Genomic DNA, 115343 nt, shown 5'->3' on the forward strand with positions numbered 1-115343 from the left:
CCCGCAATCCTTTGAGAATGCGCCTGCAAACGGAGGGGTCGGACCGGGGCTCTGCCCCGTACCCCGAGGTATTTGAGGCAAGATGAGGAGAGGGCGCGGCTTTAATGGCTTGTCCTGTCGAAGGGCGACTGTACGGGCGCGTTTCGCGGCAAGGGGCGGATCTTGCGGATCGTTGCCGTCCGGGGAGGCTGGCGATGGCGTCACGAAGTTGTGGCGTGGCGCGGAGGACATCCTTGAGTAGCGTGGGATTCGGACAGGGCGGGAACCGCCGGACGCGTTGCCCGTTTTTATCCAGAGACCTGCACTCCGAAGGAGACCATCCCATGCGGCCCATGCTTTTCGCCTCTCTCTTTGCAATTTCGATCGGTGGCTGCGCCATCGCAGACGATTTCGAAACAACACCCTCATCCAAATCCGTGACCGACACGATGGATGCCCTCGTTGCCGCGGTCGAAGGCGCGGGCGCGACCGTCTTTGCCCGCGTGGATCATACGGCGGGCGCGCAGTCGGTGGGCCTTGATATGACAGAGGCGCAGCTCTTGATCTTTGGCAATCCGGCGCTGGGCACCCCGGTCATGCAGGAGGATCCGCGCGCCGGACTTGTTCTGCCGCTTCGTGTTCTTGTCTACGCGGATCGCGGCGGCCAGACACAGGTCCTTTACGAAGAGGTCGACGAGATGGTCGATGAATTCGATGTGGATGACGATATGGAGGCGTTGCAGAAGATCGAGGGCGCCTTGGAGCGGCTGACCGCAGCAGCGGTTGCTCAGTGAGCCGCCGAAAGAGTTGAAATAGCCTCTTTCAGATCGATCGCGCCGTCATAGAGCGCCCGGCCGGTGATAGCCCCGGCCACCACGCCTGTGGCCTTGAGGGCCGTCAGATCCGTCATGGACGAGACGCCACCCGAGGCGATCACGGGAATGGAAACAGCGCGGGCAAGCGTCTCGGTGGCCTCGATATTGGGGCCGCCCATCGCGCCGTCGCGGTCGATATCGGTGTAGATCAGCGCGGCGATTCCGGCATCCTCGAATGCCTTGCCCAGATCCGTAACGGTCATTTCTGTTTCTTCCGCCCAGCCTCGGGTGGCGACCTGACCCTTTCGGGCATCGAGCCCGATGGCGATTTGGCCGGGGAAAGCACGCGCGGCCTCTCGAACGAGATCCGGATCTTCGACGGCAGCGGTGCCAAGGATGACCCGTTCTATCCCGCGGTCGAGCCAGCTTTCGATCGTGCCGAGATCGCGGATGCCGCCGCCAAGCTGGGCGGGGATCGAGATCGCCTCGAGGATTGCGCCGATGGCGGCGGCATTGACCGGATACCCTTCGAAGGCCCCGTTGAGATCGACAAGATGGATCCATTCGCAACCGGCCTTTTCGAATAGGCGGGCTTGGGCGGCGGGATCGGTGTTGAAGACGGTGGCGGCCTCCATCTCTCCGCGCAGGAGCCGGACGGCATCGCCGTCCTTGAGATCGATTGCGGGATAGAGGATCATGGTCGCCCTTTCTTCAGGTTCCGGGCGTCTTATCCGGCAAGGGCCGGAAGATGCAACGCGACCCTACGTCAATCTTGATCGCATCGCGGTCATGCTGAGAGGGTCAAGGGAGAGGAATGGGAGGCTTGAGTATGAAGAAGACAATTTTGGCGGCATTCGTGGCCATGGGACTGGCCGGGACGGCGGCGGCGGATCCGCTTGTCGGGATGTGGCGGACCGCACAGGATGACGATGGCAATAGCGGGCTGATCGAGGTTGCGCCTTGCGGTACAGCGCTTTGCGGCACGCTTGTGCAGGCCTATGATGCGAGCGGAGCCGTGATCTCGTCCGATCGGATCGGAACGCAGATCATCAGCGCGACGGTGCCTGAAGGCGGGGGAGCCTATCGGGGAAAGGTCTATTCGCCAGATCGGAACAAGACCTATAATTCGCGTTTGACGCTGAGTGGCAATCAGCTGGCCGTGTCAGGATGTGTGCTGGGGATCTGCCGGGACGGCGGGACTTGGGTTCGCGCGAATTGATGTAGCGGAGGCAGGCCCGAAGCCGGGCCTGCCATGACAAACTTTGTTTGGCGCCCGGTCGGTCTGTTTCGCCTTGGGGCAGTGTCCGTGCGGGGGCCGCCCCTTCGATTTTCGAGTATTTATGACAAGATGAAGCTGGAGCTTTGCCGTCAGGGCGCCCAGTTCAGAAAGTTTGCGATGAGGCGCAGACCGGCGGTCTGGCTTTTCTCTGGATGGAATTGAGTGCCGATCACGGTATCTGCGCCGACGATGGCGGTCACGGGGCCGCCATGATCGGTATGGGCGATGAGATGCGCAGGATCCGCGACCTGCATGTGGTAGGAATGGACGAAATAGGCGTGATCGCCTGTCTGGAGGCCTTCGGTCACCGGATGGCAATTATCGAGTGTCAGGACATTCCAGCCCATATGGGGCACCTTCAAGGAGGGGTCGGAGGGCGTAATACGGGTGATCTCTCCACCGATCCAGGCAAGGCCCGGGGTCGGTTCGTATTCCAGGCCGCGCGTTGCAAGAAGCTGCATGCCGACGCAGATGCCAAGGAAGGGGCGCCCCTTGATACGCACAGCTTCGGTGATGGCCTCGACCATACCGGTTTGCGCATCAAGCGCGCGGCGGCAGGCAGGAAAGGCCCCGTCGCCAGGCAGGACGATCCGGTCGGCCTTGGCCACGCGGTCGGGGTCGGTTGTCACCTCGATCGTGCCGCCTGCCCCCTCCAGCGCCATCCGCTGAAATGCCTTCTCTGCCGAATGCAAATTACCGCTATCGTAGTCGATGAGGACCGTCAGGCTCATAGGCTGCCTTTGGTCGATGGGATCTCGCCTTCGCGGCGGGGATCGGGTTCGACCGCGTCGCGCAGGGCGCGGGCTGTGGCCTTGAATGCGGCTTCGGCGATGTGGTGACTGTTGATCCCATGCAGCTGGTCAAGATGCAGCGTGATGCCGCCATGGGTCGAGAGGGCCTGGAAGAACTCGCGCACAAGCTCGGTATCGAATGTGCCGATCTTGGCGGTCGGCAAATCAAGCGTACAAACGAGGAAAGGCCGCCCCGACAGATCGAGTGCGCAGCGCACCAGCGCATCATCCATCGGCAGAAGGCAGGCCCCATACCGACGGATCCCGCGTTTGTCGCCCAGCGCCTGGGTCAGGGCCTGCCCGAGGGCGATGCCTGTATCCTCGACAGTGTGGTGATCGTCGATGTGAAGATCGCCCTCCGCCCGGATCTTCAGATCGATCAGCGCGTGGCGGGCGATTTGGTCGAGCATGTGATCGAAGAAGCCGATCCCCGTCTGGCAATCCGAGACGCCGGTTCCATCGAGATCGAGCGTCACGGAGATATCCGTCTCGGACGTTTGGCGTATAATGGTTGCCTGCCGCATGGCCGACCCTCCTATTGTCCCGCGCGGGGTATAGAAGGCGGCCTGCGTCTTTCCAAGACGTCTCGCGCGGCTACTGCGCAGATGTGGCCGGTTTGAGAGAGCGGTGCAGACTGGGGGTGCCGGATCTGGAGGCCTGCGCCTTTCGGGGTGCGGCGAGATCCGCGATGCGGATGATCCGCGGGAGCTGTCGGTCTGTCTTGGCGGACATCTTGTCCGGCGAGGCGGGTTTGTTCGATTTGGTCTTGGTCATGAAAATAGGTCTTTGTTCTAATTTTTCTATCGTGCGAACAGGACCGAAACAAAACGGGGCGCTTACATGTGGGGAGACTGGTGTTTGCGCCTCGGCCCTGTTCGCATATCTACGGTGGCCCAAGGCTCGTCGCTGCGTAAAGACACAGGAGGCGGCTTCACGGTCATCTGGCGCTTTATTCACGCGCGGCGTTGTTTGCCGTGCAGTCAGCGGCAATATCGTGAAAACTTCGTCAAGGAGTTGACCTGGTCCGGTTCAGGATTTGACCCTGGCGCCGCGGCAGTTTCAACCTGACCCTGTCACGTGGGCCCGGAGGGAGAGTATCATGGAGGAGACTGAAAAGCAGCGGAAGCGCCGGTTTCGAGGTGATCCCTACGCTCATTTCGCGCGATATCTCGACCGCGAAGCGGCACGTGATAAAGAGCCAGAGGAGCGTGACGAGGAGCGGTCTTATCAGCTTTCGCTGGTCTCCCTGATCGTAGGCGAGGTGTTCGAGAACCTCAGAGATGCGCGCGGTTGGTTGCTCGAGGAGCTGCTGAGCGACGATCCCGAAAGCCTGCGCGCCGAAGAGAGCGAGATTACTCTGCTGTCCAATCGTCTGGAATCGGGAGAATTTCGGCCTGATCAGGCGTTCCAGGACCAGAAAGAGGCCCAGGAAGTGCCCTTGGCGGAAGCATATTCTGTCTATGTGCCGTGGTTTTCCGAGGAAGAGCAGTTCGAGCCGATCGAAGCTCGCTATGACGGGCGCCTTCTTGTCGAAATCGTCGGGCCGCGCGTCGTGCTGGACCCGATGGAGGCTCTGACCGGATTTCCTCAGCCGTTGCAGGACCCTACGGACGCTCCGACTATTGCGATCATCGATGATGGGATCGGATTTCTGAACCAGCGCTTTTGCCGGGACGGGGATCCGATGACAACGCGCTTTGAAGGGGTCTGGCTGCAAGCCTTGAAGCCGATCTTCATTCCGAACTTCGGACCTGTCTATGTCATGGCTGGCGCGGCGCTCAGCCCAGTCGACATCAACGCTGTGCTGGCTCGGGGTCCAGAGTTGGAGGAGGATCATGTCTACCGGCAGATCAACCGCGCTCTGGTGTCTCCAGGCGAGCATCCAAGCACCGAGTTCCCCTTCACGCATGGAACATTCGTCGGAGATCTCGCTGGCGGGGCTGAGCCAGGAGCGGAAGATCCGGTTGAGGAATGGCCTCTTCTGGGCGTCTCGCTTCCGCCATTGGCGGTCAGCAATACGGCTGGCACCCAGCTTGAACCCAGCATCGTCATGGCGGTGCATTGGTGCCTTGGACGAGCCGAAGCGCTTGGCGGCAATGGGCCGCTTGTCATCAATGTGAGCTTCGGCACGATGGCGGGGCCGCGCGATGGCAGCAAGCTGCTTGAACGGATCATCGCCTGGGATCTGGCCGAATGGGAGGCGCGAACCAAGCGATGTGCGCGGATCGTGTTCTCCTTCGGCAACAACCGGGTGGATCGCCTCGTGGGCCGGATCGCTCCAAGCGAAGAAAAGGGTATCATGGCTGATTGGCGTGCCTTGCCGGACGATTTTGCGGCCAGCTATCTGGAGGTGCGGGCAGATGATCCGTCTGATGTGGCCCGACTTGCCGTATCGCTGGGCGCGCCCGATACAGGCGGACTGGATGCTGCAGGGTTGCCGCCAGGATTTTACATCGCGCTTTCCCGCAACGGCAAAGACTATGCGCGGATCTACCATGTCGGCGCGCGCACGGCCTTTGGTGGGGGTCAGCAGCCGCCTTACTATCTGCTCGCACTCGCGCCGACCATGACATGGAGCGTGATCGAACCGGCGCCGGCGGGAGCCTGGCCTGTGGAGGTCGGTATCACATCCGGAGGCCCGGTAGAGGCGCGGCTCGAGATCCAGCGCGGCGATACACCGACAGGATATCGGCTGAAAGGACGGCAGAGCTATCTTGATCATCCAGATGCCCATCTCTGGGATCCGAAAGTTCAGGACTGGAGCGGTCTGGGACCTGATGCGGTGATCACGCAAGAGGGCACTCATTCAAGCTTTTGCACGATAGAGCTGAATTCACATCAGGCGCTGACGGTCGGTGCAGCTGTACCCGATCCGGAGGTGGGCCCCGCCTACCGAACGCCCGGGCTCGAAGCTGCGCCGCGACGCTACAGTGCCGAAGGCGCTCCGTGGTCGGTTCCTGGGCCGACTCTGGCTGCCTTGGGCGACGATGGGCGCGGGCTGGTCGGCCTTGTGGCGTCAGGCACGATCAGCGGGTCGACGCAGACGATGAACGGAACCAGCGCGGCCGCTGGCCAAGTGAGCCGCGCTCTTGCCCATGTGCTGATCAAAGACGGCTGCAAGCCAATCCCGGTCCAGGTCGAGAATATGATCAACTGGTTTGGAGTGCCCAGTCAGCCCGGAATGGAGCGCCAGGCAGGTGCAGGCCTGCTCAGCGCTCAGTTGGGCAGCCGAAAGCGCTAGGTTCTGGCCGAAAGAAAAACGGCGCGGGAGTGTCCGCGCCGTTCTTCGTTGGACGTTCGATTAGGCTACCATTCGGTTTTTGCGATGGCCCATAGCGGCGAGAGAAGTCCCAGGTCCAGTCCTCCTGGGATGGCCTCCGTTCCCGCACCGAGCTGCATCGTATCCTTGAGCGTCGTCAGGTCGAAATCGCCGGTAAAGTCCGAGCCGTCGAACTTGCGCGTCGGCGTCTTCGCTTCTCCTTCAAGCATGTTCACAAGCATCTCGCCGATGGTGATGCCGAGGATCGCACCGCACATGCTGTCTGACGGATAGTGCACGCCTGCGACGGTCCGATTGGCCGCGATGCGCTGGGCAAGGCGCATGTAGAACGACGTGTTGGACACCTCGTTGAACCCATCGACCGATCCGCCGTTTTTGAGCGCGCTGAGGACAGTCGCAATTGCAAAGGCTTCGGTTGCATGTCCGCTGGGCCAGCTGGGATGACCCGGGGTCTGAATCATTGGCTGAACCTCTTGGGCCACCGTGATTGGACGCGGCAGATCGAAATGCAGCTTGAGCCGCATCTCGTTGACGTTGACCGATCGGAACAGCGCGCCGATCAGCTCGAGCGAGCGTTTCGTCGCTTCGGGGTCGAGATAGGAGATCGCCCCGAAGAACGAGAGAACGTCGCCGGTCTGAATGGTGATCTCCGCCGTCCGATCAAGCCGCAGATCCGCGTAGCTTCGCAGATATGGCATCTGATCCTTGAGAAAATCATTGTCGAAGTCAGGGCGGATCAGCTCGACCAGTGTCGTGTTGCCGAGAAGCGATGCCTTTACATCTGCGGTGGTCATCGCGGTGACGTCGAGCGAAAGGAGCCGCGCCATCTCCCCGTCCAGAACCGCAGAGCGCGGTCCCGCATCCATTTTGCGAAACGCATCCCAACCGCCAGGAAGAGGAGGATTGGTAACAACTCCGCCATTCTGACCCGTCCAAGCCCGCGCGATACCGTCGCGGGTGGTGGTAAGAGCATTGGCGAGGAGGGGGCTGTCTAAACTTACGGTAGTGCCATTGACACCGTTTACACCGTTCACTCCGTTTACGCCATTAACACCGTTGACCCCATTTACACCGTTGACGCCGTTGACTCCATTAACCCCGTTCACGCCCATACCGTCGTCTCCCGCTTGGCTGAAAATATATGTTTCTACCCGAACAGCGTTTGATCTATTGTGTCAAAGGCATAGCATCTTCCTTAGAGGTCTATTGACGCTCATTTAACGCTAAGGATGCGTAGGGCTATGATGCAGCGGACCTTGGCCGCCTTGGCCACCAAAAAAATGGGGAAATGATGTCGTCAGCGCCACCATCAAAGATGTTGGAGCTCACTCTCTTCGGGCGCTTCTCACTTCGGACAGTAGATGGAACTGACATAACTCCTAAAAGCAAGAAGGCTTGCGGCCTGCTTGCTCTTCTAGCCTATGCGCCGGAGATGAAGAGAAGCCGGGCTTGGCTCGTTGATCATCTTTGGAGCGATAGGCATCCAGATCAGGGCTTGGGAAGCCTCAGGCAGGAACTCTCCAATCTTCGTAAGTGCTTAGAAAACTACGACGGGTGCGTACAATCTGATCGTCGTTGGATCTGGCTGTCCTCAGACGCTTTCGATTGTCTAGGGCAAGATGCTTCCTCCTCTGACTGCGAGTTCTTGGAAGGTCTCGATATTCGCGACCAAAAATTCAATGATTGGCGCTCAAAGGTCAGCGAAAAAAGCGCAGCTTCCAGCGCCTTGGTGTCACATCGAGAGGTGCTCGACCAATTTTCACAGAGCTCGGCGCCCCCGATATCGATATGCTGCGTTTCTATCGGCCCCGAAGGCGCTTCGTCGACCGTTGTCGCCGATGTAATTGCGACCCGGATAGCCGAGGGAATCTCCGAACATATCTCGGTTTCCCACATCGCAAACGACAAGCCGCGAGGAGAGCTAGCTAGCTCTGCAGATATTCTTGTTGAGTGCAGCGTGGTGGAAGACAATGGATTTTGCGTCGCACTGATAAAGGTCGTGCATGTCGATAGCGGCAAGATCTTCTATTCGAAGACGTGTCAGATGACGGGGACGGCCGGCTCGCTTGTTCGGAGCGACATTTTAGCGAAGGCGGCATTTGATGCCTCCGAAGTTACTGTGGAACAGCTGCCTCACATTATCGGCGTGGGGCAGTCGTCCAGTCATGCGACCGCTTTAAGCCGCCTAGCTTTACATAAGTTGTTTACTTTTGAAGCCAACGCGATTGACGAAGCTGATCAGCTCCTGCTTGAAGCATACTCTATTGAAAAAAATGGAGTTTTTTTAGCCTGGGCCGGTCTTTTGAACATGATCCGCTCGGTAGAGGTCATGCATTCCGAGCAAGACGAGACCCGCGAGCGGATAGACGAGCTTATTCAGAAAGCTTTATCGATTTCAGGGCAAAACGGCCTTGTTAGAGCACTTGCCGCACAGACTACGGCCATTCTATTTCGAGATCCCGCGCGATCTCTTCCCATGGCCGAAGATGCGGTTGAGATGAATCCGAGCAGCTCCTTTGCGTTGCAGGCATTAGCGACCTCAAAGATGCTGACCGGTGAGACCGAGCAGGCCTATGCGATATCAGCAAAAAGCCGAAACATTGCGAGTCGATCCCAATTTCGCCAGTGGTGGGATCTGAACCATAGTATGATCTGTGTTGCTACGGGGCGTTTTGACGAGGCTTTGGCACTGGCTGAGGCTGTGACCCGGATCGTTCCGACCACTCGCCCAATGCATCGCTATCTCCTTAGCCTTTATGCAGAAAAAGGGAATTTCGAAGCGGCAAACCGAGTAAAACAGAAGCTGATCCAGCTAGAGCCTGGTTTTACCTTGGATCAAATGATCGATGATCCGGAATATCCGGTTCACACCCTTAGGAGGGCCGGGCTAATTGCACCACTCAAGGCTATGAAATAACCGCCAGTATCTAAGTCGGAAACTTCAACAACTGATTAGCTTGTATTTTTGGAGCGGGCGATGAGATTCGAACTCACGACCCTAACCTTGGCAAGGTTATGCTCTACCCCTGAGCTACGCCCGCATCCATTGGGTGAGCGTCAGATAGGGGGGTTCTTGGATCTCCGCAAGAGGAAAATCGCGTGATGCGGCGGGCAGGGAGAGATCCGGCTGGATGGGTGTCTAGTAGGACGGGGGGTGAACGTCAGTGCAGCCCGGTTAACGGGCGGCTCGAGCCTTGTTTGGGCCTTCGGTATCCGGTCGGTATCGCGTCGGTATTTGGTCGGTGGATTTTCGGCACGAGGCCGGGTTAACGCCCCGGACGCCGGATTGGGCGCGCAACAGTTATATTCCTCCCGATGTCAGGTCAGCCTCGATGCCATTTCTTAAGGAGTGGAGGCTGGGCTAACTTGGGTCTTGTGGTCAGGGAGATATCTACGGAACGCCTGGGCGGAGGGGCGCTCGATATATCGGTAGCAGGCGGCTGCGAAGACATGGGAGACGACGAAGGCCAAGGCAAGGCCGGTATAGGTCGGGATTTGATTGACGATGAGGTGCAAGACCAGAAGGTGGCACAGATAGAAGCTGTAGGACCATGAGCCGAGCATCCGCATGATGGGGTGACGCAGTAAGGCAGCGATGAGGCCTGTTCTTGTCGCCAAGGAAAGGATGAGGGCGACTGAGCAAAGCTCGACGATGGAGATCTCGAGGAGGTCGACGCCGCTTTTGTACGGCAGAAGCATCAGGCTGAAGATAATGGCGATGGCCAAGGCGGTGGAGATATTTGCCAGCAGAGGGGACGGGCGCCAGCGGATGGTCGCGAGCCATGCGCCGAGAAAGAGGCCTGACATGCGAAAGAGTGAGTTGAAGTAATCCTCGAAATAGGCATCGCGAAAGAGACCGCTCGCGATCCGGAGCGCGGTTGTCAGAAGGAATGCGGCCAGTGCGATCTTTTGCAGCCGTAATATGCGATCAGAGCGCGATCTGCCTGAGCCGCCCCGAACCAGTGCCAGCCATAGGAAGAGCGAGATGACGAGATAGAAGTGCATCTCGACGGCGAGGGACCAAGTTATGATGAGAGACCCCAGATTGGCCCCTTCCATAAGGGCGAAGTTGCTTGTGAATGTCAGCACGGTCGCTGCGATAAGGATGACGTCGAAATCGCCGTAAAGATGGCGCGGAAGGCAGGCGATGGTTACGACAAAGAGGGCCGGATAAATGCGGACGAGCCTGCGGGCGACGAAGGTGACCGGCGAGAAGGAGCCTTGTGCGGCAAGAGCGACCGAGACCGTCAAAAAGCCGCTGAGGACGAGGAAGACATCGACCCCTAATGAGCCACTAGGGAGGATCCTGTCGGTGGCGCCGTGGAAGAAAAAGATGGACAGAGCCGCAAGATAGCGAAGTCCATCGAGTTCGGGGATGTAACGAAACGAGGAGTCTCCCTGCCTCATTCCGCCGGGTCCAGATGGCAATAAAGAAGCTGTCATGCGCCGTCCGGTTCCAGGCAAGGGTTTCTTGGAAGTACAGGCATTCTAGACAGGCATTCTGGCCAATTCGTGTCGGCGCATTCTAGTCCAGTTCGACCAGAAGGTCCTTGGCGTCGATCTGGGCTCCGGGGGTGATGTGGACTGCTTTGACGACGGCGTCGCGCTCGGCGTGGAGGCCGGTTTCCATTTTCATCGCCTCGATCGTCAGGAGCAGGTCGCCCTCTTTCACCTTGGCGCCGGTCTGGGCGGCGATGGTGGAGACGACGCCGGGCATGGGCGCTCCGATATGGTTGGGATTGCCGTCTTCGGCCTTTGGACGGGCCTGCGTGGCGGCGGCGATCAGTCGGTTGGGGACGCGGATGTTGCGGGGCTGGCCGTTCAGCTCAAAGAAGACCTTGGCCTCTCCTTTCTCATTAGTCTCTCCCATCGCCTGCATGCGCACGACGAGTGTCTTTCCGGGATCGATTTCGACCTCGATCTCTTCGCCCGGCTGCATGCCGTAAAAGAACGTATGGGTCGGCAGCGAGCGGACGGGGCCGTATTCAGCGTGGCGAGCGGCGTAGTCGGTAAAGACCTTGGGATACATCAGGTAGGCGGCCAGATCCTCGTCGTCGATCTCGGTGCCGGTCTGGGCGGCGAGATCGGTGCGGGTTGCCTCCAGATCGACCGGGTCCAGGTGTTTGCCCGGGCGGTCGGTGAGGGGCTTTTCGCCCTTGAGGATCTTGGACTGGATCTTCTTGGGCCAGCCGCCGGGGGGCTGGCCGAGCGCGCCGCGCATCATGTCGATGACGCTGTCGGGGAAGACGACCTCGGTGTCCGGATCCTCGACCTCGGCGCGGGTGAGGTTCTGGGCCACCATCATCAGGGCCATGTCGCCGACCACCTTGGAGGAGGGCGTGACCTTGACGATATCGCCGAACATCTGGTTCACGGCGGCATAGGTCTGGGCGACCTCGTGCCAACGCTCCTCGAGCCCCAGGGAACGGGCCTGCGCTTTGAGATTGGTGAACTGGCCACCGGGCATTTCGTGCAGGTAGACCTCGGAGGCGGGGGCCTGCAGGCCGCTTTCGAAGGCGGCGTAGTGGGCGCGGACGGCTTCCCAGTAGTTCGAGATCTCGCGGATCGTGACCGGATCGAGCCCGGTATCGCGCGGCGTGGCCTTGAGCGCCTCGACCACAGAGCCGAGCGTTGGCTGGGATGTGTTGCCCGAGAGGGCGTCCATGGCGCAATCGACGATGTTCACACCCGCCTCGGAGGCGGCGAGGATCGTGGCGATTGCCGCTCCCGATGTGTCATGGGTATGGAAATGGATCGGCAAGCCGACCTCGTCCTTGAGGGCCGTGACGAGTTTGGTGGCCGCGGCGGGCTTGAGAAGGCCCGCCATATCCTTGAGGCCGAGGATCTGGGCGCCGGCCGATTGCAGCTGCTTGGCGGTGTCCACGTAGTATTTCAGGTCGTATTTGGCGCGATCGGGGTCGAGCAGATCGCCGGTATAGCAGACCGTTCCTTCGCAGATCTTGCCGGTCTCGAGCACGGCATCCATGGCGACGCGCATGTTCTCGACCCAGTTGAGACTGTCGAAAACGCGGAAGACGTCGACGCCGCTTTCCGCCGCGGTCTTGACGAAGAACTGGACCACGTTGTCGGGGTAGTTCGTGTAGCCGACCCCGTTCGAGCCGCGCAGCAGCATCTGGGTCAGGATGTTGGGCATCCGTGCCTTGATATCGCGCAGACGCTGCCAGGGGCATTCCTGAAGGAAGCGGTAAGCCACGTCGAAGGTCGCGCCGCCCCAACATTCGACGGAGAACAGCTGCGGCAGTTTGTGGGCATAGGTCGGGGCGGCGGCGATCATGTCGAAGCTGCGCATCCGGGTGGCCAGGAGCGACTGGTGGCCGTCGCGCATCGTGGTGTCGGTGATGTGTAGGCGCTTGGAGGCATTCAGGTGAGCGATGACGCCCTCCACGCCCTTGTCGGCGAGGATGGTCGCGGTTCCGGCGGGGGGCGCGTCGATCGGGGTGACGGGCGCGCGGGGTTTGCGCGCCTCGGGGGACGGCATAGGGCGGCCTTGCGTTTCCGGGTGCCCGTTGACGGTGATGTCGGCGATGTAGCGCAGGATCTTGGTTGCGCGGTCGCGTCGGGGCGCGAAGTCGAAGAGCTCGGGCGTCTCGTCGATGAACTTGGTGTGGTATTCGTAGTTTAGGAAGGTCGGGTGCTTGAGCAGGTTCTCGACGAAGGCGATATTGGTCGAGACGCCCCGGATGCGGAATTCGCGCAAGGCGCGGTCCATCCGGGCGATGGCGGCCTCGGGCGTGGGGGCCCAGGCGGTGACCTTTTCCAGAAGCGAGTCGTAGTAGCGGGTGATGACGGCGCCGGAATAGGCGGTGCCGCCGTCGAGCCGGATGCCCATGCCGGTGGCGCCGCGATAGGCGGTGATGCGGCCGTAATCGGGGATGAAATTGTTGGTCGGATCCTCGGTCGTCACGCGGCACTGGATCGCATGGCCGTCCAGTTTGACGTCGTATTGCGAGGCGGTGCCGGTTGCCTCGACCAGGCTTTTGCCTTCAGCGATGAGGATCTGGGCGCGGACGATATCGATGCCGGTGACTTCCTCGGTCACGGTGTGCTCGACCTGCACGCGCGGATTGACCTCGATGAAGTAGAACTCGCCGCTGTCTATATCCATCAAGAATTCGACGGTGCCCGCGCATTCGTAATTGACGTGCTGGCAGATCTTCTTGCCGAGCGAACAGATATGTTCGCGCTGGGTGGGCGACAGGTAAGGGGCGGGGGCGCGTTCGACGACCTTCTGGTTGCGGCGCTGGACCGAGCAGTCCCGTTCATAGAGGTGGTAGATCTCGCCATGGCTGTCACCGAGGATCTGCACCTCGACATGGCGAGCCTTGAGGATCATCTTTTCCAGATAGCCCTCGCCATTGCCGAAGGCGGCTTCGGCCTCGCGGCGGCCTTCGCGGACCTTCTCTTCCAGCTCGTCCGGGCCGGTGATCGGGCGCATGCCACGCCCGCCGCCACCCCAGCTGGCTTTGAGCATGAGGGGGTAGCCGATCTTTTCGGCGTCCTTGGCGATGGCCTTCATGTCGTCCCCGAGGACTTCGGTCGCCGGAATGACGGGCACGCCCGCCGCGATGGCGACCTTGCGGGCGGAGGCCTTGTCGCCGAGCTGGCGCATCGTCTTGGCCTTGGGGCCGATGAAGGTGAGGCCGGCGGCGGTGCAGGCATCGACGAAATCGGGGTTTTCGGAGAGGAGGCCATAGCCGGGATGGACGGCATCGGCGCCCGAAAGCTTGGCGACGCGGATGATTTCCTCGATTGACAGGTACGCGGCGACGGGGCCGAGGCCCTCGCCGATCTTGTAGGCTTCGTCGGCCTTGAATCGGTGTAGTCCGAGCTTGTCCTCTTCGGCATAGACGGCGACGGTTTTCTTGCCCATCTCATTGGCCGCCCGCATGACACGGATCGCGATCTCCCCCCGGTTGGCGATGAGGATCTTAGAGAACTCGGTCATGGTCACGCTCCTGTTTGCAGGTGCAGCATGTCTAGGGCCTTTGCGGCGGCGCGGCAATATGGCGCCGGACGCGGGCGACTGCGCGGGGCCTGCGGCCCTCGCGGCACCCGCCCGGCCCGGCCTTCGGGGGCGCTCCGCGGCTGCGGACGGGTCAGGTTTTCGAGCGGTGGCGCTGCCGCCAGCCCCACAGGCCGAGTAATAACAGACCGTAAATCAGTTCCGGTGAGAGCAAGGCGGACCAGGGATCGAGGGCGGGCGCGCTTTGGGCAGGATCTGCCGTGCTGCCTTCCGCGTCCAGAATGGTCTGATCGAGCGTGACCGCCGCATCCCAGAGCCCGTGCATGAAGATGGAGGGCCAAAGCGATCCTGTCCACAAAACGAGAGCGCCGTAGAAGACACCTCCTCCGGCTGCGCCGATGACTTGGGCCACCGTGATATCGAGAGGCTGGCCGCCGATCCAGTTCACGAGGTGGAAGAGACCGAAGATTACTGCCGCGAGCAGGACAGCCGCGACGGCGGGAACCTTCGATCTGAGGCCGTGGAGAAGTGCGCCGCGAAATAGAAGCTCCTCGAACAGTCCGACCACAAGAGCGGCAATGCTGGCGATAGCGATTGCCCGCCAGTCGGCAGGTGTTAGGGCAATCTCGTCGTCCTGCAGCAACGCGCTTCCGTAGACCGCGAAGACCATGAAGAGAACGAATGCGACATAGGGAAGGGCAAGGAGGGTCGCGCGCCAGTGCGGCGGGGTTGTAAGGCGCGTCTGCCGCGTCCAGCCAAGGAGGATGACAGCGAGGACGAGCGCCCCGGCGAGAGCGATTTCGGCCCACAGGATTTTTGCGAATTCGGAGGCGCCCTGCGTCTGTTTGCCGTGTCCGAAGAGATGAGAGGGATCGGTGAAGGCAACAGGCGCGATGAAGTAGAGCCCTGCGATGAGCAGGAGCAGGTTCGCCGCGGCGAGGGGGCGTTCGGCCGCCCATCTGCGTATGGTTTCTACGCTTGAGATACTCGGAGGTCCTTTCTTTGACCTTGCCGCCGGGATCTTTGGGCCGGTGAGAGGTGATGGCCTCTCTTTTAGCGGAGGATGGTCACGCTGTCTTCTAATCTAAGGGCGTGGAGCGCTGCTGCTGCCTATCTGCCTTGCGGAACGGGCGGTATCCGGTGGAGCGCCGTGAGCCAGCGGTTGATCTGGGTTTGGGACGTCAGGTGGATCACGGTCAGGTGCGGAGGCGGGGCGTCGGCGATGGCGGCGAGTTTGGCGCGGGCGGTTTTGCGTGTGCGCCAGATGAAGGCGATGAACTCCAGCGTCTGGCCGTTGATCTGTTCGAGGCAGCCCTCCGGCAGGTCGGGGCGGGTTTGGCCGCGGTAGCGGAGCGATCGGCGCAGGACGCGGGCGAGGCGCAGGGTTACGGGCAGGTCGAGCCAGATAAAGGTGTCGGCGCGAAAGACGCGTTCGGGATAGGTTCGCGAATGGCCGCCTTCGAAAATCCACCGGTCCTGAATGTGGACGGCATGGGTGAGCGCGCTTTTCTCGGCGCTGTCCCGCTCGATCCAGCCGGATTTCCAGTGGATGTGATCCATATGGTGGACCGGCAGGCCGGTGATCTGGCCGAGCGCGCGGGCGAGGGTGCTTTTGCCGGAGCCGGGCCCTCCGGTGATCATGACGCGCTGCATGGGCTTACCCTTTGACTGCGCCGTCGCTGAGGCCTGAGACGAGATAACGCTGGGCGATCAGGAAGACGACCGTGATCGGCAGGCCCGAGAGGATGGCGGCGGCGGCGAAGTCTCCCCAGAGATACTGAAATTCATTGAGATAGAGCCGGGAGCCGACGGCGAGGGTCATCTTGTCCTCGGAGCGGATCAGGACGGAGGCGATGGGATAGTCGTTGATGAAGCCGATGAAGGCCAGAACGAAGACGACCGACATGATCGGGACGGCCAGCGGCAGGAAGATGTGGCGGAAGGTCTGCCAGGGGGTCGCGCCGTCGATTTCGGCGGCCTTGTCCAAGGCGGTGTCGATGCTGTCGAAATAGCCCTTGATCGTCCAGATATGGAGTGTGACGCCCGCCAAATAGATGAGGATCAGGGCAAGGTGGGAGTTGAGGCCAAGGGTGGGCGTGACCTCTCCCAATGCGTCGAAGATGGCGTAGATGGCAACAAGCGCCAGCGTCGTGGGGAACATCTGGATCAGGAAGAGTCCGTCGAGGAGCGCGCCTTTGCCGCGCAGGCGGATGCGGCTGAACGCATAGACCGAGATGGTCGCGATGGCGAGAACGCCCGTGCTGGCGATCAGGCTGATCTTGATGGAATTCCACATCCAGAGGAGCACCGGATAGGGCGGCTCGACCACGGTGCCGTCGGGGCGGGTGAAGTCTCGCCCGAAGGCGAGCACCCAATGTTCGAGCGTCGGGTTTTCGGGGATGATGGAGCCGACGGCGAAGTTGCCCTCGCGAAACGAGATCGAGAGGACGACGACGAAGGGAAAGAGGATCAGGAGCAGGAACAAAATCAGGAAGCCGTGGGCGAGGATCTTCTTGATGAGGAGGTCGCGGGGGCGTTCGACGATCATGCGGGCCTCCCCGAGCGTTTCGCGGCAGCGCGGCGCATGGCGACGAAATTGGCGTAGGAGATCGCGGCGACGACGAGGAAGATCAGGAGCGTGATGGCGCCTGCGAGGCCGAATTGCTGGCCGGCATTGTCGAAGGCCAGCCGGTAGGTGAAGGAGGCGAGGATATCGGTCTCTCCGGCCGGGATGACGGTGCCGGGGATGTCGGGCAGACCGCGCGTCAGCAGGAAGATCAGGACCAGATTGTTGAAGTTGAAGGCGAAGGACGCGATCAGGAGCGGGAGGAAGGGCGGGATGATCTGCGGCAGCGTGATCGTGAAGAAGACACGCAGCGCGGAGGCGCCTTCGAGGGCGGCGGCTTTCTTGTGATCCTCGGGGACCGATTGCAGAAATCCCATGGCGAGCAGCATCATGTAGGGGTAGCCGAGCCAGGTGTTGACGACGAGGACCATGATCCGGGCGAGCGTTCCGTCGGTGAACCAGCTGGGGCGCAGGCCGAAGAGGCTGTCCAGGATCAGGTTAATCTCACCGAAATTCTGGTTGAAGAGGCCCCGGAAGACGAGGATCGAGATGAAGGCCGGGACGGCGTAGGGCAGGATCAGCAGGATCCGGTAGAGCGCCTTGAAGCGCAGATATGGCCATTGGAGGATCACCGCGAGCGTCAGGCCCAGCGCGAAGGTCGCGGCGACGGATGCCGCGGCAAAGATCACGGTCCAGAGGAAGATCGAGACCATTGGCTCGCGGATGCCTTCGGAGGTGAAGACCCGTTCGAAATTGGCCCAGCCGATGGGAACGCGCCATCCCGGCGGGACGCGCTCGCCTGCCTCGGTCGTGAAAAAGCCGGTGTCGTGATCGGCGGTCAGGATGGTGCCGTCCGCGCCGGTGAGCTCGTTTGGGCCGGTCTGGGTGTAGTCGGGGGTGACGGTCGCGAAGGTGCGCAGACCTGCATTTTGCAGGAGCGTGCCGTCCTCGGTCTGGAGCGTGAGGGTTTGCAGGCCGCGGCGGAGCTGGATGGCCTCGCGGCGTTCGAGCAGGTCCGGCGGTTCGGCGGCCGGTGCTAGATCGGCGGTTTCAGGGGCTGTCAGCGTGACCGGATCCGAGAGCAGGCCGCTTTGCGGCAGCCAGATGCGAAAGGCATCGCCGTCGGGGGCCACCGCGAAAGGCTCTTCGGTGGCCGGATCGATGGAGCCTCGGGAGGTCAGGACCTCGACCGTGCGCTCGTAGCTGAGCAGGTTGAAGGAGGAGTAGTTCGTGAAACCGATATAGATCGTGTAGATCACCGGGAAGGCGATGAAGATCAGAACGGCGGCGACCCCCGGGAAGATGAAGCGGGCGCCGTAAAAGCGGCTGGCGCCGAAAATGACGGCAAAGCCGGTGGCGAGCGCGAGGACGATGGCTCCGAAGAGGGGCTGGGCCAGAGTGTAGAGGTAGAAGGCCACCGCCAACAGACCGAGCGTGACCGCGCCCACGACGAGAAGGCGCGGGAGCGGAGAAGCTGTGGGCGCGTCGGCGGTGAGGCTCATGGCCGGGGTGCTACTCGCCGAGGATGCGGGCGGCGGCGTCGTTCAGCGCCTCCTCGGGAGTCGACGTACCGGTCGTAATGTTGGTCAGCGCGGGGGCCATCGCGGCCCAGAAGGCGCCCATCTCGGGGTTGGAGGGCATCGGCACGCCGTTTGCCGCCGCCTCGAGCATGCCGGTGACATTGGGATCGTCCTGTGCCTCGGCGGCGGAGGTGTCGGCGAGGGCGCCCAGCTCTCCGTTCGCGTTCCAGGCGGCGAGACCCTCGTCGGTGGCCAGGTAATTCTCGATCAGCTCGACCGCGAGATCGGCATTGGGCGTCGCCGCGTTGATGCCAAGGGTGAGGACACCGAGGAAGGGCGGCGCGACCTCTCCGTTCACGGTGGGAATGGGGGCGATGCCGAAGTCGATCTCGGCTTCCTCGAGCGCGCCCCAGGACCAAGGACCGTTGAGGATCATGGCGACATCGCCGCGGTTCATCGCGCCTTCCATCACGCCGTAATCGACGCCCTGGGGCATCACGCCGTCGTCGAAAAGGGATTTCAGAACCTCGGCGCCCGCGATGGCGCCGTCGGTGTTCACGCCGGTCTCGGAGCCGTCATAGCTGCCATCCACCTTCTGGAAGGCGTAGCCGCCGCCGGCCATCAACATGGGCATGGTGAAATAGGTGTTGTTGTAATCCCAGAGGATCTTGGGTCCTTCGATCTCCATCCCCGCGATGTCTTCGAAGGCAGCGGGAGGGGTATCGACGAGGGCGGTGTTGTAGATGAGCGTGACCGCCTCGACCGCGACGGGGTAGCCGTAGGTCTTGCCGTCGAACTGCACCGCCTCCATCGCGGCCGGCAGGATACCGGAAGACCAGGCCTCGCCGGGGGCGACGGGCTGGATCAGGCCGCCGCTGGCCCATTCGCCGAACCGGTCATGGGCCCAGAGGACGATATCGGGGCCGTCGCCGGTGGCGGCGGCTTGCTGGAATTTCTGGGGCAGGTCGGGATCGACGATCTCGACTACGACCTCGATGCCCAGATCCTCGGTGAAGGGGGCGGCCGCCTCGAGCAGGGCCTCGCGGTCGCGGTCGGAGCCGGTCCAGATGGTGAGCGTGCCGTCATCGAAGGCGAAGGCGGTCGTGGTCGCAAGCAGCAGCGCGAGCGCTGCGGGGGCGGCTTTGGTCATGGTGGATCCTCCCTGGTCGTGGTCTGTCGTCCCGATTTTGGCTTCGGGTGTTTGCCCCTCATGTTTACCATCCCCGGTGGAGGAGGGCGACACCTCAAACCCGCCGGGCGGTGAAAACCGCCATTCCCGTGCCGGATCTGAGCGGCTAGGATCGTCCTGAGGTTGAACGCTGGTCCGGAAGAGGAGACGTCATGGCGCTGGACGGACAGGCAGGTGTCGCGCTCGCGGCGGACGGGGTGAAGAAATCCTATGGGTCCGTAGAGGTGTTGCACGACATCGGGATCGAGATGGCCGAGGGCGAGTTTCTGGTGCTTGTCGGCCCGTCGGGTTGCGGAAAATCCACGCTGCTCAACTGCATCGCGGGGCTCGAGGAGATCACGGCGGGCCGTCTGCATATCGGCGGGCGGGACGTGACGCAGGAGCCGCCGAAGGATCGCGATATCGCGATGGTGTTCCAGTCCTACGCTTTATACCCGACGATGTCGGTGGGCGAGAATATCGGTTTCGGGATGAAGATCCGGAAGGTGCCGCGCCCGCAAATGGAGGAGAAGATCCGCGAGGTGGCGACGCTTTTGCAGATCGATCATCTGCTGAACCGGCGGCCCAGTCAGCTGTCGGGCGGGCAGCGCCAACGGGTCGCGATGGGGCGGGCCTTGGTGCGGGATCCGGCGCTGTTTCTCTTCGATGAGCCTCTGTCGAACCTCGACGCCAAGCTGCGGGTCGAGATGCGGGCGGAGATCAAACGGCTGCACAAGAGGGTCGGGGCCAGCATCGTCTATGTGACGCACGATCAGATCGAGGCGATGACGCTGGCGAGCCGGATCATGGTCTTGAAGGACGGGCATATTCAGCAGATCGGCACGCCTCAGGAGATCTATGACCGGCCTGCGAACACGTTCGTTGCCGATTTCATGGGATCGCCGCCAATGAACCTGATCCCGGCCCGCGTGGCGGGCGGCGAGGTGCAGGTCGGCGACGTGCGGCTGAAGGGAGGTGAGGGGCTGCCCGGCGAGGTCATCCTCGGGATCCGGCCGGAGCATCTGAGCCTGGCGGAGGGGCCCGCGGATCTGGAAGCGCGTCCGGTGATGATCGAGAATACCGGGTCGGAGAGCTATGTGAGCTTCGATCTGGGCGGGTCGCGGGTTGTGGCCCGGCTGGCCGGGCGGATTGCGGAGGACAGCACGGAGATGCTGCCTCTGGCGATCGCGCCGGGAGCGCTGCGGTTTTTCGATGCGCGGACGGGCGCGCGTCTGGAGCGTTCCTAGGGTCTGAGACGGGCGGAGAGATCGGCGAAGCTGCTCGCGCCGATCTGGTGCATATTGGCGATCAGGTCCTTTTGCAGGATATCGAGCAGATGGGCAGGGCCCTCCTTACCGAGCGCGGCGAGCGCATCATGCGGCGGCTGGCCCATCATCGTGAAATCGGCGCCGAGCGCCAGCGCCCGCAGGATATCGAGGCCGGAGCGCAGGCCTCCATCGAGGATTAGGGGAAGATCGGTGGCCGCGCGGATGGCGGGCAGCGCCTCGATCGGGGCGGGGGCGGCGTCGAACTGGCGGCCTGCATGGTTGGAGATCCAGAGCGCGTCGGCGCCGGCCTTCTGGAGGCGAGGAACGACCTCGGGATCGAGGACGCCCTTGATGATGAGGGGACCCGTCCAGGCCTCTCGCAGGTGGTCGAGATAGTCCCAGTCGGGCGAGGTTCTGAGCAGGTAGCCCGCATGTTCGTTCGAGGCCATGGCGGTGCGCGTTTCGATGTAAGGATCGAGCGTGCGCATACGCGGCAGGCCCGCCTTGGCGGAGGCGAGGGCCCAGGCGGGCCGCTGGATCGTTTGCCAGAGAATGCGCGGGGTCAGCTTGGGAGGGTTCGTCAGGCCCCCGCGCACCTGCCGCTCGCGCCGGGAGGGGGCGGGGACGTCGACGGTCAGAACGAGCGTGGTGAAGCCTGCCGTCTCGGCGCGTTCGAGGAGATCCGCGAGGATGTCCAAATCGCGCGGCGGGTAAAGCTGGAACCAAGCATGGGGGCCGAGATCGGTGGCCAGATCCTCGGGGGATTTCGTGGCGACGGTGGAGAGCGTGTAAGGCACACCCGCCTTGGCGGCGGTGCGGGCGAGAATATGTTCGGCCCCGGGCCAGATCAGGCCGGACATGCCTACGGGCGCGAAGCCGACGGGCAGCGGATGGGTTTGACCGAGAAGGGTCGCGCTCGTCTCGGGGCTGATATCGCCATGCAGGACGCTGGGGGTGAAGCGGATCCGGTCCAGTTCGCTGCGGTTGCGGCGCGCGGTGGCGCCGGTGCCCGTGGCGCTATCAAGATAGTCCCAGACAAAGCGTGGCAGTCGCCGCGCGGCGCGGGCTTGCAGATCGGAGAGGCCGGGATAGCGGCTTTGGCGGGTCATCTCGACTTGCTACGGGGTTTGGCGCGGGCTGGGAAGCCGGGGGATTTGAGTATTTTTGGCCAGATGAAGCGGAGTGGAACCTCGGCGGGGATGGTCTGTTGATCAGGGACCCTCAGCGAATGGAGCATGGCATGGCACGATTTGACGGAAAGCGGATCCTTATCACAGGCGGCACGAGCGGGATCGGTCTGGCAACTGCGTTAAGGATCGTCGAGGAGGGCGGCGAGGTGGCCGTGACCGGCACGACGCAGGAGCATCTCGATCATGCGGGGCGCAGCCTGCCTCCGGCGAGCCTGGTGCTGCGCAACGATGCCTCCGATCCGGAGGCCGCCGAGGAGCTGGCGGGCAAGATCAAGGATCAGATGGGCGAGATCGACGGCGCCTTTCTAAATGCCGGCTACGGGAAGTTCTGGCCGGTCGAGGAGACCGAGCCGGAGGCGTTCGACAAGATGATGAACGTCAATGTCCGCGGGCCCGCGCTGCATATGGCGGGGCTGAAGGCGCTCATAAAGGATGGCGGGGCGGTGCTGGTGACATCGTCCGTGGCGCCCTATCTGGGGCAGGGCGAGGGCGCGGTCTATGGCGCGAGCAAGGCGGCCTGCTATGCGATGGCGCGCGGTTGGGCGCGGGATCTGGCGCCGCGCGGGATCCGGGTGAACTCGGTCGCTCCGGGGCCGATCGAGACGAATTTCTTCGCCGGGATGGGTTTGAGCGAGGAGGAGAAGGAGGGCTTCAAGGAGCAGATCCTTCAGATGGTTCCGCTGGGTAAAATGGGTACGGATGAGAATGTCGCGGCAGTGGCCTGTTTCCTGCTGTCGGACGAGGCGGCCTATGTGACCGGATCGGAATATATGGTCGATGGCGGCATGACGATGCGCTAGCGCCCCTTAGTGGAGCGGAACATTGTCACAGGCGCGAACGGGGCGGGCAAAAGCTTTGTCGCGCGCTGGATGGGGGCGGTGCGACCGGAGGTTCCTGTCGTCTCCTTCGATGCAGTGAAGCTGACGACGGGGTGGGCTCAACGGCCCAGGGCGGAGATCGAGGCGGATCTGGCGGAGATCGTCGCGCGGCCGCGCTGGATCCTCGAAGGCGGGCCGAGCCTGTTGGCTCTGGCCTTGCCCCGTGCGCAAGCTGTGATCTGGCTCGATCCGCCGGACTGGCTGAGGGGTGTGCGGCTGGCCTGGCGCCCGTTGCGCCATCTGGGACGGACGCGGCCAGAGATTCCGGCGGGCAATCGGGACTGGCCGCACCGGCAATATCGGTTTGCAATGAGGAGCCTGCGCGCGGGCGCGCGGTTCCGCGCCGGTATCACGGCGGCTTTGGGCGAGGCGGGGGATCTGCCGGTCTGGCGGTGCCGGACAGCGCGCGAGGTGCAGGAGGCGGTCGACGCTTGGGCGGATTTAGGAGCGTGACGGTATGGTTTTTGCAGGCGATCCGGCGACAGTCGTGCCGGGCGCGACGTCTCGGGTGACAACGCTGCCCGCGCCGACGATCGCGCCTGCGCCGATGGTGACGCCGGGCAGCAGGATGGCCCCGCCGCCGATCCAGACGCGCGCGCCGATCCGGACGGGGCGGGCGATCTCGAAACCCTCTGCGCGTTCGGCCGGATCGCGGTGGTGATCGGCGCAGTAGATCTGGACGTGGGGGCCAAGCATGGAGCCTGCACCGATCTCGACCCGGGCGCTGTCGAGGATCGTGCAGCCCGCATTGAGATAGACACCCTCGGCCAGGGAGATGTTGCAGCCATAGGAGCAGTGGAAGGGCGCTTCGACGATAGCATCCGGCGCGGCATGGGCGAAGAGGGCGCGCAGAGCGGGGGCGATTGTGCGACGATCCGTCGGAGGGGCGGTATTATGAATGTAGACGGCCTCGCGGGCGGCGGCGCGCAGGACCTCAAGCTCGGGGTCGAGGCAGCTGTACCACTCGCCTCGGGTCATCTTTTCGCGTTCCGTTGTCATTGGGGTAGACTGGCAGGTGGCGGGCCGAGTGTCACTTCTGGCGGGATGCGACGAGATGCTCTAGCTCTGGTAGAACATCTGGCGAACATACTCTTCCCTGACCCTCCGAGATGGAGTAGAAAAGCGTATGAGCGACTCTTACGAAGATGACGCCTTCGAGGCGGCGGTTCCCCTGTCCCGGCGGGCGATGCAGGCGGCGAGCGCGCCCTATATGGACGGGTTGAACCCGGCGCAGCGCGAGGCGGTGGAGGCGCTGGAGGGTCCGGTTCTGATGCTGGCGGGCGCCGGGACCGGTAAGACCAAGGCGCTGACCACGCGGATCGTGCATCTGCTGGCGACCGGGACGGCGCGGCCGAACGAGATCCTCGCAGTGACCTTCACCAACAAGGCGGCGCGCGAGATGAAGAACCGCGTCGGGCGGCTGATGGGCGAGGCCGTCGAGGGGATGCCGTGGCTGGGTACGTTCCATGCAATCTGCGTCAAGCTGCTGCGGCGGCATGCGGAGCTGGCGGGGCTCAAGACGAATTTCACTATTCTGGATACGGACGATCAGCTGCGGCTTCTGAAGCAGCTGGTGGCGGCGCATAACATCGACGACAAGCGCTGGCCCGCGCGGATGCTGGCGGGGATCATCGATGGTTGGAAGAACAAGGCCTGGACGCCTGAGACGGTCCCGACGGCCGAGCATGGCGCCTACGATCACAAGGGTGTCGAGATCTATGCGGAGTATCAGGCGCGGCTGAAGACGCTCAATGCGGTTGATTTTGGCGATCTGCTTTTGCACGTGATTGGGATCTTCCAGACCCATGAGGACGTGCTGGAGCAGTATCGGCGTTGGTTCCGCTATATCCTCGTGGACGAGTATCAGGACACGAATGTCGCGCAGTATCTGTGGCTGCGGCTGCTCGCGGGCGGGCACAAGAATATCTGCTGTGTGGGCGATGACGACCAGTCGATCTATGGCTGGCGCGGTGCGGAGGTCGGTAACATCCTGCGGTTCGAGGAGGATTTCCCGGGCGCCGTGGTCGTACGGCTGGAGCAGAACTACCGCTCGACCGGGCATATCCTGGGGGCTGCCTCGGGGGTGATCGCGGCCAACAAGGGTCGGCTGGGCAAGACGCTTTTTACCGATGGCGAGGATGGCGAGAAGGTGCGCCTCATTGGCCATTGGGACGGAGAGGAAGAGGCGCGCTGGATCGGCGACGAGATCGAGGCGATGCAGGTCGGTACGCGGGGGCTGGATCCGATCTCGCTCGATCAGATGGCGATCCTCGTCCGGGCGTCGCACCAGATGCGGGCCTTCGAAGATCGGTTCCTGACGATCGGGCTGCCCTACCGTGTGATCGGGGGTCCGAGGTTCTATGAGCGGATGGAGATCCGCGATGCGATGGCCTATTTCCGGCTCGCCGTGTCGCCCGATGATGATCTGGCCTTCGAGCGCATCGTGAACACGCCCAAGCGGGGGCTGGGCGACAAGGCGGTGCAGAAGATCCAAATCGCGGCGCGCAGCAATGGCGTGTCGTTGCACGAGGGCGCGCGGCTTGTCGTGGCGATGAAGGGGATCGGCGGCAAGGGGCTCGCGGCGTTGCGCGAGCTGATCGAGGGGATCGACCGCTGGTCTGCGCAGGTGCGATCCGAGGCGGATACCCATGTCGAGCTGGCGGAGATGATCCTCGACGAAAGCGGCTATACCGGCCACTGGCAAAACGACAAGACGCCCGAGGCGCCGGGGCGGCTGGAGAACCTCAAGGAGCTTGTGAAGGCGCTGGAAGGGTTCGAGAACCTGCAAGGCTTCCTCGAGCATGTCTCGCTGATTATGGATAATGAGGCCGATGGCGCCGAAGAAAAGGTGTCGATCATGACGTTGCATGCCGCCAAGGGGCTGGAATTTCCCGCCGTGTTCCTGCCGGGTTGGGAGGACGGGCTGTTTCCGTCGCAGCGCTCGATGGATGAAAGCGGGCTGAAGGGCCTCGAGGAGGAGCGGCGGCTGGCTTATGTCGGCATCACGCGGGCGGAGCGTCTTTGCACGATCTCTTTTGCCGCGAACCGGCGGGTTTACGGGCAGTGGCAGTCGGCGCTGCCGTCCCGCTTCATCGATGAGCTGCCCGAGGATCATGTGGAGGTGCTGACGCCTCCGGGCCTTTACGGCGGCGGCTATGGCGCGGCGGGGATGGCCTCATCGATGGGGATGGCGGGAGCCGCCTCTCCGGTGCTGAACGCGATGGCTGGATCGGATCTGCATGCGAAGGCGGCTGAGGCGAATGTCTACAACTCGCCCGGCTGGCGGCGACTTCAGTCGCGCAGCGCGGAGCGGCCGATGAGCCAGCCGAAAGAGAGCCGGAACATGGTGATCGATCTCGATGCGGTCTCGTCCTTCGGGGAAGGGGACCGGGTCTTTCATCAGAAGTTCGGCTATGGCGAGGTTATGGGCGTCGAAGGCGACAAGCTGGATATCGAGTTCGACAAGGCGGGATCGAAAAAAGTTGTCGCCCGTTTTGTCATCGCTGCGGGCAGCGAAGGCGACGTGCCGTTCTGAGGCGGCACGCCGCTATGTGCTTTAGAAGACGTGGACCTGCGTGCCGATGGGCGTGATCGCGAAGAGCTCGGCGATCTTGTCGTTATAAAGTCCGAAACATCCCGAGGAGGACGGGCGCCCGATCTTGCGCGTGTCGTGGGTGCCGTGGATCAGGTAGGCAGGCCAGGTCAGATACATGGCATGGGTGCCCAGCGGATTGCCCGGGCCCGGCGGCATGAAGGCGGGCAGGCTGGGGTCACGCGCGCGCATTGAGGCGGTCGGCGTCCAACTGGGGCCGACCTTTTTTCGCACGATCTCGGTATAGCCGCGGCGGGTGAGATCCTCTGTCTTGGGAACCGAAGTCGGGTAGATGCGGTGATCGGTGCCGTCGGCGTTCCAGAAGAACACCGCGCGCGATTGCACGTCGCAGAGGATCGTGGCCACGCCCAACGTGTCAAAATGATCGCGCCAGTTCCGACCGACGAAGCTTGATGCGTTGCGTTGGGGCGCATCCAAAGCAGCATTGGCGCTGAGGATTGATGGGGTGGCCAGAAGGCTTGCGGCACCGGTCAGAATTGCGCGGCGGGTCGGACGTGTCATTGGGGCTCGTTCCTTTGATCGGTGTCTTTCCAGCTAGAAACGCGCGGGGGCCCGATCAAGCACCATGCGATCACAGCGATGTGACCTCACGCGACAATCGGCCAGAGGGATCCGACAAGGAGGATGGCCATGATCCAGTTGAAGATCCTCAGACGGGTCGGGGAGGACAGGAACGTTCGGAGCGCGACCCCGAGGCCTGCCCAGACGCCGACCGATGGCAGGTTGATCGCGCCGAAGATCACGCCGACCAGAAGGATGCCGGTCAGATCGGCGCGAGGCAGGTAGACCGTCGTGGCGCTGACGGCCATGGCCCAGGCCTTGGGATTGACCCACTGAAAGGCGGCGGCCTGCAGGAAGGTCATGGGTGTTCCGGTCGTCTCGGGCGCATCGGGAGAGGCAGGCGCGGCGGTCGCGATTTTCCAGGCGAGGTAGAGCAGATAAAGGATACAGGCGACATTGAGGATGGTCTGGCTGAGCGGCCAGATCTCGAAAACGCGCACGACGCCGACACCGACAAGGACCACCATCAGAACGAAGCCGATGGCGACGCCCAGCATATGCGGCATGGTGCGGAGCAGTCCGAAATTCGCCCCCGAGGCCATCAGCATCAGGTTGTTCGGGCCCGGCGTGATCGAGCTGACGAAGGCGAAGAGAGCGAGGGCAGTGAGGGCTTCAAAGGTCATGGTGCGCAACATGACACCGGATCAGGGAAATGAAATTGCAAAGAATTCGAACTTTTCTGATAAGCTGCAATTCATGAGCGTGACGGATGAGATCAACGCAAGGATATTGCGAGTACTTGAGGCCGATGGGCGGATCAGTAACCTAGATCTGGCCGACCGGGTTGGCCTGTCGCCTTCGGCCTGCCTGCGCCGGGTCGCGGCACTTGAGAAGAGCGGCGTCATCACCGGCTATCGCGCGCAGCTTGATCCGGGCCGGGTCGGGCGCGGCTATGTTGTCTACGTCGCCGTGGGGCTGTCGGAGCACTCCAAAGAGGCGCAGGAAGGGTTCGAAAGAGCGATGGACCGGTTCGAGGAAGTGTCCGAATGCCACAACATAGCGGGGGCGTTCGAATATCTCCTGCGGGTCGAGACGGCGGATTTGCCGTCCTACAAAGCGTTTCATACCGACAAGCTGGGGACCGTCCCCCATGTGCGGTCGATCACGAGCTATATGGTGATGGGCTCTCCGAAGGATGAGCGGGGTTAGGTGGCGGTCAGGGCTTTTTCGAACCAGTCGACATCAAGCTTGAACCGGCCCGATGGGATCTCGAGCAACGAAAGGCTGCGTTCGGCAAGGTGCCAGCCGCATTTGCGATAGAAGCGTGCGGCGCGGTCATTGCCCGGGGCACAGGCGAGCCGAGCTGTCGAAACTCCGGCGCGGCGGAGCCTCTCTTCGCCGTCTTTTAAAAGATCCTGAGCGATACCGGTGCCGCGGGCCTGCAGCGAGACGTAGAGCTGATCGATCTCTGTCCCTTTGATGATGCAAAGCCCGGCAGGCCGGTCTGCTATCACAGCCATCCGGGTGCGGTCCAAGGCCGGGCAAAGCCTGTCTGCAAAACTGGACAGAACCCTCTCGGCCACGAGCGCTTGAGGCACGATGGAGGCATGGGCCTCGTGCCACCCCGCATGCCACAAGGCAGCTAGGTCGGGGATATCGTCCGGCTGCGGTTCTTTAACTATCATTGCCGCCCGAGGATACCGGGCCTGCTTTGATCTGAAAGGGTGGTGGCAAAGAAAAAGCGACGATACCGGGAGGAGGTATCGCCGCTCTTCTTTTTGCCTCGCCGGTCAGGGAGGAGGAGACCGGGTCGGCGTATCGGAGCTCACTCAGGGAGGAGGAGGAGGAGCGGCCCCGAATTCTGTTCCTCAGGCTTTGTCGCCGTAGATCGCGTCATAGGCGACGCCTTGGATCATCGACCGGTGCAGTCCCAGATCGGACAGGTCGCGGTCGGTGAGCTTGTTGAGCTCGTTGAATGTCGTGCGGTAGGCGCGGTAGGCCCCCCAGCGCTGTGCGTATGTTTTGCGTGCGTCCGCGATGCGGTCGAAAAGACTTGCGGAGGCGCCGCGCGTGATCTGTGCGTATGCCATGGTTTGTTTCCTAACTGCTCATGCCCGTTTGGGGCTTTTTGCACCCCATGGGTCTTTGTCGCGCCGGATTGCGCTAACACCGATGAAGATAGGCATATGCTGCGGGCGCACAATCCCCCGCGACAACAATGCTGCCATGCAGCAAATGCATAAGTGTTACTGCCCTAGTTTTGGGCATCTTGGCTGCTGGATGTATAATGACTGCGCAGGTGGTTGCGGATCCCGGCGCGTCGCACGACTTAGAGGCAGGAATGATGAAGGAGTGACCGATGCCTGTCTCGCGCGATGATGTCCTGAGAGCTCTGGCCCGGGTTGGATTGCCGGATGGCGGGGATCTGGTGAGCCGCGATATGATTCGGGCGCTGAGTGTCGAAGAGGGCGCGGTGCGGTTCGTGATCGAGGCGCCGGATGCAGGACAGGCAGCGCGGATGGAGCCTGTGCGGGCGGCGGCGGTGCAGATTGTTGAAGAGGTGCCCGGCGTCGGTTCGGTCTCTGCTGTACTGACGGCGCATGGGGGCGCTCCGAAAGCGCCATCCCTGAAGGTCGGGGGGCATCCGAAACCGCAGGCCGGGCCCTTGAAGCCTGTGGGGGTCGACCGAATCCTGGCGGTGGGCAGCGGCAAAGGCGGGGTAGGCAAGTCGACTGTATCGACCAACCTTGCCGTGGCTTTGGCCAAGCAGGGACGCCGGGTCGGGTTGCTGGATGCGGATATCTACGGGCCATCGCTGCCGCGGATGATGGGGGTGTCGGGGCGGCCTGCCTCTCCGGATGGGAAGATCATTGAGCCGCTGCATGCCCATGGGGTCACGGTCATGTCGATCGGGCTGATGGTTGATCCGGCCAAGGCGGTGGTTTGGCGCGGGCCGATGCTGATGGGAGCGCTTCAGCAGATGCTGGGGCAGGTGGCCTGGGGCGAGCTGGATGTGCTGATCGTGGATCTGCCGCCCGGAACAGGCGATGTGCAGCTGACGCTGTGCCAGAAGACGGAGCTGACAGGGGCGCTGGTCGTGTCGACGCCGCAGGACGTGGCGCTTCTGGATGCGCGCAAAGCGATCGATATGTTCGCCACGCTCAAGACGCCGGTTCTGGGTCTGATCGAGAACATGTCTCTTTATATATGTCCCGAATGCGGACATGAGGCGCATCTTTTCGGGCATGGCGGCGTGCGTGCAGAGGCTGAGAGGCTCGGCGTTCCGTTTCTGGGAGAGCTTCCCTTACATCTGGATGTGCGGATTGCCGGGGATGACGGAGTCCCCGTGGCCCTCGGGGAGGGTCCGCTGGCAGACGCCTATGCGGCGCTGGCGCGGGGGCTGGTTGCGGGCGGGATGGCCTGACGGATCCGGCGCCGGCTCTCCGGGCGACCGGCGGGCTGCATATTTTTGACAAGATGAAGAGAGCTGTGGCGCGCAGGTCGCTGCCGCTGGGAAATGATGGGATGGCTTTTCAATGAGGATCGCCAACTGGGATTCGATGGGACATAGCTGCTTGAAAGGGTGATATTACCGGAAATGTCGGTATCCCTCTGAAAGAAATGTCTTGCCTGTTATATTTATAGCACTTCGAGTCCATCAGAAATAGCAACATGTTGCGATGCTTGTCCCAAGTATGACTACATCTGCGATATCTATGTCGCGTGATGTTGCCGGATATGTTCGGTTGCCCGGCTTTCCCATAAATTCCCTTGTTTCCCATGAAATCCCGGCGCATACAGTTCTTACACGAACGACGGATCAAGGGGCGCTCAAGACCCCACCGAGGCACAAACTGGTTTCATACAGGCAACCCGACTTCGTGAACGATGAGATCCGGCGCGCGAGCGAGCAGACATCCCCCCAGGTGGCGCGCGCAGTCGGACATTCCCGGAAACGGGACGAGGGCGGCGGATCGAGCAGTGGCAGCAGCTCGACCGCCGTTTTCATTTTTGAGGACAACACTTTGGGGGTCGAAGGGGCCGCGGGACAGTGGCACTGAGGTTCAGAGGCGAATTCAACCAAAAGGTTGATGCGAAAGGGCGGATGTCAGTTCCGGCCCGGTTTCGCCGTGTCCTCGAAACCGGGGACCCCGATTATCCCGAAATCAACGGTCAGGCCTCGGTGGTTCTGCTTTATGGCGATCACCTGACGGACTGCATGCATGCCTATACCGTCGAGGCCTTTCGCGAGATCGAGGACGAGATCCTTGCCATGCCGCGTGGATCCGAGCAGCGGCGGCTTTTGTCGCGGCTGGTGCTGGGCCAATCGCTTGATGCGGAAGTCGACAAGGACGGGCGAGTCGTCATCCCCAAGGAACAGCGCGATAAGTACAGCCTGTCGGGCGATACGGTCTTTATCGGGATGGGCGATCATTTCGAGATCTGGCCAGCCGAGACCTTCGAGGCCAAGGAGGGCGTCTTTGCCCGCGACTTCCTCGAGCGGCAGGAGGAGAGCTTTGATCCGCTTTCGCTGCTGCAGGGCGGGTCGTGAGCGCGCATGTTCCGGTCCTGCTCGGCCCCCTTTTGGAGGCCGTTGCTCCGGTTCGGGGCACCTGGATCGATGGCACCTTCGGGGCGGGCGGTTATACCAAGGGTTTGCTGGAGGCGGGCGCGGAGCGGGTCATTGCGATAGATCGCGATCCTCTGGCTTTCGAGATGGCGGCGGACTGGATCGACGGACGGGTCGAGACGCGGCAGACGACCTTCTCGCAGATGGAAGGCCCGGTGGACGGGGTGGTTCTGGACCTGGGCGTCAGCTCGATGCAGCTGGACCGGGCGGAACGGGGGTTTTCCTTTATGAAGGACGGGCCTTTGGATATGCGGATGAGCCAGGACGGCCCGTCGGCGGCGGATTTGGTGAACGGCGCTGAGGAAGGCGTTCTGGCGGATGTGCTGTATCAATATGGCGAGGAGCGCGCCTCGCGCAGGATCGCGCGGGCGATTGTGGCCGCGCGCCCGCTTGAGACCACGCTGGAGCTGGCACAGGTCGTCGAGAGTTGCCTGCCGCGCGCCAAGCCGGGGCAGAGCCATCCGGCAACGCGGACGTTTCAGGCGCTGCGGATCGCGGTGAACAATGAATATGGACAGCTGGCGGACGGTCTGGAAGCGGCCGAGCGGGCGTTGGTGCCGGGCGGGAAGCTTGCTGTTGTCACCTTTCATTCGATCGAGGACCGGATGGTGAAGCGGTTTTTGCAGGCCCGGTCGGGCGGCGGTGGAAACGCAAACCGCTATGCGCCCGAGCGCAAGGCGCCGCCTGCGGGTTTCGAGATCCTGACGCGCCGGGCCATCGCAGCCGATGCGGATGAGATTGCGGCCAACCCGCGTGCGCGGTCGGCCAAGTTGCGCGTGGCGCGGCGAACGGAAGCCGAGGCGGCGCCGACCGATCGGCGCGCCTTGGGAATGCCTCAGCTGGAGGGGATATTTTAGATGCGATCGTTTTTGTTTATGCTGTCCGCGCTGGCCATCGTGGGGCTGGCCTTCTGGGCCTACCGGGAAAACTACGCAACGCAGCAAAGCCTGCGGGAGGTGCGCGATCTGCATGACCAGATCGGCGCGGCCCATGCGCGGCTGACGGTTCTTAATGCCGAATGGGCCTATCTGAACCGGCCCGACCGTCTGCGCGATCTGGTGGAGCTGAATTACGAGCGGCTGGGTCTGTTGCCGCTGACGCCCGAGACCTTTGGCCGTCTGGAGCAAGTGGCTTATCCGCAGCCCGATCTGGGGCCGATCCTCGAGACGGTCGAGACCTCCAGCGCAGGGGAGGACCGGCCATGATCCGCACGCCGCTTCGTCCTTTGGCCCGAATCCTGCGCGCGCGGGAGAAGGGCGAGAATCCCGACGTGATCGAGCGGGAGAATAAGCGCTTGCGCCATGAGGCGATGCGCGACCGGGAGCGGATGCGCGCCGAGGGCCGGCTTCTTGTACTGGGCTCGATGTTTGTCGGCGCCTTCTTCGTCGTCGGGATGCGGATGGGCGCGCTCGCCGCGACCGATCCGTCCGAGCCGCGGGCCAGCGCTGCGGGCAGCGCGATCATGGCGCAGCGCGCCGATATTGTAGACCGCAACGGGCGGGTTCTGGCCACCAATCTGGAGACGCACGCCCTTTATGCGCAGCCGCCGCAGATGGTTGATCCTGTCGCCGCCGCGAGGGGCCTTGCATCCATCTTTCCCGATCTGAAGGAAGACGAGCTTGTCGAGAATTTCACCGGCAAGCGTAAGTTCCTCTGGATCAAGAAGAAAATTAGCCCCGAGCAAATGCAGGCTGTCCACGAGATCGGCGATCCCGGGCTGCTGTTCGGTCCGCGTGAGATGCGGCTTTATCCCAACGGTCCGATTGCCGCCCACGTTCTGGGCGGTGCGTCTTTCGGACGAGAAGGCGTGGCCTCTGCCGAAGTGATCGGGGTGGCCGGGGTCGAAAAGCAGTTCGACGCGGATCTGCGCGATCCGGCGCGTGACGATGCTCCGCTGCAATTGTCGCTCGATCTAACAGTGCAGGCGACCGTCGAGCGGGTGCTGCATGGCGGGATGACGATCATGAACGCCAAGGGGGCAGCGGCGGTTCTGATGGATGTCTCGACCGGAGAGATCATCGCGCTGGCGAGCCTTCCCGATTTCGATCCGAACAGCCGCCCGCGTGTGCTGACCGAAGGCGATGCCTCCGACAGCCCGCTTTTCAATCGGGCGGTGCAAGGCGTCTACGAGCTGGGATCGGTGTTTAAGATCTTCACGGCGGCCCAGACGATCGAGCTGGGTCTCGGCAATGCCGATACGCTGATCGACACCAAGGGACCGTTGACCTGGGGCCGGCACCGGATCCGCGAGTTCCGCAACAAGAATTACGGGCCGTTCCTGAGCGTGACCGATGTCATGGTGAAAAGCTCGAACATCGGGACCGCCCGGATGGCGATGGAGATCGGCGGCGCGCGCCAGCAGGACTTCCTGCGCTCGCTCGGCTTTTTCGAGGCGACGCCGCTGGAGATGGTGGAGGCTGCATCGGGGCGTCCGCTGCTGCCGCGCAACTGGTCGGACATCTCAACGATGACAGTGAGTTATGGGCACGGGATCTCGAGCTCTCCGGTGCATCTGGCGGCGGGCTATGCGTCGCTTTTGAATGGCGGCACGCGGGTGCGGCCGACCTTGATCAAGCGCGCGGCGCCGCAGGTCGGAGAACAGGTGGTGCGGCCCGAAACGTCGGCCGCTGCCCGCGACATGTTGAGGGCCGTGGTGGCGCGGGGAACGGCGAGTTTTGGCGACGTGGAAGGCTACCGGGTCGGCGGCAAAACCGGGACGGCGGACAAGCCGCGTCCGCGCGGGGGCGGGTATTACGATGACAAGGTGATCGCGACCTTCGCCAGTGTTTTTCCAGCGGACGATCCAAAATACGTCCTCGTGGTGACGCTGGATGAGCCAGTCGAGACTTCGGACGACGAGCCGCGCCGCACCGCAGGCTGGACCGCCGTGCCTGTCGCAGCGGAGATCATCCGCCGGACGGCCCCGCTTATGGGGCTCAGACCGGAGATTGAACCTGCCGCCCTCGAAGGTGTAACACTCACGTCGAACTGAACAGGGAGGGGTCATGGCCCGGCAGGCACGTTTGAGCGAGTTGGGGCTGACCGCCAAGGGAGGGCGTAATCCCGAGGTGACCTCCCTGATCGTGGACAGTCGCGACGTGACCGAAGGCGCCTTGTTCGCGGCTTTGCCGGGCAGCCGGGTTCATGGCGGCGAGTTCATCCAATATGCGCTTCGCATGGGGGCGAGTGCCATTCTGACGGACGCCGCCGGAGCCGAGATTGCCGCAGGCGAGCTGGCTGCATCGGACGCAGCGCTTGTGGTGGCCGAGGAGCCGCGTCAGGCTTTGGCCTATGCGGCGGCTTTGTTTTACGGGGCCCAACCGGAGACGATGGTTGCGGTCACCGGCACCAATGGCAAGACCAGCGTTGCCACTTTCACCCGTCAGATCTGGGAGACGCTGGGGTATAAGGCGGTCAATCTGGGCACGACGGGGATCGAAGGAGGCTGGAGCGCGCCCTTGGGCCATACGACGCCCGAGCCAATCACGCTTCACCGCGCTTTGACTGAGGCCGCCGAGGCCGGGGTCACCCATGGGGCGATGGAGGCCTCATCGCATGGGCTGGCGCAGTACCGGCTCGACGGCGTGCGACTGGCCGCGGCGGGGTTCACGAACTTCAGCCAGGATCACTTGGATTATCACGAGACGTTCGAGGCCTATTTCGAGGCCAAGGCGGGGCTTTTTGGCCGTGTTCTGGGGGAGGGCGCGACGGCTGTCATTCACCTTGATGACGGGCGCGGCGCTCAGATGGTCGAGATCGCGCGGGAGACGGGTCATCCGATCCTGGGCATTGGTCGCCGGAAAGAGGCGGATCTGAAGATCGAAGCCTTGCGGTTCGATCCAGCAGGTCAGGATCTGCGGTTCGCCTGGCAAGGCCAGAGCCAGCAGGTACGGCTGGCCCTGATTGGCGGGTTTCAGGCGGAGAACGCGCTGGTGGCGGCAGGGCTTGTCATTGCTGCAGGAGAGCCGCCCGAGGAGGTTTTTGCCGCTCTTGAGAATCTTGGAACGGTTCGCGGCCGGATGGAGCTTGTGGCCGCACGTGCGAATGGCGCGTCGGTCTTTGTCGATTATTCCCACACACCTGACGCTGTTTCTACGGCACTGCAGGCGCTTCGGCCGCATATCATGGGGCGGATCATCTGCATCGTAGGGGCCGGTGGTGACCGGGATGCGGGCAAGCGGCCTTTGATGGGGCAGGCGGCCGCGGATTATGCCGATCAGGTGATCGTCACCGATGACAATCCGCGCAGCGAGGATCCGGCGGCGATCCGGGCGGCGGTTCTGGGCGGAGCCGGACCGGACGCGGTCGAGGTCGGCGACCGGGCCGAGGCGATCCTGCGCGGTGTCGATGCGCTGGGGCCGGGCGATGCGCTGCTGATTTGCGGCAAGGGTCACGAGACCGGCCAGACAATCGGCGATACGGTTCTGCCCTTTGATGATGCCGAGCAAGCCAGTATCGCGGTGGCCGCTCTGGACGGAGCGCGGGCCGGATGAGGGGAAAAAATCTTCTAGAAGATTTTTGGTTCAAGATCGTTCTAGAACGATCTTCCTTTGCAGAATTTTCTAGAAAATTCTGGTGGTTGGCGTGAGCGTGCTCTGGACATCCCAGGCCATCGCTGCGTCAACCGGCGGTGCGGTATCCCGTGAGTTCGACGTGAGCGGTATCTCGATCGACACGCGATCGCTTGTTCCCGGCGACCTTTTCGTTGCCCTTTCTGCCGAACGGGACGGTCACGATTTCCTGACGGCTGCCTTTGAGGCGGGCGCGGCGGGCGCGCTGGTGACCCACAGACCGGAAGGCGTCTCAGACGCGCATCCGCTGATCCTCGTCGAGGATGTCCTCGAGGCGCTGGGCGCGCTCGGACGCGCGGGGCGCGCGCGAAGCGAGGCTACCGTTCTTGGCGTCACCGGATCGGTTGGCAAGACGTCGACCAAGGAGATGCTCAAGATCATTCTCGAGCGGCAAGGCCGGGTGCATGTGCCTGAGGCGAGCTACAACAACCATTGGGGCGTTCCACTGACGCTGGCGCGGATGCCGCAGGACACCGAGTTCGCCGTGATCGAGATCGGCATGAACCATCCCGGAGAGATCGCGCCTCTGGCTCAGATGGCCGATCTGGACGTGGCCCTGATCACGACAGTGGCGGCCGCGCATCTTGAGGCCTTTCCGGATGTCGATGCCATCGCCGTGGAAAAGGCCTCTATTTTCAAAGGTCTTCGGTCCGGTGGTCCGGCGATCATCAACGCCGATATCACGACCGCTCCGATCCTTCTGGAGGCGGCGCAGGCCGCAGGCGCGCGTTCTGTGCTTTTCGGGCGTCAGGGGACCGATTGGCATCTGACGGATCTTCGGGTGGGGCCCAAGACCACGACGTTGCAGGCCAGTCACGATGGCGAGGACTGGCTCTTCAAGCTGACCGTGCCGGGTGCGCATTTCGCGATGAACGCTTTGGGTGCATTGGCGGCGGTCGAGGCGCTGGGGGGCGATGCGGCCACCGCGGCGCGCGATCTGGCGCTTTGGGCGCCTTATGCCGGGCGCGGCACGCGGGAGCGGCTGGTTCTGGACGATGCCGAGGACGGGATGAGCTTCGATCTGATCGACGATGCGTTCAACGCCAACCCCGCTTCGGTTGCGGCAAGCCTGGAGGTTCTGGTGACTGCGGAACCGCTCGACGGGGTCGGGCGGATCGGGCGGGGACGCCGGATCGCGATCCTGGGCGATATGCTGGAGCTGGGTCCGGAGGAGAGCAAGCTGCATCGGGATCTGGCGGATCTGCCGCCATTCGCGCGGATCGATCTGGTTCATTGCGTGGGGCCCCGGATGAAGGCGCTGCACGAGGCCCTGCCCGAGATCAAGCGGGGGCGCTGGGTTGAAACCGCCGATGAGCTGGCCGAGCGGCCGAGCCGTCTGGTCGATGCGGGCGACGTGATCCTGGTCAAGGGATCCAAGGGGATCAAGGTCAGCCGGATCGTTGACGCGTTGCGCAAACTGGGGCATCCGGTGGCAGACGAGCAAGAGCGATAAGAACAAGAAAACAAGAGGCGGGCGCATGCTCTATTGGTTGACCGAGTTGTCGGATGGGGGGGATCTCTTCAATCTCTTCCGCTATATCACCTTCCGGGCCGGGGGGGCGTTTCTGACGGCTTTGGTCTTTGGCTTTCTCTTTGGGCCGCCGCTGATCAACGTGCTGCGCCGCAGGCAGGGCAAGGGGCAGCCGATCCGTGATGACGGGCCCGAGGGGCATTTCGTCAAGGCGGGCACGCCGACCATGGGCGGCCTGCTGATCGTGGGGGCGGTTCTGACCTCGACCATCCTTTGGGCGCGGCTTGATAATCCCTATGTTTTCATGGTCATTCTCGTGACCGTTGGCTTTGCCATGATCGGGTTTGCGGACGATTATGCAAAGGTTTCCAAGCAGACGGTCGATGGTGTCTCGGGCAAGATGCGGCTGGGACTTGGTTTTCTGATTGCCGCAGCAGCGGCGGCCTGGGCGGCCTGGCATCATCCCGAGGATCTGACCAATCAGTTGGCCTTTCCGGTCTTCAAGGATTTGCTGGTCAATATGGGGGTCTTCTTCATTCCCTTTGCCACCATCGTGATCGTAGGGGCGGCCAATGCGGTGAACCTGACGGACGGGCTCGATGGGCTGGCGATCATGCCGGTGATGATCGCGGCGGCGGCCTTGGGAGCGATCGCCTATGTCGTGGGGCGGACGGATTTCACCGAATATCTCGACGTGAACTATGTGGCGGGAACAGGAGAAATCTTCATATTCACTATGGCCTTGATCGGCGGAGGGCTTGGCTTTTTGTGGTATAACGCGCCGCCAGCTGCCGTCTTTATGGGCGATACCGGATCGCTGGCCTTAGGCGGCGCTTTGGGGGCGATTGCGGTGGCCACGAAGCACGAGATCGTCTTTGCCATCATCGGCGGAATTTTCGTAATGGAGGCTTTGTCGGTCATCATCCAGGTGGCCTATTTCAAGAGCACCGGCAAGCGGGTCTTTCTGATGGCGCCGATCCATCACCACTATGAAAAGAAGGGCTGGGCGGAGCCGCAGATCGTGATCCGGTTCTGGATCATCGCGCTTATTCTCGCGATGGTCGGTCTTGCCACGTTAAAGGTTCGTTAAGGTCTCTTAACGCAGGACCGGGGGCCAGCCCCCGGACCCCCGGGATATTTCCCAGGCAAAGAGATCGGGGAAGAACGTTCTGGGTGTTTGCCTCATCAAAGTTTGCAATAGATTAACGCGGCGAGCGGCAAGGAGAGCGGTATGATCCCGGTGCGCGGATTTGAAGGGCGAACGGTTGCCGTTCTGGGACTGGGCCGGTCGGGGCTGAGCGTGGCCCATGCGCTGGAGGCCGGCGGCGCGCAGGCGGTGGCCTGGGACGACGGCGCGGCGGCGCGCGAGCGGGCGGAAGGCGAGGGCATCGTCCTGCGTGATCTGACGCGGGCCGGAGCGTTCGAGGATGTGGCAACGCTGGTCGTCTCGCCCGGGATCCCGCATCTTTATCCGGCGCCCCACCCAGTGGTCGTTGCCGCCCAGGCGGCGGGGGTGCCGGTCGACAACGATATCGGGCTGTTCTTCCGGTCTTTCGGAGGGGCCGACTTCGACCGGTTCGACACCGTGCCGCGGGTTATCGCGGTCACCGGATCGAATGGAAAATCAACGACGTCCGCGCTGATCCATCATATTCTGCAGGAGGCCGGGCGGCCTGCGCAGCTGGCAGGCAATATCGGGCGCGGGGTCTTTGATACGCAAGCGGCGCGCGACGGGGAGGTGATGGTGCTGGAGTTGTCCTCCTACCAGACGGAGCTGGCGCGGGCGCTGACGCCGGATGTGGCGGTCTTCACCAATCTGACGCCCGATCACCTGGACCGGCATGGCGGGATGGGAGGCTATTTCGCGGCCAAGCGCAGGCTTTTTGCCGAAGGCGGGCCAGACCGGGCGGTGATCGGCGTGGACGAGCCGGAAGGGCGGTATCTGGCGGGGCAGCTGGCCGAGGACGGGGCCGAGATGCGGGTCATTCGGATCTCGTCCGGGAGCAAGCTGGACGGGCCGGGATGGTCGGTCTTTGCGCGCAAGGGGTTCCTGAGCGAGTGGCGGGGCGGGCGGCAGGTCGCCTCGATCGATTTGAGGGATATCAAGGGCTTGCCGGGCGCGCATAACCATCAAAACGCCTGTTCGGCCTATGGCGCGCTGCGGGCCGTGGGGCTGGGGCCGCAGGCGATTGAGCGGGGATTTGGCAGCTTTCCGGGCCTGCCGCATCGCTCGCAGCATATTGCGGAGCGGGACGGCGTGGCGTTCGTCAATGACAGCAAGGCGACGAATGTGGATTCGGCGGCCAAGGCGTTGGCGGCGTTTTCGCGCATCCGGTGGATTTGCGGGGGCTTGCAGAAGGAAGGCGGGCTGGAGGCTCTAATCCCGTTTTTCGGCCATGTGGCAAAGGCTTACGTGATCGGGCGCGAGGCGGAGGCCTTTGCCCGGCAGCTGACCGGCTGCGAGGCGGAGATCTGCGGGACGATGGATGTGGCCGTCGAACGCGCAATGGCTGAGGCCCAGGCGGGAGAAACGGTTTTGCTGTCGCCCGCGGCGGCCAGTTTCGATCAATATGACAGCTTCGAGAGGCGGGGTGAGGATTTCGCGGCCGAGGTGAAGGCGCGTCTGTAAGGGAACGCGATTTGCAGGTTAACGCAGCCGATCTGGTCAGAATGGGCTTTCGGTATCCGGTCGGTATCGTGTCGGTATTTGGTCGGTGGATTTTCGGCACGACGCGGAGTTAACGGAGCGCGCGCAAGATTCGTCGCGCAACGGGCGGATATCACGTCACGGCCGGGCGTTAAGGATTAGGAGGCGGGTTCGACGGCCAGCGTCTCGGCGGCGGTGTCGATGACCTCGGTCAGGCCCGCTTTCTCCATCAGAACCTGAGCGGCGGTGCGCAGGGTCGGTGTGAAGCCGCCCCGGTCGATGCTTTCACCCGCGACCAGAGGCAGGCGCGTCTCTGGCAGACCCTCGAAGGTAATGACCAGTTCGGCGACGCTGTCGCCTTCGCTGATCGGCGCCTCGAGCGGGCCGCGATAGCTGACCGTGGCCTCGACCCCATCCTCGTTCAGGATGGGAACGAGCAGATCCGTATCCTCGGGCAGGACCAGATCGACGCTGGTCTTCGAGCCCATCCAGACGGGCGCCTCGGCGATATAGGTGCCCGCGCTGCCAAGCTCTTTCTGGGCGAATTGGCGGAAGGCCCAGGTGACGAGGCGCTCGGCCTCTTCGGCGCGCTGAGCGGCGGTGTCCAGCCCGGTGATCACGAAGATCACGCGCCGGTCGCCCTGTTCGGCCGAGCCGGTGAGCCCGAAGCCCGCCTCTTGCGTGTGGCCGGTCTTGAGACCGTCGACGCCGATGCCGAGACCCAGAAGCGGATTGCGGTTGCGGGTATTGGCGGGGGCGCGGCCATCGAAGGCGAATTCCTGTTCGGCAAAGAGGGGGTAATAGGTCGGGAAATCCTCGATCAGGCGTTCGGCCAGGATCGCTAGATCCTTCATCGACATGACGTGCCCGGCGGCGGGCCAGCCGCTGGAATTCTGGAAGACGCTGTCCTCCATGCCAAGCTGGCGGGCGCGGCTGGTCATCATCCGGGCAAAGCCCGCTTCGGTGCCGTCGGGGCTGATTGCTTCGGCCAGAACGACGCAGGCATCATTGCCAGAGAGGACGATGATGCCCCGGATCAGATCCTCGACACTGACGCGGTCGGTCGTGTCGAGAAACATGGTGGAGCCGCCGAAGCTGGCCGCATGGGCCGAGACCGGAAGCTCTTCACCCAGCGTCAGACGGCCATCGGCCACCGCTTCGAACGTCATGTAGAGCGTCATCAGCTTGGACATGGAGGCGGGCGGCAGGGCCTCGTTCGCGTTCTTTTCGAGCAGGACGGTGCCGGTCGTCTGGTCGATCATGTAGGCGGCTTCGGCCCGTGTATCGAAGCTTTGGCCGACCGCGGGGGCGGCCAACAGCGTCAGGCCGAGACAAAGGCGCGTCAGCATGGCGGATCCTTTCGAGCGGTGGCGGGCCTAGCCCTGGATGTAAGCGTCGGTGAAGCCGGTGGCCTTCACCTGTTCCAGCAATGCGGCGCGTTCGGCTCCGGTTCCGATATTGGGCACGACGACCCGAAAGACCGGGGTGCCGCCGCTGTCGCCGCGCAGGACGGCAGGCGTCAGACCCGCGGCGCGCAGGCTGGCGGCGGCGGCATTAGCATTACGCTCGGTCCGGAAAGTGGCGGTCTGGATCACGGGGTTCGAGGAGCCGGATGCGGCGGTCTGGGCTGCGGGGGCCGGAGCCGGAGCAGGGGTGGCACTGGCCTCCGCCGCATCGATGGCCGCAGCGGCACCTGCTATCGGATCGCCGCCCGGAGCGGCCCCGTCAAGCGGGGTGACGCTGACATCGCTGGGCGCGGCCAGATCGTCGACGCCTTCCTCAAGCGGTGCGGGGGCGTCGGTGACAACCTCTACCGTTTCGGTCTTGAGCGCCACGACACTGAGCTGCGCGGGTTGTCCCGCGATCATCCCAAGCGCCTCGGCGGCGTCCGAGGAGACCTGGATGGTGGGTCCGGGATTGTTGCGCTCGCGGCGGAAGAGCGCGCCGGTCACGTTAGTGTTGTTTTCGGTGTTGCGGATGATGACCCGCTCGGCGTCCTGCACGTCGGGATGGGCGACCCAGATCCCGCCCAGCGACGGGCGACCGTCCCAAAGGCCGCTATCGGTCGCCTCGAAGATCTCGGGCGCCTCGACATCACGGGTGACGCTTTCGGTCGATCCGCCTGCAGGTGCGGCAGCGGCGGTTTCACCGCCGGAGCCGCTCCCGGTGAAAGGGTTGGAGAAGCCGTCTTCGCATCCTGCAAGTGCAAGGCATGCAAATGTCATGGGAATGAGCCGGGTGATGGCCATGGAAATGTGTCCCTCTGCCTGTCGGTTCACATGGTGCGAACCGGTGGTCTGCCGATATCGGTCCGGTCTGTGCCGGAATTGTCGCCACTTTAGCCATAGTGGAGCGCGTTTGGGAAGTCTCGCCCGCAAGGTGGGCGATTTTTCGGACGCTTCCCGAATCGCAGCTGTCCGCGTATCGGGGGCCGCAGATCGCGGAGGAGTGGCAGAGTGGTCGAATGCACCGGTCTTGAAAACCGGCGTGCGTGAAAGCGTACCGTGGGTTCGAATCCCACCTCCTCCGCCATCCACACGCTTTGCCTTGGTGGTGTTCTGATTGCCGAGGGCTTTGCATTGAGATTTCGGTGTCTTGGCTTGGTCGGTCTTTCAGTGGGACTCTGGTTAAGGGCGATGGAGTAGCCGCTTTTGGCTGGCGTCTCTGTTTGGCGATTGCGCGGTCCGTGTTTACGGAAGCCGGGAGGGTGCGGCCCGGGACTATGGCGCCCTCTTGCATTGCCGCGCTGCTTCTTGCGCGAGCTTGGCCGGATCGTTCGCGGGTGACAGACAGGCGGATCTAGAGATCAGCGACCTGCTTGATCTGGTCGTCCCAGAGGGTTGGGAGGCCGGTCTTGACGAGGTAGTCGGTGGTCAGGGCTGGGAGCTGGGTGCCTTTTGCGATGGTCTCAAGGAGAGGTGGGGCGAGCAGCGCGAGGGGCAGGAGGTCCTTGATCCGGCGGGGCGAGGTGCCGTCTGCATTGGCGATCCCGGCGATGCTCTCTCCGGTGAGGATCCGGGTGAGCAGCCGCGCGCCTTGACGATGTTGGTCACGAGCGTTCGGTCGATGTTGGGTGGCGCGTCTCCCAGGTGCAGCTTCGTTTCGACGCTGCGGCGGCGCATCTGGAAGGGGAGAACCTCGGGATACAGATCGTCGAGCATGTCGTCGATCAGAGCCGCGATGGCCTTGGCTGAAATTGGACAATGAGCGCCCCGGGGCGTAGGTCGACTCGGTTGATCGAGGAGAGTAGGGCGGCTCTGCTTGGTGCTGGAGCTTCTACTGGATCTTCTCCCAAGGCGCGGGGTCGATGAGGGCGCGGCGCTGGCCGTCATGAACCTGGCCCTTGTCGCGGATCCGCTCGGCGGTGACCTCCCGCTCGAACTGGGCGAAGGAGAGCAGCATGTTCAGCGTCAGCGACCCCATGCTGATGGCGGTGTTGAAGCTCTGCGTCACCGACACGAAGAAGGCCTCGGCCGCCTCCAGCGTCTCCACCAGCTTGGCGAAGTTCGCCAGCGCGCGGGTCAGCCGGTCGATATTGTAGACGACGATCCGCTCGACGCGCCGGTCGCGGATCGCCTGCATGAGCCGCGTGAGGGCCGGCCGGTCGAGCGTGCCACCCGAGATCCCGCCATCGTCATAGCGCTCCGACAGACGGTGCCAGCCTTCGTGCTTTTGGCTGGCGATATAGGCCGCGCAGGCCTCCCGCTGGGCGTCTAAGGAATTGAAATCCTGGTCTAGCCCCTCCTCGGAGCTCTTGCGGGTATAGATCGCGCAGCGAATCCGGCGCATCAGGCCAGTCCGAAGAACCGGGGGCCGGACCAATGTGCGCCGGTGATATGCCGCGCGATGGCCGAGAGCGAGCGCCATGATCGCCCATCCATCAGATAGCCGTCCTCGGTCACTTCGACGCGGTAGGTGCGCCCGTTCCACTCTCGCACGAGACGGGATCCGGGCGTCACGGGGCGGACGCGGGACCCGCTGGCCAGGCGGTCCAGCTCCCGCTCGGTCCGGGCGAAGAGTTCGCCCAGCGCCTCGGTCTGGCGCTGCCAGATCAGCAGCTTGCGCAGAAGAGGCAGCGACAGGTGCTTGGGCGGCGGTCTGCCGAAGGCCGCACGCCATCGCGCAAGGCAATCGGCGCGGGAGGCCTCTGCCAGCGCCTGCAAGTCGGCCGCCGGCCGGTCCGTGTCGTGCCGGCTCATGGTTTGGCCTCGTCGGTTACGATCCGATAGACTGGCCCGGTGTCGTTGGGCGTGCGCTCGACCCAGTGCCCTGCTTTGCGCTGCGCCGAGATTGCGGCCCGCACCGTATGCGGCTGCCATCCAAAGGCAGCCTGTACTTGCGCCATCGAGGCGCCGGTCTTGCGGCGCAGAAGCCGGGTCAGCGGCGCGCTGCGCGTCGGTTTGGCCGACCGGGCAGGCTTGCCCTTCGGTTGCTCCGATGGGGTTGGCTTACCCTTCGGTTGGGCTGCGTCGGCCCGTGTCCTGGTTGAAGGATTAGGCTGTGTCATCGTCATCTCCACATTCGTCGGCGCAAGGTAATCCCGCGCCCAGTACCGAGTGGAGCCCGGCAATCCGGGCGGTGACACAGGCACAGTACCGCTTCCGGCACCAGAGAAGTCCAGAGCGAAAGAGCGACGTCCTGTGGGCCACGTGAAAGCGAGGAACGGGAGTTAGGACACCCGCCGCAAGCCCCTGCGCGTGACCGCCCTAACCGAGCGGTTCACACAGCCTTCAAGACGGCTTGGAAATTGCAGATACCGCTAGAGCCACCGCAGACCAGCGACGGCCTTCCCGCATCACCGAACGCGCAGGACACCGAACGAAAAGCAACTGCGGGCGCTCTACTCTGTTCAACGCGCCACCTTCTGCATCCGCAACAGGTTGTCTCTCCGCAGAATGGGCGGAAACCGGTCGTTCCCTGCGGCTGTAAAGCGGGCCATCGCGATCCTGCAAAGCTGTCATTCGAACTTGGACTCGGCAGTAGTGTTGATGCGGTAACCGCACCAAGGTCCGGTATGCGCAGAAAGCGGACCTTGCAAAGTTTCCGACTTCTTGCGGCTTTCGCGGCTGGCACCGGCCCCAAGCCGCCAGCCAGCACAGATCTGCGATGCTGCGTCCGCAGTCCGATTTGCTGCCATTCGCTGCAAGCGTAAAATCGGTTGATGGGCGAACTCACAGATCGCAAGGCAAAGCACCAGCTTGGAGCGTATTTTCCAACGGCTGTTTTATGCAATTCGCAACGTCAGAAACAAAAACAGAGGGCGGGGAACGGACCTTGCAAGCGCGTGCAAGTCGATGCTCGCGCGACACGGGTGTGCGCACAATCAAAGGTACCCCATAACTCGGGGCTTGCCCTACGTCGCCACATGGCGATCGGGGCGCTACCTATGCTCCACTATCGGTCGAGCGGGAAGATCGGACGCGGCACATTGCGGTAGGGCAGCCTGGCGAGGTCCGGTGTGCAGAGCGCGCCGCTATCGCAAACAATAATGCGAGATGCGACCGGCTCGAAGGCGGCGCGAAAATGCTGCATGGACTTCAGGGCGACGATAGTCTTTTCGGCGGGGTCAATGCCAAACGTTTGGAATTGCGCAAGGTCAAGCATCTGGGTCGCGTTGGTTACAATCAAGATGTCGATGCCTGCTACGCCGAGGACGGCCGTGCGTCCCCAACTTCGGTGAAGACCGCCGAGGATCGGGCCTGTTCCTGTATAGTTTCCATCGCTGAGCATCTTGAGTGTGCCCGTCACCGTGATTGGCCCGCCGCCACGGCCGGGATCCGTCTTGCCTCCAAGTTCAAGGGTGACGGCCCGCCCTACGGTTTGCGTTTCCAAATACTCGATTGCTTCCGGATCGACCAACGGTCCAAAACATGCATTGTCGGCGCTTGCGGCAAGCAGCGCTGCAAGCAGCGACGTTGCATCGCCATACGCTCCTCCACCGGGATTGTCAGCATAATCGGCAACGACGATCGGGCCGTTTTCGGCTTCGTGATCCACGCATTGTGCGGCGGCAGCTTTGACACTGAGATAGTCGTTGAGACCCTCGAACCGCCTGTCCCAGATGTCATCTGCAAGTTCCTTGCCAAGCCGTTCATGTGGCGCAGGGTCGCCCTGATAGGTGACAAGGACTGTCGGCCCGACCTCAGCAATATCGGCATTGCCGAAGCCCGCATTGATGCTGACGGCAAAGGCATCAGGGTGCAGCTGGTGCGCAAGAGCCCGCGCGTTGCGTTCGATCATCGGGCCGGCATCGGTGCGTCCACCGTTGACCTCCTCAAGCATCGGGCGATGAACCCGCAGCGTCTTCGGTGCGATTTCACCCGACATGGTCCGATGCAATATCTCTCCTGCCAGCACGGCACAGTCGCGCATGTCGACATGTGGATAGGTCTTGTAGGAGACGATGATGTTGGCGAGGTCGGCCATTTCCTGACTTACATTGGCGTGAGGGTCGAGCGTGATTGCAATCGGAACGTCGCGGCCCGTCACCTCCCGGAGCCGCGCGAGGAACGTCCCCTCACCATCCTCGGCGCCGTCAATTACCATGGCGCCATGTAGCGAAAGCAAGATGCCGTCGAAATCTTGGGCGAGAGCACGCGCTATCACCGGCGCAGCGAGCGCCATGAATGTACCCGGTGTGACAAGACCACCGGGCGGCGCAGACGTGCTGACCGCATGCGTCAGATCCCATCCCTTGTCGCGTGCGACATCAAGAAATCCGGCAAGATCGGTGTTTGCCTGTCCTCGTTCGCGGATGGCCTCCTCTCCCAGAAGGAAGTACCGGCTCTTAAACGCTACAAGATCTGTCGGACGGATCGAGAAGGTATTTGTTTCATGGCTGATTTCGGCACTCAGAACGCGAAAGTTCATCTGCAATTCAATCCATCGGGTTGTGGCAGGCAACCATGCGGCCGTCGCCGAGGTTTGTAAGGGGCGGGCGCTCGCGTGTGCAAACATCGCTGGCCGCGGGACAGCGCGCCGCAAAGGCACATCCGGGGATCTTCGCAAAGGGGCTTGGAATTTCACCGCCCAGCATCGTGACGATCTTTCGCCGGGTCGGGTCGGGCTCGAAGTTGCTGTCGAGAAGCGCATGGGTATAGTGATGGCGCGGCTGCGTCTTAGCACCCGGCAAAATCTCCATGACGCGCCCCAGATACATTACCACAACACGGTCGCAGAAATAACGGACAAGGCTGAGATCATGGCTGATAAAAAGATATGTCAGCCGAAGCTCTTCCTTTAGGGCTTCCAGCAGATCTACGATCTGCGCCTGGATGGAGACATCCAAAGACGCGGTTGGCTCGTCGAGCACGAGAAATGACGGGCGTAGTGCCAGCGCTCGTGCGATCCCCACCCGCTGCTTTTGACCGCCAGATAGCTGATGGGGGAAACTGTCCAACATGCGCGGGCTGAGGCCGACCATGGAGATCAGTTCATCCACCGTCGCTCTCGCCTCCGCCACCGTCTTGGCTTCACCTTGCACCTGAAAGGGTTCGAGCAAGGCGCGGCGGATCGTATAGCGTGGGTCGATGGCAGAATACGGGTCCTGGAACACCATCTGCATCTGGCGGCGCAGTTTGCGCATCTCGGCCTGCGACTGGGTCGCCAGATTCTTGCCGTCGAAGATCACCGTCCCTTCAGTGGCCTCCAGCAGGCGCAAAACGAGCCGCGCCAAGGTGGACTTGCCGCAGCCGCTTTCGCCCACGACCCCGGTTACTTTGCCGCGCGGCACATCAAGTGAGACGTCATTGACCGCGCGCATGGTGCGGCGCGGCTTCATAAAACCGCCTCCGGACGAAAACTCGCGCGTCAGATCCTTTATCGTTACAAGGCTGTCATCGCGTGGGACCGAAGCATCCATTATCAAATCTCGCTGAAATGACAGGCCGCCAGACCCGAAGATTTGGGCTCAAGCGCAGGCGCCTGGTCGCGACATAGCGTCTGTGCGTTGCTGCAGCGCGGATTGAAGCGGCAGCCATTCGGATAATCGACGATGCTCGGCACGACCCCGGGAATACCCTTCAGGCTTCCTGGCTCCTGACCCAGCCGCGGAATGCAGCGGATCAGTTCGCGCGTGTATGGATGCTTGGGTTTGCCAAAGATCTCGCCAATCCGGTTCATTTCCGCGACCCGGCCGGCATACAAAACAACGACGCGGTCGCAGGCCTGCGCCACCACGCCCATGTCATGGGTAATCAGCATGAGGGCGAGGCCGCGGTCGCGGACCAGTTCGACCATGATCTGTATGATCTGGGCCTGGATGGTGACATCGAGCGCCGTCGTGGGTTCATCAGCAACGATCAGGTCAGGGTCTGCGGCAAGCGCCATGGCGATAACAATCCGTTGTTTCATGCCGCCTGAAAGCTGATGCGGATAGGCGCGATGGATCGCAGCGGGTTCCGGAATGCGCAACTGGGCGATCAACTCAAGGCTGCGTGCCTTCGCCGCCTCGGCGCTTAACCCCAGATGCAGGGTCGAGACCTGGTCGATCTGCGCACCGATGCGAATGATCGGATCCAGCGATGTCATCGGGTTCTGGCTGATCAGCGCGATGCGCTTGCCACGCAATCGGCGCAACTCGATCTCGGGAAGTCCGATCAAATCGCGCCCGTCAAAGACAATGGAGCCTTTGGTGATGGAGCCGCCGATGCGCGGCAGCAACCCCATGACGCACATCGCAGTCAGCGACTTGCCGGAGCCGGACTCACCAACGAGGCCGAGGATTTCGCCCTTGTCGATGTCGAATGTGACACCTTCCAACGGGCACAAGGCGCCAATCGAAACCGAGATGCCCTGAACCGAAAGAAGCGCCATATCACACGCTCCGCAAACGGTTGCGGATATCGAGCGCCTCGATCAATGCGTCACCGAACAGGTTTATCGAGATGACCGTGATGGCGATGGCCAGGCCCGGAAAGATGATGATCCAAGGTGCGATGAAGATTTGTGCCGTCCCACTCGACATCATGGCGCCCCAGCTTGGTGTTGGCGGCTGAGCGCCAAGGCCGAAGAAGCCGAGCGTGGCTTCCAAGATGATCGCGTCTCCGGTCGCAAGCATGCCGGCCACAATCACCGGCGTCAGCGCATTGGGCAGAAGGTGGCGAAAAATGATGTGAAAATGCCCGGCGCCTAGATTGGTCGTTGCCTCGACGTAGGTCTCGTTCTTTAGGGCCATGATCTGCGCACGTGTTAGCCGCGTGAATTGCGCGAGGTAGGCGATCGAGATGGCGACCATCGTGCTTTCCAATCCTGGGCCGATAATAGCGATCAGGATCAGCGCGATCAGGATCTCGGGAAAAGACCAGGTCAGATCGACGACCGCGGTGACGGCACGGTCGAACCAGCCGCCGAAATAACCGGCCATCGCGCCTAGCGTCAGTCCGGCCGCTACCGAGATCGAGATAGCGGTGACTGCCACGGACAGTGACGTTCTCGCGCCGTAGATTATGCGGGACATCAGGTCTCGTCCGAATTCATCAGTGCCCATCCAATGGGCCGCGCCGGGCTCAGTGTTCGCGCCCGGCAGGTTCTGGATGTCGTAGGCATAGGGTGCGATCAGCGGTGCAAACAACGCGCAGGCCACAACAAGCACCAGGACAGCAGCAGAAACGCCGCCGCGTGGCGACCAGATGGCCGTCCTGATGGGAGCGAAAGCCGTCATCATTTTATCCTTTCACGCACACGTGGGTCCATCGCGGCTTGAACGATGTCGCCTAGCAAGGTGCCAAGCATCACCGCGACAGCGAGCATCAGAAGGGCTCCCTGAACGACCGGGTAGTCGCGCTGGTTCAGCGATGTAATCAGCAGTGAGCCGAGACCGGGGCGGGCAAAAACGAACTCGACGGTAACCGCGCCGCCAAGGATCCAGCCGATGCGGAGCGACAGGATCGTGACAACGGGCAGCAACGCGTGACGCAGCACATGACGCAATTCAATTCGCCAAGGCGGAACACCCTTGGCATGCAGCATCATGACAAAGTCCTTGCGCGCCGTTTCTATCATGGCGACGCGCGTTACCCGAGCGACAAGCGCCACTCCTCCAAGTCCTATGGTCAGGACCGGAAGGACCAGCGCATCCCAGCTTCGGGCACCCGACACGGGAAACCAGCCAAGCTGCACCGCAAAAAGCATGATGAGAAGCAGGCCAAGCCAGAAACCCGGTACGGTCGACCCCAGCAGGATCAGCGTCATCGTCACCCGATCGATCCAGCTGTCCTTGTAGATCGCCGCCAGCGCGCCGGCGGTGATGCCGACCACCGTCGAAAACAGAAGCGCCAAGGCGCCAAGCGACAGCGAATGCGGAAGGTTTTGGGCAATCAGATCCGCGACTGGGCGGCGCAGGATTATGGCGTCACCCAGATCGCCGGTCAGGGCGTTGCCGAGCCAGATTGTGTATTGCTGGTAAAGCGGTTTGTCGAGGCCGTACTTGGCCGCAAGCGCCGCCTTTTGCTCGGGCGAGGAATTGATCTGGACAAGATTGTCGATCGGATCGCCCGGAACCAAGTGCACGATCATGAAGATGACCAGTGACACGGCAAGGAACACCGGAATGAGCAGCAAGAGCCGCTTGATGAAAAAGCTGATCATTTCGGGGCCTCGTCCGTTAGGGTCGCGGTACGACGCGGTTCAGTTAACCGTGATGTCGACCACGGTCTGGCTTTGCAGACGCGTTCCCCGAATGGCCTCAGGCACGAAAATGGCCTCTTTGTCATAGGCGTAGATCTGGACGGGCTGATAGATCGGCGCGAAGACGTACTGGCTCAGAACATACTCATGGTAGGTCGTGAAGTTAGCGACCCGCTCTTCCCATGTACGTGAACCACTCATGGCAGCGAGGTTCATTTCATCTGCCTTAGGGTCGTTCCACATCGACACGTTCGGATAGCCCAGGCGCTGACCGGAAAAGAACCAGTCGATGATGTCCGCATTGGCCCAGGAATAGGAGCGGACCGCCAGCTGATGATCGGTGCCCTTGCGATACTGGTCATTGATAGTGGCGCTGTCAAAGACCGTGATGTCGGCACCAATGCCAACGGCTTTCAACTGGGCTTGGACCACTTCGGTCACACGTTTGAATTCGGTCCCGTTCTGGGTCCACAGCGCAACCTGCAGTTTGGTCCCGTCCTTTTCCCGAACACCATCAGAGCCCATGACCCAGCCGGCTTCCTCCAACGCGGCGGTGGAGCGGTCCGGATCGTAGGAAATTTTGAGCGCCGGATCGACGTTTGCCGCCAACAGCGAGTCGATCAAAAAGGTATTGGCGACCGAACCGACGCCGCCGTAGAGATTATCCAGAATTTCCTTCTGGTTGATGGCAAAGGCGGTGGCCTCGCGCACCTTGATATCGGTGAATGGCTCAACGGTCGTATTGATGGGGATGTAGAACAAACCGGTCCCGGGCATTGTACCGACTTGAACCGACGCCTCGCCTTCAAGGCGTGGCAGGAAGTCGGTTGGCACGCTGTAAAGCAGGTCCACACCGCCAGTGCTGAGTTCAAGGAAGGCGGTGGAGTCCTCCGATATCTCTCGGAACGTCAGCGTCTTGATATGCGGCGCGCCTTGGTTCTCTGACAGATCGGACGCCCATGCGTAATCCTCGTTTGCCGACAGCACCGTTTCCTGACCAACCGTGAAGCTTTCTAGTTTGAAGGGCCCAGAGCCTACCGCAGAGGTCACGCCGAAATCATCACCCAGCGCATCGAAGGCTTTGGGCGAGGGAATACTCATGAAACCCGATGACATGTTCGACAAGAGGTTTGGATCGGGATTCGCCATCACGAACCTGACGGTCAAATCGTCGATCACTTCGACGCTTTCGATAGCGGCTGTCATGAACGCATTTTCGGTCTCGGCGAATTGCGGAATCCACCACACGATGGTTTCCGCGTTGAATGGCTCACCATCGTGGAAGGTCACTCCCTCGCGCAGCTTGAATGTCCACGACATGCCGTCGGCCGTCGATTCCCACTCGGTCGCAAGCTGGCCGTGGAATGTCTGGTCGGCGTCCTGAATGACCATACGGTCAAAGATCAGGGTAATTGCATCGTTGAGTTGAGTGCCGTTGATCGGGTTGTAACTCGGCGTGCCGACGTTCTGTGCGGAAACGACGAATGTCGCTTCCTGAGCGTTGGCGACAATGGCAAGACCAAACACGCCGGCTGAAACCAGCATTGAGCTTGCGAAAAGTCGTGTCTTGGAGATATAGCGCATTGCAGAATTCCTTGTTGTTATTGTTATCAATGGTGGTCTGCGTCAGGCCGATTTGCTCCCTGACTGAGATGTGCGATTGCTAGGTTTTCCGATATAGCCGGTGAACCGGCTATATAGCTGCGTGACGGTTTCCATCCTCGCTTCGACCTTCGGGCCGAGCTCCAGAAACACGCCGTTGACTAACAGGTTGGCCAAACTTGCCATCTGGGCCGTGGATTCCCAGAATTGGTTGAATTCGGTGGGGACGACGAACATCTCGTCGACAAGATCGCGCCCCCAGTCGCAGAATGGATCGGTCACCAGTGTCACTGGAATCCCGGCCTTCTTTGCTTCGATCGCAAGGTCACGCGACAACCTCGAATAGCGGCGGGCCTCGAACATCACGAGGCACGACTGGGTGGGGTCCGAGACCAGCACTTCGGCAAAACTGCCCCCGGCAAGGTCGAGCATCCGCACGCCGTCGCGCAGATATTGCAATTGATTGACCAGTATCTGCGCCATACCCCGTTCGGTCTGGAACCCGACCGCGTAGACATTGGGAGTGGTCGCCAACCGTTTCACGACGCGCGTCCATTCCGACGTCCGCGCAAGTTCGTAAATCGCGACCAGCGCCGAGATTTCAAGTTCCAGCCCGGCCGCGAGCTGATCCTCGCCCGCGGCTGCCCTCTTGCGTAGATCCTGAAGCCTGTCGCTGACGAGCCAAGGTTGCTGGCCTATGTCCTGCTTCAAATGGTCCTTCAGGTCCTTGAAGCTCTTGTAGCCTAAGGTCCTGCAAAATCGACCGACCGTCGGCTCGCTTACTTCGACTTTCGCTGCCAGGCTGGCTGCCGTTTCAAACGGAAGGTTGGACAATTCCGAGAGCATGAAGTTTGCCAGTATCCGGTCGGCCTTCGAGGCTGTGGCCAGACTGGTTGTCAATCGCTCGCGAACGGATGCGCTCATACCCGAGTATCCCCTTCTGGTGGCGAAAATGAAAGTTTTATAACATTTTGTCAAAGCATTTAATTTTTATTGCAGCTTAAATGATCTGCATCTGTTACCGGTTGAAGATCAGATGGTGAGTGATGGCAAGATGCCGCAACGTTCCCGTCCCGTTTGCCATCTCTCGAACTGGCGAGGGCCCACTTGACCGGCTGAAAATGAAAGACGAGTCAACACTATGTACCATTACGCCGTCATCGGTGCCGGAATTGCAGGTGCCTCGGTGGCCTTCGAACTCGCCCAGATCGGAACCGTCGCATTGATTGAGGCAGAGTCTCGGGCCGGCTATCACAGCACGGGACGGTCGGCGGCGCTCTATACACCCAACTACGGAAACGCCGTGGTACGCGGGATCAATGCAGGAAGCGGTCCGTTCCTGGTTGATCCGCCAAGTGGCTTCGCTGATCATCCCCTGCTCTCACCACGTGGGTTGCTGACGATTGCCGGGGCTGGACAAGAGGCCCGCCTCGACACGATCGTGGCGTCTGCCGCGGATGAGGCGCCGGTTCACCACTTGTCGGCGACACAGGCTCTGGCGCTTGTGCCGCTTCTGCGTCCGGAAGTGGTCGCTGCGGCGTCCTATGAATCAGGCGTAATGGACATCGATGTGGACGCGCTTCATCAGGCTTACTTACGTGGTTTCAAGGCGTTGGATGGACATCTCCTATGCAATGCGCGTGTGCGAGGGATTGACCGCCGCGCAGGGCAATGGAGTATCGAGGTCGCCGGCAGCACAGTTGAGGCCGCCGTTGTGATCAACGCCGCCGGCGCATGGGCGGATGAAATTGGGGCGATGGCCGGCGCCCGGACACTCGGGCTGGTCCCGAAGCGTAGAAGCGCAATTGTCGCCGATGCACCTGTGGGCATGAGTATACAATCGCTACCCGCCGTCGACATGGCCGACTCGGAGGCATATCTCAAACCCGAAGCAGGGCTCATAATGGCGTCGTTCGGCGACGAAACACCGACCGAACCACAAGACGCGCAGCCCGAAGAGCTCGACATTGCTCTGGCCGCTGATTGGCTCCAGCGTCACACCGTTATAGACGTGTGCCGCATAGCACACAGTTGGGCCGGACTTCGGACTTTCGTGTCCGACGGCGCCCCGGTCGTGGGATTCGATGGTGCGCTAGACGACTTCTTCTGGCTCGCAGCGCAGGGTGGTTATGGGATCATGATGGGACCGGCACTGGCGAAAGCATCCAAGTCTCTTATCCGACACAACCGCTTACCGGACGATCTCGAACAGCGCGGCGTGTCCCAAAGCGCAATCTCGCCCGCACGTCTGTCAGAGGTGCCATCTCGATCAGCTATCGAGTCATCTACTTGACTGATCAACTTGAATTCGCCGTTCCCAGCCAATTTGAAATGTCGTTGCAAAATCGCAAGCTGCTTGCGACCAGTCGCAGTACGGTCATCTGCCATATTGCGAAGCTTCGCCGTTGATCAGCGCCCTCCTTCGACAAGCTGCGTCGTGATGGCCGCTGTCCTGGCAAAAGCCCGCAATGGGCTGCTTCCGAGCTTATCAAGGACAGCTATCTGCGGATTTTGTCTGCCAGTGTGGCCCGCTTCATCGGTCAAAGTGGGTTCTTGTGGGGCCATCAATGCGGTGAGGAACCAGTATGATCGAAAGCACCGGTCGCGCTGAGATCGGCCCATACCGGACATTGAGTTCGAGGCGGATGCTGCGAAGCAGCGTTACGTATGGGTATAGCCCAACGAGACGTTCCACCGTTCGCGACAGATGGCCGAGGCACCGCGATTGGTAGGCCGGTGTCTCCCTCGCCTCAGATCTTCGCCGGTTAAGCCGGCTCTTCGACCCGGAGCGGATGATGGCAGGCCACGTCCCCGCCCGCGCCCGACGCCGCGCGGCGCGGCACCGTTGATCGGCAGAGGTCCGTCGCTTGGTCGCAGCGCGGGTGGTAATGGCATCCCGGCGGCGGATCGAGGGGGGACGGAATCTCGCCCTCGATCGGCCGGAACTCCTGCCGGCGGCGGTCGAGGCGTGGCACCTGGGCCAAGAGGTCGCGCGTATAGGGGTGCCGGGGGTGGCCGAAGATCGCATCGGTCGGGGCCATCTCGACAATGCGGCCCAGATACATGATCGCGACCCGGTCGGCGATGTGCTCGACCACGCTGAGGTCGTGGCTGATGAAGAGGTAGGTCAGGCCCAACTCCTCGCGCAGGTCCGCGAACAGGTTGATGACCTGCGCCTGGATCGACACATCGAGCGCGGCGATGGCTTCGTCGCAGACGAGGAAGCGGGGCTTCACGGCCAGGGCGCGGGCGATGCCGATCCGCTGGCGCTGCCCGCCCGAGAACTGGTGCGGGTAGCGGCGCTTGAGGCCGGGATCGAGTCCGACCTTCCGCATCAGGTCGTCTACGTAGTCCGGTGCCTCGGCGGCCGTGACGATGCCGTGCAGGCGGGGGGCCTCGGCGACGATGTCCTCGACCCTGAGCCGCGGGTTGAGCGACGAGGACGGGTCCTGGAAGATCATCTGCACGTCGAGATTGGCGCGGCGGCGTGCCTTGGCGTCCATTCGGTCGAGGGACGTGCCGTCAAAGAGCATTTCGCCGTCGCTCGCGGCGTGGATGCCCGCTACGACCCGGCCCAGCGTAGATTTGCCGCAGCCCGACTCGCCGACCAGCCCCAGCACCTCACCCGGCCGGATGGAGAGGTCTACGCCGTCGACGGCGTGAACCGTCTCCTCGCGCACGTTCGCGCCCAGGCGGCCCGCGATCCGGCCCGCGAGATCGAGACGCTTGGTGAAACGCTTAGAGACGCCGCGCAATTCGATCAGGGGTGTCATGCCATGGCCTCGCGCGAGGCGGCGAAGGGATCAATGCAGCGATAGGCCCGCACCCCTTCTTGGGTGACGCCGGGTGGGACGTTGCAGCGCCCCGTGGCGCGCTTGCAGCGGGGCGCGAAGGGGCAGCCCGGCGGCAGGGCCAGCATGTTCGGGGCCATTCCCTCGATCTGATAAAGACGCTGGCCCCGGGCGTTCGAGGATGGCACCGAGCCCAGCAGGCCGTAGGTATAAGGGTGGCGGGGATCATCGATTACATCACCGGTCGGCCCCGTCTCGACGATCCGGCCCGCATACATGACGGCGATCCGGTCCGCGAGGCCCGCCACCACGGCGAGGTCGTGGGTGATCCAGATCATCGCGGTGCCGGTGCGGCGCACCAGCTTCTGCGCCTCGTGGAGGATCTGAGATTGGATCGTGACATCGAGTGCGGTCGTCGGCTCGTCGGCGATGATGAGGTCGGGCTCGTTCAGGAAGGCGATGGCGATGGCCACACGCTGCCGCATCCCGCCGGAAAGCTGATGGGGATAGGCGCGCAGCCGCTCTTCGGGGGCCGGAATGCCGACCATGCCGAGGGCATCGCGGGACCGGGCAAGCGCCGTCCGCCGGTCCACCTTTTCGTGCGCGAGGATCGCCTCGACCATTTGGACGTCGATCCTAAGGACCGGGTTCAGCGTCATCATCCGGGATGTCGCAATCCACGCTGTCGACATGGACACCGACACCGACATGGACGGCACGCTCGAGGTCGCGGACGATACGACCGAGACGGACGACATGGGCATGATCGTCTATGTCAACAATGACGACGACGGCGGGATGGGGAACGATGCGGTCTCCAACGACGTGATCGACGGTGCGACGGACAAGACCGAGCTGTCTGAACTCACGATCCGCCGGAACGCCGCCATCGCAGCCGGTTCGACACTCACCCTCGAGGTATCCGACAAGACGAAAATCCGCATCTTCGACGAGACTGACACGGCGCGAATCGGTCCCCCCGCCGCCGATGGAGGACCGGACGCGGCGAGCTACGACATTCCGATTGCAGGCATCACCGCGGGCGATCTCGTTTATCTTGTCGAAGCCGTCCACGGCGGCGAGATCGACGTGACGCTGACCCTTCGCGATGCCGCATCCAACGTGATTGGCACCGACGAGATCAAGCTTCAGAACAATGTCCATCGCGAGCCCGGCAACACCTACTCGACCATCCGCAATCGAATCACCGCGCGTCAAGCGCAGGCGGGCCTGATCGGCCTCAAGGGATCGCTGACTGGGGCGCAGCCGGTTGTCTCATGGGACCCAACGCCGCCGCGGTTCAAGACGACATCCTACTGGATCTCGCTTCAGCGCAACGACATCTCGAAGTGGATCCAAACAGGAGTGCGCGCGAAACTGGACACTGCGGGCACCTCGACGGCCGAGCTCTATTTCGAGTTCGTCCCTGACTACCCCGGCTACTCGGCGACACCGCCCACCTCGCCACTAGGCTACCAGATATTCACGAAGGCCGGGGCGGGTTGGACCACCGGCGACTTCGAGGTGGAGTTGACGGACAGCACGACCGGGGAGGCCGAGGCACGCCATGTCGGCTCAGCATGGAAAACCGTGACGCACGCATCGATGATCGGGTCCTCTTTCCAGAACCTCCAAATCGGCACAGAGCCGAAACAGACGGTCTCGCGCATCCCCGGGTCGAGCGGCTCGCATGCCACCGTCACCAATCTTGAATACCGCGACGGCACCGGGTGGAACCCAACGACGCTTACCCGTACCGATATCGAGATCGATAGCACCGATGGCCGCGGCAACGTCACCAGCGTCAGCGCCGTGGCGCCTTCCAACACCGCCGATCTTGACGACATGAACTACGAGTGGGTCAGCGGAACCGAGTTCGAGATTTGGGACGATAGAAATTGATGCGATACCTGCTTCTCACTCTCCTTCTGCTCCTCGCCGTCGCCGCGCGCGCGCAGGACGATGCGGTCGGCCTCACCGAGCGTGCCGAGACGAGGGCCGCGCGTATACTTGCGCTGAACCGCAACGATATGGAGGGCCGTATCAAGCCGATCTCGCCCCGGCGGGGCATCGCGTTTATCGAGCAAGCCCCGGAGGTGCGGCCCGCGATCCTCCACGATCTCGTCCTCGGCGAACGGCGGACAGACGTGCCCGTCACCGCCTTCCTTGCGCGGGACGGCGGGCTGCTGCGGCTTGAGTCGGTCGCGACCATCGAGGACCCGCGCCGCATGAGCGTCGATGTCCAGGAACAGGGCACACGCGATTCCGGCCGCCGGATCGTGGAGATGAATGCGATCACGGACCGGCAGTCCCTCGCGGTGGCATAGGACCTGATCGAACGGCGGGTCCCGTTGGAGAAGATCGACGAGTTCGAAATCCTCAGCGTGTTGTTCGACTTCGGCGACGAAGGGCCGCCGCGCCCGGCACTGATCTTTCACCTCTGGGGCCCCGAGAACCCGCTCGGAATGCCCGAAGACCTCCCGGAGCTCGCGAAAAACCGTATCCGCATCATTTACGACATCGAGCGCGGAGAAATCTCCGCAGACAACCTGCTTTAGAAGGTCCGGACGACACCGCCGGCGGTCCGTCACGCCGCATCTGGACGCGAAATGCAAGGGAGCCTGCACCCGACACGCAGATGAAAGAGGAGAGATAGAATGGCACGCTGGATCACGTTTTGCGAAAGCCTCGCACTGGCCGCGCTGCTGCTGACGTCACCTGCGGCCGCCCAGGATGTGGGTGCCCCGCTGCTGATCGACGTGCCGGCCTCCTCTCCGAACGGGATTGCCCACGACTCCGCGCGTGACAGGCTTCTGGTCAGCGACACGGGCGGACGCCGGATCTTGCATGCGGAGGTGTCGGCTCTCGAGACCGGCGCGGCCAGTTGGCAGGATTTCGGGTTCGTTGCCGCAACGACCGATGCCGCGGCACTGCTGGCGCCACAGGGACTCGCCGTCGATGCGAACGGCAACGTTTTCGTTGCCGATTCCGGTCGCGGGCGCGTCTATGCTTTCCGGCGGGACGCCACGGCCGACACCTATGCGCTGGATCCGAATTTTGCCTCTACGACGCTCACGAGCGTCGACGGCACTGCGATCATGCGACCGCGCGATGTTCATGTCGCGGATGACGGCCGCATCTTCGCGACCGACAGCGGAAACGCGCGTATCATCGTTGCCGACGACATCGACGACATGAGTTGGTCGGTTTGGGGGTCGAGCCCCGACTGGGGCCATATCTACGGGATCGAAGTCGAACCAGACGGGTCCTTGCTTCTCGCGGCGCCCGAGCAGCACGGGGTCCGCGTCGTCTCAGGCGGGCCTGGCGCCGGGTCTCTGATCGGCCGCTACGGCACCGACCAGCGCGGCCTGCGCTACCCGCGCGGCGCCGCGCGGCTCGCGACCGGCGACATCCTCGTCGTAGACAGCTTCAATCACTGGCTCAACATCCTCGGTCCGGTCGGCCAACATCGCTTCGCGCTCGGGAGCGCGGCGCTGTTCCATACGCCCGCGGCGGCGGTGGTCGACGACGACGATCGGATTTTCTCCATCGACTCCGGCTATGATCGCGTCGTCGCCTGGCTGGGCGGCGATGCCCCCTTCGACACCTATGTCCGCGACCACGGCTTCGATGACGGAACGGAGCCTTCCGGCGATCCAGGCAGTTTAGCGCTGTCCTCGCCCGACATCGTCATCCGCCACGATCCCATCACCGATCTTGCATCAGTCACCCCCGAGAGCTTCGCCTCGATCCCGTTCGAGCAACCGCGACACGATCGCAACAACTACGTCTATGCGCGCGTGTGGAACACCGGCCCGCTGCCCTCGTCCCCGGCACAGCTGCGTTTCTTCTGGGGTGACCCTAACGGTCCGCTGGACTTCCCGGACGACTGGGAGGTGGACGGATTCTTCAGGAGCTGGTCGAGCCCCGCGGTCAACCAGCCGGCCAACTGGCTGTCTCTGCCGTCCATCGACCCCATGAGTTCGATCCTCGTCGGGCCGATCGTCTTCCGACCCGCCGATCCCGACAGCTTGCCCGTGCCCGACGGGCGCGCCGATCTGTTCGCGCGGATCGTCAGCAACGACGACCCTAGCACCGGTGTAAGCGATCTCGACAGCGTCCGGCTGTCCAACAACGTGGCGCGTCGGGGCCTTCTGGTCACCAAAGCGCCGTTCCCGACCGGGCCGCAGGATACGCTGGTGGTGCTGGCCGACTTCTCGGCACTTCCCGGCCCCGCCGACCAGATCGAGGTCGAGCAGCGCATCGCCGAGGTGGGCGACTGGATCGACGAGGTCTCCTGCGGCACCGCGGAAATCAACCCTACCTTGCGCGGCCCGATATCGCTCGACCACGATCGCGCGCACTACGAAAGCGGCGACAAAACCATCCTTGTCGATCTGACGCTAGAGCTGATGGACAAGCTGCTGGACACCGACCCGACGGTGCTCGACGGACTCGATCCGGCCGATCCCGCCGACGATCTCGACCGGCTGGTAATCGTGCTCGACGATCCGAGCTTCACTGGCAATTACGCCACGACCGGAAGCTTCCCTTTCGTCATCGACGGCGCGGTTCGGCGGTTCTCAGTCTCGATCCAGGGTCCGGACAACACGACGGAGCAATACGCCTACGGGTTGTCGCATCAGTTCGGGCTCCTCGACCTGCTGGAGCATCCCGACGCTGATTTCGCGCGGCCCTATGCCGATGGCTGGGATGCGCTGGCCGAGCCTATCAACGGAGTGCATCCGCTGGTCTGGAACAAGATGCATGCGGAATGGCCGACGACGGCGGATGTCGGCGTGGAATGGGTCCGTCGCCCCGAGAGCCCTGTCTCAAGCATCCAGGTGCCGCTCGCCTATCAGAGTGCCGCACCCGCAGAGAGCACCGCCGCGACCGCCTTCGGGTTAACCAGGGGTCTGACGACCTTCGAATCCGAGACCCACAAGATCTGGGCCGAGGGCCGTTCGAACCTGCTGGGCGACGCGGATGCCGAACTGCCGATGAGCGGGGTCATCGTCTATAACGCGAACGACCTGATCCGACAGGGACTGGGACCCGTCATCCTGCGAGATCAGGTACCCGGCACGGCGGACGACCTGACCGACGCCGCGATCCCGGTCGGTGGGTCGATGACGATCCCGGGTACCGGCATATCGCTCAGCGTCGGGCCCGAAATCGCCGATCCGCCGGGCGTGATGCTGACTTACGATTACGACCCGCCCGTGACCGACTACGATGTCGGCATGGTCCAGGGTGACCCGTCCTGGATGTCCCCTGCGATCTGGATCGACAACCAGTCCGACGGCTACGATGGCGAGGAGGGCCGGGTGCCTACACCGTCCGATGCTCCGGCCATCGAGGGCGAGGAAAACCGCGTCTACGTGCGGGTGGAAAATACTGGACCGGCAGACGCCTACGACGTCGAGGTCGCAGTCTATTTCTCATCGCCCTACCACACCGTCGATGGCGAAGGCGCGTTCGACTACTTCGCTTCAGTGATCATACCCGTGGTGCCCGCGGGAGGCTCCGCCGAGACCTTCGTCACATGGACTCCCCCGGCCGGCGAGGGCCCCCACCACTGCGCCCGGGTCGAACTGCGCCGCCTGCTCAACGACACGAACCCGGGCAACGATACGGCCCAGCGCAACCTGCGGGTCGAGCAGAGCACGACGTCGAGCCCCTACACGCCGGTCTCGACCGACTTCACCGCGGCGAACGCGGGCGAGAAAGACAAGCTGGTTTACTTCACGGCCGAAGGCATACCAGACACCTGGGAGTGGTCCTTTGATTCGGCGAAGGCCCTGATCCCGCCCAGCGTCACCCACGCGGGCCTCTTCACCGTGACGCCCGACGACGATGCGCCGGTCTGCACGACACAGACGATGCAGGTGCAGGGATGGCGCAAGAGCGGCAACACCCTGATCCGGCTCGGCGGGATGACAGTGGATGTCGATCTGAGGCGCACGCAAGGGCTGAAGTCTGACACCCGCGTCTCAGAGTGTCCAACGCGGAACGCCGAGGAAAACCAGGAACGCTACAGGGCCGCAAGCTGGGAGCCGAACGGCTACACCACCGATGACGTAAAGCGTGGCCTCCTGCCGCCTTGGATCAAATCACCGCGGATATGCCGGGTCGTGCAGACGTCCGGTTGCACCGATCCGGCGCAGCCGAACCAATCGATCACGATCCGATACACGAACGAAGACGGCTCGCCGGTCTACCGGCAGGTCCAGACGGATGCGAGCGGATGCTACGAGGACTTCTTCGTAACCGCCTCGGGTGGTGAATGGGAGATCGAGGCGACCTATCCCGGCACCGCCTGCGCGGGAAGCGCGGTCGATACGGGCCGGATCGAAGTCGATTTGCCGCGCAATAATAACCCGGATGGCGACGGGATATCCGACGGCAAGGAACAACAGGGCGACGTGGACGGAGACGGCATCCCGAACCACCTAGACCCCGATTCCGACGGCGACGGCGCCCCGGACGGCCGCGACCGCGCGCCATACGATCCCGCCCCCGCCGACCGCGGCCTCGCCACCGCATCGGACAACCCGTCCTGGATATTCGAGCCGAACTATGGCCAGTCCCGCACGGGCACACATCTGGGACGTGGTCCCATCGTTGGCCTAATCGCCGAGGCCATCGACATGAAACTGAGGCTGCCTCTCCGCTCCGACCGGGACGGCAAACTTCGCGCCGTGGCCAACACGCTGGCCCCGCGGAATCTTAAGTCCCAGGTGCTCTCCTTCAAGCCCGATGCGGCCCCCGGTGCGGCACCCGTGGCTCTCTATCCGCTCGACCGCCGGCATCACTATATTAAGGCAGCGCCCGGCGTCTCCCGTCAGAATGTGCCGACCTACCGCGCAATGCGTTGGCAATCGCTCTGGTCCGGTATCGACTGGACGCTCGCCGAAGCGGAAGGCGGCTCTGGGCTCGGCTGGAGCTTTGCGATCAGGCCGGGCCACTCGCCTGAGAAGATCAGGTTTATCGTCGAGGGCGGGAAGCCAGAGGCCACCGGGGACGGCGGACTGCTGATCGATACGGGGGGCGGTGTCGTCCGCCTCGCGCCGCTGCGCGCGGAAGCCACTTTGAATGGGCTGACGAAGGACATCGAAGTGAAGTTCGTACCCGATGGGCCTGACGCCTTCGGTCTCGCCGTCGAGCGTGTCGACGAGAGAGCGGAGGTCGTGATCTGGACCCGGCTAGAGGTCGGCGATGCGGCCGCGCCGCAGCGGACGGGCGTCGCAACGGCGGTGGCGCGGTTGGTCGGAGGCGATCACGAGTGGATCTCGGACGTCACGGTCAGCGCCGACGGCACAACGGTGGTAGCCGGATCGACAGGCGACTTCGACTCTCGCATTCGACCCGGGCCAGTCTTGCTCGAATCAGACGGGTACATCCTGCGCGCGGACAAGGAACTTAAGGTCGAAAGCGTCACGTTCCTCGGCGGCCCGGATGCAGACGCGATCACCGCGCTGGCGACGGACCCGCTTAGTCGGATCGGTTTCGCGGGCTACGCCGCGTCGAGCGGTCTTCCCTTCGGCACGAGCCCCCGGTCTCCCGCAGGCGGGATCGACGGGATCGTCGGCCAGATGACTGCCGACGGCAGATCGCTGGTCGCGGGCGGCTACTTCGGTGGACGCGAGGATGACGTTCCGCTCGCACTGGATGTACAGGCCAGGCAGGGTGTTTCCGTTGCGGGCTGGACCCGGTCACCTGGGATGCTTGCGAACTTCTCTCCGACGCAGTTCGGCGGACACACCGACGCATTCGTCGCAGATTTCGGGAGCTTCGACGGCCCACTCGTGGCGGGCCGCTATATCGGCGGGAAGAGCGACGAGGCCGCCACGGAGGTGCGCATCACGCAGGCCCAGCGCCTTGTCGGGGGGATAACGGCGTCGTCGGGCTTCGCACGGGCACAGGGCTTTCGCGGCAGCCTCCGCGGCGAAAGCGACGGGTTCCTCCTCGCCCTGCGCCCGCGCGAGAGCCGGATCGTCTGGGGCCACCTGGTCGGCGGCGACGGGCTCGACCTCGTGACCGGGATCTCGGTACAGGACGACCGCGTCACCGTCAGCGGCACGTCGACGGAACTTCGCGCGCTCTCGCCATTCGAGGGCGATCTGAGACCAGGTCCTGAGGGTGAAACCACCGGTTTTGCGGCGATCTTCTCGACCAACGGCCGACCGCTCGGCGCGCTGGCCCTTTCCGGATCTAAATACGCCGAAGCGATGGACATATCCGTGCAAGGCAGGCTCTTCACGGCAGTCGGCACGCGCGGCCAATCGATATTGGAACCTAGCGGCGCGGTTTGGCAGTTCGCTGCGGGCGGGGACCTTGAAGCAGCTTTCCAAAGCGGCAAAGGAGAGGCCTACATGGCCATCGCGAGCCCTGCTCGCGCGCCCGTCGTCGCCGGAACGCGCATGTTGTCTCCGCGGCCCGGCGCGACCGAAGGTGTCTTGCGTCGCATCGACACGAAGCGGACCGCGTCCCTCGGCGAACCGGGACGAGTGTCGTTTGAGCGGTCCGAACTCGCCGTTTTCGAACGCGACCGGCGGCTGGTGCTCGATCTCGTCCGGGACCCCGTCGCGCTGGACCAATCGCGCGACGTGGAAATCGTGGTGGAGGTGGTCGCGCGGCGCGGGTCGGAGGTCGTCGTCACCGTGGTGGGCCGGCGCGAGGTCCGGTTCGAGACCGGCGGGCGGAGGGCGCAACTCGAACTCGACTTAGCGGGCGAGCTCGATCTGTCGCGCTTCGAAGAAGCCGACGAGGTTCAGGTCACGGCCCGCTTCGCCTCGGATGGCGACGCCAGGGACACCGAGGCCGGCGGCACTGTGATCCGGCTCGCGAGGCCGCGCTGAGCTCTCCGTCTTTTCGGGTCGTGCGAGACTGGCCATGCGCCACCACGGCCAAGCCCGAGGTCATGAACACGGATCAGAGCAGCAAGTTCACATCCATCGAGTTAATCAAGACCCTGAAGGATGCCGACATCCAGATCAGCATCGACGGAAAGGGCGCTTGGCGGGACAACATCTTCGCCGAGCGTCTCTGGCGCGGGCAGAGGCCCGATAAGGCATATCTCAACTCGTCGTCACCAATCCTGGTGCCGGCATAACCGAGCGGAAAATCCACTCACGAAACAGCTCAAAACTGTTCAAACGAACCGAACCATCCCTCTATGGCCCAAGCCGCAGAAAACGAGACGCTGCAACCAACTTAAGACTGCTACCAAGGAGTACTTCCATCACAAAGGCGCACAACCCATTGAGAAGGACTTTTCTAAACGCTTAAATTCCAGATGTCGAAGCGGGTTTTATGAACGAGTTCGCTATGACTATATTCGACCAAGACACAATTTCTCTAAGTGCATTGGCCTCAGATTTTATACTATTCGTGTCTGTTGGCATGGCTGTCATCGAGGTTCATCAACACCAAGTTCTTCCGTGTATCTGTACAGTCGACAGACTTTCGCGAGGTAATCAAGCACGAACGACTGCTTTTTCACATGACCATCTGGTCTATCGCACTTGCAGCGAACTTCCGTTTCCCGCCGTTGCTGTTTTTCGCTGCCGTAGCGAAGCGCGCATAGCAGCCACTCGTTCTAAGGTCACAAACGGCGGCTTCGTCCGCAGACTGTGAGTTCCGCTCGCTTGAAGGTTCGCGCTTGCAGCGAATGGCGGCTCCGAAGGGCGCGCCGCAGCATCTCGACCCATTGGACAACGGCAGCTCTGGGCCGGGAAAGCAGGGTGCTCTGATAGGCTCCGGATGTGCTTGAGAGAGAGTCTTCCAATCCCTAGTCGACCCAATTGGAACGCGCTGGATGTTCCATCCAGGGGTCTCATATGGGAGGAGCACCCTGTCTGCCATGGGGGTCGGTGCCATTGGGACATAATTCGCCTAGCTGCGGCCTCCTCAGCAACGAGGGTCTATCAGGCCTTTCTAGCTGTGCCGTGATGCACGCACTGTCGTAGGGCCAACCTAGTCCTCAGTGATCTCGCTCTTGCCCGTAAACGAGGCAAATTGGCCTAGAGCGCCCAATTCGTCGGCATTGCCGAACAATGCCATGTTGACATGCCTGCCCAACAGCTTGCCGGTCGACCACGTCATCGGCCCACTTCTCCTACCCGCGGCCCACCGCTGCGAAAAACGGCCGACAGGGCCGGAGACATGGGGAACGTAACTATGAAAAGATTTCTTCTGACCACCGCCGCCATCTTGGCTGCAGGGAGTGCCGCCGCGCAAGACTGCGCCGATCCGATCAAAGTGGGAGTGCTGCACTCGCTGTCCGGGACGATGGCGATCTCTGAGACCACGCTGAAGGACACGGTCGAGATGCTCGTGGATCAGCAGAACGAGGCCGGGGGCCTGCTGGGCTGCGAGATCGAAGCTGCGGTCGTCGATCCCGCCTCCGACTGGCCGCTCTTCGCCGAAAAGGCGCGCGAATTGCTGACGGTGGAAGAGGTCGACGTGATCTTCGGGTCCTGGACGAGCGTGTCGCGCAAGTCCGCTCTTCCGGTCCTGGAGGAATTGAACGGCCTGATGTTCTATCCCGTCCAGTACGAAGGCGAAGAAAGCTCGAAAAACGTGTTCTATACCGGCGCCGCTCCGAACCAGCAGGCGATCCCGGCCGTCGATTACTTCCTAGAGGAGTTGGGGATCGAGCGGTTCGCCCTACTGGGGACCGACTACGTCTATCCGCGCACGACCAATAACATTCTGGAAGCCTATCTGGGGTCCAACGGCGTGGCTGCAGACGACATCTTCGTGAACTACACGCCCTTCGGCCATTCCGACTGGGCGACGATCGTGTCGGACGTGGTCGCCATGGGCGAGGAAGGTCGGCCAGTTGGCGTGATCTCCACGATCAACGGTGACGCCAATGTGGGCTTCTACAAGGAGTTGGCCGCGCAGGGCGTGAGCGCCGACGACATTCCCGTGATAGCCTTCTCGGTCGGTGAGGAGGAGCTTTCGGGCTTCGATACCTCGGAGCTGGTCGGCCACCTTGCCGCCTGGAACTACTTCCAGAGCGCGGAATCCGAGGCCAACGAGGAATTCGTAGCTGCCTGGAAGGCGCGGATGGGCGAGGATCGCGTGACCAACGACCCGATGGAGGCGCATTACATCGGCTTCAACATGTGGGTCAACGCGGTCGAGGATGCCGGAACCACGGACGTCGATGCCGTGCGTGATGCGATGTACGGGCAAGAGTTTCCGAACCTGACAGGGGGCACGGCGGTGATGCTGCCGAACCATCACCTCGCCAAGCCGGTCCTGATCGGGGAAATCACCGAGGACGGGCAGTTCGACATCGTGTCGCAGACCGAAGAAGTGCCGGGCGACGCCTGGACAGATCACCTGCCGGAAAGTGCGGTCCTGACCTCCAATTGGCCGGATCTTGGTTGCGGGATGTACAACACCGAGACCGAAAGCTGCGTGCAGATTCAGTCCAACTACTGACGCCGCCGTTGGGGCCGCCTGTTGCGGCCCCGAGGGTTCTGTTCGTCCAGCGAGCCGCCGCGCGGGCGGTCGCCCATGCGCCGAGGCGCTTCGATACCAGAGAAGAGACGCCGCATGCGCCTGATATTCGTCTTCGTCCTGTCCCTGACGATGGTCTCGCCCGCCACCGCCCAAACCGGTACGCTGCAGGAGGCGTTGCAAGTCCATGCCGAGGACATCGCATCCCCCTCGCGCCGGACGATTCAACCTGTGCTCGACGATCTGGCCGCGTCGCAATTGCCCGGAATGCCGCGCTTTCTGGAACGTTGGGCCGCTCGCGAAGTGGTGCAGCGCGATGCCGACGGTCTCTTCTTCTATGGTGAGCGAGACGGGGACGACTATATTCTAACCTCCATCGAGGACGAGACAGAGGCCGGCATTTCTCCCCGGGGGGGCACGAGCGAGGTACGGCCGAATGCCGGCGTGCGCCGGCTGATCGGAACGGCTCTTGTGCAGTTTCGCCTGAATGACCCGGATCCTGCCTTGCGCCGGAAGGCTCTCTCCAGTCTCGCACGCTCTCCCTCAGCGGAACTACTGGCGCCCCTGCGCGCCTCCATCGAGGGGGAGACGGATGCAGAGATCGCAGCGCTCAAATCCGCACTGGACAACCGCCTGACGACGCGGTTTGCCGAAGACCCCGCAGAGCGTATCGCCGCCATCGAGGCGCTGTCGCAGGGCGTCGCTATCGCGGATCGGGCCACGCTTGCACAGATCCTGACTGTGCGCCGAACGGTCAGCGACGGTCCCCCACTGGAGGAGGACAATGTCGCTAAGATCCTCCAGCCCGGCGACGATTTGACCGTGGCTGAAGCCCATGCGCTCCTGGTCGAGGCGGAACTGGCCGAGGCCCCGGTCGATGCGCAAACGCGCGATACCGCCCTCATCGCCGCCATCGAAGGCGATCAAGTCGCGGGCACCCCCGTCGCAACCCTGGACACCGAAGCCGCGCGCTGGAACGCCTATGCAGCTCTCACGTCCGCCACCGTGCCGAAAGACGGCTGGGGCGAGATCCCGATGGCCGACTTCGAAGGCGTGACCTTCTACGACCGCTACACGGAACCGGACGCCGCCGTTACTGATGCCGCCTCCGCCGCGCTGGCGGGGATGGAGGCGCGGCTCACGGGACATAAGGCGGTGGATCTGGGGCTCGACGCCCTGAGCCTCGCCAGCATCTATTTCCTCGCCGCCATCGGTCTTGCCGTCACCTTCGGTGTCATGGGCGTCATCAACATGGCGCATGGCGAGTTCATCATGATCGGGTCCTACACCGGCTATGTCGTGCAGCTTCTGATCCCCGACTATACGCTCAGCCTGATCGTGGCGCTTCCAATGGCCTTCCTTGTCGCGGCCGCTGCGGGTATCGCACTGGAACGGATGGTGATCCGTTACCTGATGCACCGCCCGCTTGAGACGTTGCTGGCGACGTTCGGCATTTCGGTCGCCCTCCAGCAGATCGCCAAGAACGTCTTCGGGACCCAGGCCGTGCCGCTGACCTCGCCCGATTGGTTGGCCGGATCGTGGATCATCTCGGACGCAATCGGTATCTCGTGGATCCGCGTAGCGATATTCGTCCTGGCGCTCGCGTTCCTTGCGCTGATCGTATTCATCCTGCGCCGTACCCGGCTGGGTCTCGAGGTGCGCGCGGTGACGCAGAACCCGGGCATGGCCGCCTCCATGGGGATCGACCCTGGGCGGATTGGGATGCTGACCTTCGGCCTGGGCTCCGGCATTGCCGGGGTCGCTGGGGTTGCCATCGGTCTCTATGCCCAGGTTACCTCCGAGATGGGGGCAGCCTACATCGTGCAATCCTTCATGACCGTCGTCGTCGGCGGCGTCGGTAGTGTCTTTGGCACACTGGCGGGGGCCGGCATGATCGGCGGGTTCCAGAAGGGCATCGAGTGGCTCAACCCGACCAACACGCTGGCAGCGCAGACCTATATGATCCTCTTTGTGATCGCCTTCATCCAGTTCCGTCCCAGGGGCATTGTCCCGCAGAAGGGGAGGTTCGCCCCGTGAATGCGCAGCCGCTCTATCGCCGGACGGACGTGCTCGCCGTCATCGGCACTCTTTTCGTGCTGACCGTGGGCGCAACGGTCTTGGCCGAGGCGGGGCTGATCTCGACATCCTTCGTTAAGACGCTGGGCAAGACGCTGTGCCTGTGTCTCGTGGCGGTCGCGATGGACCTCGTCTGGGGCTACACCGGAATCCTCTCGCTGGGGCACATGGCGTTCTTCGGGATCGGGGGCTACGCCATCGGCATGTGGCTCATGCGGGCGCGGACGGAGGGGATCGTTGCCGCCCAGCTTGAACGTGCCGCCCTTCCCCCCACGCCCGCCGAAATCGATCAGGCGGCGGCGACGCAAATCTTCGGTGTCGTCGGCTCGGACGAGTTTCCCTGGATGTGGGCATTCTCCGATATCCTCGCGGTGCAGCTTTTGGCTGTCGTCGCAGTGCCGGGCCTGCTGGCGCTGATCTTCGGCTGGTTGGCGTTCCGCTCGCGCGTGACCGGGGTTTATCTCTCGATCCTGACGCAGGCGGGCACGCTGGCCCTCTCGCTTTGGCTGTTCCAGAACGACAGTGGACTACGCGGAAACAATGGGCTGTCGGGGCTCCAGAACCTGCCAGGGCTCGAGACCGTGCCACAATCGACCATCTCGCTGTGGTTCCTCTGGGCGTCTGCGGTGGCCCTGGCCCTGACCTACCTCCTGGCCGCCTGGACAGTTTCGGATCGCTTCGGTTCTGTGCTGCGTGCGATCCGCGACGACGAGGCGCGTGTCCGGTTTCTTGGCTACGAAGTGGAGGCCTACAAGCTCGCCGTTTTCACCGGCACCGCCATGCTCGCGGGGGTCGCGGGCGCGCTGTACTATCCGCAGGCGGGGATCGTGAACCCGGCCGAAATCGCGCCCATTGCGTCGATCTACCTGGCCGTCTGGGTCGCCATCGGTGGTCGCGGACGTCTTTACGGGGCAATCATCGGCGCAGCGGCGGTCTCGCTTCTGTCGTCGTGGTTCACCGGGGGCGGGGCGCCGGACATCGACCTGGGGTTCTATGAGATCCGCTGGACGGATTGGTGGCTCGTCCTGCTCGGCTTCGGGTTCGTGGCCATCACCCTCTTCGCGCCTGACGGGATCGGCGGGCTCTTCGATCGCTTCAAACGGCCCGTGCGCGTCGGTGACATGGGCCCCGATCAGGGAAGTCTGCGCCGCGAGGAAGCGCGGCTCGACGGAAAGGAACCCGCAGAATGAGTGCCCTTCTCGAAGTGTCCGGCGTGACAAAGGCGTTCGACGGCTTTCGCGCCATCGACAACCTGTCGTTCACCATCAGCGAGCCGGAACTGCGCGCGGTCATCGGACCGAACGGAGCAGGCAAGACGACATTCATGGACCTCGTGACCGGCAAGACCCGGCCCGACAAAGGCACCATCCGCTATGGCGAGATGAGCACCGACCTGACGCAATTGAGCGAGGCGCGCATCGCCCGCGCCGGAATCGGAAGGAAGTTCCAGAAACCCACCGTGTTCGAGGCTCAGACCGTGCGGCAAAACCTGCGGCTCGCGCTCAAGGGCGTACGGGGACCGCTCGCGGTACTTAGGGGCCGGAACGCAGAGACGGCGCGCATTGCCGCCCTGGCCGAACAGGTCGGACTGCAAGAGGCGCTGGAGACCCCCGCGGGCATTCTGTCCCATGGGCAGAAGCAGTGGCTGGAGATCGGGATGTTGCTCGCACAGGAGCCGCGTCTGCTGCTCGTGGACGAGCCTGCGGCTGGGATGACGACCGCCGAGCGCGAGAAGACGACCGCCATGCTGGTGGAGGCCGCGCGGACCCGTGCCGTTGTCGTGGTAGAGCATGACATGGAGTTCGTCCGCCGTCTTGGATGCAGGGTCACCGTCCTGCACGAGGGCCGCGTGTTGGCGGAGGGATCGCTCGACCACGTGGTCGCCGACCCCGAAGTAATCGCCGTCTATCTGGGCCGCGAGGGGGAGGCTGCGTGATGCTGGCGGTACGGGATCTCACGCTGTCCTACGGCGGGTCGGTCATCATACCGGGCCTGGACCTGACGGCGCGCACCGGCGAGGTGACGGCGCTGATGGGGCTCAACGGGGTCGGCAAGACCTCGCTCCTCAAGGCGCTGGCTGGCCGACACCCCTCGGGTGGGACGACGACCTTCGACGGCATAGCCTTGCGTCCCGGCGCCCGCGCGCGGGCACGCGCCGGCATCGCCTATGTGCCCCAGGGACGCGAGGTGTTCCCGCTGTTGACGGTACAGGAGAATCTGGAAACCGGCTTCGCCTGTCTTTCGCGATCGGAGCGGATGATCCCCGACGCGATTTTCGATCTCTTTCCCGTTCTCGACCAGATGCGCGGTCGGCGCGGCGGCGACCTATCCGGCGGGCAGCAGCAGCAACTCGCCATCGCCCGCGCCCTCGTCACCCGTCCCCGCGCGCTGTTGCTCGACGAGCCGACCGAAGGCATCCAGCCTTCAATCATCGCCGAGATTGGCCGCGTCATCGAACGCCTCCGCGCGGAAGGCGAAATGGCGATCGTCTTGGTGGAGCAACGTTTCGACTTCGCCTGGGCGCTGGCAGACCGGGTTGTCGCTATGCGACGTGGGGAGATCGTCCATGAAGCTCCGCGTAGCGATACGGATCGCGACAAATTGCTCTCCCTCGTCTCCGTATAAGTGCCCGGCGGTCGTTAAGAAGCGTTTCGTTAACGTATTGTATCGGGAAAATCGGACCTTCGCGATGATATGGCGCATGGCGGTTCTATTTGTACAGCTGCCGTCCAGTTTGCGGTCATGCCGCTGGCGAGGTGAAAGTGCGCTTTTGGGAAGCTGCACGGCGGCATGTGGTAGACCGATGAAGGTCCGGTATGGGCCGTGACCGCAGTCCTGCGCCGCCTCAATCACGAAAAGGGCCCAGACGTAGCCCGTCTGATAGTTGTCGCACGCAAAACCCTGCACGCACTCGTCGTCCTCCAAAACAAGGAAAATAGCTTCGGCTATGTACCAAGTGACTTCGGCGTCAGTGAGGAGGGACGGGTCTGTCAGTCGGTTCTCCGAGGTGTTGTGGCGGATCGCATGGATGCGTGGCAGGTCGGCGTCCGTCGCTGCGCGGATTGTCGAACGCGATGATCTCATGTGCCAGCATCTACCGCCTTCATTCGGCGAGCGAACGACCAATCAGCTATGCTACTAAAAGGTAGGGGGCTATTTCGACGGGCTTCTTAAGGGCGCATCACTTGATGAGGCCCGTAGGAACAATCCAAAGCACGGAGAGGAGCGCGCGCCATTAACGCCTATCAAAGGCGCCCCATTGCCCTGCTGAGGGCGCGCCCGAGCGGACATCGTCAATATCGGGGCTGCCCTCATCGCAGATTGCGCAGTTCGCCGAACTAGTCGCCTTTCAGCACTCGACCGTCCGCGAGCGCGAGATTGATGGACCATGTGTCGGCATATTGCACCAGTCCATCGAGCCTGCCGTCGTCGTCGATAGTCCAGACGTGGACGAAGTTTGCCGTATGAACCTCAGTCGAGTTCTTGGGTGTGAGGTTGTAGGTTCCAAAGCTGAAAACGGAGCTCTCACCTACCTCGACCCGGTGGATGTCCACGGCGATGTCGTCGAATACCTCGAAGTAAAACGGTGTTAATTGCTCTTCGACCTGCGCGCGAGTAGTCAGGGTTTCGCCACCGAAGAAGCCGCTCGCGTGAACCCATTCCAACTCGTCGGCGAGCATGTCGTAGTCCATCGTCTCATACCACGTCTCGACAAGGGCACGGCGCTCTTCGGTGGTAAGGTCCTGCGCGATGGCAGGGGTCGCGCTTACAGCGAGCAGCAGCAAAGGGATAAGTCGGCTCATTTCGGAAGCTCCTTTTTCAGGGTTTGTATTCGGCAAGAAGCACGCGGGCGTCAGCCTCACTCACTCGCATGTCGTAAAGTGGCGCGCCGACCTCGAAGAGGGCCCCGTTCGCCAGGGACCCTACTTCGACGGGGGCGAAGCGGGCGTCCCTTACGAGATCCTCAGTCACCGACCGCGCAGCGGTATCGTCACCCGCGACGTAGATGGCCAGCGGTGGGCGAGACGCGCCTTCGGCGCGCGCGGCGAACTCGTCTGCGCGCATCATGTTGAACGCCTTGACGACCCGTACACCCGGAAGCCGGGCGGCGACGGCTTCGGTCTGGCTTAGCCCGCGCAGGTCGAGCGCGCCGTCGCGGTCACGATAGTAGTTCGACGCGGAGATCAGGACCTTGCCCGCGACGGAAGCGGGATCGATATCCAGCGCGGCAGCGTATGGCAGGGCATCGAGAACTACGTCGGCGCCGTCGACGGCCTGCGCAACCGTGCCTGCGGTCGCACCACGACCGGCTTGTGTGGCGAGATCGGCGAGGCGCTCGGGATGGCGCGATGCGAAGTGCACCTCGTGTCCCGCCTTGGCCCAGAGGCGCCCTAGATTGCCGCCGATACCGCCCGCGCCGAGGATGCCTATCTTCACCGTGCCGTCTCCGGGTACTCGCTGTCTTCGGCGGTCAAGGCAGCCGCGACGGCCCAGCTATCCTCGTAGACATTGTGAACGACAATCAGCCCGTCCCGAACCTCGAAGCGCTTCACGTTGTTCGATGCAACCGCGCAATCGCCCACTATCATCGATACCGTGGTCGCCGAGAAGGCATTCGGTCCGTCCACGGCAAGTGCGACGACCTCGGCATTCTCGATCGTGACGTTTGAAGTCAGCGTCTCTAAGAAGCTTCCGACGGCGTATTTGCCTCGATGCTCGCCGACCCAAGGCACCGATGGATCACCGTCGAGCCGCCACCGAACGTCCTCCGCCATCAAGGCCAGCATTGCCGAGCCGTCCCCTGCGGCCTGCGCCGCGCCGAAGGCCTCCACCACAGCGCGGGTATCGGCGGAATCCTGTGCGTTCACCGGGGCGGCGAGCGCTAGAGATAGGGCCGAGACAAGCACGGGGTGCGGGCAACGCGGCATGAGACGATCCTCTTTGGTGATGTCCTAACGGGAACGTTCGGCTCATCGTTCCGGTTCATGCCCATCCTGCGCGTTTGTTTGCCCAATCCGCGCATCACTTGCGCAGTTCAGAGCGGGTGACCCCATGGGCGCGGTGGACAGCGCGGCTGAGACCGGAAATGTTTTCGTAGCCGCAGCGATGCGCCACCTCTGAAAGGGCAGTTGCGTATCCATTATAAGTGTGCGAGCGCGAGCGGCCCGGCGGTGCAGGACATGGGTCCAGACCGGCTCTCCGATCGCGTCCTTGAACACGTGCGAGAACTGGGCCATCGGCCCCAGAACGGCTCTAGCGCGTTCACCCTTGCGCCATGCGCCTCAACTTGTGCCGCGGGGATGGCGAGGAACCTGACAGCGTGCGGGTCGCTCACTTCGGTTCGCTGGATCGCGCTGGGCGGGTAGCAGAGCAGGGAGGCGTCGAGCTCGCGGGCCACACGCGCACGCCCGCCGATCTCAATTGCACACTGGCGAGTATCGCCCCTCGCGTGCACGAACGCCACCTACAGGACGGCTGGCCCGACAGTATCGAAGGGTCCCTGGACTGCGTGGGTCATCATCGCGCCGGATCCACCGCGGTCGCGATGCTCGGACTGGAAGTCTGGGAACACGGTGCGTTCGTAGACTTGTCGATATGGGCCGTAGGAGTTGAGGTTGACTACTTGAGGCATAGGCATGTCGACATTCTAGCCAGGAAATGTCTCACTTGAATTACAAAAAAAGGGCGTCATACATAGCGCAGCGAGCTCATACTTTGTCGACAGTGCCGACATTCACCGGCTCCCCTAACCCTCCACCGCCACAAAGGTTTGTTTAAGGGAAGCTGCCTTGCAGCGTCAGGAAAGCCCGTGAATGTCCTCTAAGGACCGCTCGTGAAGATGCCCAATGTGAAGTCAAACTTGAAGTTTGAAATAAACACGTCGGCGATATTCTTTCCTATTCACCTGCCGCGAGGGTCGAAGCGCTAGTCTAAATTGGCAATAGGAAACTCTTCACGAACCACAGGATGCCGGTGCCCGGACCATCGCCTCGTTTGGTTGAGGTGTCCCAGACCACCCGCGCGCCATTACCGACTTTTAAATTGTAGCCGCTCAAGAAGGTATCCACCGTCGTGAGTGCCGCGAGGACACCGAAGGAGGTCTCCGCGCCCCAGGCGACCAGTTTTGGCATCGGCGCAGGTCGAGTGCCCTCCGCCTCGGAACTGATGCGGGCGGCTGCGGTCGTGCGAAGGATCAGGGTGCCTGGGCCTTCGGCGGCGTGGTAAACTATGCGGCCCAGCACAAGTGTGGTGATACTCAGGCTCGATATGCGCCGGACATGGACGTCATCGCTCATGCCGACGAAATCTGAGAATCGAAAGATCACGCGCTCTCCCTTTGCCAGACGCCAGACCACCAGTTCCGCAGGCTCGTCCACCTTGAGGTCGGCGTCGAACTCATCTTCTTCTTCGGCGCGATTGCCCTCGATGCGGTTCATTGCCCAGGTGCCGGATAGGATGCGCGCCACCGGAAACTTGAAACCCATGGGGCGACGGCGTGCGGGGGGCGGCCCCTCGAGCGTGACCCCCCAGCGAGAGATGAAATGCGCCTCAGGCACTGATGTGGGAATGGTAAAAAGCTGTCCGTGGCGCACTATATCCGATCTGGTTTCGGGCGGCTCGTGGGGCAAAAACTGCGCTGTCGCCCCAATGCCGCCTTTGGCGGAGAAAATTACCCTCGAGAATACGATCAGAAGGGTCTTTAGCAAAATAATTAGCCCGTAGATCAAGGCCAGTAGTGAGATGCCGCGCCAAATTCGGAAAGTATTCTGGATCGCTTCGCTTGTTTCACGCGACGTGTCGCGATGAAGCTCCGCAGAGAATTCGCGGATCGATTGTACCGCGCGCTCGGCATTTCCTTCGGCTTGGGTGTAGAGCGTCTCGATCTGGCCAGTCACCGCCCCGATTAGTTGTTCGTGCAGTCGGGTCATTAGGCGATTGACCCGCCGTGCGATCGTTGCCTCGACAATGCAGCCGACTTGCCAGAACCAGCAGCTTGGCACGTTGAGAGTGGGTAGGGTGCTGCGGGGGAAGGCGGCACGAATTTGCCGGTCCGCCTGATCGACAAAGTTGCCGCCCCTCAGCGTCTCGTATCCAGCCATTATGACGCCAAACTGGATGCGGATGTCCGACACGCCGATCTGCAATTGGCTCCAACGCCGGACGCTGCGCTCCAGCGCCTCTTCGCCGGTGGATTTTTCTGCCTTCCAGTCCGCGTAAAAGGCGTGCGACTTTTCACGGTGATCGCGCAGCTGTTCGCCTACCCAATCGTTCGCGGCAAGACGGCTTTGCGCAAGATCGACCATAGTGAAAAGGGAATTGAAACCTTCCCGCCGCGACAAATCGTTCATCTCCGCTTCGGTGATCAAGGTCGGGTCAATCTCCAGATCGGCGGCCAGCAGCGGGCCCATACTGCGCTCCAACTCGGTCCGCGCACGGTCAAATTCGGCAATCAACGTCGGCTGCACAATGAGGTTCAAGAGCGCCCACCAGGACAGGCTGAGGGCAACATAAATCACTGCCATCGGCCACCAAAGGCGCAGGGTGCGCAGAGAAGCCTGACGACGAACCTTCCCGTTAAGCTGGCCAAAGAACGCTCGGTTGTCGCGCACCATAAGCCAGAGCATCCGCAGCAGCACCGCGATCGTCAGAAACTGGAAGACCGCAATCAGGCTGGGTGTATAGGCGTCGAACACCAGCCCCATAAGGCCGCCGGACAGGAGGGCCATGTGATGCAGCGCTCCGTTGATGAGAAGGAGCGTGACATACCCCAGAAACCCCGTCGAAAGCAGATGCCCATGGCGCAGAAACAGGTAGGAGCAGGCCACGGCTAAGAGGGCATAAACCAGATGAACGGCCATTTCCAAGGGCGTGCCGAGGCCCGGCGCATTGAAGACGTTGATCAGGCACGACCACAACAGGAAGGCGGGAATAGGCCAAAGTGCGTACCAGCGCAGGCGAAACAGAAGCACCAGGGTCACGAGGCCCGCCACGGTCAGTACGCCCAAAAATGGTCCGTAATAGCCGGTTTGCGGATAAAGCGTCACGGTGTCCGCGAACGTCACGAGGATGCCGTTGCGCGCTGAGGTTACGGGATCCAGCACATGGCCATAGGCTGCCAGCATCGGGGTCCAGCCCAGAAACATGAGGAACCAGAAAAGCTGTCCAAGCGGGCGCTCGTCCTCGGAAATAATGGAGTTTCTCAAAGTGTGGCTCGGACAATTGGGTGGAATGTCGGAGCGTAACCAGAAATCCGCGAAACACTAAACAGAATTGTTCCGGGACCAGCGTCGCTTGATCAGCGAAAGCCTTTCTAGGCCGTGTTGGCAAGACAGGCTCACTTAAAGGGTCGAGAGCAAAGTCTGCGATTTGTGAGTTCGCGGCCTCTATGAAATTATAGTATCATCTACGGTTCGGTCTGACGAGCCGCGTCGCGGCGTTTTGAACGCAGGTCCAAAGTCCGCTCTGGGCCGCTGTTGATGTGCCCTCGTTGCCACGTGACTGCGGGTGTTGCGCCGCCTCGGAGGTCAGCTGCGAGCCCAGAATACCGAATGCCGCGAGCCACACGAGGCTACTTGGCTCCCTACATGTTTGGCAATTTACGACCTGCTCATGTCGTCAATATCCGATATGCACCCCGCGCATTTTGCCAAAACAAGGGCCGCCAAAAGTCTCATGAGCCGGTTGAACAACCCCGACAACCGACGCGTTACAAGAAAGCTGGTAACAGCGACAAGCTGTTAAGCAAGATGTGCAAAACAATGGGTGTCAAAAGCGAACCTGTTTTTGTAGCGCGCAAAACTAAAAAGCACGCCGATACAAAAGACATTGACCAACATGATGAGACTATATTGCACATGGATCACGGCAAAGAGCAGGGCGACAGCGACGATCGCGGCAATTGGCCCGAGACGTGTCGCCTCGAGCCCTTGAAAAGAAATCCGCGAAAGAGCACTTCTTCGAAAATTGGAACGAGAACAGCAATCGTAAGGACATAAAGCAGCGGGATATCGGCGGTCGCGAATTCCGTAGCAACATCGCCCACACCGACGGAAATCTCCAACAACTGTGGAATGATGCTGAAAATGATCTGAACGGCCACAAGAACTGCGGCTCCGATGCCGATCCACTTTAGCAGGGTCGAGAGCGGGACAGGGTGAAGGGCGAGATAGTCTTTGAGCCGCGATCCAGATTTCAGCTTGATGATCAGGACCGTCAGGATAACACAGACAACCGCTGATAGGACTAGCGAGGTGGTTGTGATGGCACCATCATTTAGCGCAAGCGCGGCGCTTTCGGGGTTTTCGAAATCGAGGTCTGAGTCTTCGTCGACAGCAGACAGAACCACGCCGATCGTTTGGGACATAAAGGATGCTGTGATGACAACAAACGTAAGCAGGACAGTCGCAACCGGTCCCCAGACAGTGGTTTTTTTCGGACATCGGACGCGCTTCTCTCTATAATGGACCGCGCTGGGTATAGCTGAGGCACCGGCACGACAACAGCAACTGGTCTCTGATTGGAGATCTGCCCTGAAGCGGACATTGCCGCAGCCGTAGCGAAAGCTCACTTCGTCCGCACGCTATCAGTTCGCCACACGCTCGATTTCGTGGCTACAGCGAAAGTCCAGTCTCGTGAAGCTGCGCCGCACCGCTAGGCTATATCGGCAATGGCCGGTTTGGGCTGTCTACAACTCCAGGCGCCGCTTCCGTCGCGAATATGCTGCATCGTATCTGAGCTCTTCTATCCCAAAGCTTCGGATTACAGAGGCAAGAATATCCCTGCCGCTTCGACAAGAACCAGTCCTTCCTTGGACTAGTCAAAAGCCTCTGCGACTACGAACCGTCTGAATGCGTATTGCATGGCAATCGTGGCTAAGCCTGTAATCAAGATCATCGTCAGCCAACCGGCCATACCAGGCAAGACCCACGTGGTCCTGAGCGTCATGAACGTAAAAGTTCCGACGCCAGCCGCCGCCGATACTGCGACGAGAATGATAACCATTTTCACTATGAACTCGACCACTGCACGACCGAGAAACTCGAAGTCCGCTCGGCCCATCGGAACGAGTTTTGCCGGGAACAGCAAGAAGATCGTGTTCTCGACCGCATAAATGAGAAAGGTCAACGGGAGAGCAAACAGTGCCAGAGCCAGAGCAACGGGAGCAGTGAGACGGTCCTCAAACAGCAGGACGCTGACAATCATTGTGAGCGCAACGATATAGGCCAGAAGCACCTGAACCACGAGTTGGCCCATGCAGATGCGCCATGGGGCGATCGGCAACATCTTATAGGTTTCCATTCGGCTGAGGTCGCCGCGAAAGTCGCATATCAACGTGCGCGGAAGGATGAAGGCAAAAAAGAAGAGGAGCATCACCAAGGCCCGGTCGTCCGTGATCGGTATTCCGACTACCGCGGCAAGAGGTCCCGCGCAGGCTGCGACGACAATGAAGACGGCGATGACTTTCGATGAGTTGCGGACGGCCTTGATGGCCTGGCGCCAGGCAATGGGCCCCACTCCTGCGAGCGTTGGAGCATTAGGGATCGAGCGAACCTCGATCCGCTCGGTGGCCCAGAACGACCCGCCCTGCTTCATACGTTCCCAGCGATCACTTAGCCGGGCGTTGTCCTTCAGCGAACGCTCGGATGTGCGACCGTCGAGCCTGACGACCGCCCATAGTAGCGCGACATTGATGAGGACCGCCATGATGCCCCAGAAGGCCAAATGCGAAGACTGGGTTCTTGCCAGAAAGAGTTCGGTAAAAACGATATAGGGTATCAGGATGACGGTGCCGATCCAGGAGTGGCGCAACTCCGACAGAAGGTCGAATATAGTTTGGTCAGGGGCAGCCGCAGCATAGACGATGGCACCGACTGCAAACACGAATAGCACTGCCATTGAAGGCCATTTCAGCCGCGCAAGCCTGTTGCCCTCGAATGCCTGCCAGGCCATGCCCGCGGCTGCGCTGTTCAACTGAACAAAAAGGAGCGTCAGAAACGCGGCGAGAAAGGCTGTAAGCACTGAACCCGTTTGCGCTTGCGCGAAGGGTATAATGAGGGCGGCGCTCAGTCCGGCGCCGGCGGCATAGGCGATGAACTTATAGAGGATCAGATCGCGACGGCTGAATGGCCCGACGAAAAGGAAATTGATCTCGGTCGGCGAGTAATGAAACGAAGGCCCCGTCGTGAGGACCACCGTAAGCAGCGTCATCCCAAGTAGTCCAAGCGGCATGAATGTGCTTATTCGAGCATGTATAGCCTCTGGATCGAAACGAGCAATATCGAGCAGCTCCGCGTTCGGAATGGTGTCTCTTGACGCGACCAGCAGCCAAACGATCCCGACCATTGCAAGCAAGAACAGCGCGCCGCGCAAGCTTATCACTTGCATCAGGCGCAGACGGAGCCCACCGCGCATTCGCATCACGAGAAGCTTAAGAAGCGCTGCGTCCATAATTCATACGTCACCCCTCTCTTTTTCTTGTGTGATCGTGAAATACGCCGCTTCAAGAGCTGAATTGCTGTCGGATTGACCAAACTCAGCAAGGACATCGCTCATGGTGCCAAACCGGCGGCACTCGCCGAGATTCAGCACCATAAGATGCGTACACAAGGTCTCGAACAGGCTCAGAAGGTGCGAGCTGATGATAATAGCGGCCCCCTCGCTGGCGCGTTCGCGTATCGCCTGTTGAATGCTGCGGATCCCGTCGGGATCGAGCCCGGTCAGAGGCTCATCGAACAGAATAGCTTTAGGATTGTGCAGAAAAGCGCAGGCAATCGCCACTTTCTGACGCATTCCGCGTGACAAGTTATGAACAAGCGTGTCGCGCTTATGCGAAAGGGTGAAGGATCGAAGAAGCTCTTCGGCACTTTCCTCAAAGTCTGCGACCTTATAGGCGGCGGCCGTGAAGGCGAGGTGTTCCCAAACCGTCAAAGTGTCGAACAGCCTTGGATCGTCAGGAATATACCCAAGATTATGTTTGGCTGCGATGGGGGCTTTGACGATGTCATGGTCCGCGATCGAGAGGTGCCCAGACGTCGGGGGAACAATACCGCAGAGAGCACGCAACGTCGTTGTCTTCCCCGCTCCATTCGGTCCGACAAGTCCAAGGATTTGGCCGGGCGCTACGGTAAAGCTGAGATCTTTAACGGCCGCGAAACCGTTGTAGTGCTTGCTGAAGTTCGTGACTTTGATCATTGATATTTGCTCGATAGGCGGTGCGCTGCCACATTAAATGACTGGCTTGGGTTCCAATACTGTTAATGTCGGGCATCAAGTTGAAATACCACCGCATATCGGCAGAGGGACCGCTTTGGCAGATTTTTCGGCCAGCACCAACGTCTGGCTTGTAGGGGGGGCGAGGGATGAAAGAACAACCAGGATTTTCGGGTAGATGTCAGTGTGGCGCTATCAGTTGCACGGTTTCTGCTGGTAGCGGGAAGGCGGATGCTTGCTTCTGTGAGACATGTAGATGAGCAACCGGTCCTCAGCTGAATGTGCTGTGATGTGTTAATATGCTCAGTTGGCGATTGTGCTCGCGCAGTGGATGTCTCCGTTGACGCGCTACGGCGTAGCATCGGGCCAATGTGCTGAAAATCCGGTATGGGCCGTTGGGCAGCGGCATCCGGACTTGTCGACCACCGGAATGTACGGCGCGATCTGGCGATCGACCAGTCAACCTAGCAGCGGCCTGATGCTATGTTCCGCACGATGCCGGTGAGATGGAAAAAGAACATCGCTGTTGCGACCATGATCGGTCCTGGCGCAGGTGCAATGAGAAGGAATAGCAGTGCCGCTGCCAGATTCATCCAAGTGGCCGGAGCGCCTTTTGAAAACACCCTTAAAGCGGAGGCACAACCAAACCGCCAACCACACCCCCGCCAGCTTCGATCGCCACTATCAGCCCATAGGCCGTCGCACCGGAGTTAAGACTTTCCTGAACGTGTAGAAAGAGCGCGATGAGCGCCATCTCGGCAAAGAAGTTCCAGAAGCCCGTGACCAGAACCAGCACACGCAATATCGGCTGGCCGATTATAAATCGAAAACGCTATGTTAGCTCGGGGCGCTAGGTATGGCAGGCAACGTTGCATCAAATCGTTGCGCACAGATACCGATATCTGCTTCGGGGAAGCTGCACTGCTGCAAAGCGACATTCGGTCAAGCTCGGCTAGGGCCGTCTTAGCCATACAGACCTTGGCTCACGACCGGGATACCGCACTGACTGCGATAACCGCATCAAGCCCACTTTCGCCGATGCTGCAGTCTTGACGAACGACAGCTTCGACGCCGCTCAGTATTGCCGTTGAGTGTTCCGTTTGACTCTAGATAAGCAACCGAGCGTGTTTTGGAAGGCTAGGGCAAACATATTGGCATGGTCGGAGTGTTCCATACGGCTGGCCCGCAGGAATGCAGTCTAGCAACATCGAGTTAAGCCCGCCGCCTCAGCAGCCAGACGAAGAACATCCCGCCTACCAGCCCGGTGACGATGCCGATGGGTACTTCCTCGGGGGACATAACTGTGCGGGCGACGATGTCGGCCCAAACGAGGAAGATCGCGCCGACCAGCGCTGAGCCGGGCAAGACGCGTGCGTAGTCTCCGCCGACCAGCAAGCGGAGGATGTGCGGGATCATCAGGCCGACGAAGCCAATGATGCCGGAGAAGGCGACCATGCACCCCGTCAGCAGCGCGCCGACGACGAAAACCGACAGACGGAAGCGGGCGACGGGGATGCCGAGAGTGGAGGCGGTCTCGTCGCCGATGGTCATCGCGTTGAGGCGGCCGACATTCGCCACGAGCCAGAGCCCGGAGCCAGTGAGGATCGCTGCGGGGTAGAGAAGCTGATCCCATCGCGCTAGACCGAGGCCGCCGAGCATCCAGAAGACGACCGTGTGTGTAGCACGGGGATCACCGAGAAAGATCAGCACATTCGCCGCCGACATGAGCATGAACGACACAGCGACGCCGACGAGGACCAAGCGGTCGGCGCCGGTGGCCCGCGCGAAGCTGGTCAAGCCGAGCACGAGGAGTGTCGCGGCCAGCGCGCCCGCAAAGGCCAGTAGCGGGACCGTGAGCGGACCTAAGAAGAGGCCGGTATGCAGCAGGGCCAAGATCGCGCCAAAGGCCGCGCCCGCCGAGATTCCGAGGAGGTGTGGATCGGCCAATGGATTGCGCGTCACCGATTGCAGACTGGCCCCGACCAGGGCCAGGCCAGCTCCTACCATCGCTGCGAGAAGAGCGCGGGGGAGGCGAATCTCCCAGACGATGGCGGCCTGGCCGGTCGTCCAGTCGGGGGTCAGCATCCCTGGCAACATCCGATCCGCCACAACACTCCAGACGGTGACGAGCGGCACCGCGACGGCGCCAAGGCTCACCGCCACCAAGATTGACAGCACCAGCGCCGCTATTCCGGCGACCGTCAGCGACGGCATCGCCAGGGCTCGGCGGGCGGGGGTGGCGATGCGGCTTTCGGTCACGGCGCGCGGAACGCTTTGGCGAGTGCCCTGATCGCGCCGATGTTGCGTGGCCCGGGCGTCGCCTCAACATAGTCGAGGATAACGAAGCGGTCATTGCGCACCGCCGACATGTCGGCGAAAGCGGGGTTCTGCATCATGAAGGCGCGCTTCTGCTCCGCCGTCACCTCGCCGTAGTTCACGATCACTTCGGGATCGCGCTCCACCACCGCCTCCCAACCGACGGTTGACCAGCTCTTCTCGAAGTCGTTCATGACGTTCGTGCCGCCTGCTGCCTCAATCAGAGCGTTGGGCATAGCGTAACGACCGGCGGTGAAGGGCGTGTCCTCTCCGCTGTCATAGACGAAAACGCGCGGTGCCTCCTCCAATGGGGCGAGGTTCGCGAGGATCGCGTCCAACTCGTCGCGGTAGCTGGCTACCAGCGCCTCGGCCCGGTCCTCCACTCCGAAGATACGACCCAGGTTCAGGATGTCGGCATACATGTCAGCCATGCTGGCTGCTTCTTTGTCCATGATGTGCGTGCAGCTTTCGGAAAGCTCATAAACCTGGATACCGAACGGTGCCAGGATCTCGGGCGTAACGTCCCCACCTACGCGCATGCCATAGTTCCAACCGGCGAAGTAGAAGTCCGCGCCCGCGCCCACCAGAACCTCCTTCGTAGGGTATTTCTCCGCCAATTCGGGCAGTTCACCCACGCCCTCGCGCATGGCGGCGTCCAGGTTATTCCAACCGTTGATGCCGGTGAACCCGACCATGCGGTCGGTTAGCTCCAGCGCCAGCATCATCTCCGTCAGATTGACGTCGTTGGAGACTGCCGCCGTGGGCGCGGCATCGAACGTCACCTCACGATCGCAGCTCTGGACGGTGACGGGATAGGCGAAAGCTGGAGAAGCCAATGTGAGCAGCGCGAGGCAGAGGAAGGATCGCATAGTCGGTTCCTTGAAGGTTAGAGATGGAAGGTCAGGTGCGCGTTGCCGCTGGGGACGAGGGTCTGGCGCTGAACGCGGACGCCGAAGGTCTGGGCGATGAGATCTTCCGTCAGCACTTCGCTCGGCAGCCCGCAGGCCAGCGGATGCCCTTCCGAAAGGACCAGCACCGTGTCGGTGTAAGTCGCGGCCAGATTGAGGTCGTGGAGCGAAGTAACGATGGTGGGGCCGAGGGTGCGAAGCATGTTCAGCACTCCCAACTGGTGCCGAATGTCGAGGTGGTTCGTTGGCTCGTCCAGGATCAGCAGGCGCGGCTCCTGCGCCAGTGCGCGAGCTACCATGACCCGTTGGCGCTCTCCGCCCGAGAGCGTGCCGAACATCCGGTTCGCGAAGGCCGCGAGGTCAAGCCGGGCCAAGGCCGCCCGCACGATCCGCGCGTCGCCGTCCCCGGCCGAGATCAACCCGCTGCGATGCGGTGTTCGCCCGAGGGCCACAATCTCCCCCACGGTCAGGGCGAAGTCTGCTGGCTGTTCCTGCAGGACGACGGCGATGGACCGGGCCACATCTTGGGCTGACATGGCCCAGATATCCACGCCATCCAGCAGTACCTGCCCGGTGGTAGGGCGCAGATAGCGGTAGAGTATGCGCAGGAGCGTGGACTTGCCCGCTCCGTTCGCGCCCACGACGCCTAGCACGTGTCCCGGCGCCACGTCGAAGGTGGTCGGGTGGAGCACGGTCGTACCGCGCCGCGGCGCCCAGCTCAGACCCTCAACCCGGAGGGCGGCAGACCTCATTTGACCGGTCCCTCCTCAGAGACGTTCAGCGCCGCGGGGACGCGAACCAGTGTCGTGCGCCGCAGCTTCCCTGGACGCGCGGTCGAGGAATGCCAGCCATCGGCCGGATCACGGTACTGCCGCGCGACAACAACGAGATCGTCGATATCCACCCCGGGATCGATGTCGCCGAACAGATGTGTCGCCTTGGCCGTCGCGTGATACACTGCGGTGCAGGGCCGGTCGCAGCCCGCTATGCAAACCGCGCCTGAAATTTCGAAATCTTGCAAGACTGTCCTGCCTGCGATTGCAAGAACCGTGGGCAAACGGTCGATTAGTTCAAGGTCCGGGCGGCAATTGTTGACCTTGTGTCGGCACGATGTGCAGATCGTGATCTTGCGGGAATGGTGTTCGGTGACGTTCATTTCGCCCTCCGCGAATACGCGGGAGCTGGCATCGGACATGCAAACCGGAGCGGGCGTCGCCCGTATGGACCATCATGACCTCCTGCCCAGACGCCCCGCCTGGTCGAATTGCGTTCACGATGGCAGGTCTCCTGACTCGCGGGTCACGGCAACATCCGAACCTTCCCGGACCATATCGGTCCAGTGGTGTCCACGGGGTCGCTCGCCGCTCACAGTTGCGGGGGCAGTCACGGAATAGGTGCCTGATGGCTACGCCTCACCGTGTTCCCTTTTCATCCCTCCACCCTCGCGGGTCTCGGAAACCATCATAGACAGCGTCGCTGCGATTATGGGAGCGGTCAAGAGGAAGCGAAGCATGTTGACAAAAACATTGCAGTAAGTAGGGCGCGTGACGCCTTCCAGATATGATCCGAATCTGTTTCGCAAGGGTTGGCTAAGACCCTGTTACTCAATGATACCCGACCGCAACAGCTCCGAGCGCCACGCAAGGCTGCACCAAAGCAAAACCACACCATTCCCGCTTAAAACGTAACCTTCATGCCCGCCGTGATGGTTCGCGGCGCGCCGGGTTGGGCGTCGAAGATGAAGTTCTGGTTCGAGATGTACGTTTCATCGGTCAAGTTCTCGACGCGAACGAAGCCGGTCGCGGTGTCGTTAAAATCGTATTCAGCGAAGACATCGAAGCGATGATAGGACGGAATGTCGTCGTTACCGAGATCGTCGATCTCGTTGATCAGATCCACGCTTCCGGTCACCGGGTTTCCGATCACGGTCGTTCGATCCAGGTTCAGAGACCGGCGGCTCGCCTCGTAGACGTAGCTTCCCCCTAGGGTCAGACCCTCGAACCTGCCTTCGTCGAAAGCATAGGCCATCAGTGCGCCGACCTTATGGCGCGGCACGTCCGCAAGACTGGTTCCGGACGCTTCGTAGCCGCGGCTGATTTCTGCATCGATATAGGTATAGCTGAACTGCACGCTCAGGTTGTCGGTCAGCGCACCTGTTGCCTCGAATTCTACACCTTGGCTACGCCGCACGCCATCGTTGCGCGACAGTTCCAGTTCTCCTCCTGCCAAGGCTCGATCGATGTCGAGAGACTCGGGATCGAAGAATTGGATGTTCGTCTGCTCCTGCCGGAAGAGCGTTGCCGATGTCGCGAAGCGCCTGTCGCCCCATTCCTTCTTTACGCCCAGCTCGTACGTTTCGAATTCGATCGGTGGTACGGTGTCGCCGGTCAGAGGGTCGGTCTTAAGCTGCTCGGGTTCGGCGGCAATGCCGGTGGCGTAGCTTGCAAACAGTGCCGTATCCAGGCGCAGCCTATAGACCAGGCCTAGCCGTGCATTGATGTCGTCTTCATCGAACGTATCGATGTCGCCCGTGTCTAGGTTGGTCGTCTCGATCTCTGAACTGACATAGCCGAGCGAAGCCAATGCGGACACACGCGGCGAGAACGTGATCTGGTTCTGCGCGAAGATGGCAACGTAGTCCGCCTCAATGTCGCGGTTCACTTTTTGGTCGGCAACCAATCCGTCGCAGGTGCCGTAAACGGGCTTCGATATGCTGACCAAGCACGTATTTCCGAAGTCGGCGGGCGACAGAAAAAGTGTCGCGCTACGGGCGTCGCGGTTCTCCTGATCGGACTGGCGGACGTCGAGTCCGAAAGTCAATTCATGGGTCACCGTGCCGGTCCGCAGCTCGCCGTTGACGATGATGTCCGCAAAGCCCGCGCGGCGTTCCTGATCGCGAACTGTGATGTTGCGCAGGATCGTGTCACCCTCGACCATCGGGATCGTCGGATCGACGCCGATACCGCCGGGGAGCGAGAACCCCGCAAGCGCGCGATTGTCGTATCCGATCCCATCCAACGTTTGCTTTTCGAACCCGATCCGTCCAGTGACAGACCAAGTGTCGTTAAAGAAATGCTGAACGGTCAGAGCCAGCTGATCGTTATCGTTATCGTTTGGCCCCGCATCAGGTTCCGAAAAGTTGGTTGAGATATCGGTTACGATTTTACCGTCGATTACCGGGATGCCCCGGTCAAAGAAGGCGTTGCGCCGCGTTACTTCCGCCTCCAAGAGTACCGATGTGTTCGGCGTGACGTCCCAGCGAAGGCTCGGCGCGATCGCGTAGAACTCGTTGTCCACGAAATCGCGGAAGCTCTCACCTCCTTCCGCAACCGCGTTGAGCCGAAAGGCGAGCGATCCATCGACATTCAACGGCTGGGAGATATCGAGCGTCGTCCGTCCAGTGAAGTCCTGGTCGCTCAACTCAAAGGTCAGTTCACGCAAGGGTTCGTAAAGGGGGCGCTTGGTGACGACGTTGACCTGCGCCCCGCCGTTTCCGCTGCCGTAAAGCGCCGCATTCGGGCCGCGCACTGCTTCGATGCGCTGGACCCGATAGGTATCGGTTAGACCGATTGTTCCTCTACGGGAGCCGTTGATTAGAATATCAGTCTCGAAGCCTCGGCTGATGATGCGATCGCGCGTACCACCAAAGCTGTTCCCGCGCGAGAAACCGGGGATGAAATCGGTCGCCTCGTCCAAGCGTTCGATATCAGCGTCCTCGATGATGTCCTGGGTGAGCGTCGTCGATGCCGCCGGCGTGTCCAGTGCATCGGCATCAGTACGTAAGGAAGTCGAACTACCTTGCGCCCCGTAGCCTTCGATGGGCTCGAAGAACGTGCCGTAATACGCCTTCCCACGCAGCGTGATCGTACCCAATTCCACAGGTTCCGCCTGCTGCGCTATGGCAGCGGATGTCGACAGAATAGTTGTGGAGACAAGGATCGGAAGCGATCGGGAAAGAGATGCCATGCGGAGTTCCTCATGCGGAGGCTGGCGATGGCTGACCCGAATTGTTGAGTATTGTTGTCGGGATTGTTAGAGCCTTTGCGAAACCAGCACAAGGAGCGTCAGATGGCCGGAGCTGATACGACCAAACCGGCCAAGACGCAGCGCCGTAAACTGTTCGATTTACACAGTTGGGTTGGATATCATTTGGCGGTTTTGATGTCGGTTGTTCTACTGACGGGGACACTTGCGACGATCTCAGACGAGTTGGACTGGCTAACCAAACCAGCCATGAGGATTACCCCGCAGGATGATGTTTTATCCTGGGGAGCTTTGGAGACTGGTCTTCGCAATGTCGCAGGAAGCGACAGGCTGCAGTTCATCCAAGCTGGAGAGGGATCGCGTCACGCTTGGCGCGGGCGATTTGCGGATCAGGACGGGCGAACCTACTACCTTTTCGTCGATCCTCATACCGCGCAAGTTCAGGGACGTTCCTCCGGCCTGACGATCCAGCGGTTCCTGCGCGACCTGCACCGCTACCTATTCTTTCCCGGCGTAATCGGGCTGCCTTTGGTCTGCTCCATGGCAATCGTCCTCGCAATTTCGCTCTATACCGGGCTGATGACGACACGTCGCTGGAGCACAGCCGCTTTTCGGGTTCGCATGGACAGAGGCGTGCGCATCGCGGTGGGTGATTGGCACAAGGCAGCCGGACTCTGGGGAAGCTGGCTCATCATCCTAATGATCGTAACGAGCCTCTGGTACGTTGCGGAGTTCGCGGCCGAGATCGCCGGTGACGGTTTCGAGCCGACACGGCCTACTATGGAGGCGCGGATATCGACGCAGATAGCATCTCTCGACCGCCATATCGCGATTGTAAAGGTAGCCTTCCCGGAGCTGAAACCAACCCAAGTCCTATTCCCCACGCGCGATGGTGAAGCACTTACCATCGTAGGCCGGGCGGGTGATATCCTCTTGCGCGATCGGGCCAACCGCGTTTTCCTCGATCCTGCAAGCGCCGAGATCATCCAAGTCCAGCGTGCCGAAGAGATCGGATGGCTAGCTTGGCTCAACGAGATGGCCGATCCGCTGCATTTCGGTGATTTCGGTGGGCTGACGACGAAGCTCATATGGTTCACCTTCGGCATCGCACTCACATCGCTCTCGCTCACCGGGGTCTGGTTGACAGCCCGAAGATTGCGCGCGCTCCGAATTACCCGAACACAAATCGCAACGATGCCCGTGCTCTTGGCGTCCGCCATTGTGTTCGCCTTCTACGTACAACGGTTCGCTTGAGTATATCGGCCTGAAACAGACCTTCGTGCATAGCGCAGCGAAATCCCGCATTGATCCGCTCTGCCGACCTTTAACGATTACATCATCTTGAGCTTGCAAAGAATGTCTGCTTTGCCGGCCCGCACCGCGGCGGAGATGAGCTGCACTAGAGGTCTGCTTTGGGCCAGAGGACGCCTTGAGAAAGAATACGAAGTACTGCTTAGCCTAGATCGTCCGCAATATTTCTTCGATGTGGCAAACTATAAGTTAAATCTGTTTGGATATGACTGTGCACATGCCCGTCCAACGCTCGAATTCTGCTACCACTTATGCGTTTGCGTCCTTCTTCTGGAGCAGGTTTCGATTTATCACTCCCGGTTCGCTCAGTTATTCCTTCTATCGTACCATTTCGACAAGTAGGTCGACAGTTTTTTCTGGCGGCACGCCCTTTCCTTCCGCAAGGCGGAAAAGTCTTAGAATTTCGTAGTTTAGCTGTACATCTGCTTCTAAATAAATTCTCGCGACTCTCGCTAAGTACGACGACGCGATGCAAAATGATCCGTCGATCGACGGCTCTGTGATTGACCCATTCCGATAAGCAAAAATAGTGTGTCAATCACGCTGATTCTCGTCCCCACGCACTCTCATAGGTTGTATTTGAGTATCATATAAGTCTTTCGGCACTTTCAGCCGTGAGGGCTGCAATTGCAGCATCCGATTACAACGTTGAGAGCCCGCTTTGGGCCATCTCAAACCCAGCGCGATTGGTCGGTCGGCGGGATGCTGCGCTGATATCGACGGCCGCAACGAGCCCGTTCTTTCATGTTTCTTTTCAATATCGAATGACGGCATTGTATATTGAGCGGCTCGCCGGAAAGTTCTTTCTATGTTTCCCATTGCATTCAAATCGAACGAGCTTCGAAAGCTACTTCTCGCCCAACTGCCTGCGGACTTTGCAGATTGGCTGGACGTCGTGGCCATAAGTACCTTATTCGCGTTCGTCTGGGATGCGCCGAGCTACGCCTACGCCTTTCTTGCGGTCGGCATTGGCACCCCGTATCTCCTTGTAGGGCCCATCGCGGGGGCGCTGGTCGACCGGTACTCTGTCCGAAACATCCTGATCTGGAGCAATGTTGGGCGTAGCGTCGGCACCGCAGCCTTGTTCTTCGCGGAAAACTGGGTAGTGCTCATCCTGCTGGTCACGCTGAGAAGTGCAGTGGACTGTTTCTTTTCCCCCGCGCGGCAAGCCGCCATTCAGGTGCTGACAACGGATGAAAACCGCACATCTGCAAATGGATTGAGCCACGGCATTAACCAAGCATCTAAGATCTTGGCACCGGGTGCGGGTGGTGTATTTCTAATCTGGTTCGGACCCGGGATCATCTTCTGGATTAATGCCGCGATTTCACTTGTTGCAGCGGCAATGTGCGCACGGCTGAACGAATTGGAGCGACGCACTCGCGTGAAAGAGCTTGCCGAAGATGGCCTTTGGAAGAGCGTGCGCGGCGGTTTGGGATACGTGAGGTCTCAACCTATTATCATAACAGTGCTGGCTATGATGGCAGCCATGTTCTTTGCGATTTTCATCTATGATTTCTTCATCGCACCGCTGGCGGCAGGACTTGGGTTTGAGAAGCAGCATTTGGGCTATGCGCTTGCGGCCGTAGGTGCTGGTGGCGTCTTGGGGTCGGTTGTCTTTTCGTTGTTGCCCGATCTGAGAAAGCCGCAGCTCTGGATCGCGGCAGGGACAGGAATCAGCGGAATCATGGCGCTGCTGCTTGGGCTTTTTGATTTGCGGGATGCGGTCGTTAGCTTGAAGATTTTCATTCTGATCTTCTTCGTTCTTGGTTTGACCACCGCGATGTCAGTCGTTCCATTTCGAGTCATTCTTCAAAATACCGTGCCCGAACACCGGATGGGATCGGTGACCGCGCTGAGTGAGGCAGCAAACACGATTGCCTTGTTGACCGCACCTTTCGTTGGTGCCGTCCTGTTCAACATTTTTTCTGTTGGTGCGCCATTTCTGGTAGGGAGCGCGGTGATGCTGGGCGCGACAGCCCTCGTTTGGCGCCTCAGCTTTGAAAGATGAGCCAGATCATCGCCGACATTTATTCTTCGCCGTTCAAGGTTTGCTTCGCCCGCACGTGGTACATTCTAGTTCGACTGGGTTTCGTGGACGCAGCGAATGACCGCCAAGCAGGCTGCGACTGTAGCATTGATAGGTGTCGGTCAGTGGCAGGTCGGGGCCGTCCCCGGCGATATAACAACAGTCTTAATGTTTGACGTTGCAATCGCTCCGACGTCCGCGCTGAACCCTTAACGGCCGAAGTGTCGAAGCAAATTTAAGGGTACAGATGCTGTCGCGATTTTCACGGTACGCGGAAAATTATTGTCAGTTTCAACACTTTTCGACCATGTTGGGTGCACCAGAAAGACCGTTGAGGGATCATCTGGATTTGTGATTAGAACGTTGTCTGATGCACCATCTCTTGCGAATAATTTTATGTTCTCAAGGTGGTGATAAATCTGGTGCTTTGGCCCTACTTCGATCTTCAACTGATTGATGACCTTAGACATGTTAGCTGGATTAGCTGACTCCCAGTTTTCCCAATCAATATTAGAGTCATTTAACATGATTGCTGATTATTGGTTTTGAACTCGAGAATCAACGGCAGCTTCGTCCCTCCGATTGTCAATTGAAGGGCGCTCAGATCGTGTACCTGTCGCGAAGGGCCGGTTCGGTGAAGCTACGACGCGACGCTTTAATCTGGGACGAAAGTCCGGTTTGGGTCGTGAGGGGCAGGGCTCTCTGATAGGTTTTAGATCCACCCAAGAGAACGTTACAGAGACTGAGAATGGCTATAATGGAACATCTTAAATGTTTCGCGGAGAGGTCTCACTGACGTGCATCCGACTGGAACGTCCACGAACGCTTCTCGAATATACGACTTTGCGAGACAGCTAGTTAGATATACGAGTTCGATCATGGTGCTCGAGGAGTAGTTCTGCACCTATTCCGATCACTAGCTCGTCCTCGTGCAGGAGATGCTGGTGCGCGCCCTGTACGGATCGCTGCCGTTCTAATGAGACGTGTCGGGATTCATTGAGAAGTTCGGCCGACACGAAGGTGGGTTTGTCTACATCGAGACCGGCGCCGCGCAAATGATGCTCGAAGCGCTGCCCGACGACCCATCGCTCGCATCGGTTACCGGAGACCTCGATCCTCCCTTCAGGCGAGGTGTGAACCTTTAGTTCGAGGTTCCTGACCTCCGCTTGATCCACGCACGTCTCTTAGCAGGCGGCCATGATCTGTTCCGCCAGAACCCTACATCGTGGGACCTCTGGGGAGATCGCGAGAATGAACAGGATGAGTTCCTAGTCCAAGACGCGGACGGCAACCCACTGCAACTCATGCAGGACATCGGAACGCGGGCGACTCAGGGAGCGTCGTCCTATATCATCGTTCCATTTCCAGCATGGCGCTTGGTATGTCCCTAGGAATGGCCGGCATTTGGTCGAAGTCGGAGCATGTCGTCCACAATGCCTGAATCCGGTCAAGCTATGCGAGAATAGCGAGAGGATCGGGCCGGTACGCGATTTGCGCGGCCTCGGGTCTGTACTAGACTTAATAGCGTGATGACCAAAGTTGCACGCCCCTGCTGACCGTAATCGGACCGGTTCGGTCGCACGGCCTTTCTCCAAGCTGCGCGAGGGACAGACGCGCCGGTAACCTGTCATGACCGGCCCGCAGCGCGCCGCGGCGGGCCGAAGCTTCGACAGCTACGCGGAGTTCTATTGGAACTCGGCCTATGCACAGGTCGAGCAGGAGCATTGGGCGAGCGGGTCGTTTGGGTTGACAATGTTCTAAGTGACACAAGGGCCGAGCGACGGTGTACCGCTGGGTCCAGAAAGTCAGCCCAGAACTCATAAAACGCATCGAGAGTAATCTGCGTCGGGCCAGCGTCGACTAGACTTACATCCGCGTTAGCGGCAGGTGGAGCCACCTCTGGCTTGCGATCGATGCGAACGGCCAGATGGTCGCTTTAGGCTGACCACGCGGCGAGATGCCTAAGCAGCCAAAGCATTCCTGAGACAGGCAGTCGAGCGGTTGCGGTTGCAGGGCACGTGATCATCTGCACCGACAAGTCGCATACCTTTCGCACGAAACCCGCGAGATCAATCACCGCTATGACCCGCGTTTCGGCAGCTTCCGGCACATCGACCGGGAGTGGCGCAACAACCTGATCGAGAGCGACCACACCGCCATGAAGCGATTGCTCGGCTATCGTCAGAGTTGTTGTCGCTGGCAAATGGCAAAGGCGACCTTGAGCAGAATTGAAACAATCAGAACCATCAAATGCGGCTATATCCTGCGCAAGCCCCCCGGCGTCAGGGGCAAGATCGAATTAATCGCGGGCTTGTTCGACAGAGCAGCTCAATTAGAGACGCGCTTCAATCGCCAATCAACCTCCAGCGATCAGCGCAACAGTGACGGCGCTATGGGGTTCTTAGTGCCGTTATTCCCCGACTACGATGAGGTCCTCGCTAGAATGGGATCGTTCTTGACCTCTCCCAAGCATTGAATCCCGCCGCTTCATATCTGGCAGGCGTCGCCATCGTAGAGCGGGCAGGCCCGGAAATGCTGCAGATGCACATCTTCGGATACAACGTATGCGCGAGCCACACCACATACCGTTCTTTGCCGCGGGCGTGAGCTACGAGACTTGAACGACAGGTTCCCACAGAGGGACACCTGTATGGTCGAAAATCCGTCTTTCATAGCACAAACGATCAAACGTCATGGCTTGCTGAGCGCAAAGATCCGACCGTCGCTGCCAGACATCGGAGCGTTCTATCATCTCCATCGCCTCTTCAATATTTTCGGGAAATTTGCTCGCATAATACCGAAGCATCTGAAGAACGCGTTCTTCATGAAGATAAAGCAAACCAAATCGTATCGCATTATGAACCATCCGTGTTCGGTTCTCCTCGAAAAATTCGTTAATCGCATCTGATCCCTTGAATTTGTGAAAGATAGCCACATCCGGCATGCTACAGATCGGAATTCCACACATCCACGACCGAATACTGAATTCCGGCTCTATCGCGCCATAGGTCAGCATTCCCTCGTCATAGCCACCGATTTGATCATGTAATGCCTTCGTAAAAACCGTTCCCGCCGATGAAGCCACGTCGACTTTGGCAAGATGACCGGGATTGGTCCTGATCCAGTGCGTTCCCATGAAGGGCACCACAAGATTACATCCATATCCCAGAAAACTCGATGTCTTGTCTCCGGTCGTTAGGGCGAGCACAATGTTATCTTTAGCGTAGGTTTCGATGGCGATATCAAAGCCAGGAGATGGTCGGCAATGACAATCCGTCATTAGGATCTGGTCATCTTGAACCAGTGAAACCGCCGCATTTCTGGCCTTGTTGACACCGCCCCAATCTATTCTCTTGAATGCAATAGGTATCCCAAAGGACATCCTAAGTGACATCAAAGCAGCATCGTTGATCGCATCGACATCCGACCCATCGTCAACTATTGTGAACCGCAGCCGCTCGGGTCGAGCAGCTGCAGCGATGAAGGCACTCACCGTCTCAAGTGCCTTTTTTCCTGCATTGCGACACGGGAAAGCGATAAAGATTTCCATAGCTTATCGATCAAGGAAGTCTTTGAGACGACTTGCGAAATGGCGGTCCTCGACCGCCCTTTTTGTGACCTCTAATAGATCCTTGTGATCAAGATCTTCGAGCCGCTGCGGAGTCGCGACGAAGGTAAGCCCGGTGTCAAAAGTAAATGTTTGAGTATTGTTGCCCGTCGGTCTTGTCAGAAAAGCACCCGCGCCCCCTGCAGTAATCGTCGTACCTGTTATAAAGGTAATTGTTTGCACTGGGACTAACGGGTTCTTGGGAGAATGAACGATTTGAAGATCGCTACTTACAAGCGCCATGGTTTCGCCATTAGACAAATCAAGATTTTTGGCCAAGGGCTTTGGATTTTCGCGAAGAAGCCTTGCGCCATCTTCAGTTTTCGAAATCTTCTGAACAATACTCTTTATGCGATCCACAACAACTCTCCTAAACTAGTACACATTAGCATAAATGGGCGCACTTGCTCGAATTCGTTAGGTCAGGCCTGTGAACTCCACACCTAAGAATCTTCAATCTAATATCAGCCGCCTAAATGATACTACTCCACGCTATATTGGCATTCTACCACAGCTTGATGTGTCTTTTTAGCATTTGGCGCAATTGATGTATAACCGCGCTGTAATCTAACCTAGAACGGTCCCTGTGACCGGGACCGCAAAAATCATGAACAGCCTCAGAATAACTCACAGCGTCCACTATCGATAGTGGACACTTAGACTACTTCCCCAGGATGACATTAGGTCAGGCTCCACGAACGCTTACTCATCGACTTTCCGCTTGCCGTTTGAATAATGCGAAACAGTGGGCCTTTGTTACGAGAATGCGCGCCAATCTCGCAGCTAAATCCGTTCAGAGTTATGGAACCGACCTTACCAAAGTGGTCAAAGCGTTCCACGCAATTACCCCCTATAGCTGAACTTACCAGGAACTTTACACTAGGAAGAGACTCGGTTGTTGACAGCCCGTCAGGCAGCAGCGCGTTGCCGTGCTAGCCCATTGACAGACCCGCCCGATCCGATGACGGTGAGGCATTGCAACAGGGGCATCCGGCATCGGCCGGGTTGAGACGTACCCTTGGAACCTGAACCGGCTCATACCGGCGGAGGAAGTTGCGCGAGGGTCGGCCAGGCCCCTGCGGCTTCGCATTCTCTGCCCACATTTGGAGAAGTGCGATGACACCCCTGTCAGGACATTTGGAGGCTATGCGCACGGCAGCTCCGCTTGTCCAAAACGTGAGCAATTTCGTGGCGATGAATGTGATGGCCAACGTCATGCTCGCCATCGGCGCCTCGCCCGCGATGGTCCATGCGCGCGACGAGGTAGAGGAGTTCGCGGGACTAGCCTCTGCAGTGACCATCAACATCGGCACGCTTGATGCAGAATGGAGCGAATGCATGATGCTGGCGGCCGGGGCAGCGGCCCGACGCGGGGTCCCGTGGGTGCTTGACCCGGTGGCAATTGGCGCGACAACGCTGCGGCGGCAACTCGGCGCGCGGCTGCTGGAACTGTCCCCCACAATTGTTCGAGGCAACGCATCCGAAATCCTCGCTCTGTCAGGGATCGCTGCTCGCGGACGGGGCGCGGACGCGGTCAACGCGGTAGCGGAGGCCGAGGATTCTGCACATAATCTCGCGCACAAATCGGGGGCAATCGTGGCCGTCACCGGCGCGGTGGATTTTGTAACCGATGGCACACGGGCTATGCGGGTCTCCAACGGCGATCCGATCATGCCGCGCGTCACCGCCTTGGGCTGCGCGCTTACAGGTGTTGTCGGGGCCTTTGCGGCGGTCGCATCAGCCTTCGAGGGGACCGTTGCCGCACTGGCCTATTACGGCGCCGCGGGCGAAGTCGCCGCGCGATCCGCCAACGGACCAGGCAGCTTTCAGGTCGCGTTTCTCGATGCACTCTATACCATGCAAGGGCCTGACCTGGACGCGATCGCACGGGTCCGGGCGATATGACCGCCACTCCTCTGCTCTGTTTCATCACCGACGCGGACGCGCCTTTGTCCGTGCCGGATCAGGCCGAGCGCGCCGCGCGCGGTGGGGCAGGATGGGTGCAATTGCGGGACAAAACGCTGGACACGGATGCGTTCACAGACCTGGCCCGCGCGGTCGCCGACCGGATCGCCCCCTTTGATGCCCGCCTGATCATCAATGACCGGGTCGAGGTCGCACATGCCATCGGCGCGTACGGTTTGCATATCGGCCAATCTGACGGCGATCCCCGCAGAGTCCGAGCGCGCATCGGCCCTGATGCTGTGTTGGGCCTCTCCATAGAACGCTATGACCAGATCACCACCATCCCACCCGGATGCATCGATTACCTCGGCGTCGGTCCGGTTCGGGCCACCGGGTCCAAGGTCGATCACGCGCCACCCATCGGGTTCGGCGGCCTCGCCCGGATTGTCCAAGACACGCGCCTGCCCTGCCTGGCCATTGGGGGATTGACCGCATGCGACGCGGCCGACCTTCGCCGCGCGGGTTGCACGGGGCTAGCCGTCGTGTCGGCCATTTCACGCGCGGCGGATCCGCGGGCGGCGGCGCGCGCCATTCTCGATCAATGGAGCACCGTATGATTCCCAATATCCTCTCCATCGCTGGGTCCGACCCGTCGGGTGGCGCAGGCATCCAGGCTGACATCAAGGCCATCTCGGCAAATGGCGGCTATGCTATGGCGGTGATCACTGGATTGACGGCGCAGAATACCCGCGGCGTGCGGGCCCTGCGGATGGTGGACCCCGGTATGATCACCGCCCAGATCGCGGCCATTCGCGAGGATATCCGCATCGACGCGGTCAAGATCGGGATGCTGGGCGATGCCGGGACCGTTCAAACCGTCGCTGACGCACTGGAGGGCTTGGAAGCCTCCGTAATCCTTGATCCGGTTATGGTGGCAAAGGGGGGTTATCGGTTACTGGCAGCCGATGCTGTTGACGCCCTGCGGACACGTCTTGTGCCCAAGGCCGCGATCCTGACGCCGAACCTGCCGGAGGCGGCCGATCTACTGGACATGGCGGAGGCGGTCGATATCAACGCCATGCGCGACCAAGGCGAGCGTCTGCTGGCGCTGGGCTGCGAAGCGGTCCTGATGAAGGGCGGGCATCTTATGGGATCGGCCCCCGATCTGTTGATCGAGCCCAGCGGCGTTACCGAGTTGATCGCCCCACGCATCGATACGCCCAACACCCATGGCACGGGCTGTTCGCTGTCCTCGGCGCTGGCTGCACGGATCGGCATGGGTGATCCACCGCAGGTCGCAGTTCGGCACGCCAAGTCCTTCGTCACCGACGCCATTGCCGAAGCGCACCGTTTAAAGGTCGGTGGAGGTCATGGCCCGATCCATCATTTTCATCGCATATAGGAAGGGTACACCACATGAGCTTTACCGACGAGGCTTGGACCGCCACGGCCAGTCTACAGAACGCGATCCGCACGATGCCATTCACCAGCGAACTGGCCGCCGGCACGCTGTCTGCGGCGACGTTCCGAGAGTATATCATTCAGGACGCACATTACCTTGAGGGTTTCGCACGGGCCCTGGCCATGACCGCGGCCCGTGCATCAGAAGCCCCCGATATCGCGCGTCTCGCGGACTCGGCCAACGGGGCCATCGCGGTCGAGCGGCAGTTGCATGGCGACTACATGATCAGGTTCGGTATCTCACCCGAGGCCTTTGCCGCCACACCTCCCTCGCGCGCCTGCGACCACTACGTGGCGTTCCTCATCCGCTCCGCCGCTATCGATCCTTTTCAGGTGGCCGTCGCAGCACTTCTTCCGTGTTTCTGGATTTATCACCGCGTTGGGCAGTCCATCCATTCCGTTGCCGCAGCCGACCACCCCTACCAAGCCTGGATCGACACCTATGCCAGCGAAGACTTCGAGGCCGCCGTTCAGGGTATGCTTAACCTGACCGACCGGCTAGCTGCCCACGCTAATTCAACTATTCGCACAGCGATGCACGGCGCCTTTACTCGGTCCAGCTGGCATGAGTGGATGTTCTGGGACAGCGCCTATCGCCTTGCAGGGTGGGAGGAGCCATTTTCTTAGCGCCTGTGCCCTGGGGTCAAAAGAAAGAGGAGGCTTTGTCCATTCAGCTTATATCGCTATGGGCGATTGGACCATTTGGCCAAAGCGATCCTCTATTTCAGAAAACCGTTGGCTGCCGCGCCCGAAAAGCCATGATCGGATAGTCGCAAACTGCTTCGTGCCGCGCAAAAGACTAGTATGGGAAATCCCCGCCGTAGCATCGCGACTGCCACAGAGTGTCATCTTTGGGCCGCGAGAGCCGAACTTCTAAGTCTACCCTTGTGCCAACACTGCGCTGCCTTCGAAGTTGGCCGTGAACCCAACACTGAATTTGAAGTTTTCGCTGCGAGCGCGCCGAGCACCGCGCGAATAAGGGTTTAGCCTCGGCTTACCGGGGCCCGAAGTCTTTTCAGGAGGCTCAGTGACGACGCTTCGCAATCCGGCGAGCGTCCGTAGTCGCCAAGTTCGCAGCCGTCGGATCGAGCGAATAGCGCCCTGACATCAGGTCATAGACGTAACGCCACGTGGTGCCGCCCGCGCTAGCATTGAGGACATGATGACCATTAACGATTTCCTCAGTCACTGCCAATTCTTAGCCGAATATCTAGCCGGCGTAGGCAGCACCACCTTCGACGCCAAGCATGATCTCGAAAAAGAGACCTTCCCATTCTACCCGATTTGAAAACCGCAACAAAAAATCAATGCGGTCTTCGGAGAACGGTTACCTCTCGCCGAGCTGGGTCGCGTCGTTCCGCGCATCCTTTAGTTCTCCGATGGCATAGAACGGCGCTTCCCATCCCAGAGAAGCTCCGTGACCAAAAAAAATTCGATGTAATCAGCTTTTCGAAATCGCGGACCTGCGGATTAAACTCAACAAATCAACTGTTGAGCTACAATATATCAGATACTTTTTGTCTCCATGTCGTGCTCTTCAATGAGCAAAGACACAGAGGCGGACGGGCCATAGGAGATGCGAGGCGCTAGGGATATTGCCACGCCATAATCGAGGGCAAAGAAAGAGCCGGGAAGCGCGCCCCGTGGGCCGACATGATGTCTTTCCAACAGCTTGTAAAGAGCCCGATCTGACGCGCTCTAAAACCTCTCGCGAGCAGCACTACCTCTGTAGTCAACAAAACCACATGTCGACGCCCCTAAAAGCAGTTTCGAAAAAGGGGGGGGCGTCGTTCGATCCTCCGTAGAACGAATGGGTTTCGCCGACGCATCTCTCTCAGGATCGTATTGCATCGTGTGACGCTTCGCCACCTCTAGTAGGACTAGAAATGCCGCCGTCTCGATCGTCTCGCCAATGCGACATCCGACACGCAATGGCACGGCTCCACACGGAGGAAGGCATCCCGCTAGCAGGCTCGCCGAACAGAACGGATACTCCGAATACAATGGTAGGGGATATGGCCTGAAAACTTTCTTTGAGATAACGGCAGCCTTTAATGCGGCACAGTCTAAAATTCTTCCTATTTACGATATAATATAAAATTTACTACGATGTTCTTAACTTAATGGAGCAGAGGTTTGATATTGCGAAATACACCTAATAGATTATATAGATTATTAGGAAGATGATCATATCATTTCGAATATTACAAATATTGCAATTCAAGCAAATAACAAGGATTTAAATGCGCTTTTAATAATAATGATGGGTAGTTTTATGTGTCTTATTAATAAATTAGCAGAAGTTATCTTAAGGGAGTCGCTCATCCACGTAGTCCAGAGACGTTTCCATTCGGGGGGCGGATTCAGTTTAGCTGGCCTTCCATATTAGTTGTCCTTTTTAACAAGTACATTACAGCGTTTGAATTATTAGTATCGTGGTATCTAATTTCGACGGCAAGGTTTTAAGAATCTTACAATGCGGTAAAAAGGAGCTTGAAATTCTGAATAAAAAGTCGCTTGCTTCATCGAATAGCATAGAATTTATCGTAGCACCTTCAGCGCGAGGCCAACCGTAAGGCAAGTCTGTTTGCGCCTGATACCGTAATCGACGCAGCCTCCAGCTGATCTCGCTGACGGTAAGGTTGCTCTGTGAAAGTGAAAGATGGCAGGACGGGCGGGGATGCTCGAGGAACATTTCCAGTTGTATGGAAGAGATACGCTGGTCTCCCCCCCCCATCCCGACGACAATAAAATTGTTCCGCGAATGAACGGTCGGCGTATCAGTCCGTACTCGTTCTCTTTGAGCATCGTGCCGCGGAGGGTCTTTCTAAGGCGCGAGGAGCACTTCTCATGGTTTTTGCTTGAAAGAAGAAACAGAAATTTCGCGCAACTTGAAGTTTAAAGATAGCCCTCTGATAACAGATCACGAAGGTGCGCTTTCTATGGCGAGCTCCTTTGAACACGGCCTCTTACCGCATCCGCGATAGACGGCAGAAGACGCTTCGCACAGCACCGAGAGATGCATGCCGTGACTCAGAGGAAGCTTCTTGGACGCATTTAGCAAATGCCTGACGCGAAAGGACGGAGGATCAGCGCGGCTCTAGCCCTCTTCCGCGCGACAATATGTGAGACGTCATGAGGAGGCTGGAAGGCATAAGTGAGCTGGCTGAATGCTGCGAGTTGTCCATCCGGGAGAAGTAAAGGTCGATCGAGCGGATCTGACGGCACAATCCGAGCCGAATCGAGTGAGGCGCTTGACGGCGGCTGCATGGGCTTCGTTGCACTGAAGCCGATGTCATCCAGCGCAGCGAGATTTTGCAGATGGCGTGGGGCTATTTGCCGGACTGATGCTTAATGCAGCGCGCTGTCGCGATCTCGAACGTGTCCCGTAACAGCTCGCTTTCAGGAACACTGAGATGTCGATTTCTCGACAGATCAAATGATCTGAACCGCGCGCTTGGAGCAACATGATTAGATCAGCGATATATTAGGTGTAGATACGCCTGTTCGCAAAGCTGCCGCACTGATTAGTCAGAAACTGCACCCGGCCTGCGACGTTTGACACTGAAATCCGCGATCAATTGGCGGTGAATCGGATGTGGTTAGAAAGATCTAGAGAATGTACGTGATTTCCGCTCAGATCGACAAAGCATTTATCTAACCGCAGTGAGCGATTTTACCGGACATACTCCTCAGACAGGAATTGCTAATGAAACGACTCTGATTAGGTGTCCTGCCTTCAAGCCATCATGACCGATCCCCCACCATAAAACGATTTAGATCAGTAACCTAGCCTTCGATCAGCAACAGGTCGTCCGTCAAAATTCGACGGCCGAAGGATGGCGAGAACTGATGGCGATCGATCTGATGGTTGCCGGATGCCGAAGGCGTTTTGCCTCCCGGGCGCCGCGCGGGCCTTGCGGTCTAGCTTATTCCCATACCGTCCTTTGGGTTGAAGATCGTATAGATCCCTTTTCCGGCATCCTTGGAAAGATAAAGAGCCCGGTCCGCGTCTCTGAGCATCTGGTCGGATGTCGGGCGATCGTAGTTCACGCTTTGTGTGATCCCGATACTGGCGGAGACCCGCGCGAAGGCGCGGGCGTAGGGGATGGGTGTCTCGATCCCGCTGATGACGCGGGACGCGATGAGGTCGAGCTGCTCAATATCAAGCGATCCGGCGAAGAGGATGATAAACTCGTCCCCGCCGACGCGAGCGAGCATGTCGCCGCTCCGTGTCACGCCGGTCAGGATCTGGGCGACATGGCGTAGAACCTGATCGCCGGCGGCGTGTCCTCTGGTATCGTTGACCGTCTTGAAGTGATCGAGATCGATGAGCATCAGCGACACCCGCTCGTCCGCGGCGAGGCGTTTTTCGATCTCGGTGTCGAACATCCGTCTGTTTCCGATACCGGTCAGCGTGTCGGTGAAGGCGCGCGTCTCTGCGTCAACCACGGCGGTCCGCAATCTATCATTGAGCTTTTTGACCTCGCCGATGACGGCAGTCTTGGCCTCCACCAAATAGAGCATCTCCACCGCCAGATCCGTATGGGAAAAGTCGCGCGCATTGAGCCCATATTGGCGGACGGCATCCACAATCCCGATCCCGAAGGAGAGATCTAGAACTGAGATATCGCTGCCCCTGAGCGGACAGAATTCGCCCTTGAGGCGTGTTCCCGGATCATCGCGAAACCGCATGTGAAGCTTCTTGCCAGCGACGCGGTGAAGGTCCGCAAAGTCCAGGCCGCTGATCGGGCGCAGGATATCGACGACAGACAGAAGATCCCGGCCCACGGGCGATTTGGCGAGGCCGATTTTTGCAAGGGTCGGACCGGCGTGGATAATCGTTCCTGTCCCGTCGACGGCGAGGTGGAAGGGCGATGTCCGGTCCAGTAATGCGAAGACCGCAGCGGGATGAATGCAACCGGCCATGTTAGAGCGATGCTGCAAGATGGAAGTCCCGGCCTGCCGAGAACTGGTGTTCGTGGACCTGCACGGCGACGCCGGGGTGATCGGAGGAAAGGCTCAAGACGGCCAGAACGCCGTAATCGTCCGCCATTCCGCGCAGCAGTCCAAGGGCGACGTGGATCGCGCCGCGAAAGTTCTCTTCAATCTCGATCCGGTATTCGCCTTGTCCGAGGGAGTGAAGCTCCAGCCCCGGAAGCGTCAGATCGGGAACAGCGAGGCGCGCCCAGTCAGGAAGATCGTCGATCGAATGCAGGAAGTCGTCGAAATTCTGTCCCCCGAACCGCAAAAGCCTGCGAAGCGAGGCCCGGTTCGGATGCGAGACCAGATAGGTGCCCAGATCCTCGAGCAGGCTGGCGCGATCCTTGTCGAGATGTTTCGTTGCCGTGGCGATCAGAGTGTCGGTCAGGGCCGGATCATAGAGCCGCAACGCCTCGAACTCGCCATCGGGCAAGGATGACCGGGCGGCAATCTCAATCCATGCGGAGGATCCGTATGTATCCTCGATAAAGCATTGAATGGCGCGATTGATAAGGCCATGCATGACCGGCTCCGACGTCGTGTTTGCCGCTTATGGCATCGAAGTCGTTAACAAAGTGCTGATGGGCGCAGTGATCCTGCCGGATCTGTCCACCGGGCGCGCTGAGAGAAGCAATAGCGCGGTTCAGAAATCGGTGGGTGCCCCGCCCTCGGCCTTGCGGCGGGCGACGAAATCGGAAAGCGCGTCGCGCTGTGCGACGTCCATCGCAGGCTCCTCGAAGGTTCCCAGGATGTTCTGATAGACCGCATGGGCGCGATCGGCCGTCCAGATCCCGCCCGCGGCATCCCAGGCCTCGAAATTGCGCCAGTCGGACAGGAAGGGCTGGTGAAACGCTATTTCGTAGCGGTCCTGCGTGTGCTTCGTTCCGAAAAAGTGGCCCTGTGCGCCGACATCGGCGATGGCATCGAAGGCGATATCCCCGGGCGTTGTCGCGGTCAGGGCCGGGTCGAAATAGCGCTGGATCAGCTGGATCATCTCGCAGTCGATCACGAATTTCTCGGGGCTTGCGATCAGCCCTCCCTCAAGCCAGCCGGCGGCATGATAGATCAGGTTCGATCCCGACTGAATGGCCGCCCAGAGCGAATTTGACGTCTCCCACGCGGCCTGCGCATCAGGGACGTTGGCGGCGCAAACGCCTGAGGATCGAAGCGGAAGGCCGTAAAAGCGCGCCATCTGACCGGTCATCTGCGTCGCGCGCATATACTCGGCTGTGCCAAAGGCCGGGGCGCCGGATTTCATGTCGACATTCGACGTGAATGTCCCGATCACGCAAGGGCATCCCGGTTTGACATGCTGGAACAGTGCGATGGCCGATAGCGCTTCGGAGATCGAGAGCGCGACTGCGCCGGCCAGCGTCACCGGGGCCATCGCGCCTGCAAGGGTAAAGGGCGTGACGACGACCGCCTGATTACGACGGATCATTCGCAAACAGCCGTCGATCATCGGCACGTCATGCTTGAGCGGGGAGGTCGAGTTGATGTTGGTATACATGCGCGGTGCGGCCTGGAACTCCTCCTCCGTCCAGCCGCCTGAGAGGCGCACCATCTCGATCCCGTCCTCCACCCGCTCGGCGCCCAGCGAATAGATATGGGCGACCTTGTCCGTCAGCGTGAGCTTATCGAACAGCACGTCGAGATGCCGAACGCTGGCATGGATGTCCTGAGGCTCCACCGGATAGCCGCCGACGAAGTGGATGCAGTTGAAATACTGGGTGAGCCGGAGCAGGTTGGCGCATTGCTCGCGCGTGCCGGGGACCTTTCGCCCGGTCGACAGATCCCAGAAATTCGGCGGCGAGGAGACATTCCCGAAAAGGAGATGATTGTCGCCGGTGGTGATGCGCCGTTCGGGATTTCTGGGGCTCAGATCGAACGAGGAGGGGGCCGTCGCGAGCTTCTCCATCACCCAATGCCGGTCCATCCGGACATTGGTGCCGTTTACCGTGCAGCCTGCCTCGCGAAAGATGTCCAGCGCTTCGGTGTTGAGAAACTCGATCCCGATCTCTTCGAGGATCCGCATCGCGCCGTCATGGATGGCCGCGATCCCTTCATCGTCCAGTGGCTCGACCGGTGCATCGGTGTTTATCGTCATCTGCCAGGGACGCTGCTCGATCACCGCAGCGCCACGGCGCGCCGCCGCACCGGCCCGGCCGCCTCCACGTCTGCGTCTGGGAGCGAGATCTGTCATCGGCGCTATCCTTCCACACCTCACTCAGCCCGAGCTTTGCGCGTATCGCGGCCCTGTCCGCGACAGCTTTTGTCGCTTTCAGGCTATGGGGTCTCGGAAGGGGCAGAAGGCGGGTCCAACCAAGCGGGCAGATGCGAGATATCGGGCAGGATGAGGTCGGCGGCTTCGGCAAGATCCTCCGCCGTGGCAAGCCCCGTCAAAACGCCGATCGCGGTCATGCCAGCGGAGCGTGCCGCGTGCAGGTCGTGGAGGCTGTCCCCAATCACGGCGGCATCCGTTGCCCGGATTTTCAACATGCGGGCAATCGCTTGCAACGGAGCGGCGTCTGGTTTGGCGCCAAAGCCGCTATCGGCGCCGATCACGATGTCGAACAGATCCGCGATCCCTGCCTGACGAAGATGTGCGCGGGCCGGCTCTTCGCTGTCATTGGTCATGACGGCAAGTCGGAGCCCCTGCTGCCGAAAGGCTGTCAGGAGGGGCCAGAGGGGGGTCACCTCGATCTGCGGCACGCTGTGGGAGCTTTGCTCGAGCCAGGAGATCAGGCGCGGGCGGGGCATCTCGGGGCGAAGGCTCGTCAGAAGGTCCGCCACATCGATGAGGGTTCCCGCGATGACGGGGCTGTCGGGCCGAAAGCGCTTGGTCCGGGTATCGAAGCCGAAGGCATCCGCCGCGCGGTGATAGATCTCGGGATCCGCATCGGCGAAGTCCATCAGTGCCGTATCGGCCCAGGCGCTCCACGTCTTGTGAAAATCGAAGAGCGTTCCGTCCTTGTCGAAGATCAGCGCCTCGATTGTCATGTCCAGTGGTGCTGGGCGCCGCCGGGTAGGCTTTGCCGCGCGCTGTGCGGATCGATATAGGCAAGGCCGTGAGCGTCGCAGAAGGCCATCACCCAGGCATCGTCCATCATCAGAAAATCCAGGGTCGAGATCAGCAGGTCGGGGTCCTGCGCGCGGGATCTGAGATTGGCCTCGGACAGGCCCGTGGCGCCGAGAAAGACATCCCGCAGGTCGTCATGACCAACGAGCCAGGCCAGCGCCTGAAGGGCGATTGTCTCGGCCCTCTCGGGCGCGAGGGGGGATGGTGAATCGCTCCTCAACGGTTTGTTAACCTTTTCGGCAGATCCTGTTTTGCGCAATGTGGAGCGTCATCGAAGGAAAGCCAATATGTCAGGGAAGATCCTGATCATCGATGATGTGGCGACCAACAGGATCGTCCTCAAAGTTAAGCTGACCGCCTCGCAATACGACATCATATCGTGCCTGAATTGCAATGAGGCGCGCCGGTCGGTGCGGTCCTCCCGGCCCGATCTGATCGTGATCGATCTGGCGACGCAAGGGCAGGCTGGAATCGAGTTTCTGACCGATATCAAGCAGATGCCGGAGATCTCGGACATTCCGGTCATCGGACTGACGGATGAGGATCAACCGGATCGCAAGCTGGCCGCCTTGAGGTGCGGGGCCGATGAGGTCCTGACGAAACCGGCCGACGACATTCTTCTTCTGGCGCGGATCCGGTCGCTGCTCCGGGCGCGGGATACCTCGTCAGAGCTGCGTCTGCGCGACGACACCAAGCGGGCGTTGGGCTTTGCGGAACCGGCCGCCAGCTTTCAGCGGCAGGCCAAGGTCGCGCTGGCGGCCGACGTTCCGGCCATCGCGCAGATGTGGGAAGATGCGATCCGGCGGGACTGCAGCGCAGTCGAAGCGGTAAGCGTGCAGCCGGACAAGGTGTTCATGGTTCCGGATGTGGATCTCTTCCTGATCGATGCGACGCAGGATGACGAGAAAAAGATCCTCGCCCTGATCGCGGACCTGCACTCGCGGCCCGAAACGCGGCTCGCCGCGATTCTCCTTGTGATCCAAGGGGATAGCGCGGATTTTGCCGCCATGGCGCTTGATCTGGGGGCCAGCGATATCCTGATGGACGGCTTTTCGTCGGCAGAGCTTGTTCTGCGGATCGAGGCGCAGGCCAAGCGCAAGGCGCGGCAGGACCAGTTCCGCGCGGGTCTTCGCAACGGGCTTCGCGCCGCGGTCACGGATCCACTGACCGGCCTGCATAATCGCCGCTATGCGCTGCCGCATCTGGCGGGCCTGGACGAGCGCGCCCGCGCGACAGGGCGCGATTATGCGGTGATGCTTCTCGATATTGACCATTTCAAGATGGTCAACGACGAGCATGGGCACGGCGTGGGCGACAAGGTCCTGGTCGAAATCGCGCGACGCCTCGAGGAGAATACGCGCGGTGTCGATCTGCTGGCCCGGATCGGGGGCGAGGAATTCATGATCGCGATGCCCGGGACGACCGAGGCGCAGGCCCGGCAAACCGCCGAGCGTCTGCGCGCCTTGATCGAGGACACGCCGATCCAGATCGACGGGGAGGCGGGCGTGACCGTTACCACCAGCATCGGCGTGGCGCTTCAGGGCATGGCCGTCTGTCCGGGCGTATCGGTGGAGGCGATCGTGGAGCGGGCGGATGCCGCACTTTACCAGTCCAAGGAGCGCGGGCGGAACATGGTCACCATGAGCGAAGTCGCCGCCTGACCCGGCCAAACCCTTGCCGCTGACCGAATAGCGACAAGTCGCGGGCCATTTCGGCAACGCCTTGCGTGAGGCACTCGGTCCTCTTTTCATGGCTCTCGTTTCGGCGCATGTAGTGCGCCGACAGGAGAGGGCATGACTGAGCAAGCGAACACCCCACAGGCAGCATCCGAAGATCGCCCGATGAAACCGGCCATGTGGCGCGGCTTTCGGCGGCGCTGCCCCAATTGCGGGGAAGGCAGTCTGCTGGAAAGCTATCTGAAGGTCCGCGATCATTGCCCGGTCTGCGGACAGGCGCTTCATCATCACCGCGCGGATGACGGCCCGGCCTATCTGACGATCCTGGTCGTGGGGCATCTGATGGCGCCGCTCTTGCATATCGCCTTCGTACAGTACCGGCCCGACCCGCTTGTGATGGCCACGATCTTTGCCGTCGGTTGCGTGGGGCTGTCGCTTTACCTTCTGCCGCGCCTCAAAGGGCTTGTTGTGGGCATCCAATGGGCCCGCCGGATGCACGGGTTCGGGGCCGCGCCGTGACGATCCGCGATGCCGCGACGGTGATCCTCGTTCGCGGCGGCACGCATATTCTCATGGGCCAACGCGGCGCAACGGCGGCCTTCATGCCGTCGAAATTCGTCTTTCCGGGCGGCGCGGTCGACAGATCCGACCCCGAGATCCCGCTTGCGGCTCCGGTGCCGTCCCCTTGCGCGGACCGGTTGCGAGCGGAGAGCGCCGACGGTCTGGATCACGCGCTGGCAGTGGCGGCCATTCGCGAGCTGTGGGAAGAGACCGGGCTGAAGCTGGGCCAATCCCGCCCGTGGGAGGGCGAAATCCCGGAGGGATGGCGCGCCTTCGCCGAAGGCGGGATCGCGCCGGATGCCTCTGCGTTGCGGTTCGTCTTTCGCGCGGTCACGCCGCCCGGACGAACGCGGCGGTTCGATGCGCGGTTCTTCCTCGCCGATGCCGATCATATCCTTGGCGATCCCGATGATTTTTCCGCGGCGGAAGACGAGTTGAGCCATCTGGGATGGGTGGAGTTCGATGCGATCCGCGATCTGGATCTGCCCTTCATCACCGAGGTTGTGCTGGCCGAGATCGCGCCGCTCCTTCAGCGGCCCGAGCCGCCCGGGAGTGTTCCGTTCTTTCGCAACGACGACGAGCGGCATCTGGTCAGCCGGCTGCACGGGCGCTCGCCTCTCGAGGTTACACCGACCAGATAAGAAGAAGTACGCTCGCGGTGATCAGCGCCATGCCCGCCCCTTCGCGGGTGGAGATCTTTTCCTTGTAGATCAGGGTGCTGGCCAAAAGAGAGAAGACCAGCTCCACCTGGCCCAGAGCCTTGACATAGGCGACGGTCTGGAGCGCGAAGGCAATGAACCAGAGCGCCGATCCGATAAGGCTGGTCAGGCCGACCAGGGCCGTGACGCGCCAGGCGCGCAGGGTTCGCGTGATTTCTCCGCGCTGCCCGATCGCAAGGCCCGCGGCCATGATGCAGGTCTGAAAGGTCGTCACAGCCGAGAGCGTGACCAGCGCCCGAAGCACGGTATCGCCCTCGGACAGCGACAGGGACGCGCCGCGATATCCCACGCCCGAAACCGCGAAAAGAAGGCCGCAAAGAAGACCGAGCGCGGTTGCCCTGTTGGCAAAACTGATCTGACCCTCGGGCGGCTTGGAGAGCGCCAGAACGCCGCCCAGACCAATCAGGATCGCGACAAACGCAGCCGGAGTGACCGTGTCGCCCAGCACCAACAGGCCGAGGATCGCGGCCTGAACCGTCTCGGTCTTCTTGAAGGCGATCCCGACCGCGAATTGCCGCGCCGAGAACAGGGCCACGACAGCAATCGTCGCACCGATCTGGGCCAGCGCTCCGGTGACGCCGAAAGCGAAGAACTCCGCGCCGGGGCGGGGAAGCGGCTGATCGGAGGCGGCCGCATAGGTCAGTATGATCAGGATCGCGAGCGGGGCGGAAAAGACGAACCGCGCGAAGGTCGCGCCTGCTGGCGTCAGCTGCGTTGCGGCCAGATGACGCTGCAGCATGAATCGCAGATTCTGCGCGAAAGCAGCGGCAAGCGTGACGGGGATCCAGATCGGCATGGGCTGCTTATGGAACCGCCTCGTCGATTAGGCCAGAGCGTTACCTGTCTGACAGGGGGTGGGCGACCGGATCCTTCGCGCGCAGCATGTAGCGGCGAAAGACATCCGCATAGGAGCGGTAGCGATAGCCTTGGTTGCGATCCAGATAGCGGCCCGGCGCGGCACGGTAGAGCGCGGGCAGGTGGAACCACGGCACGTCGGGATGCATGTGATGAACGACGTGGAAGTTATTGTTCAGAAAGAGAAACGCGAGAATACCCCGATCCTCGATAATGACGGTGCGGGAGGCGGTATGCTCGTGCGCGCGGTGTTCGAGAAAGGTTCGGATCCGCAGGATCGACAGGGCCGCATAGACGCTCGCCGCATAAGCCCAGAACGGAAGCGGCGACAGCGCGACGATGAGAAGGGTCAAGCAAAGCGGCGGCAGATGGGCCAGCCAGCCCTTGGCGATGCCGGGCTCGTTACGGCTCAGGCGCTTGACCTCCCACCACAGAAAGACGGTCGTTCCAACGACCGGACCGATCAGGATGCGGCCCAGCAGGGTGTTGTTCAGCCTCAGAATGATGCGGGCGATCCCGGGCAGGCGAGCCCAGACGGCAGGCGCGAGATAATTGCTTTCGGGATCGTCGTAGGGGTCGGTCAGGACAGAGTCTTGATGGTGCGCGAGATGCGTATCGCGGAACCGCGCATAGGGGACAACCAGCATATAGGCAGGCCAGACCAAGGCTGTGTTGAGCGCCTGACGGCGGAAAGGATGGCCGTGGATCACTTCATGCTGAAGCGACGCGTAAAGCGCGATCCCAGCGGCGAGACAAGCGATGGCGAGGGGAGTGGGCAGGAAGAGGCTGGCGGCCCAGATGAGATGCGTCATCAGGACAAGGGCAAGCGTCGGCCACGCGAATGGCTCCGCGGATCGCGGCATTTTGGTCTCCTGTCATAGGGTTATGTGGGGATCCTAACTTGTGCGGTCCCGTTGCACGATCCCGCATTTCGGCTGCAATCCGGATCAGTTGGTGCTATGGATCACCAATGTTTAACAAATCCGACAAGCGAGACCGCGCGATTGTCTTTCGCGACCGTCTCAAGGAAGCGATGGGTCTGGCCGAACTGTCGCAAAGCGCTTTGGCCCGCCAGATCGGCGTGGACAGGTCCACCGTGTCGCAATTGCTGTCGCGAGACGGCGTCAGGCTTCCCAATGTCCAGATCGCTGCCGAATGCGCCACGGCGCTTGGCGTGTCGGCCGATTGGCTGCTGGGCCTAAGCGACCGGCCGGAGCAGGCGGCGGATCTCCTGGCCTCTGCCCTGACGATGACCGAAGCGCCTCGCGCGCTTATCGACGAGCGGATCTTCGACTGGCACCGGGAGGCGGCGGGCTACAAGATCCGGCACGTGCCCGCGGGGCTTCCAGATATGCTCAAGACGCGGAGCATGCTGCAATGGGAATACGAGCCGTTTCTAGGCAAGACCACCGATCAGGCGATCGGCGCTTCGGAGGATCGCCTGACCTGGATGCGGCAGGCCCGGTCCGATTACGAGATCGCCTTGCCGCTGCATGATCTGGCCAGCTTTGCCCGGGCCGAGGGGTATTACGCGGGCCTCAGCCTGGAAGTCCGGCGCGGACAGATCGAGCGTCTGATCGACCTGCACGATCAGCTTTATCCGACGCTCAGGATCTATCTTTTTGACGCGCGCAAGCTGTTCTCTGCGCCCGTCACGTTATTCGGCCCGCTTCTCGCGGTGCTTTATCTGGGGCGAAACTACCTTGTTTTCCGCGACGTGGAGCGTGTGGACGCGATCACGCGCCATTTCGACGGGCTGATCCGCGCGGCGGAAATCCCGTCGCGCGATCTGCCGTCGCATCTGAAAACGCTCTGGGCCGGGATCCCGGATTAGCCTTGCGCGGCGACCGGGTTCAGTCCGAATTCCTCGGCATCGCTGGGCGAGGGGGTTCGGATGACGCGCGGATCGCAGGCCACCATTGAGGTGTTCGCGTCGCGAATGATCAGGCCGCCCCGGGCCTGGCATTCCTGAAACGTCATGCTGCCGCCGAGCACCAGAAATTCGCGTTGACCGCCGCCGCCGCTTCCGCCCGCTGTGCCCAAAGGCGCGGTTCCGCAAGAGGCCAGGCAGGCCGAAACAAGCCCGAAGGCGGCAAATCGCTTCATCGTCCGTTCTCCTTCAGCGCATCGAGATCATAGCCGTACCAGTCCATGATCGTGCGCGCGGCCTCGAGCCTATCACGGCTCGAGGCGCCGTTGCGATCCATGATCCAGCCGAAGGCGCCATCCGGTGTTCCGATTGCAACGGTCCTGTAATCCGCATCCCCCCAAAGCACCCAAAGCTCGCGCGGCCGGTCGAGCGCGCGAAGGCGGCCCGGCCCTGCAATCTCGACCGGGATCTGCGTGGTCCGGGTGGGGCTCGCGATCCGGATTTCGCCGCCCGCCTCGCCGATCTCGAGCGACAGCGCGGCGCCGGGCTGCCCGAGTGGGCCGAAGGCCGCACCCTGAACGATGGTCCAGCTGCCGCCCATGCGGGACCAGTCCAGATCGGCGCGCGAGGCAATCGGGGCCGAGACGTCCCGATAGGGTCCGCCCTCCGGCAAGAGGCCGGGATCGGGGGCGCGGCTGCATGCAGCACAGGCCAGCAGCGAGAGAAGGAGAAGGGCGCGGATGGGGAAGGCTCCATTCGGGTGGCGTTATCCGCAGATCGGCCATCGGATCCGCGATGGCAAGCGGTGCGTTGCAGCCGGTCACCGGAATGTGCATGCAAGACACGCAGGAACAGGGCATGCTGGATGGATGAGATATCTGATTACCCTTCTCCTTTTCCTGACGACAGCCGTGCAGGCCGATCCGGAACGGTATGCCCTTGATCCCGCTCGCAGCGAGGTCGGGTTCACATATATCTTTTCCGGAGATCCGGTGCAGGGGACGATGCCGGTCCTCGAGGCCACGCTTTTGATCGATCTTGAGCGGATCGAGCGGTCCGAGGTGTCGGTAACGCTCGATCCGGCGCGCGCCGATGGAGGCTTTGCCTTCGCCGGTCAGGCGCTGCGATCCGCCAGCGTTCTGGATGTGGCAGCCCATCCGACGATCCGGTTCCGCTCCACGGCGATTTCGGGCGATCTGAACGGCGCGACCCTGCGCGGGCTGCTTACGGTGCGCGGCGTGACGCAGGAGGTCGAGCTGCGCGGACAGCTGCTTCGGCAGGCCGGCACGGCGGCGACAGAGCGGGACAGGCTGGCGATCCGTCTGACCGGAGCCATCGACCGCCGCGCCTTCGGAGCGACGGGATATCCCGGTTTCGTTGGTCCCCGGATCGATCTGCGGATCCTGGCCCAGATCAACCGTGTGGAGTAAAGCGGCCGCCCTTTATGCGACGCTGCTGGCTGCGCCTCTGACCGCCGATCCCGTGCTGGACGCGATGGAGGAGGGATGGCGCTCCTGGGCAGAAGAGAACGGCATTCGCGCGACGGCTTTCTCGGTGATGAGAGAGGGCGGGCCGCCCATCACCCGCGCCTTGAACATGGATCCCGATGCCCCGGTCATCCTGGCCAGCGTCACAAAACCGATCACCGCCATCTGCCTCGACATGGTTCTGGACGAGATGCCCTGGAGCTGGGCCACGACGTTGAGCGATCTGCGCGCGCCTTTGACCGCGGCCGGGCTGACAGTTTCAGCAGAATGGGAGGGCGTGACGCTTGGGGCCCTGTCCTCCATGTCGTCCGGTCTGGTCACGGATGTCACGCAAGGGGGCTACTTTCGCCGAAAAAATGCGGAAAAGACCGAGGATCTGGAGCAGGCTGCCAATTCCCTGGCGACAGAGCGTCAGGCCGATGCGGGCTACGTCTACAATAACGGCAATTACGCGATCCTCGGCGTTGTGATCGCGGCTCTGACAGGCGAGACGACCGAAGCTGCCTGCCAGTCCCGCGTGACCGCTCCGCTCGGGCTTGAGAGCGCGAGACTGTCCGATCAATGGCGGGCGATGGGATCGGCGGGCGGATGGGAGATGGCGCCGGAGGACCTTGTCCGCTTCACGCTCGCCCTGCCAGAGCTGACCGACGACGCACCGCGC

The 115343-nt window shown here is 61.4% G+C and carries 99 protein-coding genes, 2 tRNA genes, 3 pseudogenes and 2 riboswitches (1 of these 106 running past the window's edge); of the genes and pseudogenes, 46 read left to right on the forward strand and 58 right to left on the reverse strand.

The annotated features are described in order from the left end of the window. Positions 1-323 precede the first annotated feature (323 nt). On the forward strand, positions 324-773 hold the full coding sequence (locus AAD018_RS09085) for a DUF302 domain-containing protein (protein ID WP_367316395.1): 450 nt from the start codon (positions 324-326) through the stop codon (positions 771-773). Here the strand turns inward: AAD018_RS09085 and hisA are convergent. Further along, positions 767-1492: a 1-(5-phosphoribosyl)-5-[(5-phosphoribosylamino)methylideneamino]imidazole-4-carboxamide isomerase gene (hisA, locus tag AAD018_RS09090; protein ID WP_367316394.1), complete on the reverse strand. Its 726-nt coding sequence runs from the start codon at positions 1490-1492 to the stop codon at positions 767-769. The two genes, AAD018_RS09085 and hisA, sit on opposite strands and share 7 nt — an antisense overlap. A gap of 131 nt (positions 1493-1623) precedes the next feature. Between hisA and AAD018_RS09095 the strand changes: the two genes are divergently transcribed. Next, positions 1624-2013, forward strand: a complete 390-nt coding sequence (locus AAD018_RS09095) for a DUF2147 domain-containing protein (protein ID WP_367316393.1) — start codon at positions 1624-1626, stop codon at positions 2011-2013. A gap of 149 nt (positions 2014-2162) precedes the next feature. Here AAD018_RS09095 and hisH read toward each other — a convergent pair whose 3' ends face one another. The 3 genes from hisH to AAD018_RS09110 form a co-directional block, all read right to left on the reverse strand. Continuing rightward, positions 2163-2804, reverse strand: a complete 642-nt coding sequence (hisH, locus tag AAD018_RS09100) for an imidazole glycerol phosphate synthase subunit HisH (RefSeq protein WP_367316392.1) — start codon at positions 2802-2804, stop codon at positions 2163-2165. After that, positions 2801-3388 carry an imidazoleglycerol-phosphate dehydratase HisB gene (gene hisB, locus AAD018_RS09105; protein ID WP_367316391.1) on the reverse strand — a complete coding sequence of 196 codons (588 nt, stop codon included), beginning with the start codon at positions 3386-3388 and terminating at the stop codon, positions 2801-2803. Before hisB ends, hisH begins: the two co-directional genes overlap by 4 nt. 70 nt (positions 3389-3458) lie before the next feature. After that, the gene (locus AAD018_RS09110) at positions 3459-3638 is read right to left on the reverse strand and encodes a hypothetical protein (RefSeq protein WP_367316390.1); all 180 of its coding nucleotides are present in this window, start codon (positions 3636-3638) and stop codon (positions 3459-3461) included. A gap of 325 nt (positions 3639-3963) precedes the next feature. Here AAD018_RS09110 and AAD018_RS09115 point away from each other — a divergent pair, with 325 nt between their 5' ends. Continuing rightward, positions 3964-6105, forward strand: coding sequence for a S8/S53 family peptidase (locus tag AAD018_RS09115; protein ID WP_367316389.1), 2142 nt, complete (start codon positions 3964-3966; stop codon positions 6103-6105). A 65-nt stretch (positions 6106-6170) separates the two neighbouring features. Here the strand turns inward: AAD018_RS09115 and AAD018_RS09120 are convergent, their stop codons facing one another. Then, complete coding sequence (locus AAD018_RS09120) at positions 6171-7010, reverse strand: phosphatase PAP2 family protein (RefSeq protein ID WP_367316388.1); 840 nt, start codon at positions 7008-7010, stop codon at positions 6171-6173. 449 nt (positions 7011-7459) lie between these two features. Between AAD018_RS09120 and AAD018_RS09125 the strand changes: the two genes are divergently transcribed. Then, the gene (locus AAD018_RS09125; protein WP_412005230.1) at positions 7460-9061 is read left to right on the forward strand and encodes a hypothetical protein; all 1602 of its coding nucleotides are present in this window, start codon (positions 7460-7462) and stop codon (positions 9059-9061) included. 49 nt (positions 9062-9110) lie between these two features. On the opposite strand, the gene AAD018_RS09130 is transcribed toward AAD018_RS09125, so the two are convergent. From AAD018_RS09130 to malE, 8 genes are all read right to left on the reverse strand, one after another. After that, positions 9111-9185, reverse strand: a tRNA-Gly gene (locus AAD018_RS09130). 301 nt (positions 9186-9486) lie between these two features. Next, positions 9487-10551 (reverse strand): acyltransferase family protein, encoded by a 1065-nt coding sequence (locus AAD018_RS09135; RefSeq protein ID WP_367316385.1) that lies wholly within the window; start codon positions 10549-10551, stop codon positions 9487-9489. A 118-nt stretch (positions 10552-10669) separates the two neighbouring features. Next, complete coding sequence (locus tag AAD018_RS09140) at positions 10670-14110, reverse strand: pyruvate carboxylase (RefSeq protein ID WP_367316384.1); 3441 nt, start codon at positions 14108-14110, stop codon at positions 10670-10672. A gap of 151 nt (positions 14111-14261) precedes the next feature. Next, on the reverse strand, positions 14262-14798 hold the full coding sequence (locus tag AAD018_RS09145) for a CPBP family intramembrane glutamic endopeptidase (RefSeq protein WP_367316383.1): 537 nt from the start codon (positions 14796-14798) through the stop codon (positions 14262-14264). A 440-nt stretch (positions 14799-15238) separates the two neighbouring features. After that, on the reverse strand, positions 15239-15781 hold the full coding sequence (locus AAD018_RS09150; RefSeq protein WP_367316382.1) for an AAA family ATPase: 543 nt from the start codon (positions 15779-15781) through the stop codon (positions 15239-15241). Between the two features lie 4 nt (positions 15782-15785). After that, positions 15786-16676: a maltose ABC transporter permease MalG gene (gene malG / locus AAD018_RS09155; RefSeq protein ID WP_367316381.1), complete on the reverse strand. Its 891-nt coding sequence runs from the start codon at positions 16674-16676 to the stop codon at positions 15786-15788. Next, complete coding sequence (malF, locus tag AAD018_RS09160; protein ID WP_367316380.1) at positions 16673-18196, reverse strand: maltose ABC transporter permease MalF; 1524 nt, start codon at positions 18194-18196, stop codon at positions 16673-16675. The genes malG and malF overlap by 4 nt, the downstream gene beginning before the upstream one ends. Before the next feature lie 10 nt (positions 18197-18206). Beyond that, on the reverse strand, positions 18207-19364 hold the full coding sequence (gene malE, locus AAD018_RS09165) for a maltose/maltodextrin ABC transporter substrate-binding protein MalE (protein ID WP_367316379.1): 1158 nt from the start codon (positions 19362-19364) through the stop codon (positions 18207-18209). A gap of 191 nt (positions 19365-19555) precedes the next feature. Between malE and AAD018_RS09170 the strand changes: the two genes are divergently transcribed. Then, positions 19556-20629, forward strand: a complete 1074-nt coding sequence (locus AAD018_RS09170) for an ABC transporter ATP-binding protein (protein WP_367316377.1) — start codon at positions 19556-19558, stop codon at positions 20627-20629. On the opposite strand, the gene AAD018_RS09175 is transcribed toward AAD018_RS09170, so the two are convergent. Next, positions 20626-21759 (reverse strand): alpha-hydroxy acid oxidase, encoded by a 1134-nt coding sequence (locus AAD018_RS09175; protein ID WP_367316376.1) that lies wholly within the window; start codon positions 21757-21759, stop codon positions 20626-20628. The genes AAD018_RS09170 and AAD018_RS09175 overlap by 4 nt on opposite strands. Positions 21760-21890: 131 nt before the next feature. Here AAD018_RS09175 and AAD018_RS09180 point away from each other — a divergent pair, with 131 nt between their 5' ends. Both AAD018_RS09180 and AAD018_RS09185 read left to right on the forward strand, forming a co-directional pair. Then, positions 21891-22640 carry an SDR family oxidoreductase gene (locus AAD018_RS09180; protein ID WP_367316375.1) on the forward strand — a complete coding sequence of 250 codons (750 nt, stop codon included), beginning with the start codon at positions 21891-21893 and terminating at the stop codon, positions 22638-22640. Positions 22641-22649: 9 nt separating this feature from the next. Beyond that, complete coding sequence (locus tag AAD018_RS09185) at positions 22650-23171, forward strand: P-loop NTPase family protein (protein ID WP_367316374.1); 522 nt, start codon at positions 22650-22652, stop codon at positions 23169-23171. Here AAD018_RS09185 and AAD018_RS09190 read toward each other — a convergent pair. Continuing rightward, positions 23160-23696, reverse strand: coding sequence for a sugar O-acetyltransferase (locus tag AAD018_RS09190; RefSeq protein ID WP_367316373.1), 537 nt, complete (start codon positions 23694-23696; stop codon positions 23160-23162). The genes AAD018_RS09185 and AAD018_RS09190 overlap by 12 nt on opposite strands. A 148-nt stretch (positions 23697-23844) precedes the next feature. Between AAD018_RS09190 and AAD018_RS09195 the strand changes: the two genes are divergently transcribed. Next, positions 23845-26253, forward strand: a complete 2409-nt coding sequence (locus AAD018_RS09195) for an ATP-dependent helicase (protein WP_367316372.1) — start codon at positions 23845-23847, stop codon at positions 26251-26253. Positions 26254-26274: 21 nt separating this feature from the next. Here the strand turns inward: AAD018_RS09195 and AAD018_RS09200 are convergent, their stop codons facing one another. Both AAD018_RS09200 and AAD018_RS09205 read right to left on the reverse strand, forming a co-directional pair. Further along, positions 26275-26832 (reverse strand): L,D-transpeptidase, encoded by a 558-nt coding sequence (locus AAD018_RS09200; protein WP_367316371.1) that lies wholly within the window; start codon positions 26830-26832, stop codon positions 26275-26277. An 86-nt stretch (positions 26833-26918) separates the two neighbouring features. Then, a complete protein-coding gene (locus AAD018_RS09205; protein WP_367316370.1) occupies positions 26919-27515 on the reverse strand; it encodes a LysE family translocator in 597 nt (198 codons plus the stop codon). 73 nt (positions 27516-27588) lie between these two features. Between AAD018_RS09205 and AAD018_RS09210 the strand changes: the two genes are divergently transcribed. After that, positions 27589-28041 carry an Lrp/AsnC family transcriptional regulator gene (locus AAD018_RS09210; protein WP_367316369.1) on the forward strand — a complete coding sequence of 151 codons (453 nt, stop codon included), beginning with the start codon at positions 27589-27591 and terminating at the stop codon, positions 28039-28041. Here the strand turns inward: AAD018_RS09210 and AAD018_RS09215 are convergent. Both AAD018_RS09215 and AAD018_RS09220 read right to left on the reverse strand, forming a co-directional pair. Continuing rightward, positions 28038-28517, reverse strand: a complete 480-nt coding sequence (locus tag AAD018_RS09215; RefSeq protein WP_367316368.1) for a GNAT family N-acetyltransferase — start codon at positions 28515-28517, stop codon at positions 28038-28040. The two genes, AAD018_RS09210 and AAD018_RS09215, sit on opposite strands and share 4 nt — an antisense overlap. 183 nt (positions 28518-28700) lie before the next feature. After that, positions 28701-28922, reverse strand: a complete 222-nt coding sequence (locus AAD018_RS09220; protein ID WP_367316367.1) for a DUF1127 domain-containing protein — start codon at positions 28920-28922, stop codon at positions 28701-28703. 269 nt (positions 28923-29191) lie between these two features. Here AAD018_RS09220 and AAD018_RS09225 point away from each other — a divergent pair, with 269 nt between their 5' ends. From AAD018_RS09225 to murD, 9 genes are all read left to right on the forward strand, one after another. Beyond that, positions 29192-30256: an Mrp/NBP35 family ATP-binding protein gene (locus AAD018_RS09225; RefSeq protein ID WP_367316366.1), complete on the forward strand. Its 1065-nt coding sequence runs from the start codon at positions 29192-29194 to the stop codon at positions 30254-30256. Positions 30257-30883: 627 nt separating this feature from the next. Then, positions 30884-31384, forward strand: a complete 501-nt coding sequence (locus AAD018_RS09230) for a division/cell wall cluster transcriptional repressor MraZ (RefSeq protein WP_367316365.1) — start codon at positions 30884-30886, stop codon at positions 31382-31384. Continuing rightward, positions 31381-32319: a 16S rRNA (cytosine(1402)-N(4))-methyltransferase RsmH gene (gene rsmH, locus AAD018_RS09235; protein ID WP_367316364.1), complete on the forward strand. Its 939-nt coding sequence runs from the start codon at positions 31381-31383 to the stop codon at positions 32317-32319. The genes AAD018_RS09230 and rsmH overlap by 4 nt, the downstream gene beginning before the upstream one ends. Continuing rightward, positions 32320-32667, forward strand: coding sequence for a cell division protein FtsL (gene ftsL / locus AAD018_RS09240; protein WP_367316363.1), 348 nt, complete (start codon positions 32320-32322; stop codon positions 32665-32667). Further along, positions 32664-34454: a peptidoglycan D,D-transpeptidase FtsI family protein gene (locus tag AAD018_RS09245; RefSeq protein ID WP_367316362.1), complete on the forward strand. Its 1791-nt coding sequence runs from the start codon at positions 32664-32666 to the stop codon at positions 34452-34454. The genes ftsL and AAD018_RS09245 overlap by 4 nt, the downstream gene beginning before the upstream one ends. Positions 34455-34467: 13 nt before the next feature. Then, on the forward strand, positions 34468-35955 hold the full coding sequence (locus AAD018_RS09250) for a UDP-N-acetylmuramoyl-L-alanyl-D-glutamate--2,6-diaminopimelate ligase (RefSeq protein ID WP_367316361.1): 1488 nt from the start codon (positions 34468-34470) through the stop codon (positions 35953-35955). 91 nt (positions 35956-36046) lie between these two features. Then, on the forward strand, positions 36047-37486 hold the full coding sequence (locus AAD018_RS09255) for a UDP-N-acetylmuramoyl-tripeptide--D-alanyl-D-alanine ligase (protein ID WP_367316360.1): 1440 nt from the start codon (positions 36047-36049) through the stop codon (positions 37484-37486). 25 nt (positions 37487-37511) lie between these two features. Then, entirely contained in the window at positions 37512-38594 is a 1083-nt protein-coding gene (gene mraY / locus AAD018_RS09260; RefSeq protein WP_367316359.1) for a phospho-N-acetylmuramoyl-pentapeptide-transferase, read from the forward strand. Positions 38595-38735: 141 nt separating this feature from the next. Continuing rightward, positions 38736-40133: a UDP-N-acetylmuramoyl-L-alanine--D-glutamate ligase gene (gene murD, locus AAD018_RS09265; protein WP_367316358.1), complete on the forward strand. Its 1398-nt coding sequence runs from the start codon at positions 38736-38738 to the stop codon at positions 40131-40133. Positions 40134-40309: 176 nt separating this feature from the next. On the opposite strand, the gene AAD018_RS09270 is transcribed toward murD, so the two are convergent. Together AAD018_RS09270 and AAD018_RS09275 are read right to left on the reverse strand one after the other, a co-directional pair. Then, entirely contained in the window at positions 40310-41500 is a 1191-nt protein-coding gene (locus tag AAD018_RS09270; RefSeq protein WP_367316357.1) for a D-alanyl-D-alanine carboxypeptidase family protein, read from the reverse strand. Between the two features lie 27 nt (positions 41501-41527). Continuing rightward, on the reverse strand, positions 41528-42400 hold the full coding sequence (locus tag AAD018_RS09275) for an SPOR domain-containing protein (protein ID WP_367316356.1): 873 nt from the start codon (positions 42398-42400) through the stop codon (positions 41528-41530). Between the two features lie 193 nt (positions 42401-42593). Here AAD018_RS09275 and AAD018_RS09280 point away from each other — a divergent pair. After that, positions 42594-42683, forward strand: a tRNA-Ser gene (locus tag AAD018_RS09280). 231 nt (positions 42684-42914) lie between these two features. Then, positions 42915-43358, forward strand: coding sequence for a hypothetical protein (locus tag AAD018_RS09285; protein ID WP_367316355.1), 444 nt, complete (start codon positions 42915-42917; stop codon positions 43356-43358). A gap of 135 nt (positions 43359-43493) precedes the next feature. Here AAD018_RS09285 and AAD018_RS09290 read toward each other — a convergent pair. The 10 genes and pseudogenes from AAD018_RS09290 to AAD018_RS09335 form a co-directional block, all read right to left on the reverse strand. Further along, positions 43494-43940: pseudogene (locus tag AAD018_RS09290) on the reverse strand (recombinase family protein); the annotation flags it as partial. Next, the gene (locus AAD018_RS09295) at positions 43940-44350 is read right to left on the reverse strand and encodes a DUF2924 domain-containing protein (RefSeq protein WP_367316353.1); all 411 of its coding nucleotides are present in this window, start codon (positions 44348-44350) and stop codon (positions 43940-43942) included. The gene AAD018_RS09295 and the pseudogene AAD018_RS09290, both read right to left, overlap by 1 nt. Continuing rightward, positions 44347-44658 carry a DUF3489 domain-containing protein gene (locus AAD018_RS09300; RefSeq protein WP_367316352.1) on the reverse strand — a complete coding sequence of 104 codons (312 nt, stop codon included), beginning with the start codon at positions 44656-44658 and terminating at the stop codon, positions 44347-44349. Before AAD018_RS09300 ends, AAD018_RS09295 begins: the two co-directional genes overlap by 4 nt. 887 nt (positions 44659-45545) lie before the next feature. Further along, a complete protein-coding gene (locus tag AAD018_RS09305) occupies positions 45546-47021 on the reverse strand; it encodes a M81 family metallopeptidase (RefSeq protein WP_367316351.1) in 1476 nt (491 codons plus the stop codon). Positions 47022-47028: 7 nt separating this feature from the next. Further along, positions 47029-47931, reverse strand: a complete 903-nt coding sequence (locus AAD018_RS09310; protein ID WP_367316350.1) for an ABC transporter ATP-binding protein — start codon at positions 47929-47931, stop codon at positions 47029-47031. A gap of 83 nt (positions 47932-48014) precedes the next feature. Continuing rightward, positions 48015-48965, reverse strand: coding sequence for an ABC transporter ATP-binding protein (locus AAD018_RS09315; RefSeq protein WP_367316349.1), 951 nt, complete (start codon positions 48963-48965; stop codon positions 48015-48017). Position 48966: 1 nt separating this feature from the next. Next, a complete protein-coding gene (locus tag AAD018_RS09320; protein ID WP_367316348.1) occupies positions 48967-49812 on the reverse strand; it encodes an ABC transporter permease in 846 nt (281 codons plus the stop codon). Next, complete coding sequence (locus tag AAD018_RS09325) at positions 49812-50738, reverse strand: ABC transporter permease (protein WP_367316347.1); 927 nt, start codon at positions 50736-50738, stop codon at positions 49812-49814. Before AAD018_RS09325 ends, AAD018_RS09320 begins: the two co-directional genes overlap by 1 nt. A 39-nt stretch (positions 50739-50777) precedes the next feature. Then, positions 50778-52361, reverse strand: a complete 1584-nt coding sequence (locus AAD018_RS09330) for an ABC transporter substrate-binding protein (RefSeq protein WP_367316346.1) — start codon at positions 52359-52361, stop codon at positions 50778-50780. 42 nt (positions 52362-52403) lie between these two features. Then, positions 52404-53303 carry a MurR/RpiR family transcriptional regulator gene (locus AAD018_RS09335; RefSeq protein WP_367316344.1) on the reverse strand — a complete coding sequence of 300 codons (900 nt, stop codon included), beginning with the start codon at positions 53301-53303 and terminating at the stop codon, positions 52404-52406. 217 nt (positions 53304-53520) lie between these two features. Here AAD018_RS09335 and AAD018_RS09340 point away from each other — a divergent pair, with 217 nt between their 5' ends. Next, positions 53521-54672 (forward strand): NAD(P)/FAD-dependent oxidoreductase, encoded by a 1152-nt coding sequence (locus tag AAD018_RS09340; protein WP_367316343.1) that lies wholly within the window; start codon positions 53521-53523, stop codon positions 54670-54672. Positions 54673-55144: 472 nt separating this feature from the next. Here the strand turns inward: AAD018_RS09340 and AAD018_RS09345 are convergent, their stop codons facing one another. Together AAD018_RS09345 and AAD018_RS09350 are read right to left on the reverse strand one after the other, a co-directional pair. Continuing rightward, complete coding sequence (locus AAD018_RS09345) at positions 55145-56152, reverse strand: ABC transporter ATP-binding protein (RefSeq protein WP_367316342.1); 1008 nt, start codon at positions 56150-56152, stop codon at positions 55145-55147. After that, complete coding sequence (locus AAD018_RS09350) at positions 56149-56862, reverse strand: ABC transporter ATP-binding protein (protein ID WP_367316341.1); 714 nt, start codon at positions 56860-56862, stop codon at positions 56149-56151. The genes AAD018_RS09345 and AAD018_RS09350 overlap by 4 nt, the downstream gene beginning before the upstream one ends. On the opposite strand from AAD018_RS09350, the gene AAD018_RS09355 reads away from it, so the two are divergent. The 5 genes from AAD018_RS09355 (at position 56861) to AAD018_RS09375 (ending at position 65285) form a co-directional block, all read left to right on the forward strand. Further along, entirely contained in the window at positions 56861-58072 is a 1212-nt protein-coding gene (locus tag AAD018_RS09355) for a hypothetical protein (RefSeq protein WP_367316340.1), read from the forward strand. The genes AAD018_RS09350 and AAD018_RS09355 overlap by 2 nt on opposite strands. After that, the gene (locus tag AAD018_RS09360; protein WP_367316339.1) at positions 58072-58497 is read left to right on the forward strand and encodes a hypothetical protein; all 426 of its coding nucleotides are present in this window, start codon (positions 58072-58074) and stop codon (positions 58495-58497) included. Before AAD018_RS09355 ends, AAD018_RS09360 begins: the two co-directional genes overlap by 1 nt. A gap of 24 nt (positions 58498-58521) precedes the next feature. Further along, positions 58522-58728 carry a hypothetical protein gene (locus AAD018_RS09365; RefSeq protein ID WP_367316338.1) on the forward strand — a complete coding sequence of 69 codons (207 nt, stop codon included), beginning with the start codon at positions 58522-58524 and terminating at the stop codon, positions 58726-58728. A gap of 99 nt (positions 58729-58827) precedes the next feature. Continuing rightward, complete coding sequence (locus AAD018_RS09370) at positions 58828-65031, forward strand: DUF7948 domain-containing protein (RefSeq protein WP_367316337.1); 6204 nt, start codon at positions 58828-58830, stop codon at positions 65029-65031. Positions 65032-65093: 62 nt separating this feature from the next. Then, on the forward strand, positions 65094-65285 hold the full coding sequence (locus AAD018_RS09375) for a hypothetical protein (RefSeq protein WP_412005231.1): 192 nt from the start codon (positions 65094-65096) through the stop codon (positions 65283-65285). A gap of 863 nt (positions 65286-66148) precedes the next feature. Here the strand turns inward: AAD018_RS09375 and AAD018_RS09380 are convergent. Further along, the gene (locus tag AAD018_RS09380; RefSeq protein WP_367316336.1) at positions 66149-66277 is read right to left on the reverse strand and encodes a hypothetical protein; all 129 of its coding nucleotides are present in this window, start codon (positions 66275-66277) and stop codon (positions 66149-66151) included. 75 nt (positions 66278-66352) lie between these two features. Here AAD018_RS09380 and urtA point away from each other — a divergent pair, with 75 nt between their 5' ends. The 5 genes from urtA (at position 66353) to urtE (ending at position 72346) form a co-directional block, all read left to right on the forward strand. Next, positions 66353-67627: an urea ABC transporter substrate-binding protein gene (gene urtA, locus AAD018_RS09385; RefSeq protein ID WP_367316335.1), complete on the forward strand. Its 1275-nt coding sequence runs from the start codon at positions 66353-66355 to the stop codon at positions 67625-67627. 114 nt (positions 67628-67741) lie between these two features. Next, positions 67742-69682, forward strand: a complete 1941-nt coding sequence (gene urtB / locus AAD018_RS09390; protein WP_367316334.1) for an urea ABC transporter permease subunit UrtB — start codon at positions 67742-67744, stop codon at positions 69680-69682. A gap of 41 nt (positions 69683-69723) precedes the next feature. Then, positions 69724-70911 carry an urea ABC transporter permease subunit UrtC gene (gene urtC / locus AAD018_RS09395; protein WP_412005261.1) on the forward strand — a complete coding sequence of 396 codons (1188 nt, stop codon included), beginning with the start codon at positions 69724-69726 and terminating at the stop codon, positions 70909-70911. Further along, positions 70908-71657: an urea ABC transporter ATP-binding protein UrtD gene (gene urtD / locus AAD018_RS09400; protein WP_367316333.1), complete on the forward strand. Its 750-nt coding sequence runs from the start codon at positions 70908-70910 to the stop codon at positions 71655-71657. Before urtC ends, urtD begins: the two co-directional genes overlap by 4 nt. Next, positions 71657-72346, forward strand: a complete 690-nt coding sequence (gene urtE, locus AAD018_RS09405) for an urea ABC transporter ATP-binding subunit UrtE (protein ID WP_367316400.1) — start codon at positions 71657-71659, stop codon at positions 72344-72346. The genes urtD and urtE overlap by 1 nt, the downstream gene beginning before the upstream one ends. Positions 72347-73059: 713 nt before the next feature. Here the strand turns inward: urtE and AAD018_RS09410 are convergent. The 13 genes and pseudogenes from AAD018_RS09410 to AAD018_RS09470 all read right to left on the reverse strand — a co-directional run bounded on the left by AAD018_RS09410 (position 73060) and on the right by AAD018_RS09470 (position 89121). Then, positions 73060-73524, reverse strand: a complete 465-nt coding sequence (locus tag AAD018_RS09410; protein ID WP_367316332.1) for a nuclear transport factor 2 family protein — start codon at positions 73522-73524, stop codon at positions 73060-73062. A gap of 16 nt (positions 73525-73540) precedes the next feature. Continuing rightward, positions 73541-74158: an NADPH-dependent F420 reductase gene (locus AAD018_RS09415; RefSeq protein ID WP_367316331.1), complete on the reverse strand. Its 618-nt coding sequence runs from the start codon at positions 74156-74158 to the stop codon at positions 73541-73543. Then, complete coding sequence (locus tag AAD018_RS09420) at positions 74155-74649, reverse strand: nuclear transport factor 2 family protein (protein ID WP_367316330.1); 495 nt, start codon at positions 74647-74649, stop codon at positions 74155-74157. The genes AAD018_RS09415 and AAD018_RS09420 overlap by 4 nt, the downstream gene beginning before the upstream one ends. Before the next feature lie 1002 nt (positions 74650-75651). Further along, positions 75652-77766 (reverse strand): hypothetical protein, encoded by a 2115-nt coding sequence (locus AAD018_RS09425; protein ID WP_412005232.1) that lies wholly within the window; start codon positions 77764-77766, stop codon positions 75652-75654. A gap of 693 nt (positions 77767-78459) precedes the next feature. Continuing rightward, positions 78460-79085 (reverse strand): annotated as a pseudogene (locus AAD018_RS09430) (CPBP family intramembrane glutamic endopeptidase). 449 nt (positions 79086-79534) lie between these two features. Continuing rightward, on the reverse strand, positions 79535-81169 hold the full coding sequence (locus AAD018_RS09435) for a hypothetical protein (RefSeq protein ID WP_367316328.1): 1635 nt from the start codon (positions 81167-81169) through the stop codon (positions 79535-79537). A gap of 3 nt (positions 81170-81172) precedes the next feature. Next, on the reverse strand, positions 81173-81913 hold the full coding sequence (locus AAD018_RS09440; RefSeq protein WP_367316327.1) for an ABC transporter ATP-binding protein: 741 nt from the start codon (positions 81911-81913) through the stop codon (positions 81173-81175). A 643-nt stretch (positions 81914-82556) separates the two neighbouring features. Beyond that, complete coding sequence (locus tag AAD018_RS09445) at positions 82557-82727, reverse strand: hypothetical protein (RefSeq protein ID WP_367316326.1); 171 nt, start codon at positions 82725-82727, stop codon at positions 82557-82559. Between the two features lie 416 nt (positions 82728-83143). After that, on the reverse strand, positions 83144-84145 hold the full coding sequence (locus AAD018_RS09450; RefSeq protein ID WP_367316399.1) for a FecCD family ABC transporter permease: 1002 nt from the start codon (positions 84143-84145) through the stop codon (positions 83144-83146). Between the two features lie 41 nt (positions 84146-84186). Further along, the gene (locus AAD018_RS09455; RefSeq protein WP_367316325.1) at positions 84187-85116 is read right to left on the reverse strand and encodes an ABC transporter substrate-binding protein; all 930 of its coding nucleotides are present in this window, start codon (positions 85114-85116) and stop codon (positions 84187-84189) included. A 17-nt stretch (positions 85117-85133) separates the two neighbouring features. Next, positions 85134-85907, reverse strand: coding sequence for an ABC transporter ATP-binding protein (locus AAD018_RS09460; protein WP_367316324.1), 774 nt, complete (start codon positions 85905-85907; stop codon positions 85134-85136). Continuing rightward, positions 85904-86350 (reverse strand): DUF1636 family protein, encoded by a 447-nt coding sequence (locus AAD018_RS09465; protein WP_412005233.1) that lies wholly within the window; start codon positions 86348-86350, stop codon positions 85904-85906. Before AAD018_RS09465 ends, AAD018_RS09460 begins: the two co-directional genes overlap by 4 nt. A gap of 65 nt (positions 86351-86415) precedes the next feature. Then, a riboswitch (cobalamin riboswitch) is annotated at positions 86416-86633 on the reverse strand. A gap of 199 nt (positions 86634-86832) precedes the next feature. Then, positions 86833-89121, reverse strand: coding sequence for a TonB-dependent siderophore receptor (locus AAD018_RS09470; RefSeq protein WP_367316322.1), 2289 nt, complete (start codon positions 89119-89121; stop codon positions 86833-86835). Between the two features lie 102 nt (positions 89122-89223). Between AAD018_RS09470 and AAD018_RS09475 the strand changes: the two genes are divergently transcribed. The 5 genes and pseudogenes from AAD018_RS09475 to AAD018_RS18415 form a co-directional block, all read left to right on the forward strand. Continuing rightward, the gene (locus AAD018_RS09475; protein WP_367316321.1) at positions 89224-90393 is read left to right on the forward strand and encodes a PepSY-associated TM helix domain-containing protein; all 1170 of its coding nucleotides are present in this window, start codon (positions 89224-89226) and stop codon (positions 90391-90393) included. A gap of 865 nt (positions 90394-91258) precedes the next feature. Beyond that, positions 91259-92461 carry an MFS transporter gene (locus AAD018_RS09480; protein WP_367316320.1) on the forward strand — a complete coding sequence of 401 codons (1203 nt, stop codon included), beginning with the start codon at positions 91259-91261 and terminating at the stop codon, positions 92459-92461. Between the two features lie 1001 nt (positions 92462-93462). Then, positions 93463-93624, forward strand: coding sequence for a VOC family protein (locus AAD018_RS09485; RefSeq protein WP_412005234.1), 162 nt, complete (start codon positions 93463-93465; stop codon positions 93622-93624). A 484-nt stretch (positions 93625-94108) separates the two neighbouring features. After that, on the forward strand, positions 94109-94240 hold the full coding sequence (locus tag AAD018_RS09490; protein WP_367316319.1) for a hypothetical protein: 132 nt from the start codon (positions 94109-94111) through the stop codon (positions 94238-94240). Between the two features lie 13 nt (positions 94241-94253). Beyond that, a pseudogene (locus tag AAD018_RS18415) lies at positions 94254-94796 on the forward strand (DDE-type integrase/transposase/recombinase); the annotation flags it as partial. Positions 94797-95087: 291 nt separating this feature from the next. Here the strand turns inward: AAD018_RS18415 and AAD018_RS09500 are convergent. Together AAD018_RS09500 and AAD018_RS09505 are read right to left on the reverse strand one after the other, a co-directional pair. Then, positions 95088-96029 carry a glycosyltransferase gene (locus tag AAD018_RS09500; RefSeq protein WP_367316317.1) on the reverse strand — a complete coding sequence of 314 codons (942 nt, stop codon included), beginning with the start codon at positions 96027-96029 and terminating at the stop codon, positions 95088-95090. 3 nt (positions 96030-96032) lie between these two features. Further along, on the reverse strand, positions 96033-96446 hold the full coding sequence (locus tag AAD018_RS09505) for a hypothetical protein (RefSeq protein ID WP_367316316.1): 414 nt from the start codon (positions 96444-96446) through the stop codon (positions 96033-96035). A 612-nt stretch (positions 96447-97058) separates the two neighbouring features. After that, a riboswitch (TPP riboswitch) is annotated at positions 97059-97155 on the forward strand. Positions 97156-97202: 47 nt separating this feature from the next. Here AAD018_RS09505 and thiM point away from each other — a divergent pair. Genes thiM through tenA form a run of 4 tightly spaced genes read left to right on the forward strand, consistent with a single transcriptional unit; the run spans position 97203 to position 100079 of the window. Continuing rightward, positions 97203-97991 carry a hydroxyethylthiazole kinase gene (thiM, locus tag AAD018_RS09510; protein ID WP_367316315.1) on the forward strand — a complete coding sequence of 263 codons (789 nt, stop codon included), beginning with the start codon at positions 97203-97205 and terminating at the stop codon, positions 97989-97991. Next, positions 97988-98608 carry a thiamine phosphate synthase gene (gene thiE / locus AAD018_RS09515; protein ID WP_367316314.1) on the forward strand — a complete coding sequence of 207 codons (621 nt, stop codon included), beginning with the start codon at positions 97988-97990 and terminating at the stop codon, positions 98606-98608. The genes thiM and thiE overlap by 4 nt, the downstream gene beginning before the upstream one ends. Further along, positions 98605-99393, forward strand: coding sequence for a bifunctional hydroxymethylpyrimidine kinase/phosphomethylpyrimidine kinase (gene thiD, locus AAD018_RS09520; RefSeq protein WP_367316313.1), 789 nt, complete (start codon positions 98605-98607; stop codon positions 99391-99393). The genes thiE and thiD overlap by 4 nt, the downstream gene beginning before the upstream one ends. A 14-nt stretch (positions 99394-99407) precedes the next feature. After that, positions 99408-100079, forward strand: coding sequence for a thiaminase II (tenA, locus tag AAD018_RS09525; RefSeq protein WP_367316312.1), 672 nt, complete (start codon positions 99408-99410; stop codon positions 100077-100079). Between the two features lie 3297 nt (positions 100080-103376). Here the strand turns inward: tenA and AAD018_RS09530 are convergent. The 5 genes from AAD018_RS09530 to AAD018_RS09550 all read right to left on the reverse strand — a co-directional run bounded on the left by AAD018_RS09530 (position 103377) and on the right by AAD018_RS09550 (position 107734). Further along, positions 103377-104399, reverse strand: coding sequence for a GGDEF domain-containing protein (locus tag AAD018_RS09530; RefSeq protein WP_412005235.1), 1023 nt, complete (start codon positions 104397-104399; stop codon positions 103377-103379). Further along, positions 104383-104958, reverse strand: a complete 576-nt coding sequence (locus AAD018_RS09535) for a heme NO-binding domain-containing protein (RefSeq protein ID WP_367316310.1) — start codon at positions 104956-104958, stop codon at positions 104383-104385. Before AAD018_RS09535 ends, AAD018_RS09530 begins: the two co-directional genes overlap by 17 nt. A gap of 120 nt (positions 104959-105078) precedes the next feature. Next, the gene (locus AAD018_RS09540; RefSeq protein ID WP_367316309.1) at positions 105079-106638 is read right to left on the reverse strand and encodes a trimethylamine methyltransferase family protein; all 1560 of its coding nucleotides are present in this window, start codon (positions 106636-106638) and stop codon (positions 105079-105081) included. Between the two features lie 83 nt (positions 106639-106721). Next, entirely contained in the window at positions 106722-107435 is a 714-nt protein-coding gene (locus AAD018_RS09545) for an HAD family hydrolase (protein ID WP_367316308.1), read from the reverse strand. Further along, positions 107432-107734, reverse strand: coding sequence for a DUF3572 domain-containing protein (locus AAD018_RS09550; protein ID WP_367316307.1), 303 nt, complete (start codon positions 107732-107734; stop codon positions 107432-107434). Before AAD018_RS09550 ends, AAD018_RS09545 begins: the two co-directional genes overlap by 4 nt. A gap of 67 nt (positions 107735-107801) precedes the next feature. Between AAD018_RS09550 and AAD018_RS09555 the strand changes: the two genes are divergently transcribed. The 3 genes from AAD018_RS09555 to AAD018_RS09565 all read left to right on the forward strand — a co-directional run bounded on the left by AAD018_RS09555 (position 107802) and on the right by AAD018_RS09565 (position 110392). Next, a complete protein-coding gene (locus AAD018_RS09555; protein WP_367316306.1) occupies positions 107802-109175 on the forward strand; it encodes a diguanylate cyclase in 1374 nt (457 codons plus the stop codon). A gap of 132 nt (positions 109176-109307) precedes the next feature. After that, positions 109308-109709: a DUF983 domain-containing protein gene (locus AAD018_RS09560; protein ID WP_367316305.1), complete on the forward strand. Its 402-nt coding sequence runs from the start codon at positions 109308-109310 to the stop codon at positions 109707-109709. Next, entirely contained in the window at positions 109670-110392 is a 723-nt protein-coding gene (locus AAD018_RS09565; protein ID WP_367316304.1) for an NUDIX hydrolase, read from the forward strand. The genes AAD018_RS09560 and AAD018_RS09565 overlap by 40 nt, the downstream gene beginning before the upstream one ends. On the opposite strand, the gene AAD018_RS09570 is transcribed toward AAD018_RS09565, so the two are convergent. Both AAD018_RS09570 and AAD018_RS09575 read right to left on the reverse strand, forming a co-directional pair. Then, the gene (locus tag AAD018_RS09570) at positions 110376-111266 is read right to left on the reverse strand and encodes a DMT family transporter (RefSeq protein ID WP_367316303.1); all 891 of its coding nucleotides are present in this window, start codon (positions 111264-111266) and stop codon (positions 110376-110378) included. The two genes, AAD018_RS09565 and AAD018_RS09570, sit on opposite strands and share 17 nt — an antisense overlap. A 40-nt stretch (positions 111267-111306) precedes the next feature. Next, positions 111307-112188: a fatty acid desaturase gene (locus tag AAD018_RS09575; RefSeq protein WP_367316302.1), complete on the reverse strand. Its 882-nt coding sequence runs from the start codon at positions 112186-112188 to the stop codon at positions 111307-111309. A gap of 107 nt (positions 112189-112295) precedes the next feature. On the opposite strand from AAD018_RS09575, the gene AAD018_RS09580 reads away from it, so the two are divergent. After that, positions 112296-113159, forward strand: a complete 864-nt coding sequence (locus tag AAD018_RS09580; protein WP_367316301.1) for a helix-turn-helix domain-containing protein — start codon at positions 112296-112298, stop codon at positions 113157-113159. On the opposite strand, the gene AAD018_RS09585 is transcribed toward AAD018_RS09580, so the two are convergent. Beyond that, complete coding sequence (locus AAD018_RS09585) at positions 113156-113431, reverse strand: hypothetical protein (RefSeq protein ID WP_367316300.1); 276 nt, start codon at positions 113429-113431, stop codon at positions 113156-113158. The two genes, AAD018_RS09580 and AAD018_RS09585, sit on opposite strands and share 4 nt — an antisense overlap. Beyond that, positions 113428-113868 (reverse strand): lipocalin family protein, encoded by a 441-nt coding sequence (locus tag AAD018_RS09590; RefSeq protein WP_367316299.1) that lies wholly within the window; start codon positions 113866-113868, stop codon positions 113428-113430. Before AAD018_RS09590 ends, AAD018_RS09585 begins: the two co-directional genes overlap by 4 nt. 196 nt (positions 113869-114064) lie before the next feature. Between AAD018_RS09590 and AAD018_RS09595 the strand changes: the two genes are divergently transcribed. Both AAD018_RS09595 and AAD018_RS09600 read left to right on the forward strand, forming a co-directional pair. Further along, a complete protein-coding gene (locus AAD018_RS09595) occupies positions 114065-114625 on the forward strand; it encodes a YceI family protein (RefSeq protein WP_367316298.1) in 561 nt (186 codons plus the stop codon). Beyond that, positions 114615-115343: the 5' portion of a serine hydrolase domain-containing protein gene (locus AAD018_RS09600; protein WP_367316297.1), read on the forward strand. The gene runs 246 nt beyond the window's last position; the window shows 729 of its 975 coding nt (coding positions 1-729); its start codon is at positions 114615-114617; the stop codon falls past the right edge of the window. Before AAD018_RS09595 ends, AAD018_RS09600 begins: the two co-directional genes overlap by 11 nt.

The organism is Aestuariibius insulae (assembly GCF_040783535.2).
GTDB classification, from domain to species: domain Bacteria; phylum Pseudomonadota; class Alphaproteobacteria; order Rhodobacterales; family Rhodobacteraceae; genus Aestuariibius; species Aestuariibius insulae.

Bases quoted from the DNA above. Each gene is read 5' to 3' on its own strand.
- AAD018_RS09580 (WP_367316301.1), top strand. From the start codon at position 112,296: ATGTTTAACAAATCCGACAAGCGAGACCGCGCGATTGTCTTTCGCGAC.
- AAD018_RS09110 (WP_367316390.1), bottom strand. From the start codon at position 3,638: ATGACCAAGACCAAATCGAACAAACCCGCCTCGCCGGACAAGATGTCC.
- AAD018_RS09490 (WP_367316319.1), top strand. From the start codon at position 94,109: ATGACCGGCCCGCAGCGCGCCGCGGCGGGCCGAAGCTTCGACAGCTAC.
- tenA (WP_367316312.1), top strand. From the start codon at position 99,408: ATGAGCTTTACCGACGAGGCTTGGACCGCCACGGCCAGTCTACAGAAC.
- malF (WP_367316380.1), bottom strand. From the start codon at position 18,196: ATGAGCCTCACCGCCGACGCGCCCACAGCTTCTCCGCTCCCGCGCCTT.
- AAD018_RS09310 (WP_367316350.1), bottom strand. From the start codon at position 47,931: ATGAAGCCGCGCCGCACCATGCGCGCGGTCAATGACGTCTCACTTGAT.
- AAD018_RS09540 (WP_367316309.1), bottom strand. From the start codon at position 106,638: ATGACAGATCTCGCTCCCAGACGCAGACGTGGAGGCGGCCGGGCCGGT.
- AAD018_RS09270 (WP_367316357.1), bottom strand. From the start codon at position 41,500: ATGCTGACGCGCCTTTGTCTCGGCCTGACGCTGTTGGCCGCCCCCGCG.
- AAD018_RS09145 (WP_367316383.1), bottom strand. From the start codon at position 14,798: ATGGTCTTCGCGGTCTACGGAAGCGCGTTGCTGCAGGACGACGAGATT.
- AAD018_RS09475 (WP_367316321.1), top strand. From the start codon at position 89,224: ATGGCCGGAGCTGATACGACCAAACCGGCCAAGACGCAGCGCCGTAAA.
- thiD (WP_367316313.1), top strand. From the start codon at position 98,605: ATGATTCCCAATATCCTCTCCATCGCTGGGTCCGACCCGTCGGGTGGC.
- AAD018_RS09440 (WP_367316327.1), bottom strand. From the start codon at position 81,913: ATGATCAAAGTCACGAACTTCAGCAAGCACTACAACGGTTTCGCGGCC.
- ftsL (WP_367316363.1), top strand. From the start codon at position 32,320: ATGCGATCGTTTTTGTTTATGCTGTCCGCGCTGGCCATCGTGGGGCTG.
- AAD018_RS09200 (WP_367316371.1), bottom strand. From the start codon at position 26,832: ATGACACGTCCGACCCGCCGCGCAATTCTGACCGGTGCCGCAAGCCTT.
- AAD018_RS09095 (WP_367316393.1), top strand. From the start codon at position 1,624: ATGAAGAAGACAATTTTGGCGGCATTCGTGGCCATGGGACTGGCCGGG.
- AAD018_RS09125 (WP_412005230.1), top strand. From the start codon at position 7,460: ATGTTGGAGCTCACTCTCTTCGGGCGCTTCTCACTTCGGACAGTAGAT.
- murD (WP_367316358.1), top strand. From the start codon at position 38,736: ATGATCCCGGTGCGCGGATTTGAAGGGCGAACGGTTGCCGTTCTGGGA.
- AAD018_RS09175 (WP_367316376.1), bottom strand. From the start codon at position 21,759: ATGACCCGCCAAAGCCGCTATCCCGGCCTCTCCGATCTGCAAGCCCGC.
- AAD018_RS09195 (WP_367316372.1), top strand. From the start codon at position 23,845: ATGAGCGACTCTTACGAAGATGACGCCTTCGAGGCGGCGGTTCCCCTG.
- AAD018_RS09595 (WP_367316298.1), top strand. From the start codon at position 114,065: ATGAGATATCTGATTACCCTTCTCCTTTTCCTGACGACAGCCGTGCAG.
- AAD018_RS09300 (WP_367316352.1), bottom strand. From the start codon at position 44,658: ATGACACAGCCTAATCCTTCAACCAGGACACGGGCCGACGCAGCCCAA.
- AAD018_RS09180 (WP_367316375.1), top strand. From the start codon at position 21,891: ATGGCACGATTTGACGGAAAGCGGATCCTTATCACAGGCGGCACGAGC.
- AAD018_RS09560 (WP_367316305.1), top strand. From the start codon at position 109,308: ATGACTGAGCAAGCGAACACCCCACAGGCAGCATCCGAAGATCGCCCG.
- mraY (WP_367316359.1), top strand. From the start codon at position 37,512: ATGCTCTATTGGTTGACCGAGTTGTCGGATGGGGGGGATCTCTTCAAT.
- hisH (WP_367316392.1), bottom strand. From the start codon at position 2,804: ATGAGCCTGACGGTCCTCATCGACTACGATAGCGGTAATTTGCATTCG.
- AAD018_RS09570 (WP_367316303.1), bottom strand. From the start codon at position 111,266: ATGCCGATCTGGATCCCCGTCACGCTTGCCGCTGCTTTCGCGCAGAAT.
- AAD018_RS09115 (WP_367316389.1), top strand. From the start codon at position 3,964: ATGGAGGAGACTGAAAAGCAGCGGAAGCGCCGGTTTCGAGGTGATCCC.
- AAD018_RS09250 (WP_367316361.1), top strand. From the start codon at position 34,468: ATGGCCCGGCAGGCACGTTTGAGCGAGTTGGGGCTGACCGCCAAGGGA.
- AAD018_RS09460 (WP_367316324.1), bottom strand. From the start codon at position 85,907: ATGAGGTCTGCCGCCCTCCGGGTTGAGGGTCTGAGCTGGGCGCCGCGG.
- AAD018_RS09140 (WP_367316384.1), bottom strand. From the start codon at position 14,110: ATGACCGAGTTCTCTAAGATCCTCATCGCCAACCGGGGGGAGATCGCG.
- AAD018_RS09555 (WP_367316306.1), top strand. From the start codon at position 107,802: ATGTCAGGGAAGATCCTGATCATCGATGATGTGGCGACCAACAGGATC.
- AAD018_RS09410 (WP_367316332.1), bottom strand. From the start codon at position 73,524: ATGAGCCGACTTATCCCTTTGCTGCTGCTCGCTGTAAGCGCGACCCCT.
- thiE (WP_367316314.1), top strand. From the start codon at position 97,988: ATGACCGCCACTCCTCTGCTCTGTTTCATCACCGACGCGGACGCGCCT.
- AAD018_RS09375 (WP_412005231.1), top strand. From the start codon at position 65,094: ATGAACACGGATCAGAGCAGCAAGTTCACATCCATCGAGTTAATCAAG.
- malE (WP_367316379.1), bottom strand. From the start codon at position 19,364: ATGACCAAAGCCGCCCCCGCAGCGCTCGCGCTGCTGCTTGCGACCACG.
- AAD018_RS09335 (WP_367316344.1), bottom strand. From the start codon at position 53,303: ATGAGCGCATCCGTTCGCGAGCGATTGACAACCAGTCTGGCCACAGCC.
- urtB (WP_367316334.1), top strand. From the start codon at position 67,742: ATGCGCCTGATATTCGTCTTCGTCCTGTCCCTGACGATGGTCTCGCCC.
- AAD018_RS09275 (WP_367316356.1), bottom strand. From the start codon at position 42,400: ATGGCCATCACCCGGCTCATTCCCATGACATTTGCATGCCTTGCACTT.
- AAD018_RS09585 (WP_367316300.1), bottom strand. From the start codon at position 113,431: ATGAAGCGATTTGCCGCCTTCGGGCTTGTTTCGGCCTGCCTGGCCTCT.
- AAD018_RS09465 (WP_412005233.1), bottom strand. From the start codon at position 86,350: ATGTCCGATGCCAGCTCCCGCGTATTCGCGGAGGGCGAAATGAACGTC.
- urtD (WP_367316333.1), top strand. From the start codon at position 70,908: ATGAGTGCCCTTCTCGAAGTGTCCGGCGTGACAAAGGCGTTCGACGGC.
- urtA (WP_367316335.1), top strand. From the start codon at position 66,353: ATGAAAAGATTTCTTCTGACCACCGCCGCCATCTTGGCTGCAGGGAGT.
- AAD018_RS09220 (WP_367316367.1), bottom strand. From the start codon at position 28,922: ATGGCATACGCACAGATCACGCGCGGCGCCTCCGCAAGTCTTTTCGAC.
- AAD018_RS09190 (WP_367316373.1), bottom strand. From the start codon at position 23,696: ATGACCCGAGGCGAGTGGTACAGCTGCCTCGACCCCGAGCTTGAGGTC.
- AAD018_RS09325 (WP_367316347.1), bottom strand. From the start codon at position 50,738: ATGATCAGCTTTTTCATCAAGCGGCTCTTGCTGCTCATTCCGGTGTTC.
- AAD018_RS09360 (WP_367316339.1), top strand. From the start codon at position 58,072: ATGCGATACCTGCTTCTCACTCTCCTTCTGCTCCTCGCCGTCGCCGCG.
- AAD018_RS09435 (WP_367316328.1), bottom strand. From the start codon at position 81,169: ATGGACGCAGCGCTTCTTAAGCTTCTCGTGATGCGAATGCGCGGTGGG.
- AAD018_RS09500 (WP_367316317.1), bottom strand. From the start codon at position 96,029: ATGGAAATCTTTATCGCTTTCCCGTGTCGCAATGCAGGAAAAAAGGCA.
- AAD018_RS09330 (WP_367316346.1), bottom strand. From the start codon at position 52,361: ATGCGCTATATCTCCAAGACACGACTTTTCGCAAGCTCAATGCTGGTT.
- AAD018_RS09305 (WP_367316351.1), bottom strand. From the start codon at position 47,021: ATGAACTTTCGCGTTCTGAGTGCCGAAATCAGCCATGAAACAAATACC.
- AAD018_RS09480 (WP_367316320.1), top strand. From the start codon at position 91,259: ATGTTTCCCATTGCATTCAAATCGAACGAGCTTCGAAAGCTACTTCTC.
- AAD018_RS09535 (WP_367316310.1), bottom strand. From the start codon at position 104,958: ATGCATGGCCTTATCAATCGCGCCATTCAATGCTTTATCGAGGATACA.
- AAD018_RS09450 (WP_367316399.1), bottom strand. From the start codon at position 84,145: ATGCCGTCGCTGACGGTCGCCGGAATAGCGGCGCTGGTGCTGTCAATC.
- AAD018_RS09345 (WP_367316342.1), bottom strand. From the start codon at position 56,152: ATGACACCCCTGATCGAATTGCGCGGCGTCTCTAAGCGTTTCACCAAG.
- AAD018_RS09120 (WP_367316388.1), bottom strand. From the start codon at position 7,010: ATGGATGCGGGACCGCGCTCTGCGGTTCTGGACGGGGAGATGGCGCGG.
- urtE (WP_367316400.1), top strand. From the start codon at position 71,657: ATGCTGGCGGTACGGGATCTCACGCTGTCCTACGGCGGGTCGGTCATC.
- AAD018_RS09380 (WP_367316336.1), bottom strand. From the start codon at position 66,277: ATGACGTGGTCGACCGGCAAGCTGTTGGGCAGGCATGTCAACATGGCA.
- AAD018_RS09135 (WP_367316385.1), bottom strand. From the start codon at position 10,551: ATGAGGCAGGGAGACTCCTCGTTTCGTTACATCCCCGAACTCGATGGA.
- hisA (WP_367316394.1), bottom strand. From the start codon at position 1,492: ATGATCCTCTATCCCGCAATCGATCTCAAGGACGGCGATGCCGTCCGG.
- AAD018_RS09320 (WP_367316348.1), bottom strand. From the start codon at position 49,812: ATGACGGCTTTCGCTCCCATCAGGACGGCCATCTGGTCGCCACGCGGC.
- AAD018_RS09340 (WP_367316343.1), top strand. From the start codon at position 53,521: ATGTACCATTACGCCGTCATCGGTGCCGGAATTGCAGGTGCCTCGGTG.
- hisB (WP_367316391.1), bottom strand. From the start codon at position 3,388: ATGCGGCAGGCAACCATTATACGCCAAACGTCCGAGACGGATATCTCC.
- AAD018_RS09210 (WP_367316369.1), top strand. From the start codon at position 27,589: ATGAGCGTGACGGATGAGATCAACGCAAGGATATTGCGAGTACTTGAG.
- AAD018_RS09205 (WP_367316370.1), bottom strand. From the start codon at position 27,515: ATGACCTTTGAAGCCCTCACTGCCCTCGCTCTCTTCGCCTTCGTCAGC.
- AAD018_RS09350 (WP_367316341.1), bottom strand. From the start codon at position 56,862: ATGTCGACAGCGTGGATTGCGACATCCCGGATGATGACGCTGAACCCG.
- AAD018_RS09545 (WP_367316308.1), bottom strand. From the start codon at position 107,435: ATGACAATCGAGGCGCTGATCTTCGACAAGGACGGAACGCTCTTCGAT.
- AAD018_RS09470 (WP_367316322.1), bottom strand. From the start codon at position 89,121: ATGGCATCTCTTTCCCGATCGCTTCCGATCCTTGTCTCCACAACTATT.
- malG (WP_367316381.1), bottom strand. From the start codon at position 16,676: ATGATCGTCGAACGCCCCCGCGACCTCCTCATCAAGAAGATCCTCGCC.
- AAD018_RS09355 (WP_367316340.1), top strand. From the start codon at position 56,861: ATGGACACCGACACCGACATGGACGGCACGCTCGAGGTCGCGGACGAT.
- AAD018_RS09420 (WP_367316330.1), bottom strand. From the start codon at position 74,649: ATGCCGCGTTGCCCGCACCCCGTGCTTGTCTCGGCCCTATCTCTAGCG.
- AAD018_RS09295 (WP_367316353.1), bottom strand. From the start codon at position 44,350: ATGAGCCGGCACGACACGGACCGGCCGGCGGCCGACTTGCAGGCGCTG.
- AAD018_RS09455 (WP_367316325.1), bottom strand. From the start codon at position 85,116: ATGCGATCCTTCCTCTGCCTCGCGCTGCTCACATTGGCTTCTCCAGCT.
- AAD018_RS09150 (WP_367316382.1), bottom strand. From the start codon at position 15,781: ATGCAGCGCGTCATGATCACCGGAGGGCCCGGCTCCGGCAAAAGCACC.
- AAD018_RS09225 (WP_367316366.1), top strand. From the start codon at position 29,192: ATGCCTGTCTCGCGCGATGATGTCCTGAGAGCTCTGGCCCGGGTTGGA.
- AAD018_RS09085 (WP_367316395.1), top strand. From the start codon at position 324: ATGCGGCCCATGCTTTTCGCCTCTCTCTTTGCAATTTCGATCGGTGGC.
- thiM (WP_367316315.1), top strand. From the start codon at position 97,203: ATGACACCCCTGTCAGGACATTTGGAGGCTATGCGCACGGCAGCTCCG.
- AAD018_RS09370 (WP_367316337.1), top strand. From the start codon at position 58,828: ATGGCACGCTGGATCACGTTTTGCGAAAGCCTCGCACTGGCCGCGCTG.
- AAD018_RS09575 (WP_367316302.1), bottom strand. From the start codon at position 112,188: ATGCCGCGATCCGCGGAGCCATTCGCGTGGCCGACGCTTGCCCTTGTC.
- AAD018_RS09215 (WP_367316368.1), bottom strand. From the start codon at position 28,517: ATGATAGTTAAAGAACCGCAGCCGGACGATATCCCCGACCTAGCTGCC.
- AAD018_RS09565 (WP_367316304.1), top strand. From the start codon at position 109,670: ATGGGCCCGCCGGATGCACGGGTTCGGGGCCGCGCCGTGACGATCCGC.
- AAD018_RS09170 (WP_367316377.1), top strand. From the start codon at position 19,556: ATGGCGCTGGACGGACAGGCAGGTGTCGCGCTCGCGGCGGACGGGGTG.
- AAD018_RS09315 (WP_367316349.1), bottom strand. From the start codon at position 48,965: ATGGCGCTTCTTTCGGTTCAGGGCATCTCGGTTTCGATTGGCGCCTTG.
- AAD018_RS09245 (WP_367316362.1), top strand. From the start codon at position 32,664: ATGATCCGCACGCCGCTTCGTCCTTTGGCCCGAATCCTGCGCGCGCGG.